The following is an 89675-nucleotide window of genomic DNA, read 5'->3' on the forward strand; positions in this document are numbered from 1 at the left end:
CATGCCCGGGTCAAATCCCCAGGTGATGATGTCCACGCTGTGTTGTGCCTGAAGCAGGTCATCGTGGATGCGCTTGAACACCTCCTCGCCGCAGATGAGCGGCTCGAGATGGCAGTGATGGCGCGCCAGGTAAATCTGCTTGCTTGTCCTGATCCACCAGGGCAAGGACAGGCATTGGTAGGGGCCTAGTGTCCGGTTGTAGCAGAGCTTTTGTGTATAAAGGCCTTCATTTTCTTCCATGCCCATTTTCTTCCCTTTCCATGTAGAGGCCGCTGCCGGCGCCCGCAGCTCACGCCTGCTGGCTGGACCAGGGATTGGCGTCGATCCGGTCCTTGTCCAGGGAGTGCTCGTCGTCGGTCAGGGCGCCGCCCGGATTCTCATAGCCGTGGTATCCCACACCCGCGTTTTGCTCGTGCTGCTCGGTGTAGGTGCTGGCAGCGATTTCGAAAGACTGGCCGGTCGGGAGCTCGACCTTGTACTCTGCGCTGGCATCGAGCTCGTGCGCGAACTGGATGTTTCCCTTGTCGTCGATCTGCCCCTGTTCGACCATTGCCCCATCCTTGAACAGTTTGAACGGCATGCCAGCACTGCTTCTCCCGGCAGTCTCCGCATGGCTGCCGACATGCAGCGCGCCGCGGCCTTTGCCCAGTACATCGGCCACGGGCGGCATGGACACCGCCATCTCCATGTTCTTGGCGTTTACAAAGCTGTGGTGCGCGGCGTGTGCGACGAAATTGCCATTCGTGCCGTGTTCGATACCACCGGCGGCGAATTTCACGTAGCTGCCGCCGCCATTGATGACGACTTCTTCCTTGGCGCTGATCGTGATCCGGTTGGCCGTGTGCGTGATTTCCAGCTTGGCCAGCAGTTTGATGTTGTCCGATAGTGCCTGCAGGTCGATGTCGCCAGCGGCGGCCACCATCTTCATGCCGGCCTTCTGGACGAACAGCCGGAACGACTGGCGGATGCTGGCAAAGAAATGCGTGCCGACAGCCAGCGACAGGCTTTTCCCGGTCGTAAGGGCCGTGTGGCGGGCGCTGGCGATGTGGGTATCACCGGTAGTCGTGGTTGCGATACCGGCCGCACTCGCCAGCACCAGGTGCGGCTTGGCCAGCTCAGGAAAACTGTCCGCTTTTGCGTCCGGACCTTTCACCGCGTCCTTCTGCGTTTGCAGGAGTGAGGCAATACCGTCCTGGTTATCCGAAGGCTCCTGCGCACCGTTTTTTTGCGCGATCTCACCCAGCAGTTGATGCTGCTCAACTGCGAGCGCGATGCGCCGCGCCGTTTCGTCCATGTCCTTCATCGGGCCGCGTGCAGCTTGCCGCGCTTCTGTGGTGATCAGAAGTCCCTTGGCTGCGCGCGCCACGCCATGGCCATCGGTGCGTAGTTCCCAGCCTTCGCCGCGCGCGTCCTTGCGGCCGCTATTGTCCTCGATGCGCCCGATGTGCCCGAGCGACAGTTGGCTGCACTGGTGGTCGCTTTTTAGCTGCGCCTGGATCATCTCCTTGGTGTCGTCAAGAACGAGGTGGTTGCCGCGTGTGCCGCCGCCCAGTTCCCGGCTGCGCATGCCAGCCAGCGAATGTTGCTTCGGCAGCGACCACGGTGGCATGTGCCTGCCGTTGTAGAGCGCCCCCAGGATGAGCGGATGATCGATATTCCCGTTCGCGTAAACAACCGCCACTTCCTCACCAACACGCGGCAAACGGATCTGCCCGAACTCGTCGCCGGCGGCCGGCGTCATTACCCGGATCCACGGCGAGCTGTTCTCGTCGTACTTGTCCAGCCGGTTCCAGTGAAACTGCAGCTTGACCCGCCCGTAGTCGTCCGTATGGATGTCAGCGCCGGCCGGGCCAACCACGATCGCCGTATGCAGCCCCATATAGGTACCGGGCTCGCTGTTGTAGTTGCGGCCCGGGCGCCAGCGGATATCCTTGCGAATGCAGGTCAGCCGGTTTTCGTAATGCGACGGTGCGCCTGGCCCGGCCTGGTAGTTGTTCGCCACCTCATGGTCGACAGAAAGGATGAGGTAGAAGCGGTCGTCGATGCTGCGGCGCGGTTCCGGATCGTATTCGGGTGATCGTGGTTCGGCACTGAAGTGTCCGCCGAGCTTGAAGGTACGCCCCGGCAGCACGCTCCGTTCATTGCCTTTTGCCTCGAAGTACTGCGTGTCCTTGTCCGCCTCCTCCATGCGCCGCGTTGCCAGCTGCTCGCCATCGTCGCGTATGCGAAAGCCGTAAGAACCTGTGTCTTCGTAGACTTCGTAGGGAAAGATATCGCCTTGCCGGTTGGCTGAAATGCCTTTGGCGCGCTGCGCGCTGGGGCTCTTGTAATCGAACGTTGCCAGCGTTGTCTGGCCCGAGCCGAGGCGTCGCACCGCCGTCCACTCGTGAATGCCGTCGTCCTCGAGCGATCCACTCTTTTTGTGGAACGGGATCACGTACGCTTCCTCATCGATCCGCTCGGACAGAAAGCTGTTGTCAGAGATCATGAGCCGGTGGCGGCCAAATTCGTGCTCGTACCAGTAATGCAAACCGAGCGCTTCCCAGCGCCGGTGCAGGTGGTTGTAATCGGTCTCGTTGTGCTGGTTGGCGACGGTCAGCTTTGACTCGTCGATTGGGTACATATGCCAATCGGCCTGGCGATAGTGCTTCAGCGTTTCTTCGGTGATCTCCCGAACGCTTTTACCGTGAAACGACACGTTATCCTTGCGCAGTCGCGCGAATGCAAGCCACGGTTCGAGCACCATCTGGTAGAAGGCGAATCCGCCATCGGTGCGCAGGAAGCGGAACTCGGTGATATGGCCGTTGAAGTAGCGTAGCGATCCGTCTTCGCGCACCAGGGAGATCACCACCATCCGTCCCATCAGCATTTTCAGGGGGATGCGCGCTTCGTCCGACAATACCTCGACGATGAAGCGGAACCCCCGCGAGACTTCTTCCCGGGCGACGAGCTTGTTCGGCAGCAGGATGGCGGGCGGCCCATCCTCGAACGGAAAATCCAGCCGCATCAGGCGCTTGTGTTGCGAGTTTCCGCTGAACGCCGACAGTGCGGCACCGGCCGCAATTACCTGGCTTAAGCCCATTGACTGCCTCCGGTAGCCGCTCGGCATCGCCGTAGCGCAAGTGGAAATTGTCCAGCGGCTACGTTACCTCGGTGTCGCCAAAGCGAAATTGATAGCAATCAATACGCTTCCCAGAGCCATTTTCTGATTTGGCCAGTCACCAGGCTCGAACAGGCTAATTCAGCTAGTTGGGGGGCAGCTGTTACACGCGCCCAGAAAGCAAAAAGCCCAATCCTGAGGATTGGGCTTTTTGCTTGACTAACTGGTGCCGGCTGCCGGTTTCGAACTGGCCACCTGATGATTACAAATCATCAGATATTGGTATTCATGAGTGTTGAGCGGTGTTGATTTGTTCGGTGCATCTCCTTATTAATCAACAAGTTACTATGTATTTGGCGTTGAGTGCATGTGGATAAGCGTTGATGAGTATGCTACCATTTGGGTTACATGGCGGTTACATGGTGATTACACAGAGCATCCTCGTGGAGTAGTGGTGAGAAAAGTAAAATTTGCGGCAGGCAGGGTAGAAGAGTTCACCTGCGAGAGCGGGAAGAGTCAGTCATTCCTTTGGGATACGGCTTCACCAGGTCTCGGGTTGCGGGTGACGGCGAAAGGAGCCAAGTCCTATATTTTTCAGGGAAAGCTGGATGGCGCCACTATCCGGTTAACGATCGGTGACCCGCGCACATGGGATATCGGCAAGGCCCAGGCAGAAGCACGTCGTCTAAAAGTACTGATTGATAATGGGCAGGACCCGCGAAAGGTGAAGGAAGATGCGCTCGCTGCAGAGAGATCGGCTCGCGCGATGCAGGAAGCTGCGGTTGTAGCCGAACAGGAAAAACGGATGCGTGAGTCCGTCACTTTAGGCCACGTTTGGCCTGAGTACATTGCCGATCGCATCACGACGCGAGAAGCGGGCTGGTCGGATCACCATATTGCCGCTCATCGCAAGATTATCCAGGAAGGTGGACAGCCCCGGAAACGCAGTCCAGCGCTGACAAAGGCTGGTCCGCTCTGGTCTTTGTCCAAGCTGCGGCTCGTCGACCTGACGAATGAGCGGGTAGAGGCCTGGGCAAGGGAAGAGGCAAAGATCCGCCCCTCGAGCGCACGACTGGCCTGGAGGCTGCTCAAGGCGTTCATGAACTGGTGTGCTTCGCATAAAACGTATTCAATCCTGGTCCCCACCAATCCGACAAAGAGCGCGAGAACCCGTGAAAGCCTGGGTAAAGAGAAGCGGCGCCACGACGTACTTCAGCGCGAGATGCTGCAGTCGTGGTTCAACGCGGTGCGTAAGATCGGAAATCCGGTGATTGCAGCCTACCTTCAGGTTTTGCTGGTCACTGGTGCCCGACGCGAAGAACTCGCTGCACTGAAATGGGCAGATGTGAACTTCCAGTGGGGTAGCATCAAGCTGTCGGACAAGGTCGAGGACTTCCGAATGGTTCCGTTGACTCCTTTCGTTGCTGAGCTTCTAACCAATCTGCCGCGTAGGAACGCATATGTGTTCTCCAGTCCGACGTCAGCTTCGGGACATATCGCAGAGCCACGAATTGCTCATAACGAGGCGGTTGCAGTGGCCGGTTTGCCGAAGCTTACGCTGCACGGCTTGCGGCGATCCTTCGCCACCTTGAGCGAGTGGGTCGAAACGCCGAATGGTATCTCCGCGCAAATTCAGGGACATGCGCCCCAAGGCGTTCGTGAGCAGAACTACATCCGTCGGCCGCTTGATTTGCTACGAGTCTGGCATATGAAGATCGAGGCGTGGATACTCGATCAGGCTGGGATTGCCGTAGCGCCGACACAACCAATATTGCGCGTCGTGGCTTCCTGAAGACATGCGTTGGAAACCAGTCGAGCGCAAGCCGACCGAGGTAAGTTTTATCTGTGCGTTCCACTTACGGGTTCGAACTGTACTGGGCCGGCGTGACAAGGTCGTGGGGAAAATTGCCTCGCTTGGATACAACGGCGCGAGAGGTTGATCAGCCTCCTCAAAGACGAAAAGCCCGGCCGCAAATACGACCGGGCCGGGAGGACAACGCCACAGCATTAAGCCGTCCGAAAAGCAAAGAAACGACCTCAACTGAACAGCATTAAGTGCTCGCCGGGCTATTTTCGCAGTCGGTACGGCCACGCTGTGTTAGCGTAAGAGCCCTCAGTTTCTGCCAGTCCGTGCCTTCGTAGCACCGATTGACCGGTCCAGGCCGTCTGTCTAGGCCTGAAGCCAACGTTTGATCGATGACGGTACACCAGCCGTCTCTGTCGGAGCCGGATCACTTCGCGCAGCCGTGGTAGCCGGGATGTCGCAAATATTGTGAGTGATTGCAAGGTCGACTGTGGGATCGGACTTGATCCGGAGGGGAGCAAGCTCCACGGTTCCCTTGCGCCCATTTCGAGATCTCAGCCACGTCGAAATGGCATCAATCTGCTGCTCGACGTTGCCAGCCGAATGGCCTGTCTCCACGATGTACCGTTCCAGAGCCAAGCGCACGAGCTTCCCACGTTCGCGCACCGGTGTCATCGCCAGCAGCGTATGGACGTCCGGCGCCTCTTGGAAAGTCAGACTGATGCGAACCGTAATCTCGGTGCCGATTTTCGGCGGCTTTTCCGTTTGTAACGACATCGGAGATCCCCGCGTTAAGACTGGAGCAGTGACAATAAGCCCAAGCGGCAGAAACCCTCCGCTACCATCATCCGGGGGTCGTCGTTGGTGACAGCGTTGGGATACCGCCGTCTGAATTCACTGAAAAGCATTTCGGCACCTCCACCGCCGACGATGATGCCGTCCAATACCGCAGCCTTCTGCCCAAACACCCGGTTGGCTTCATCCATGACCAAGGCTTCGAAGCCGGCTTTCGCTTGGTTAAGCAGGGGCAGGACATCGACCGGCTCACCAAAGTGTTTGATGCATCCGGTGCGCACTGCGGTTTCGACCACGTCCAGTGATGTCGGCAACTTGGCCCGCGCCAGCGCGCTGGACATGCCGTCGTAGACCAAGTGCATTCCTGCGCACGATACGGCCGCGTATTCCATCATGGCGCCGCGGTCGCACAGGGCAAAGTCGGTCGTGTAATGCCCAATCTCGATAACGCCCCAGGCCTCATTGTCGAGATCCCGCTGGGGGTGGAGGGCGCCGCTATTCTGGATCGAAAGCCACTGCAGCGGCGCATCCGCTTGGCTCTGCGCCATCACTCTGAGTGTCTGGCCTGGCAGGAGCCGCGGCGTGAGCAAAGCTACAATACGGTTCCGGAGCGCGTCGCGCTGTGGCCCAACGAATTTCGCGGGCAAGCCCATCACTAGATGCACCCGCGCCGAAGGATTGTCGAACGCCTGCATGACCTTGCGCCATGCGCCCAGTACCAGCGCGTCGTGCTGAGGGCTCTCGATCCAGTCGGCGTTTTGCCCTGTGTAGACTTCTGAGCGGCCTTGACGCAGTGCGGTGTCACCGATGAAGTATCGACGCCCGTCCAATTCGACTGTCTCCAGTTCGGCTTTCTGCCGGGTCTGTTCGTTCGTCAGTGCGATCGCGGGCATCACGACGGTGGGAATCTGAAACGAGAGACGCTCATTGGGCGATGCCAGCGAGGCCGCCCGGACTTTAAACATTGAGTGGCCGCCGTCGATCGCGATCGAGAGGTTTTCCATTTATGGTGCTCCAGGTGTGAGGGAAAGATTCAACGGTAACGTGCAAGTCGGCGTGTGCAAGTCAGGTCTGGTTTTGCGGCATCGAGCCGGAATCTGAACCCGAATCCCGTCCGTGTCGAAATTCGAGGTTCAGAATTGCGCAGCTACGCCTCGTCGTAGCTGCGCGTTAGGTCCGCATGAGAGTTTTTTGACCACCGGTGGTGGCGCGATGGACTGCGGGATGATGGACTCGGCGTTGAGTTCCATGTTTCCCGCTGGGTAGAGGAGGAAAAGTCACCTCAGCATGCATCCTGCAGGAACTTAGCAATGCCTCGAGACGATGCCTACGTAGCTTGGCCGCTTGTCGCTGGAAGATCGGCGTCTCCTGCTATCAGCCAAAGCTGAATGTCGGACTAAAATTAAAGTTGGCGTAAGGAAAGTAATTCGGTACAATAGCCTTGTCACCCTGTGGCATTGATTTTCCAATTGGCACTCGTTTGCCCAAACCGTCCTAAAATCGTCTTGCATGTCCTCGACGTATTTCGCTTTGCGAGAAGCTCGTAGCTTTGATGCTGTTCGAGCAGGCTTAGACCTATTTCTGTAGAAATTGCGTCGATGCACCTCACTTGGTAGCAGGAGACGTTATGGTCGTCGTATGGCTCCATGCGTCACCATTGCGCTTTATCTGCGCTTCACTACAGTCGCGATATTTTCCAAGTCCCTTTGCGGATATGCTCAGGATCTGATCCTGAACTCAAACAAAAAGCAATCTCACTGCCGTGTGATTTGCTTCCCTAATCTTGCCTTTCTGGCTCAGCAACTGTCTTCTTCGTGATCTGGCTACTCGTTTTCCGCATCTGATGCTGAAGAATGACGAAATTCGTTCAAATTTTGGTAGCGTTCGTTAGGAATCCACAAACGACAGCGCTTCCACACCGCGACCGAAGTCAGCACCGCGCGATCAAGGGTTAGTCAAATTCTGATTCGTTGCAACCGTTTGCTCCACGGGCTATCTGTTCCGTTTCCCAACTTCCCCCTCCCAAAAAATCCCAGTCTTATCTCAGCGCAAGCGTAGAGCCGCGTCAGGTAGCAAGAGCTACCAAGCGCGTTACACCGATGTCACGAGAAAAAAATGGTGCTAGCGCCACCACTGACCCGTCTGTTGACAGGTAGCGCTACGCGGCGAAAGCCGCGTGATAGTTCCGATCCGGCGGCAGAAGACCGGGAGATTGGTGCCGAAAGGCACCTTGTATATGGTCGGATTGCCGGTAACGGCGATACGTGACAGTAATCTTGGGCTAAGGCATGCGCCTTAGCGTTGTTAACCATACCGGGCATGGTGGTTTTTTTCGCTGAGGGATGGGTACCGTATGGCGATTGAATTTTTGGGGCGATAAATGATTCAACAACAGAAAATTGCCGCGCAATATGAGCATATGACGCGCGCTATCGATTGGTCAGCTTTCACATCGCTTGACCTCGAGCGGCGAACACATGTCGATACTGCATGCGCCGCTTACCATTTGGGCCGAAAGCCGCAAACATTGCGGGTATGGGCATCTTCCGAGAATGGACCACTCCGACCGGTTCGTGTGAACGGTCGGCTGGCTTGGCCAGTATCGGAAATCCGTCGCGTTCTTCGGGCCTAAGCGCGTTGGGTAGCTAACCTGGCCGCTTCTGCAACTGGGACCGGTAGGGCGCAAGCCAACATTGCGCGATTGTGTGTGCTTCAGTGGGCCTCTACGGCACCGGCGAATTACGACGCCGGCTTCTCAAAGCGCCTGCTGGCAGCATAGGCTCTCAGGGCACAGTAACATCCTGCTAGTCATTGGCACAAGCTCAAGGAGGTTTAGGCCGGCTTCTTCCTCTGGCATATGACAACGCGCACAAGCGCACGTTCCCGCAGATGCAGGAGCTCCGACCAGAGTCCATCGCGGCGACACGCAACGCTACCGCCGCCTACCCGAAAATCCAGCTCCTTGAAGCTTGAAAAATCCTGGTGGAAGCATTGCAGGCGCTTGTCTACAGTAAGCCCAACTCAACCGTAGCGCCGCCTGTACTGCCGGCGCATCATCCAAAAGGGCTTGCAATGGAATCACTGTTCTCCAACTTTTTCTCTGCTGTGTCGGGCGTCTGTGGACACGAAGCAACATTGCATGCCAACTTCATGCATCAGCTGCTGCGTGCAGGTGTCCCAGGCCCCTGCATTGAGCGGGAGCACCCGATCGGTGGCAAGCGAGTCGATCTCGTCGTATCGGCCGTGTGTCACCACGGTACCTGGTCTGCCAGCGACGAGGTCGCTATAGCTTTCGAATTCAAGGGTGGAGCCTACAACGTGCGCAATGCGCTGTCCGATGAAATCGATGCGGACGGCTATTGCGCCGACCTCGACAAGCTAGCGCCGCTTGCAGCGCTTGGAGTGGAATGCTGGTTTGTCTGCATCGACATGGCCGAGCTCGGAATCGCGCTCTCGTCGGCCGCCACCCTGCGCGTCGCGGCCCAATGCGCTCGGCGCAAGATCCACTTCGCCTATCAAGCTCAGGGCGACGCTCACTGCCTTATCGCGCGCGCTGGCACCAAGCCGGTGCGCGTCCCGCTGACACACCCGGCACCAGCGACGCCAGCCACATCAAGCTGGCGCGACTGCCTGCCGCGCCTGGCACCACTGCTGCGCCAGGCGCGCTTCACCGAAGACACCGCGACCGGTTTCGTGTATCACGCACTGCAGCAGGTGGGACTCGGAGCGACGCAGCTATCGCTGGAGACGTATTTCCGCTGTGCGACGGGCGTGGGTCGCATGCAGAAACGCCCGGACATCTGCGTTTTCGATAACCGGGTGGCCGGACGCTTCAACCTGTACCGGGGCGGCGACCGCACTCGATCGAACGACGGCATCAAGATCGGCAATCTGCGCGCGCTGATCGAAATCAAAGGTAGCAACGGTGCGAGCCGCGCCAGCGCACAGTCCTTCGCGTCGCAGATCGCGGCCGACATCGACAAGCTCTCCCAATGGCGCGACCGATTCAGCGCAAGCGGTTATTTGCCGGGTGGCAGCTCGGCAGTACACCCTGACTACGTTATGATTGCTTTTGATAATAGGAAAGTACCGTTGGCAGCGGCAGCGCTGGACGAGCTACGCGCCCATGCGGGCAGGCACGCGGTCGATTTCCACTACATGAGGATTGCCCCATGATGCGCAAGCCCGAAACCCTGACGGCACTGGAGGAACTGGGACGCGTTCGCCTGTCGCGTTCGTTTTATATGCGCGAGTTCCTGTATAGCGAGATCGCGGCCATGCACGGCCTGGTGAATGTGCCCGACGATCCTGAACTGGCCATCCGTGTCGGCAGGTCGCTGTGCGAAAGCCTGCTTGAGCCGCTGCAGGAACGCTTCGGCAGAATCGCCATCCGGTCCGCCTATCGTTCCTGTGCCGTCAACGAGTTCGGCAACAGTAAGGGACTCAACTGCGCTTCGAACGCCAGCAATTATGCGCGCCACATCTGGGACCGTCCCGACGCGCATGGCCGCCACGGCGCCATGGCCTGCATCGTCGTTCCCTGGTTTGCCGATCGCTACGCAGAGGGTGAAGACTGGCGCGCGTTGGCCTGGTGGATCCATGACCACCTGCCATATTCGTCGCTGTACTTCTTCCCCAAGCTGGCGGCGTTCAACATTGGCTGGCACGAGGTGCCGGAGCGGCGTATCGACAGCTATGTGGCGCCGCGCGGTTGCCTGACCCGGCCGGGAATGCCTGGACACGAGGGCAGTCATCGCGCGCTATATGCGAACTTATTGGCCATGCGGGAAGCCACATGACCGAATTTGTCGAAACGTTGACCGACCCCATTCCGTTCTGGACCAAAGCCTGGCGTGACCATCTTGCGCGCAACCCCGGCGTTAGCGGTGCGACGAGCCTGGCGCTGCTCAAGGAGCACGCCCGGGAAAAGCTGGGCAAGGTCGACCGCGAGCGGCTGGCCTTGGGCCTGCACGCCGAAAGCGTGCGGCTGGGTGGGGCGCCTGCGCTGCGGCGAGCGTTCAGTAATGCGGAGTGGATGCGGGCGGCGCAATTGGCTGACGAACCGGCCAACCCAACCAAGCGCCTCAGTGCCTACCTGCTGCGACCGTACGGCGAAGTGAGTCCGGATCGTTGGGACCCCGACATCTGGGAGCTGCGGGCGAGCAAAGTCAGCGCCAGCGCGCGCAATTTTGCGCTGCTCATCGATGCACTAAGCGAGTTCACCATCGAGGAGCATGAGCAGGTGTGCCGGCGCATCTTTGCCGGTACCTCCTTCGCTGCTACCGCCGCCGACAACGCACGCCACGAGCGTCTGGCCGCCCGCCTTGATACTCTGGTCCGGCAAACCGATAAGCTGGTCGAGCGCGTGTTGTCGGGACCGAGCCTGGAGCAGCTCTTTGCCCGCACCGCCGAGCTGAAGGACCTGGCGCTGCGCGCGGGTCAGGTTTCGCCATGGTGGCCCTATTTCGACCGCGACGAAACGCCTGCCAGCGACGCTGCGCTTCCCGATCCTTACTGGGACATTCATTTTGACGGACCTGCAACAACGCTGGATCTGGACAACCCAGGTTACCGCTTCATGTGGTATCCGCCCCTTGATTGGCTCGATGCCTTGGTTCATCTACCTCGCGCCTATCTGGGATGTGCGGCCTGGTTGCCATCATGGGTAGGCGATTCAAGCACGGAAACTGAGAAGGTTGGACGGCTGATGTCCGAGCTGTTTCAAAACCAATCCACGCTCATCGAGGAACGCAACCTGGCAGCGCGGGAAACTCGGATTGCAGCCAATTCGCTGCCGCAGACCCAGGCGGCAGCTGGCAAGGCCGAAGAACGTGGTTTGGAGTACCGTTTTCCGAGTGAAGAGGGGCATTGTTGGCTTGTGATCTATCCGGCTCAGGGTCACAGGGGATTGTGTCCCATGCTTTACTGGAGCCACGGGGAGGGCGGTGTGCATGTCTGCAGCCTAGACCGTCATAGCATGCATGTCGCGTCGCAGGTGCATCTGCCCTATGAACACGGCATCATGACGCTGGCAGACCGCGTCGAGCAGTTGCTCGACGATCCGCGCCGACTGCTGGCCACGGAGTGGGCCAGGACGGCCTTCGACGTGCAGGACAATCCGGTCCTCGCTTGCGAGCGACTGGACCGGTGAGAAGTCGCTTTACTGCACCAGGCCGCGTGGTTGCTCGCGGGGGGATAGGCCTCGCTCGACCATATCGAATTCGCCGGACTACTGCACGAGGCGTTCGAACAGCCGTGGCACCGCCATGCACAAGCCGCGCTGCCATTTTTGTTGGGAAAACATCGTCGGGCCAAAACGCCCTGATACCATGAGCCACCTTGCGACCGGTGCAGCACTATGATTACATTTCTAGTTCATAACACGCTGACGCTCGGATCCGGGGCACGCGCTACGGCCTACTTCGCCGCTTCACCTTTTTTCCATTTCACACCATGCCCTTAAAGAAGTCGACTGACGGCAATTGCCCCTGCTGCAAGAGCACTAACTGGAAGACTCTGGAGGCGCTGGCGCTGATCCAGCGCACTCGATCCGAATCGACGACGACGGGAGTCCGTACTCACCAGCGCCGTGAGACTACGGGATCGACCACGACCGAGGCGGCCGCGCTGCACGCGCCGCCGGTGCGCCCTGCCGACTACCATCTGCTCAACAACTACCGCAAGGGCTGCAGCGGCAACGTCGCGGCTGCCAAGAAGCGCTTGGCCGAGATCGACGCAGCTTCGGGCCAGTTCAAGGCAATGCTTCCCGGCCGGTTGCGATCGGGGCCGGAGTCGTACGAAGGCTCGTTCAAGCGCGACGCAGGCAAGCTCACTGCACTGCTCGAATACGATGCCGAGCTGGCGCGATGGAAGGCCACGCGGATCTGCATGCGCTGCGCTGCGACCTTCATCGATAGTCGCGCCAGCATACCGACGCCGCCGGCCATGGCCTTTCGCTTTGCGGGCCAGGAGCGCCGTTGCCCGCACTGCCAGTCCTATTTCTGGAAAGACCCTGCAGCGGTTGCCGATGGGCGCGAGGGGCAGGCCGAAGAGGCGCTGGCGCGCGCCAAGGAGCTGCTGCGCACTGCCGAGGAAACCGCAGCAAATGCCGCCGCGGCGCCGCCCCCGACCGGCATCCTCAAACGCCTGGCCGCTTTCCTCACGCCGGCGCCGATCAGTCCCGAGCAGGCCCGAGATAATCTAAAACACGCTGAGATGAGCTATCGCCGCGCTGTGCTCGGCATCCTCGACCTGCGGGCGCAGTTCGAAGGTCACGGCAACATGCGCTGGTGCGCCGGCTGTAAAGCTGTTTATCCTGCCATATTCGCGACGGCCGAACCATGCTGACCGTCACGCAAGCAGCGCATGAGCGGCCAGGCTCTCGGGACTAACAGCCGAGCCTCGCAAACGCGACACACCTCCCAGCGTGACATTACCGATCACTAATAACCGAAAATACATGCAATATGTGCTACCCGAGACTTGTGTCGACGTCACGGCACCATTGATCTACATGTGGGAGATCCACGATATGTCGGGCCATCTGCTGGGCCGTTACATTGGCAAGGCCAACGGCGGAGAAAAGCGTCCGACGCAACATTACCCACGCAATGTCAACAAATTAAGGCAGGGACTGCCATACAAGAACGGCAAGAATTACCGTCGAGTCCATTACGCTATGGCGGACGCGGTCGAGGCCGGTCACCGCATTTCCCTGACCTACCTTTGTAACGTGTCCGATGTCGAGGACATCTTCAAGGTGGAATCGCGATACATCAAGGAATATGGTTGCAATGCCGATAATGGTATCGGCCTCAACGGCAGATGGAAAGGCACGCCGCGGGAAGTTGTCGTGACGCAGCAGGTTATGCGGTCGCACGCTGGTGCGGACGTGGACAAAGGGCACGACGCGAACGCCAACGCCGCGCCGTTGCCAATCGATCTGGACGACTTTCTCGAATATTTCGAAGACAAGCCTCGACAGGCGCTCGAGATCGTCGTCAACGGCAAAAGCTGTTCCGTGTGGAGCGACGGAAAGCGCATTTTGCGTGCAAAGCAAGACAGGCCCGGTGCCAAGATTTTGATCAAGCTAGTCCAGAGCTCGTGGCAAACTAAGGCGGTCGAGCTTGCGTGGGAAGGAAGCGACAGCCAGATTGAAGGAGCACTTGAGGCAGAGCGTATGGTACTTCGTGCCCGGGGCGGGGATCCCAAGTTCTAAAAATGACACCGCGAACTTTCTTTACTTCCAGCAACTGAATCGCCATGGCGTATGTAGGCACTCGAGAGCCGCTGAAGATACTGCTTTGATCCGCTTAGATTCCTGACGACCTGCATCGCCACCTTCATATCCTTGGGCGAGAGCGGAAATTTGCTAAAGGCCGCTCCCACATCGAAACATCCCCAGGCTGGCTTTTTTTCCGCACGGGTATCGCTCTTGCGTGGTCCGCCGTAGCCGAAGTGCCATTGAAGGCCTTTGTGGACAGCTCCATCCTTTATTCAGCAGCCCGCTCGTCCGATCCTCTTCGAAGCGCGCTGAGTGGAGTAGTCGCGTCAGTGAAGCTTTCGACGGCGAAGACTACCCGTTTCCCGGCGCCGCAGGTCAAGCAAGATCACGGCGGGCCTTGTAGATCGATTTCATTTTCTGCTTTGTCTCTTCTGGAGTTAGCCCTACTGCTTCACCAGCATCAGTGATGTATACAGGATGTTCTGCAGAACCCTCCTCATAGAAACGAACTTCTGAGACCTTTGTCCAACGCCATGCTTGTTTTTTATCTCTTCTGAAGGGCTCCAGCAGACAAACCTCCACTATTTTTACCGATTTATCGTTCTTAAAACGGCGGAAAAATTGGAGTACATCGTTACTATCCCAGAGGATTGATGTCTGATAAATCCAACTGCGGCCGTCCTTTTTACCGAAATTGACAAAGACATACGGCATGCCGAAGGTAAGGGTGACAGTGCGCCAGGTTGCGAAACCAGGCCCCATTGAGAACATCGGCGCCTCATGCGACTCATGCGTCGTAATCATTTGCTTCCCCAAAATTTAAAATGAACACTATAGATTGTAGCTCTAAAGTGTTCATCATGCGTACATCGTATCTTTTTCGGAGGTGCGTGTGGTACTGCTTAAGCGATTTGGGGTGGGGTTGCAGAGAGCACGGAAGAGTCGCGAACTTACTCAGGAAGACTTCTCGGTTGTGTCGAGTCGAACATACCTCAGCAGCTTGGAGCGCGGGATGAAAGCGCCGACGATCACAAAGATTGAAGAAATTGCCACAGTGATTGGAGTACATCCTCTATCGCTGATTGCGTACGCTTACCTTCCATCTGATTCGGCTGAACGAGATCAGTTTTGGGCAAGAATTGCTGCCGAAATAGAATCGTTTGATTGCGCCCCAGTTGCTGCGGGCAAGACGTGCTGAAGGTTCGTCGGACCAACTGCTGGATGCGGCAACCTCCTCGTGTCATCGGCTGGTTTTGGCGCAGGGTGCAACCGAGCCGAGGCCCACCGACTGGCACCACATTTTTCGAGTTGGAGCAGACCACCAAAACCTCGAGCTCAACCTTCATTTGTCGCTCGAGCTTTAGTGCTGCAAGTTGCCTTGGTTCGTATGCGCCGTCTCATTGGAGACAGCTCCCCCAGGTCGTATCGGTCTCTCATCAAGAACAATGCGCACCCATCCCGCAACCGCGCTCATCCATAAGAACCAAGTAGCTAGTGGCAGAAATATTGGATTAACCGCGGGTAAGCCGTAAGCAGTGCCGCCCCGATGCCCGCCGCCCCCACCGCCCCGTAGCCCATACATTCTGTGCGATTGCGGGCGACTCTGGTCCATGGCATGAATAGAAGTACGGCAGCAAAAAATTTAGCGGAGTGACGAATCCGGACGCCAGCGTGCTACCGGCAAAATATCCAACGCCACCTACGAGCGCACATGAGGCAATGTCGAGCGCGACACAGATTGAGATGAGTACGCCCAGAGCGGGAAATGCGCCTGCTGCTGTCGCTCAACTTGCCAAAGCTATAGCTAAAGCAGAAACATCGATGATGGATCATATTGCAGAACTCAAGTTCATTGACGTCAACGCGATTTCCGTACCTGTGGGGCCAGCGTTCCGGCAACCGTACGCGTCTCGATCCAGATGCGAATGCCTTTCGCCATTCTCGGAGGACAGTCCTTGTTACTAACTACTGACGTTACGATGCGCTATGCAGGAAAGTAACTCATTTTCGCGCGACCGCTTTCGGTTGCGAAATCAGACTGGTGCAGCTGCCGTCGAGTTCGCTTTCGTTGCGATAATATTCTTCACACTATTTTTCGGAGTGGTCGAAATTGCGCGCGCTATGTATATCTCCAATACATTGCAGGAGGTCACGCGTCGCGCTGCCGAATTGGCCACGAACACGGACTTTACTAGAGACGATGCCATTCAGAACATACGGGAAGCCGCAATCTTCAGAACTTCACCAGGGTTATTGGCCTTTGCTGAACCAGTTAGCGACGCCCGCATCAAGATCGACTATATGTCGATCTCGCGTGATGGTGGCGCACTGGCGGTGGCACCTATTCCAACCGGTTCCTTGCCATCCAGTCCTTTGAATAACCAGGAAATCTGTATGAGTGATCCGAATGATGCGAGGTGCATCCGCTCGGTGCGTGTTCGCGTATGCCAACCGGGCGGTGGCAATCAGTGTGATCCCGTCCCGTACCAGTCGCTCGTGTCACTGATCCCGATCCCGTTCCGTTGCCGATATCGACAACGGTAAGTCTCGCCGAGACACTGGGAAGGCCTGCGGGGCTGCCACCGTGACACTGGTACCACCTGATAGCGCATCATTCACCCGCCCATGCGATCGGACGTCCTTTAGCGAACGTCGGGACACTCGTCAAACCGACAGAGCTTGCTTGTCTCCCGTGACGCACAGGACAAGGGCAGAGGACGACTGGTAAGGGGCAGGGCTTCCCATGCAACTTATGGTTGACTTTCGGCAACTGCTTAGGCATGATGATACGGTCGCCATGCGGCATATTTGGACCCTCAAATTTTTTCAGTTCCGCCGGAATTGAAAAGATTTCTGTTACCGCTTTTGCGGAACTCATTTGAAGCCGCTAGTTCAAACTGGCGCGATCTAAAGTCGTCAGTACAAGCTGGCGCAACGCAATCACCCCCGTCATTCGATAGTGCAGCCTGGTGGCTGTTTTTTTGTTCTATCGCTCTGAATCACGGTTGGATACAGAGTGTCGAGAAAACCCGATAACCATGCGGGTCTGCGGACATTCCTGAACACAGCAATCCCACAGAACCGAAAGTTCATTGGCAAAACGATGCCTGGCGCGATCGTCGCCGGCGTGCTTTCGACCGTCCTGGCGTGCCACGCCTCTGCAACTGTACGGGAAAAAAGCGGACCTCCGGCACCGACCGGACACAGGATGCGCTGGGCCAACTGGCCCGGGCTACTGCTGACCTCTGCGCACGTCTACGGGCGTGAAAAAAACAATCATATCGGGTGCTAGCGCCGCCCAAGACTCGCCGAGATGGCGGGAGCGCTACGCAAGAAACTGCGTCAATGTTCGGGTCCTGGCAGCGTCAAGTCAGGCGATCGGTAGCCTAAAGGCACCGGCGCGTTGTCGAAAAGCCGATGAAGGCGGCAACGCGAAATCATTCTTCTTACGTTAGGGCCCTTCACCCCTGGCACAAATCTGGTTTGCTCCACGCCATTTTCTACGACGTGGAGCGTGACGCAATAGGGCGTCGCTGAACTTATAAAGATGGAGTAATAAATATGGAAATTATCGTACTACTGAACATGGTCCTGGCCGCGAACGCACATACGCGAGTAAACGGGAAGGTGGCGAGTGAGCGTACCGTTCAAGCAGCGGGAGAAGCTTTGCGCGCCATCTTTCGCCTTTTAGTGAAGTTGGGCTATCGGCTGGAAGACCCTAGAAATATTAACGAGAAACATATCAAGGCTCTCTGCGCCGAGTGGCACAGGCTTGAGCGATCGCCAAAAACGATTCAGGGCTACCTGTCGCAGCTGCGTATTTTTTGCGGTTGGATAGGGAAAAAAGGACTGGTAAAAAATGTTTATTACTACTTACCGAACGTGCCGAAAGACGAACTGCGCGTAAAAACGGTCGCTATGAAAAGCAAAAGCTGGGCAGAAGTGGGAATTGACGTTGGTGCCAAGGTTGCTGAGGCGATAGCATTAGATTGGCGCTTCGGTTTGATGATCATGGCCCAAGCCGCGTTCGGGTTGCGCCGGATGGAAGTCTTGCAAATGCAACCATGGAAAAACGATAAAGGGCACAAGTTCGCCGCTTATGCAACCAAAGGGGGCCGTCCACGCGACATCGATATCGACACGCCGGTCCAGCGTGCGGTATTGGACCTGATCAAGTCGAAGATCGGTAGGAAGGATCATTTAGGCTGGTCAATGAAGGCAGATGGTAGTTCCGGCTCACTGAAATATTCGAAGCGTCGCTACAATTATTTAATGGAAAGTATCGGAATCAACAAAGTGATGGCAGAGGTAACTGGTCATGGCCTGCGCGCGCAATTTGCAGAAAACGCAGCTTTGCTGAAAGGGCTTATTCCGCCAACATTGGGAGGCACACCAGGGCAAATGCCACGCGAGGATATCGACCATGCCCGGGAACAGGTTAGCGAGAAACTAGGCCATTCGCGTATATCGATTACACCTCCGTATTATGGGAGTTTCGGTCGCGAAACGACATTGGACGGGCCAGGACGGGCCAAGGAAATGATCGAACAATGCTTGGCGACGATTGGGTCGGATCAGATGCGCTCGATCGCCCAAGACCGCCTAACGCACTGCGCCTGTCTCAACGCCGAGCTAATGGGTATTCAGGTTTATGACGATCCTAGAAAAGTCCAAGTTTTGTGGGAACACCATAGCCGGCGCCACGGTGTCGAATGGATACCTCCGACGTCCGGCTGCAACTTGGCAGCGCTCGAGGCGGCGGCTATCTCCATTTTCCGTGCTGCTGGTTGACTGGTGCGACGCAGAACCGCGGATATGGTGTTATTTAGTAGCAACAATAAACCGGTTCAGTGAAAACAAATTCGGCATTTCTTGAACAACGTAAAAGAATCCTAGCCGTCGATACCAAGCTGCTCTTTGGGCCATATGTCTCTGTAGGCCGCGCGATTCGCTCAGCCTACGCATTCATCAAGTATAAAATTTCCAAGAGATTCAAATAGTCATTAGACAAACAGAATGAACTGCACAGGTCGCAGAATTTGCCTTGTGTTTCGCCGTGAGCGCTAGGAATGGTGACGTGGGGTTTCCGGGCAGAGCGATGCGCGTACAGGTCGCGGATCGCGGCTCGGTCTTTTTTAGCATGGGATCGGGCAGTCAGTTGAACTTGTCCCGGACGCATTGGGTCGAGTCGGCCTTTACGCGAAAACGGTCTTCGTTGCTGTTGACGATGCCGACTATACCGTTGAGGACCCTCTGCAAGGGTGCGGAAGAGACTTTTGGAAGGGCGACGTTGGCGTAGCTAACCCCGCCAGATGAGGATCTGGCTAAGATCAGGTTTGCGCAACCGATCTTCGAGTTTTGAATGCCAAGCGGAGGCAGGGGCGACGGCCGTTAGGCGCTCGAGCAGATCATCTCTCGAGACGCCGTCTTACATGGGGTCGACGCTGCGTTTTCCTGAGTAGCTCTTAGTAAGGTTTTGCGCGTTCCTGCTTGAACGCTCGAACCGCAAACTTGAAAGGCTCGAAATAAAGGACCGTATCCTGGCGAGCCAGCTCTTTCAGATGAGCCCCAAAGCTGGTGCGCTCAGGATCATAGACCGGCATCAACGCCTCGGTCTTCCACGAAAAGAACCCTCTGAGCGGCGCGATTGCCAAGCGGCCGATGCGAATCAGTCTAGAAGTTAGGGACATGTTTCCTCCAATGCGTGTGGCTATTCTACCATCGAAAAACTGCATTTAATCGGCACCGAGCAGTGACCAAGCTTCCCTATCATCAGCAATTTTCGCTAACTTGCGTAGCGCTGCCATGCCCTTGCGGTAGAAGGGGCGGGTGTCGATAATCGAGCTGGACTGCATCACGGCACCGGTTCGCCTGCGCAGCTACGTCCGAGTTGGCGCGATCTGTTGCAGCCGTGCGACGACGGACGTTGCGCCCCGACGCACACTACGCATTGTCAACTCAACAGTATTTAGTAGCTGTGATGGCGCTGGCGACGGGGCTTGCGCGTTTCACCCGCTCCTGTTAACTGGCATAGACGGACTAAAAGGCGCTTAGTAAAAGAGATTAAAAGTATGGTGTAGCTCCCGCTGTGTTGCTACTATTCTTGCTTTCCTAAACGCAATACTTTAAGCGTACAGCGCACTCCCCTCAAATGACCACTCGCCACCACGACCCGATCGATATCAGTACACTCCAGCCCACTAAAGCGGAGTCGCGATGGATGGGCAGGGGCCTGTGGCTTACGCTGACGCTGTTGCTGTGCGCGACAAACATCCTGACCTTGCTTGACGACGGGTTCCGGAGAAATGCGTACGAGGCGATTACCCGCATCGCTCGCCCGGCTCTCGACGGGATTGGAATGGCCTCGAGCGCAAGGATTCTCATCGAGAACAGCCCGGCCGCGCTGGAAAAGAAGGCGGTCGAACGGGCAACCGCAGAGCTGACAGCGCGCAGCGCGCTGCTTTTGAGGGACATCCAATTGCTCACGCAAGAACGCGACGGTCTTGTCGCGCAACGCACGAAGCTCGACAAGCAGCTACGCGCCAGTCAAGCAGTCGTCGCCAAGCATAAAGCCCGCGTATCGCAACTCGGCAAAGCAGTGCTCGGCAGGGCTGCACGGAGCGTGATCCGGCACTTGGGCGCGCTGCCAGGACACGCATTACCCGTGCTCAGTGCAACCGTGGCAGTTGGCAGCGTAGTTTTCGATATCCGAGATGCTTGCGACAGCATTAAAGAGCTTGATGAGCTTAACCAAAGCGTTGGTTTGCCGCCGGCGGATCGATCACAGGTATGCGGACGGGCCGTGCCCAGCGCACAGGAGCTGCTTGCCGGCGCGCGGAGCAATTGGGAAGCAATTTACCGAAACTCGGCTGCTGCTCTTAATACCGGCGCCACGATGATTCCGCAGACGCCGCCGATCTCGGTGCAATCCGCGCGCAAGTGGTTGTCCGGAATCTTTTAGCGATAGCCGGCACGCCACGTGCGCAACGGCGCCGCTCTTTCTGCACAAGCGACGGACGTACCAAGGCGGGTCCGCCACCATGGCGCATTGCAAGTTCACAACGGGCAGGTTGTTGAATATGGTTCCATGCTCTCATGACTCGATCCGATCGTGATGCAGCCGAACGCAGCATGCGCACGCTGTCGTTTTTTAAGGAACGTGAAGCCGGGACGAACTCGGCATCGGCGGCGTGTGCGTCGCTATCGCTGACCGGCTATTCCCGGGACTGACCAGGTGATTGGGCACGAGGCGTGAAGGACCATGAAACGGGTCTTGAGTTCGGTGTACTGGGTAGATTTCCTTGGACCGTGCGGCAGCGTTACACATGCGCACTCGCTATAATGAGCTTTACTCCCCGGGCAGCATCCATGAGGCCCCTTTCGTTTCAATATCCAGTTTGGAAGATGAACCGCCATGCCACTTTTGCACGTTATCGAAACAGGGAAATTCCCTGAAAACCTGAGGTGCGTGGACAAGGAGAATAACGAGTGGGAGAGCGGATTCTGGGCGATCGTACCAGACACTGCGCAACGTCTCGTCGGTGGAATAATTTATCTGCACAGTGCTCAGGACAAGTTGTCACACTTCGGCGGTGAGATTCTTGGTTTTCGCATTGTGTCCACAGGGCTGCATGCAGGGCGAGCCGTGTTCCGCTTCAGAGCAACTTCCAATGCACGGGATGTAAGGGCCGGCCGTGACAACTGGGCACAAGAAAAGAAGTTTGTTTGGTAAGACAGAAGCGGTGCGCCCTCTGCGCCGGCACTGAACCTGCAGATGCGAAGTGCACCGGGCCAGGCCGTCTTAACTGTGCCGCAAGATCATTACGCCGCAGCGACGCTGCATTCCCCTCTCTAGGCGCATCTAGCAGGCGCTAAACGCTACTGCGGTATGCAAGAGCAAGAGGCGCTCAACGATTTGTTGTGTCCCCGACTATGGGCACGCGGTTGCGGGGATGCCCGGACAATTGCGATTGTGTTATTACGAAAGATCCCAAGCGTCGATGGTGAGTACCTGATCCGGTGGGCAGGCAGCAATCCTGTCAGGGTAAAGGTTGACATCAGAGTGCGGACCCATCGTCCCAGGAGGGCGTTTGGCAATTAGCGGAAGCAAATCGCTTGCTTTTGCAGTGTAGCGTTCCGGATATCCGCCTGAAAGAAGCTTCCTGGCTTTGCCCTGCCGCACCAGTACGTCGAGAAAGTCCAGACCTGACACATGAGCCTCCCACTTCGCCAGCAGATGAGATGACTCATCGTCTGCCTCGTCCCGCTCTTCTGGCGTGCGGGCGTCCACTAGTACCGACCAACCAAGCATTACGGGCTCCTCATCAGACATTCCCAGATTTGAACTATACCTGTCCTTTCGCTATTGCTACGCCCAGAGGCCCTTCGCCCGAACCTGCAAACAGTTGGATCGCTGTTAAATCAGCAGCGGGCTCAACAGCTTTGCGAATTTGATGCGACATGATGCGTCGCACCTGCGGCTATTCTAAACCGCTCGACACTGCGCGGTTCCATGGACAGCGCGGCCAGCCTTATTCGAGCACGCTGGGGAAGGGCCATCGACTGGTATTGATTGGAACCAGCAACAAGGTAGTGCCAAGATTTAACAAATCATTGTTGCTGACAGGCACGTAATTTTCGACCTAATATTGCGGTAGCGATAGGCCTACAGTACCCTATGCTCACGATTTCCAATTTCCAGATTTCGCTGGCATTGCAGGTCGTGCGCGAGCGTTGCATGTTTTCCGAAGAGGCTCTGTCCCTGCTCGCGGGCCTTGCGCCAAACGAGGTCAGCCGCATTGAAGCGAGAGAAATCGCTCTCGACTATCTCACCGCAGCGCGTTTATCACAAGTTCTGCAGGTGAGCTTGGCCGAGATTGCGATTGCCGCTCATGCTCTGGATCCGGCGGTTGTAAGAAGAAGATACGAGCACCTGGCTGCATGCCTCTGTCCTCCGGCGACCCGAGATGTTACCAATATTATTGGCGAATATTAAGTCTAGAATGCCCTTAGGAGGGCGATGCTTTTTTCAAAAATGCGCCTGTCCTCTGCAATGCCGACTGTGATAGGGAAGTAAAGCGTCTGTTGCGAAAGTGGCGCTCGTGCCTGATTTACGGACTAAAACAACCGCGAATGGATCCAGCCAACCAATGGGACATGACGCACTCCAAATGGAAGGAAAGACCTTTTCGGTGTCCTGGGATGAAGACACGAACCCTGTTGTCGACGGCGGGCACAAATAGCCTGCTTGGAGTCACATCGAGCTCGAGCACCGACCGTCTCGATCCACCTTGACTGACGATAGCATGAGCAAATTGATTGAAACACTGAACAAAGCGCACTTCTTGGTTGACGACATTCGCGCGCATTCCGAAGGGTTTGGTGTAGCGCTTCTTCGAGAAGTCCTCATGCTGAAGGATAGCGACTTCTCCGCAGCAATGGATGGCGAGGCGATGATCGCCGCCTTGAAGAGTGAGGGCCTGCTGTGAAGCGCGCTCTCGAAGACCACATGGGACGACGAGTTGATCTCATCAAGTCAACTACCTTTCGATGACCTGTAACGAAATGCCACAACTCGACCCGTGCACTACGCACTTAACATCTCGTGCCGACTAATTTAACGCTTCTCCGTCAATGGACGATGCTTCGCTTCATACCGCGGGCGCCTGCCAGAATCGCGGTCAAGGACCTGCAGGAGCAGCTTCGCGATGCCGATTTCAAGGTAAGCACGCGCACTGTCCAGCGCGATCTGCTCGACTTGTCGACTGTCTTTCCGCTGGTATCAGACGATCGCGAAAAACCGTATGGCTGGAGCTGGCAGCGCGAAGCGCCCAGCTTTGATCTGCCGGGGTTGTCGATCCCTGACGCGCTCACGCTGACGCTTGTCGAGCAACATCTGCGCAACCAGCTTCCGCCTACCGCGCTCGATGCACTGCAGCCCCAGTTTCGCTCCGCGGCACGGATTCTCAACGCCATGGATCCGTCGATCAGTTCGAAGGCATGGCTCGGCAAGGTACGCACTATCGCGCCTTTGCAACCTTTACAAGCGCCAGCGCTCGATGAAAATTGTCAACGGACCGTCTATCTAGCCTTGATGAAGGACCTGCAGCTGAAGTTGAGTTACAAGAAACGGGACGCCGAGACCGCGACCCTGTATCCCATCGTTCATCCTCTGGCGATCGTGCAGCGCGGCGGGATTGTCTACCTGGTGTGTACCTTCGCCGATTATGAGGACGTGCGCACGCTTGCCTTACATCGCGTAAAGGAGGCTGAGCTCATCTACACGACGGCAAAAAGAAGCCAGAGATTCGACCTGGATGCGTATATTGCGTCCGGCGCCTTCGGTTTCCTGACCGGTCCGCCGATCATCTTGCGTGCAACGTTCCAGCGGCCTGTAGCGGAGCATCTGTTCGAAACGCCGCTTTCACCCGACCAGGTACTCGAAATGCGTGACGATGGATCCGTTCACCTGACCGCAACGGTTGCCTCAACACGCACGCTGGTTTTCTGGCTCACCGGCTTTGGCGCCGCTGTCGAAGTGCACCATCCGGCGAAGCTTCGGGCCGAATTGAAAGCGGCAGCAATCGCGATGGCTGCAACCTACACCTAACAATCGATGCGACGCGTGCTGTCGCATGGCGGCGTAAGCTACGGAAATTGGGCCAACAGCACGGATGCCGACTGACTTCCTACGGCATGTCGGCCTTATTCGATATGCACTATTCATGGAGGCAGAATTGACCGAAAGAGGCTTGGTTCATTTTATTCACGGCAAAGAAAGCGGACCGCACGGCAGCAAGATCGTCGCCTTGTCCGAGGTGGCGGGTGAACGTGGCTGGGAGGTGAGCAGCCTCGATTATTCGCATACGACGGATCCCGCAGCTCGCCTCGACCAACTCCTGGGCGCGTGTGCGGGCGAACACCGACCGTTGCTGCTGGTCGGTTCGAGCATGGGTGGCTGGGTTGCAGCTGAGGCCGCCCAGCGCCTTGCGGTGCGCGGGGTATTCCTGCTGGCACCTGCGGTGTACATGCCGGGCTATCCCAGCCAGGAACCTGTCGTGCCAAGCGAGCACACCGAGATTGTGCATGGCTGGGACGACGAAGTAATCCCGTATGACCGGGCCGTTCGCTTTGCGCGTCTACGGCAATGCACCTTGCATCTGGTGCAGGGTGACCACCGCTTGACGGCACAAATTCCTTTGTTGCGCAAATTGTTCGCTGCATTTCTCGGAAAAGTCGCACCGCACGGCTAGTTTTGCAAACCATTCACGATGAACCCAGGAGTCCCCATGAAAATTTTCCGCGCCGTGCCTCACGCCGGCTTCAATCCGGAACGCGAGTACAGGCGCCACCCCGGCACCCGCATGCCAGCAAACGTCCCTTACTTGGTCGATAACCTGTGGGAGTTTACGCGTCCGGATGACATGCCCTCCCGGCGCAAGAGCGTGTATGCCAGCCCGACGGCCGCGTTGGCTCTGGATGGGGCCGCCGGTGTCATGCAGCCAAAGGATGACTACATCGCATGCCGAGTCGAATGTCGTAGCGCGCCGAAGACCTTCCAGCTGTCCGTCGCCGATGCGCGTTACCACCCGGATGTCAAGAAACTGCAGAAAGCGGTCCACGATAAGCTGGCTGGCCCTGTCAAGGTCGGGCTTGAGGAAAAGCTCGCGCTGGCGCCGCTGTTCGTGCCGGGAATGACACGCGACGAATTGCAGACGGCCATGGAGGGAAACGCCGGGCTGCGCGCGCTGGTGATGGAGCTAACGGTCCTCGTCACCTTATGGAAGGACACACCAAATCTCGCTGAAGGAGAACTGTTCTTCGAAATCGATGAGAACAACGCCTATCACTTGTATCCAGTTTAAAAGTCCTGGGATTCCACATGCGTCATATCGTCTTGTTGGGTGATTCGATCTTCGACAACGCCCCCTATGTGCCAAAAGGCTGTGAGGTCCAGGCCCAGCTGCAAGCGATGCTTGGAGACGGGAATCGTGTGATTCTGCTGGCACGCGATGGCGACGTGCTGGCGGATGTGAAAATCCAGGTAAGCCGCCTGCGGGACTTGCCGCCTGAGACCACGAATGTCATCGTGAGCTGCGGCGGCAACGATGTCCTGGGCCTGGTTGGCTATATGCAGTCGAGTGTCAAGTCGGTACTCGAGGCAGCGGATCTCCTGGCTTCATGGCAGACAGAATTTCGCTTCGAGTATCGCCGCATGCTCGAGGCGGTTTTGGCACGAGGCCTGCCGGTGGCGGTTTCGACCATCTATGACGGGGTACCGGGCCTTGCGCCAGGCCTGCGTACCGTTCTGGCGATATTCAACGACGTAATCTTGCGTGAAGCGGCAGGAAGGCGGCTGCCCGTGCTCGATCTGCGGCTGGTCTGTGATGACCCTGGCGATTACTCACCGGTATCGCCGATCGAACCATCGCAGCAAGGTGGACGCAAAATCGCCGCTGCAATCGCGGAACTGCTGCGCCCGCGGGACATGGCACTTCAACCGATCGCCGAACGCAGCATGTTCCTTAAGAATTAATTTATGCACAGGCCGAGCACGCGTCGGCAACAACCAAGTGGCGAAATCGTATGTCGCTTCGGATCTCACGAGCAGTGCGCCCAAGACTCAAAGTTTCATGGGATATTGAACTATCGTCACGATTCGAAATCTCCTATGCCCCAAACTCCTAGCCACATCGCCGCCCTAGCCACGACCCTCGTCGAGGCCGAAATTAAGCCGGCGAGAATCAACATCGGCGAGATAAGCCTAAAACTTAAAAAGATCAAGAATGATGTACAGGAGCAGCCGTCTTGGCAGCTCTTGCGAGGAACTCATGATTACGAAGTGACAGTTGGCGACATCCCCCTCAAGCTCAGTATTCAACTATTTCTCAACCCGCGTAATCACTACCGATTGTTTGCGTTTGCCCCCAGCGGCATGCTCTTCAGCATCAATTTCACGACAGCCGAAGACGCAGAGGGCATCATCACCCTCACCCAGCGGATAAAGTTTGGTGAGGGAAGGAATCAGGAAAACGAGGCAGCTACGTCAATACGGCAAGCCAAAGCAAGAATGCTATGCGACTTGTTGGTACGAACAGGCTTCACAGTGACTGACAACATGGAAGTAGAGCTGGGCACCTTCAGCGCTAAAGAGCACGCTTTTCTAGACACGACTCCCGAACAGTTTCTGCTTAGCTTCCTAGGAGTGGCACTGTTGAAGGGCCATTTTCAGGGGAATAAGGGATTCCAGTTCGCGTGTATGCCCCGCTTCGACGAAACGTTCCAGTGGAAATGGAGCAGCGCTGAAAAGGTCAGGGCGGAGCTGGTACCGAACAGGCGCGGTGTCAAGGGACAGCGGTCAATTCCTGCCGGCCTACGTTATCAGGTACTGGAGCGCGACCGTATTTGCCGCAGCTGCGGGCGTAGGCCAGGCCAAGACGGCGCTCAACTGCATGTCGACCATGTTCATCCATATTCTCTTGGGGGCCTAACGGTGCTGGACAACCTTCAAGTGCTATGCAATATGTGTAATCTTGGCAAGGGAAATCGCTCCAACACACGCTTTTCTTCACCGACGATTTAAGACTATTTGCAGAGCAAAAGTCGGTAAAGTTGCAACCCGACTGTGAATCGCCACGAGTTTCCTAGACACTCGCGAGCCGTTGGAAATACTGCCCTTTACTGGATTGACCAGCAGGAATTCTTTCTCGCAGTGTTTATTTGCCCTTCTGACCAATTGAGTCTTCGCAGCAGGGCGAGCGCAAGATCGCTGCCGCGCTTGTGGAACTAGTGAGTTTGCAGGACAGGACAGCGCTGCCGGCGGTTTTGTTCTGACTTGGTCTAAACTGAATTTGCCTGAGCCATCATTTTGGTTTGCAGACCGTCGTCAACAGCGCATTATTGAACATGACCTTGGCCTGCATTTTCCAGGCATTGGCGGCATCTTCGCAGGTTTGCTTACTGGTAAATTCGGCGGTGGCCATCGTCGCGGGCGTGGTCCGGTTCAGAACGAGAGTCAGGATAAGGATGTACACGATCACTCTTTCGTGGACAACAGCGCGGCTTTGTGAGCCTGGAGTTGGTCTATCAACGAATCGCTGGCGCTAGGGAAGGTGGGAAGCGGTCTGGTGTCAAACAATTCCCCGCTAAGCCGTCCACGTTCCACCAGCGTTTCCATCGCCTGTATGTCCCTCATCAAATCACTTCTGGACGCCAGATCGATGTGGGCGGCTTTCCACTTGCCGTCATCGGCGACGGCGCCGATCACATAGGCCATCAGGTATTCGAACTCGCCGGCGTCACCGATACTTTCCCTGCGACAGACGAGATACCAATACCCTTCGCTCCTCACTTCGCTCTGCGGAACCGTGCCCGGGTTGAATAGCTGCCCGTCATACCGGAGCACGACTACCTGCTCCCCGTTCACGATTTTCAGGCCTACTACCTGACTGTCGTCCCAAAAGGCGTCGACTGGATCAGCTTGTGCCAGCACAGCATCATCGAGCGATTCGCGAATCGCCTTCACTGCAAGCAGGCGTCTTGTCGCCTTCGACAAGCCCTGGATGGCGCTTGACGCAGGTAGAGGGAGCACATTTCGAGCGAGACGGAAGATATCGCTGACAATCGGCGCCGCACCAGCAGCCAAGCCTGCAGCCTGGTCCGGGTCCGTCTGGCACAGCGCCCAGTACCTGTCGATCTCGGCGAGGCGGGCCTGCTTGGCCTGCACCAACATGAGGTCGGCGTCGTGCTTGGAAAGTCGGGAAATCTCGGGCGCATGCTTAATTGCTTGGGTAGGAAAATTCAATGGCGTGACGTGGGCCATGGTTCTTTCGGGTTTGTGAATAATCAGCGCAGGAAGCCAATCGACGAGGGCACCGGCGTTTTCAGTGTGCACTCCTGCGCGAGTGCCTGGACGAAGGCCGCTGCCGACTGGATCGGGCGGAAGCGATTCTGGCGCACCACGGCCGCGAAGTCGCCGGGGGTGAGATTGCGCAGCGAACGCAGCCGCCCAAGCTCGGGCGTCGTTGCCGGCTTGAGTTCCAGGTTGGCCATATAGCGTGCAAGCAGCAGCGCCGCCTGGTCGGGCAGCAGGAAATCGAAGCACACCTTCAGGTCGAACCTGCGCAACGCCGCAGGATCAAGACCGCCCATCAGGTTGGTCGACGCGATGAATACGCCGGAATACGCCTCCATCCGAGTGAGCATTTCGTTGACCATTGTGACCTCCCAGGACTGGCGCGCATGGGCACGGTCTTGCAGAAAGCTGTCCACCTCATCGATCAGCAGCAGGGCGTTTTCGCTTTCGGCCCGGCGAAACGCGGCGGCGATGTTCTTTTCGCTCTCGCCCACCCATTTCGAGATCAGCTCGGAGGCCGTGTAGAGCATGAGAGGCATTCCAAGGCGTTCTGCCAGCCAGCGGCCATAGGCAGTCTTCCCGGTGCCAGGCGGGCCATACAGGCACAGCCTGGCACTAAGATTTGCAGCGAGCCCATCGGCAAGCTGCAGCATGTCGGTGTCCGCGTTGAGCAGCCCGGCGTCATACTCGGCCGGCAGACGGGCAGCATCCCCTTGCCGCAACGAGTCGTGTCCCTGGGCTTCGAGCGACTGGTCGATCAGGAATTCGACGGCGCGCGCAGCGCTCGCGGAATCGAGCCGGCTCCCGATGGTGCGCACCACATCGGCGGCGCGGCTGACGACAGCGGGCGCCAGTTGCGGCGAGGACGAGATGCGCCGGATGGCGGTATCGTCCAGCACGCCTGCGCAGGCTTCGCGTACGATCCGCTCGCGCTGCTTGCGCGGCGGCACCGGCATCTCGATCACCATATCGAAGCGCCGCAGGAAGGCCGGGTCAATGCCGTCGATTGTATTGGAGAGCCACAGCGCCGGGACGGTGTTTTGCTCCAGCGTGCGGTTGAGCCAGGCCTTGCGCTTTTGCGCCGTGCTCTTGCGGCCGAACATCTGGTCGCCGTCGTTAAAGACATCCTCCACTTCATCGAACAGAATCATGGCGTTGCGCTGGCCGAAGAAACTTTGCGCGGCGCGGAACGCACGAAGGCGCCGCTCGCCCAATACCGGATCGCCGTCGGAATCCTCGCTGGCGACTTCAAACAGTTCGCATTCCAACACTGCCGCCAGCGCCCGTGTCAGTTCGCTCTTGCCGGTACCCGGCGCGCCATGCAGGAAAATATTGACGCCTACTCGCCCCGTGGCCAGCGCCTGCTCAAGATAGGGCTTCAACAGCGCGAGGGATTGGTCGATATGTCCATAGTCGGACAGGTCGAGCAGTGCCGGCGTGCTAGGACTGACCATGTCCTTCAACAGGATCAGCGGGTCAGTTTCCCCGCCCAGGATCAGGTCGGCAAAACTGTCGGACAGCAGATCGAGCTTGCCACGCAGGTAGCCGCTGCTGCCGCGGTCGATCGCAAGGAGGCCGGAGCGGGCGAGCACACCCTGCGATCCGAGCGCGCTTTGCACGTTACGGCGGTCGAGAGCGAGTACGGTGGCCAACGCATCGACGACCTTCATCGAGTCGAGGTGCCCGAGAGTGTCCGCGCAATCGTCCAGTACCCGATCATGGTGGAGCAGGGCGGCGAACTCCAGGATGCTGCAGTCGACGTCGGACAGCCCGACCAGCTGCGACAGCCTGGCCATGTTCGAGCGCAATTCAGGGGGCACCGCAAGCTGCGCTGCACGCGCCTCGGCTGCCACGTGCAGCTCGCGCAACTGCGTGCGAACGGCAGCGCTGTCAAAGTCCAGTTCGTCATTGTCGAGCCAGTCGCCTACGCCAAGGCGCCGTGCCACCTTGTCCTCCGAGAAGCCGTTACGCATAACAAATTCTTTATGACCCGACAAGGGGACCAGGATGCGCAACATCCAAAGCTCTGCAATGGAGTCGATCTCCTTGATTGAAGAAGACTGTGAAGCACTGCGACGATGGGTTTTCATGAAGCTCCTCCTTAAGAGATACTCATCATAGGGAAGGGTGCGACAGGCCGTGTCGCAACTGGTCCGGGACGGGACGAATAGAATCGTCGGCGCCAAGACAAGCTCTATCGCAGACAGGCATGGGCAGGCGCAGCGATGCACCTCGCAGTGCGACGCGACGCCACCTGTCGCTTATCCCGTCACACTGACGGCTGATCGTACTACCGCGCCCCCACTATGCTTGCATCTCTTGCCGACCTGTCGCTTTACCGCTTTCTCTGCTCCTACTGGACAGCGAGCGACTTCGCCGCCGGGCCGTTGCGTTTCGTGCTGATGCATGTAAGCGCAGATCCCGCAGGCGTGCTCGAGGACAAGGCGGACTGCCGCGCCCTCGCTTCGGCGCGCTGCGTGCTGCGCAGCGGAGCGATCTATGCGGTCAGCCTGCAGGGACCACGTGACGCGCTAGCGGGCTCGTGCAGCGTCCTGGCCCAGGCACTCCCGCAGCATGGCTACGACGAGAGCTTCTTCGCCGGCATCGACGGGGAAATCGCCAGTGCGTTGCGGGAGGCGGGGTATGGCGCGGTCCGCGCTCGGCTGGAGCGGAACGCGCTTGTCCGTCCGAGCCCGGTCCTGGCAGCTTCCCAGGTCGAATGGCTGCTGTTGGCGGTCGCCAACCGTATGCGGGCCGCCCGCGGTGAGAAGCCATTTAACCCGCTGGGCGATGCGAGGCGAAGCTCGTCCGATGGCGGCAGAGACGGTGGAGATGCCGCGATGAGCGCATACGAGAGCGTCCTGGACGCGAGCACACGTACCTACCAGGCCAGCGCCCGCGTCGTGTGCGGCGTCGTGCTTGACCGGCTTGCCGTGTACAACTTCGTCGCGGCGCGGGCTGGCCGTAGCCACTACCGGGCCCAAGCCCTGCATGCGCTTCCCTGGCTGCTGCCGATGCTGGCCGCGCCCGAACGCGGCCGCATATTGCGTGAAGTTGTGACGATCCGCGCCGCAATCGATGAGGCCTTACCTTTGCACGAGGCCGTGGCCGGCGCCTTCGACGCGTCGCGCGAGGTAGTCCGATGGCTGGGCCGCAGGCCGCTGCCCGCCACTTGGGAACTCAATGACGTGCGCCTGAGCAGGTTGCTGGCTGCCCTGTCGTGGGTTCCACCTGAACGCCGCCCGGCGTCGTGTTCCCAGTTCAAGGATCTCGTGCAGCTTTGTACCACGCTGGCCAGGATTTTCCGGTTTCACGACTATGGCGACCTGAGGACGCCGGCCTGGTCGGCGCGTCATGGCCCGTGCATGCGGCGCTGGCTGGCAGAGTGCCGTCAGCCGGGTCGGATGCAGGACGTCATCCGGTGCGACCCGCATCGCTTTGCCGCTGAATGTGGCGACATCTCCGACTTCCTCGGTACGCTAATCGAGGCCGCAGAGGACCGGCATGGTACGGAGAACGAGGCAGCCGTCGCTTGCGCGATGCGCTGGGCGGCCGGGATCAGCCTGCGGCGCCTGTTGGAACTGTCGCGGCGGTGGCACGCCGACGCTGTCCATGCGGCGCCCGCGCCTGTCGACGAGTCCGACGCTATGAACTGGCCGGCGGTCCTTCCCGAGGCTATGCAGTTCGGGGACAGGACGGTGGTCGAACTGACGGACAGCTGGCAGCTTGCCGTCGAGGGGCGCTTGATGAGGCACTGTGTCGCCATGTATGACCAAGCCTGCTACCGGGGCCACACCGTCATCGTTTCGCTGAGGACGGCGTCCGGCGCGGTGCGCTCTACTGCCGAGCTGCGAGTGCTCGAAAGCGGTGGCATGCGCGTAGCCGTCGAGCAGCACCGGTCTGCGGAGAACGGCGCGCCGGACAGCGCCTGCTTGCGCGCTCTGGAAATGCTTGTGCGACACCTGAACGCGGGCGATGCCGAGCCGCTGCTGCGGGCACGCAGCCTGTTTCAGCGCCAGCACCGGGAGCAGCAGCAGCGCGAGGAGCGTGTGCGCCGCGGGCAGGCGCATGAGGCCGCGTGGCGCCTCGCCGGGTCGGGCCTTGACCAGTTCAAAGCCTGAAAACCCATGCCTCGGGTCCTTGCTCCGCCACATACACAGGGATGCATGGCGACTGGCGCCATTCGCCCGGCAGCAATAGCACCCTGGTGGCGATGGGTCCGGAACCCGCACCGCGCCGGGACTGGCCGCCATTAAACTGTCGCTTTTGACGCCGATTGGCCTCTTCGAACTTTGCTCGTGGGAAATTGTGTTCCATAATTAGACCGTTGTGACTATCAGTGCAGTACTGGCCATTGACTGTTGCCAATTTACGGCGGGGATGCACGTGCGCCCGGTTATCGCCACATCGTCGTCCCCACTTCTAATACTGCTGGCATATGGCATCAAATCTCGCTCCCGGTTTCCTCGCTATCCACAGCGACCGTATGGAGCATCTGCGCGACACCGTCTTCGGCTGGTTGCAGGCGAACCCGTTGCAACCTCTGGAACAGGAAGTCTTCCTGGTGCAATCGAACGGTGTGGCCGAGTGGCTAAAGATGTCGATGGCCGACCAAATGGGCGTATGTTCCGGGGTCGAAGTCACCTTGCCAGCGCGTTTCCTGTGGCAGGCTTACCGTCAAGTGCTCGGCCCGCGCCGGGTGCCACGCCATTCTCCCTTTGATCGCCAGCCGTTGACCTGGCGGCTGATGCAGGTGCTGCCGGGGCTGCTAGGCGAACCGGGGTTCTCCCCGCTGGCATATTTTCTGAAAGACGGCTCGATCGAACGACGGCTGCAGCTGACACGGAAACTAGCCGACCTTTACGACCAATACCAGGTCTATCGCGCCAACTGGCTTGCCGCCTGGGCAGACGGGGAGGAAGTGCTGATCGACGCGACCGGACAGAGGCGACCGCTGGCCGCGGACCAGGTCTGGCAGGCGCGCCTGTGGCAGGCATTACGTGCGGCGTGCGCCGACGACCTCCGTGAAAGCGGACGGGCGGACGTGCATCGCCAGTTTGTCGAAGCGCTGCACCGTGACGACACCGCGGCGGCGGGCCGTCTGCCTCCGCGAATTGTATTGTTCGGCGTGGCTTCGCTCCCCTACCAGACACTGGAAGCGCTGGGTGCGCTGGCTCGCCATTGCCAGGTCATCGTTGCGGCGCCCAACCCGTGCCAGTACTACTGGGGCGACATCATCACCGGCCGGGAACTGCTCAAGGCCCAGCGCCGCCACCAGCCGCATTCGCCGCGCACCGGCAGCCTGGCGCAGGTTCCTTTCGAGCAAATGCATGCGCACTGTCACCCGCTGCTATCCGGCTGGGGGCGGCTGGGCCGCGACTTCATACGGATGCTGGACGAATTCGACGACGTACATGCGACGCGCCGTGCGTTTCCGCTGCTGCGCGTGGACGTGTTCAGCGAAGGGCAGGGGACAACGCTGCTGGGTCAGGTGCAGGCCGCGATCCGCGACATGCAGCCGGTACCGCGCGGGGACGAGACACGGCTGGTCGTCTCACCGTCCGACACCTCGATCTGCTTCCACGTGGCGCACAGCACGCAGCGCGAGGTCGAGATCCTGCACGACCAGTTGCTGGGGATGTTCGCGGAAAACGGGACCGGTGGGCGCACCCTGCATCCGCGTGATGTGATCGTGATGGTCCCCGAAGTCGATAAGTTTGCCCCCGCAATTCGTGCGGTGTTCGGCCAGTACCCGCGCGGCGATAAACGCCATATTCCATTCGAGATTGTCGATGTGTCGTCGCGCCGCACCGATCCGGTGCTGGTGGCGCTCGACTGGCTGCTGTGTCTGCCGCAACAACGATGCCTGCAGAGCGAGGTGCGCGACCTGCTCGACGTGCCTGCGATCGCTGCCCGCTTCGGGATCGCGCAGCACGACCTGCCGCGCGTGGCACAGTGGGTCGAAGCGGCAGGCGTGCGCTGGGGCCTCGACGCCCGTCACCGCGCTGCCCTGGATTTGGCGTCGGCAGGCGAGCAGAACGCCTGGCTGTTCGGGATGCGGCGCATGTTGCTTGGCTACGCCAACGGCGCCATGGAGGATTACGATGGTATCGAGCCCCTGGCCCAGGTTGGTGGCCTGGACGCCGCGCTTGCAGGATCGCTGGCGCGGCTCGTCGACAGCCTGTCCACCTGGCGGCACGAGCTCTCCCACTCCCGCAGCCCTGCCGAATGGGTTGCGTGTGCCGAGCGGCTGTTGAAGGCTTTTTTCCGGGGCACCGACGAGGACGACCGCCTGACCCTGGCGCAGCTTCACACTGCGCTGCAGGGTTGGCTGGCGCATTGCGACGGCGCCGCATTCGGTGATCCGGTCCCGGTCGCGATCCTGCGCGAAGCCTGGCTGGGGCCGCTCGACGACAAGGCGCTGCACCACCGATTCATCTCGGGCGGCGTTACCTTCTGCACCTTGATGCCAATGCGTGCGCTCCCCTACAGGGTCGTCTGCCTGCTCGGCATGAACGACGGCGATTTTCCGCGTCGTGGCCAACGGGCCGACTTCGACCTGCTGGCCCTGCCGGGGATGGCCCATCCGGGAGACCGCTCGCGGCGCGAAGATGACCGCTACCTGATGCTCGAGGCGTTGCTGTCGGCGCGCGACCGGCTGTACATCAGCTGGGTTGGCAAAAGCGTGCGCGACAACAGCGCGCAGCCACCGTCGGTCCTGGTGGCGCAACTGCGCGATTACCTCAAGGCCGGCTGGCAAGGGCTCGACCTGAACCGGTTAACGGTCGAGCATTTCCTGCAGCCGTTCTCGCGCCGCTATTTTGAGCAGGAAAGCCTGCGCACCTTTGCTACCGAATGGCGAGCCGCTCACGATGGCGCGGCATGTAGCACACCAGCTGTGCTGCCCGGTTACACGCACGAGGGCGCATCACCGCTGACCGTCACCGAGCTTGCCTATTTCATGAAGCAGCCGGTCAAGCAATTCTTCCGGCGCCGTCTGAAAGTACAGTTCAGTGAGCATGCGCTGGCCGGCCTCGACGACGAGCCGTTTGCGCTGAACAAGCTCGAGGCCTACCAGGTCGGGCAGGAGTTGCTGGCCGACAGTGCAACACCAGAGCCGCAGGACGAGATCCGGCAGCGTATGGCCGGCAAGCTGGCGCGCATGCAGCGCGAAGGACGCTTTCCGATTGGCCAGCTGGCGATCCGCCTGCAGGACAAACTCGTGGAAGAACTGGCCCCGGCCAGGCTGGCCTGGGTGGCGCTGGACCAGCGCCTGCCGCGTTGCGCGGACAAGGTACGCGTGACGCTGCGGTGCGCCGACCTGGCGCTCGAGGACTGGATCGACCAGATGCGCGACGACGGCGCCGGCAAGGCCTGGGTAACGGTCACCGCCAGCCGGGTACGCACGGGCAAGGCAGCCAAGGTCGACAAGAAGCAACTACGTGCGGACAAGCTGGTCGATGCCTACGTGCGCCAGCTGGTTCTGGCGGCACAGGGGCAGGCGGTGATGGGCTACCTGGTGGCACGTGATTGCATCGTCCAGTTTCTCCCGCTGGGGCAGGTCGAGGCGCAGGCGCGCCTCGATATCCTGGCCGGGCTGTGGCAGCGCGGCATGGATGCCCCTTTGCCCACTGCCTGCAAGACTGCGCTTGCCCTGCTGGCCAAAGGCGCGGACGTCGCCCAGCAGGCGTATGACGGCGCGAACTTCGAAGTCGAGGGCTTGAAGGCCGAGCGCGACGAACCCTGCCTGTCGCGTTTGTGGGCCGAATACGGGGAGCTCGCCGACGAACCGGGGTTCGAGGAGGTGTCCGAAGCGCTGTACCGCCCGCTACTCGACTGGGTTGCCTGCAGCGTGCAGCCACATCCCCTGAACCACGTGTTTGAACAGGCCTGCGCCAAATGAGCCATTCATTGAATCCGCTTTCCTTCCCGCTGCATGGGACGCGCCTGATCGAGGCAAGTGCCGGCACGGGCAAGACCTGGACCATTGCAGCCTTGTACGTGCGCCTTGTGCTCGGCCATGGCGACGCGCAGACCGGGCTCGGGCGTCCGCTGCAGCCTGCCGAGATCCTCGTGATGACGTTCACCAAGGCCGCGACCAGGGAGCTTTCGGACCGCATCCGCGAACGCCTGGTCGAAGCGGCGCAGTTCTTCCGCGGCGGGTCCGCACACGAGGCCGACCCGTACCTTGCGGCGCTGCTCGACGAGTACCGCGGCGATCCGGACGGCCGCGAGCAGGCTGCCTACCGCCTGGCGCTTGCTGCCGAGGCCATGGACGAATCGGCGGTATCCACGATCGATGCGTGGTGCTATCGGATGCTGGGTGAGCATGCCTTCGACAGCGGTGCCCTGTTCGATGAGGAGCTGGTCGAGAGCGAGCGCGCCCTGTACGGTGTCGCCCTGCGCGACTATTGGCGCAGTCACGTTTACGCATTGTCGAGCGAGCAGTTCGACGTGGTCCACGGGTGCTGGCACGATCTCGGCAGTTTCGACAAGGCTATGTGTGACCTGGTCGAGCGGGCCAGCCTGATCGAGGATGAGCACCCCGGCAAGCCCCTCTCGGAAGTGTTGGCCATCGGCTCGCAGCACATCTTGCAGCAATGTCCGGATCGGCAGGTGTGGGCGGAACGCGCGCGCGTGATGGAAGCCTGGTTCAGGCAGCACGAAGGGCGCATCAAGGCCAACATTTACCAGCCGGTGACGGTGGACCGCTTCTTCACCGCATTGCGCGAGTGGGTGCTCAGCGACACGCAGGCCAGGCCGGGGGCCGGATTTTACGCCAACGAAGCGTGGGCAAAGTGGGAGACCGATAAACTGCTGGGCGCACTCAGGGGCGCCCCCGATACGCCTGTGCCGGCGGGCTTCGCGCAGCTCCCGGAGCTCAAGCGTCAGCTGGACGCAGTGCCGGAAATCGTGCCATTCGTGCTCGCGCATGCCGCCCGCGCGATCGCCGCCCGCATGCAGGAACTCAAGGCGGCCGCGCGCACATTCGGCTTTGCCGACATGCTCGCGCGCCTGAAACAGGCCCTGGAAGGCGAGAACGGCGCAGCCTTGCGAAGCCGTATCCTGGCGCGCTACCCCATTGCGATGATCGACGAATTCCAGGATACGTCGCCTGACCAGTACGCCATTTTCGACATGCTCTACAAGGTGTCGGGCAATGATGCGGATACTGGGTTGTTCCTGATCGGTGACCCGAAGCAGGCCATCTACGGTTTCCGCGGGGCCGACATTCACAGCTACCTGGCGGCGCGCCGTGCCACCGAGGGACGGCATTATTGGCTGTCGCGCAACTTTCGCTCCACCACCCCGCTCGTGACGGCGGTGAACCGGCTGTTCGCGCACGCCGAAGGGCAGGGCGGGCAGGGGGGCCACCCGAAAGGAGCGTTTGGCTTCCGCGACGGCGAGCACAACGCGCTGCCCTTCCTGCCAGTCGAGGCAAAAGGCCGCGACGAGCGCCTGCTGCGCGCCGGCGCGAGCGTCCCGGCCATGACGATCTGGGCCGGTGCGGCCGATGGGTACAAGAACGCCGCCAGTATGCAGTCGGAGTTCGCGAAGTCTTGCGCGGAACAGATTGTCGCCTTACTCAACGACGATTCGGCCGGGTTCCATTCGGCGCACGGAATGCGCCACCTGGCGCCTGCCGACTTTGCAATCCTTGTCAAGAATCGCTTCGAGGCTGGGGTGGTCCAGCGCGCCCTGCGTGCGCGCGGCGTGCCGAGCGTCTACCTGTCTGACAGCGATTCGGTATTCGAGAGCGGCGAAGCAGCCGACGTACTGCGATGGCTCCAGGCGGTCGCCGACCCGCTTAATGCCGCACTCGTGCGCTGCGCGCTGGCCACGCGTACGGCCGGCATGCCGCTGACTGCACTGGCTGAGCTGACGACCGATGACCTGGTGTGGGAGTCGCGGGTGGAACAGCTCAAGTCGTTGAAGATCGTATGGCAGCGCTACGGGGTTCTGGCGATGTTGCGCAGGTTCCTGCATGAACTGGAGCTGCCCAGCCGCTTGCTGGGCAGGCACGGCGGTGAGCGTAGCCTGACCAATCTGCTTCACTTGGCCGAGCTGCTGCAGCGCGAGAGCCAGCATCTCGATGGTGAGCAGGGCCTGATACGCTGGCTGGGCGAGCAGATCCAGAGCAGTGTCGAGGCGGGTCAGGAGCACATCCTGCGCCTCGAAAGCGATGCGCAGCTGGTCAAGATCGTGACGATCCATAAATCCAAGGGGCTCGAATATCCGCTCGTGTTCCTGCCGTTCGCCGCCGCCTTCCGGCCGGTTACCACGGCCAAGCGGACCTACCTCGAGTACATGGACCGTGAAGCCGGCTGCCGGAAGATCGAGTTCGACCTGTCCGCGGAAGTGTGCGCGATCGCCGACCAGGCGCGCCTCGAGGAGGACATCCGCCTGCTGTACGTCGCGCTGACGCGGGCGCGCCATGGTGTCTGGATCGGCGTTGCCGATGTCGGCGGCAAGTGCCATCAGTCCGCATTCGGCTACCTGGCCGCTGGTGGCATGCCGCTTCCCCCGGCAGAACTGAAAGCCGCACTCGCGCGGATGTCGTCCGGTTGCGAGCACATCGACGTCGTCGACGTACCGGTGCCTGCGGCCGAGACGTCCCTGTCCCTGGCCGGCCAATTACCGCCGCTGCGGCAGCCGCATGAATTCCACGCCGAGTTCGAGCGCAACTGGACGGTCGCCAGCTATTCCTCCATCGTTAAGTCGATCGGCAGGGCGCGTTCGCCGGCGACGCAGGCCGAGCAAAAGATGTCGGAAGTGATCGACACGGCCGCCGCACCTGACGTTACCGAGCAAGGCCCCTGGCATCGTTTTCCGCGCGGCGCCTTGCCCGGCCTGTTCATTCACGAGATGCTCGAATGGATGATGGATGAAGGCCTGGAGCAGGTCGACCAGCCGTCGTACCGTGAGCAGCTGCGCGCGCGCTGCGCCCGCAGTGCATGGCATGGCTGGCAAGACGAGGTTGCCGACTGGATGATTCATACGGCAGGAACGACCCTCCCACCGGTGGGAACATCCCTGTCAGCGCTGCACCGGGCCCGCGCCGAGACCGAGTTCTGGCTGCCGACCGCCGGCTTGCAGACGGCCGAACTCGACCGGTTGTGCCGCACGCACCTGCTCCCTGGGCTGGGGCGGCCCGCGCTGTCGGAGCGGCAGCTAACCGGCATGCTGCACGGTTTCATCGACCTGATGTTCGAGCATGAGGGACGCTACTGGATCCTCGACTACAAGAGCAATGCGCTCGGCACCGACGACGGCGCCTATCACCTAGGCGCACTGCAGGCGGTGGTAGCCGACAAGCGCTACGAAGTACAGGGCGTTATCTATCTGCTGGCCCTGCACCGCATGCTCAAAAGCCGGCTCGGGTCGTCCTACGACCCGGCGCGTCAGCTCGGGGGCGCCGTGTTCCTGTTCCTGCGCGGCGTGGGCAATCCGGCCACGCGCGGATGCTGCCCTCTCGTCGCCGACCTCAACCTGCTGGAGAAACTCGATCACCTGCTCCCCACCGCCCAACTGGAGTCCGCTGTATGACCGCTGCCGTTCTACTCGATGAACTAGACGCCTGTGCCGATGACGGCGTCCTGCGCAACCTCGGCTGCGCGTTTGCACGCTTCATTGCGTCGCTGGCAGAGACGCCGCCGTGCGTACTGCTCAGCTGCGTGATCCTGTCGGAACTCGAGAGCCGCGGCGACACCTGTCTGCTGCTCGATGACCTGGTCGAGGATCCGTGCGCCAGGCTGCAGCTGTCTCCAGAGTACTGCGCGCGTTTGCATACTGCCATGGGCGATTTTCCGAGATCGAAACAGTCCTGGGCCGACGAGTTCACCCGCTGCGTACAGGTGTACGCACCCGGCAAGGAAGACCTGGGCCAGCCTCTCGTGCTGGAGAACGGACGGCTGTACCTGCGCCGCTTCTGGCGCGACGAGCGCAGTATCGCGCGACTGGTCCAGCAGCGTACAGCCACGCAGCGCGATGTCGATTCGGCGCGGATCAAGGGCTTGCTCGACCGGCTATTCGCGCGGGAGCCGGGCGACACGGACCCGGACTGGCAAAAGATGGCCTGCGCGGTTGCTGCGCGCAGCACAATCTCGATCATTACCGGGGGGCCAGGAACCGGCAAGACTTACACAGTGGCGCGCCTGCTGGCGCTCGTGCATGCGCTGGCGCCCGATCCAGAACGCGTACGCTTCGCGCTGGCCGCTCCCTCGGGCAAGGCAGCGGTACGGCTGAAACAGTCGATCGACCAGGCGCTGGAGGGCCTGGCGAACATGGCGGGAGGCGACATCAGTGTGAAGGGTTTGATGGCCAGCCTGCCAACGGCGCGTACCCTGCATAGCCTGCTGGGTGCGAACCCCGCCACGCGTTCAGTGCGTCACCATGCGAGCAACCTGCTGGAGGTCGATGTCCTGGTCGTCGACGAGGCGTCGATGGTGAACCTGGAAATGATGGCGGACTTGCTGGAAGCGTTGCCGCCGACCGCGATGCTGGTACTGCTGGGCGACAAAGACCAGCTGTCTTCCGTGGAAGCCGGCGCCATTCTCGGCGACCTGTGCGAAGGCGCCCAGTACGGGCAGTTTACGCAGGCCACGGCCGACTACCTGTGGAATGCTTGCGGGGAGCGTTTGCCGCAGGAGATGGTTACCGGCGGCACGCCGCTGGCCCAATGCACGATCATGTTGCGCAAGAGCCGCCGCTTCGGTGGCGCGATTGGTCGGCTGGCGCTGGCCGTCAACGCTAACCACGCGGACGCGGCCCAGGCCATCCTGCGCCAGGAGCCCCAGGATGCCGTGAAGTGGTGCGATCGCGCGCGCGCTGCCAATATTCTCGATCTCGCCCTCTCCGGCCGGGCCGGCGCCCAAGGCGGATATGCGACTTACCTGACGCTGGCAAAGGCCGGCCCCGACGTACCGGGTGAAGCAGGCCATACGGTTTGGGTCAAGGCGATACTGAGCGCATTCGACACCTTTCGCGTGCTGTGCGCGGTGCGCCAGGGAGAGTGGGGCGTGGAGGGCGTGAACGGAGCGATCGAGCAAGGTCTCGTGCAGGAAGGCCTGATCGTGCGCAGTGGGGAGTGGTATGTAGGCCGCCCGGTGATGGTCACGCAAAACGATTACGGCGTCGGCGTGTTCAATGGTGACGTTGGCATCGCTCTTCCTGATGCGAGCGGCGAGGGCCGGCTGCGCGTGTACTTCCAGAGCGGCGAGGGGGTGAGCAGTGTGTTGCCCACGCGGCTGCCACATATCGAGACGGCGTACGCGATGACGGTCCACAAAGTCCAGGGTTCGGAGTTTGCCCATACCGCGCTCGTCTTGCCAGCGAAGTCAAACGCCATTGTCGTACGTGAGCTGCTCTACACGGGCATTACCCGCTCGCGGCAATGGTTCACGCTGCTCACGCCTGATGCCCAACAACTTGCGGACGGGATCCGCCGGCAAACCAAGCGGACAAGCGGACTGCGCCGCTTTATCGATGGCGCTTGAATCCAAAAAATTAGACATTACGAAGCATCCATGCTGTTTTGCTGCGGAGGTAGCGCCCAGAGTCGCGGCGAAGTATCGAAAGCCTCGCCAGCAGGGATACGCCCGGAGGCTCTGATGCAAATTATGGATGAGAGAAGCACGAATTCGCACATCTCCCGTAAAAGAAGGCCTTTGCAGAGGCGACGTTGCGCAGCGGGCTGAGCCGCGAGTCGATTTTCGTGAACAATCAGTAGCCAGCGGGCCGAGAGGCCTCTCTCTCGGGCCGCCGCTGAGGCGTCACCATGCCTGCCTCTTTGCTTAGGTCCGGCTGAAATCTCAAAGGCCTATCTCATCATTTTTTACACTGGTCCTCACCGAATTACCCTAATGACCCCCTGCGCTGAATATGCTAAGCGATAAAATTTTTTAATTTTCTCGAAAACAAAATCATGTCCAAACTGCCGCACCGTGAATTCCCTCCGTCTGTAATTCACAAGTTATTTTCCTATGTCTACGGTCTATTAGATCCCCGTACAGAGCCGCCCACACTATTCTATATTAGTAAAGGTAAAGGAAATCGTGTATTCGCTCACGCAGCCGACGCTCTTGTTGATCCTACGGATTCGGACAAGCTTGAACTTATCCGAGAAATTCTAGAAAAGCATGAGGTACAATCTGTAATCCTGCGCCATGGGCTTAGTGATGGAGCCGCTTTCGATGTTGAATGTGCGTTGATTGACTTATGCCGCCACTTTTTACATGTCAACCTGACCAATGTTCAAGGAGGCCACCGGTCGGATGCTTTCGGCGTAATGACTACCGATGAAACTATTCGTAAGTATGAAGCTCAACCGTTGGAAGTGCTGGAGCCAGACTGCGTACTCATCAATATTAACAATTCTTATCGTCGCGCTAAAGGTGCGAAGTCGTATTACGAAGCGACGAGAGGAGATTGGAAGATGGATAAAGTTCGTCATCCCTTCCTTAAGTATGCATTGTCTGAGTATCGGGGCTTTATTGTTGAGGTCTTTGCTATTAGTAAATGGAGCGAGACAGTCGTCAAAGATAAGTCCGGTAAGGAGAGGAAACGCTGGCGCTTTGAAGGTACGGTAGCGCCGGATGAGGTACGCAACCTGTATCTGAACCGGTCTATCCAAAAGAAGAAAGGTGCTGCTTTTCCACTACGTTATAACTATTTGACTGAGTAATTGCAAGGACAATGCTACAACGTCGTGGTAATGGCCAGAGCCAGCCATTGAAAGCTCAGGCGTTGTGGCAGCACCTTTAGTTGGCTGGCCATCTGGGCCATTTGATGGGCTACCACTTTCATGTCAGCGCTTTAAGTTATTCCGGTCTGTCGGCAATGTGCTGGCTATCATCGAGCTCATGCACATAATCTGCAAGGGCCAGTTCGCGATTGATAGCGCCGCTGTCATATCGTTAAAAAGGGACTCTGACGAAGAAAATCAAGCCAAGCGGCCAAATCCACTAACCAGCGTCCACAACCCTCCGAAAACTTTAATGGGTACCTCATGCCCCAATGCCCAGTCCCACGATCTGAGCTATCGCCGGCGACTGCCGCGCGCCTGCGCTGGTAACGTAGGATTAGCTTTCTTGAGCACGTTCAAGAACGCCGCCTTCTCCCCACGTAGTCATTGCACACGCCGAGTTGCGATGCAGATGGTGCGGTCGTTCGAGATGATGTCGGTCACGCGCCCGATCTGTGTCTACCCGCCCGCGGCCGCGATCGCTCGGCAGGCCATATTCTCTTCTCCATTTGCTCTTGCCCTTTTAGTAGTCACTCAGGGAGGAGACGAACATTGCGACTGACCAGACGCGGCTGTGCCGTTGACGGTGACTGGCCGCTATGAGCGATGACTGTTAAACTTCGTGCCGCGCCGACCTCTTCGATTCATGATTAGCTTGCCGTGGTCGGTGCACGCGTAGCCCGACCCGCCTGCGCTCGACATCGATATCGCGGATCATGACGCTCAGCACGTCGCCCACCTTGGGCGCTGTCGTTCCGTTGGAATGGAGGTGTTTGAGATCGGATTGGAACACGAGGCCGTTGATACCCGGTACGATCTCGACAAAGGCCCCGCTTTCGGTTAGCTTTTTGATCTTGCCCTCGAGCGTGCTGCCGACGGCAAAGCGCGAAACCAGTTCTTCCCAGCTGTCTGCGGCCATTGGCTTGCCGCTCAGCGAGACCTTCTTTTGTTCCAAGTCCACCTTGAAGACGCGCGTGTTGATGGGCGCACCCACGACGACGGCATCCGCCAGCGGTCCCATTTGACTACAATGCAATAGCCCAACCAGACCGCCCAAATCAATGAAGGCGCCAAATTCAGCGATGTTTTTGACGACACCTTCGACCAGATCCCCTGGGCGCAAACTAACCAGTAGAGCGTCACGCGCTTCTTCCATCAGCACCTTGCGCGACGCGATCACGCGGTTGACGTCGCGATCCAGTTCCAGTAACCGCACGCTGATCGTCGTACCGAAGAGTGCATCGAAATGTTTCCCCGGCGTGAGATCGCTTTGCGAATGCGGGATGAATACGGGGACGCCGTGGTAACTGGCACTGTAGCCGTTTTTGGCTGGCCTTTCTAATGTCACGTCGACGCTGCCACCGCTATCGAACGCGTGCAGCAGTTCGACCCAGCGTAGCATCTTCTTGTACTCGAAGTGGGATAACGCGATGCCATCCGACGTGACTTTGGCTACGAAGTTGACGTAATCCCCGACATCGATTTGCAGCTGCTGCCCCTCGATGAACTCGGCCAGCGAAACTAAATTTTCGGTGCCCTTGTCCAGCTTGACGCTTGCGTAGAACTCGTCGATGGCGATCACTTGCGCAGTCACCAGAGCACCATTTTCGATCGTGACCTCGTCTACTAGCGCAGCCGCTGTCTCAGAGGTATCAGAGTTGCGTAATGCGCGGTTTTCCGCTTCGAGGCCAGCCACCCGGACCTGCAGACGACGCAATTCCGCGTTACGTCTGTCCCCAAAAGTGTCTAGGAAAGTACGGACGAGAGTTTCGTTACTGTAGTCTGCAAGGAACTGCAGTATGGGATCGCTGTCTTGGTGGAGTTTCATGATGAGGTTTCGATATAGTGCTCTGAACGAACGTGAAGCAGGGACAACGTTAGCAAGGTTGCGACGACCTTCTCCGGCGCGGCTTCACCAGCAAGCAGGCGCGTGGTGTCAACCAAGCGGATGAAGCCATTACTCATCTGCGACACGGCAGTGGCAAAAGCGCCCGTGAGGCGTGAACGCAGATAGTGCTGCAGGTCCGGCGTATCGGCTCGCAGTTCGTGCAAGGCGAGATCGGCACCCGCAAAGAACTGCCGCACTGGCACCAGCGTGGCGTCGAGCTGTGGCATCCAGTAGCCAGTCCACCAGGCGTATAGCGGATGGTCTGGTGGCAGGTCCAGTGCGTCGAACTGCAAGTAAGTGTCCTGTACGCTGGCGCCGAGCTGGCGCAGCCAAGCCGCCTGCAACTTGGCATACCGCTCCTCGCTGCCCATGCCGATTAAGCGATACATATTCATGCCCGCTAGGAAATCACCGCTTTTTCGGACCCTTGCCAACATCTCACCGGCCTTTTCGAGCATTTGTTGTGTCCGTAACAAACGTGGCCGGATCGCCCATTCGTCTCTCCACTCTTGCACGGCGGGCAGCCACGGATGTTGTGGTTGCTCTTCGTCGTCCTGCAGCGGCGCCAGCAGATGCTGCCAGCAGCTGTGTCGAAACCGTTGGAGTTCAGAGGGCGCCATCGAGGAGAACTCGGCGCCAAGTACTAGCAAGTCCAGTGTTTCCGGGTCCTCCCCGAGCTCGCTCCAAGCTTGGAGCACGCGGCTACGCGCCAGTGCTTCCAGGCGGCTGCGATCCTCAGGCGGGCACTGCGTGATGATGAATAACAGGCTATAGCGGTCGCCGATGAAATCGGCTGCTGCTAGCGCCTCCAGAAACGCTGCCAGTCGATCCTGGTTCTTTTCCCCGTCCAGTCGGCTGGCTTGGCACACGTAACCCAGTGCCAGGTTCAAGTGCCCGGTCATCAAGGTGTTGGCGTCGCTCTCTGCGAGCTCGTCATCGCCTGAATTCCAGCCAGGCATGTCGATCAATGCGAGACGCTTGGCGCCTTCTCCGTAGCCGTCCCCCTTGCGCAGGATCAAGCGTGGTTCGGGGATTGCCAGGCGCAGACGATAGCGCATGGGATCGAAGGCCGATAGTTCCGCACGGTGCGGGAAGTGCGCGTAGCGGCCCCGTTCCTCGCCCGCGCGGGTGTCTTGCGGTCGCTCGACCAACAGGAGCTCAGCCTGCGGACCGTAGGTGATTTCGAGCGGCAATCGCGTTTGGCGCTCAAGTGAACTGATAGGCAGCAGGGCCACGGGAATACATGGCGCGAGCAATTCACGTAGGAAGCGTGTCTTACCGGCCGAGAATTCACCGATGACCCGTACCGTCAGCACGCTGTCGGGCAGTGCCACGGGCGTACTCATGCATTCAGCGAACCGGCGCACCGTGTCGAATACGGCGGCGGCATCCGGCGGCACGTGCTTGGGCGCCGCCCTCTTGGAACCTCTGGTTTTCACGACGTCAACAGCCCAAGGCTCGCCTGCAACGCATCGGCTTCCGCTTTCAGTGTGCTCAAGGTAGCTTTTTGCTCGGCCGGCGCGGCGTCGGCGGCAGCCGACAACGCCGCCAATTCTGCCAAGCGCTCGCCGACCATCGCATCGACCCGCTCCTCCCAATGCTGCTTGACCAGTTGTCGTAACATTTCCACCATCGCGTCGCTTTGTTGGGCGTACACTTTTCGCCAATAGCTTAGTGCCTGTTCGACGTGTCGTGCGACCAGCTGGGCGCGATCTTTCACCTGCTGCGCCGCCAATTCTTGCGCCTGCTGCACGGTGCGCGCCTCAAGCTCGGCCATGTCGGCCTTCAGTATGGCTTGCTGTTTGCGGTTTTGTTCCAATGCCCAACCGCTCAGCTTTCGCTCTTCTGCCAACTGCGCGCAGTTCGCAAGCTCGCGGCGATAGGCTGCTATCCGCTCGTCGGCGGCGCGCAACTCTTCCTGCTGTTGCGCGTATGCCTCGGGATCGACCACGGTCACTTCCTGGGCGCCGTCGAAAGCGCTGCCGATACGCTCGCCCCAATAGCTGAACGAAATCGCCTCCAGCATGCCTAGTTTGTCGATGACTTTCGGCGGCACACCTACTACCTTGCCCCCCACCTTGGTGGCTTTCAGCACCTTCACCGTCGTGCTCGCGTGCTTGGCCACTTTCGCGGTATTCACGGCAATCTTGGCGATCTTTGCGCCCTTGCCTACCACAGCCGCAATCTTTGCGCCGGCCGCAGCGGGATTGATGAACATGGTGCCGATATCAGCCACCTCACCGAGCATACGGCCGAAGACCGCGCCCATGTTGTTACCGGTCGCCTGCGTGATGCGGGGCAAAGGCTGCGCCAGCACGGCGTGGCGCTCGCGCATTGCCTGATGCAGGGCATCCCGATGCTGGTCGCTATCCACGACCTCGCTATTCCCGTGCGCCTGTTCGAGCTGCGAGTAGGTCTCTTGCTTTTCTTCGAGTGCGCGTTGTAACGCCGCGATCCGTCCCACATCGAGGAAATCGCTGCTCTCGACTGGCATCGGTGGCGGTAACTGCAGTTGGAGTTCCCGCTGCTGTGCCGTGGGCAGTTTCAGGGTCCCGTAGGCTGTCGACAGTTCTTGCATGTCTCGTGCGAGCCCATCCAACGCACGCTGTTGGGCCTCCGCACCTTCGACAACGAATCGTTCCCACTGCGCCTCTTCCGTGATCGTCTGGCCCAACTCGGTCATGACGGTGTCGAAGGCGCTGCCGTGACGTGCGCTCAGCGCCTTGGCGGCAGCGTCGCTGGTTTCACGGTCGGCGCTCGCTTGACCGTGCAACTGCGCTTTCAATTCGGTCAACGCCATTTTGCGACGAAGCAGTTCTGCACGTGTCGCTTCGCGGGCTGCCACGCTATCGCTATGGCAGACGCTCTGCATCAATGCATTCTTACCCAGGGCGTTTTCCAGCAGTGGTACGAGCTCCGCGCGTACGCGTCGCATGCGGATGTCCGCTAGTGCGGCGGAGGCGTCGCGCACGAAACCGATCACGGTGCTACGGCCCCTGCCCAACTTATCCACTGGCGTGATCACCGTGCGCATCTTAGATCCCGCCTCGATCTGACTCGACCAGACTTGCAGGTCTGGCGCCTTTTCCCCGCCCGCGACCGCGCGCTCGACCTCATCCCAACGTGTCGCCAGCACGGCGACGCGTTTGCCCATGCGATGGATACGGTCGAGCGTGACGAGATCGCTGGCATCGGGACCGCGCGGTGGGATCAGGTACAGTACGAGATCCGCTTGCTGAATCTGCGCCAATGCATATTGCTGATTCGCTCGCGACATACCGCCTAAACCTGGCAGATCGACCAGCACTGCCCCGGCTAACCAATCCTGCTTCAATGTCAGCGAGGCGTAGGCAGCATTGGGTGGCGCCTGGGTCACGACGGTGGAAAACTCATCGACAGTCAAATCACGGGTGCTGCCGTCGACATCGACCAGCTGCACGCACGTATCGGCGCCATATTCGATGAATGTAGGCAGCGCCGTGGTCTCTTCAAGCGCGGATGGCAACCACTCCGCCCCAGTCAACATATTGACTAAACTACTTTTGCCGACCGTGAATGCACCAGCCAACACGATCCGCAATGGGCGCTCGGGCTCCATCAGGCTATCTACCAATTGCTGTACTGGTTGCTGCCAAGCGGTGGGCAGGGCGGCGTGCAGATCCGCGAGCCAGGTGTTGGGTACTTGCATAGATTCCTCAATCATTCAATACGGCTTGCGTCATAGCAAACACCTCGGCCAAGGCCGTGCTGCCGACTTCCAACTGCGCCTTGCGTGCGGCGATCTCTGCGGCGCTTTGCTGCAGCAGCAATTGCACTTCCTGGCGCTGTGCGCGTTTGGCGTTCAGCGGTTCCATCAATTGTTCCTGCACGCAGGACGCCAGCAGTTTCGCCTGCTCCATAAAGACTCCGCGTACTGCCGTGGCCAGATGCTGATTAAGGTAAGCAATCGTGTCGTCGAGCTTTGCGACCGTGTTGCGTGACAGTTTGCGCAAACCGTCGGCGACCAGTGTCTGGCGCTCGAGCGCCGAAGCGGCTTGCGCGCGCTCGGCCTCCTTGGCCAATTTTTCCTGTTGTTTCTTCAGACGCTTTTGCGCCATCTCGAGCGTGATGCGCTGACCGGTCAGCTCTTCCTCTTCGCGGATTACGCGCGCCAATGCTTCTTCCTTGCTCTCGATCTTGCGTTTTAACTCCTTGGCATCTTCTTCATGGGCGACCTTGGCAGAGTCATCCGTCACGGTGACGTTCTCGTAGGTCGCGCTCAACCATAGGAACCCGCTGCCCCAATCGCTAGTCTTTCGCCTTACATCGTGTCGCTGCACCGGGGGCGGCGGACCCAGGCTGTCTAAGCGCGCCACCAGGCGCGCCATATCGGCCTCGGCCTGCAAGCGCTTCCTGTCGCTGATGGTCTTGGTCGCGAGTTCACGCTCGAGTTCGTGCAATTCGTCCTCGGTCTTGTCCATTTGGCTTTTCAGCTTGGACAGTTCGCTGCGATGCTCCTCGATGCTGGAAAAGTCCAGGTCCAACACGCTTTCGATGCGAGGCAATTCGATCTGGATGTGGCCGAGTTCCGACTCGATCTGCATCGCGTGCTTTTCCATCCGCTGCACGTAATTGGCGCGCAGTCCCGCGAGCGTCTGGGCGATGTGCTTTTTTTGCGCCTGCCATTGCTGGTCCAGTTGGCCGGCGACGTCGGCCAATTGCCCCTCCAGTTCTAGTGGCAAGGCGATCTTGGTGACGTTCTTGGCCAACTGACGTGCGATATAGGTCTCAGTGATCTGGTCAGCTATTGCATGCTTGAGCGCGGAAATCGGCGCGGTCATCGCCGCCAGCACGGTTTCGCTTTGATACTGTCCAGCGCGCTCATGCTCTTCACGCGAATCGCGGGTCTCGCGCTGCTCTTCCTGCTCTAGGTCGAGCACGTCCATTTCCAGTCGTGCCAATTGGTGACGCTGCTTATCCAGCGGCTCGTCAGACGCCAGCTGGCGCAGCTCGTCATCAACGCGCTCCGCCAGCTGTTTTTGAATCGTGCTCAGCTGCTGCAACGGTTTGTAGAGAATCTGCTGCATGGCTTCGCCGCTGCTAACCATTGCAGCGATGCGTTTGCGTAACTCATCCATGCCAGAGCGTCGCCGTCTTTCCGGGTCCGCATCCTCACCCCACTTCGCGCTGACCGCCAGTAAATGCTCGTTATCCGTCATGATCGCCAGCTCGAGCGAATGCTTGTCGCCTAGGACCTGCGCAAAGTTTTCCTTGAGGATGTCCAGTTTGGCCTTCACCCGTGCAGCCTCCGGCATCTCCTTGTCCTGCTTGTCCTCCGGATCTAGCACCTTGTCCCATTTGTTGATGACAGTGATGAATTTTCGGAAGTTGTTCTGCAAGCTATCGGTAAGAAAATTCCATTCCGATTCCGAACCGCCCAGCATGTCGGTTGACTGCACCCACAAAGCGATGTGCGCGCCGGCGATGGCCTTGCGGGTGATCTGCTCATGATGCTTGACGACGGTTTGCAGGCCGGGCGTATCGACCAGCACTAGGTCCCGCCGTAGCAAGGGGTGATCCAGGAAGACATCGATGTGGCTTACCATCTTGCGGCCGTCGCGATTGCTGGTATCGAGTTCCGTTCCCCAACGGCGCAGGGCGTCATCATCTTCCCAAGCGATTTCCTCGGCGCGTCCGTCGATGTGATGTATCACGATGTAGCGCTTCTGACGGTCAGCCGGCAGCCCCCGCAAGAAGGTGTTTACCGCCGTCGTGGTTTCCAGGGCATAAGGCAGCAACTCAATACCGAGCAGCGAGTTCAATAGCCGCGACTTGCCGCGGGTGAATTCTCCGAGGACGACGATCTGGGCCGCCGTCGCCTCTAGCGCACCGCGCAGGTCGGCAAAGCGTGCATGGGTGCTTTTTAGCTCGACGCTGCCAAACTCGGCAAAGAGATTTTCCGTCCGGTCGAGGTAATCCTTCGCGACCTGAACTTTGCGCTGGCGTTGGGTCAAGCTATCGATGAGTACCGAATTTTCCCGAGGGGTCATATATACAGCTTTCAAGGTAAATTTCCGATTGGGAACTAATTGCTACTTTATCGTTAGAACAAGGGAAATGGAAGCTCGCGTCCCCATGTATTACGCTTACGTTGTGCGATGACTACTGATTGAGCAACCTGCATCTGCTACGAGATCGTCGTGCGAGTTTCACAGCGGACGAGCCGACTTCGCAAACGTGTCAGATGCCAACGCCGACGACGATCAGCCGGTTGCTACGCGCTGAATATATGTAGACAGCACCACGGTCCGCTTCCTAATTTTTGAACGCTTGTGCTACGACGGTTTATCGAGCTGCGGACGTAGTTCGACGATCGTCATTTACAACTTCCGGGTGTGAATTGCGCGATGGCAGTTCGCACAACAAGACGAGCTCGAGGGTGAATCGCCTTGGCTTTTGTGGAGGCCGGTTAGTGTGAGTCCGGCCGCGATGGCTTGACTGCTTAGTTGCTCGTAATAGTTTCCCTCAGCTTTGGGCCGGCGAGATATAGCCGAGCGGATCGATCAGGCGGTATTGATTGAACCAGACACTCACTCCAGCGTAGCCAGCTTGCCGGCTTGGCGCGTTCACCCTGCTGCCAACTGCTTGCTGAGGGTTTCGGGTATGTCTCCCGCGTGGACGATGCTGAGCGGCGGCGCGGGCATTCGTTGACGCGTACTGGCTTCGCGACCATAGGTATGTATGAGGTAACGCTCGACATCGTCGATAATTTGTAGCGCTTCATCGTTCAGCTCACACACATACAGTTTTACGCCCATGACCTAAGCCACCTTTAATCCAATACCGATAGCCGCTGTTATCGGCCGCTCGCGTTAAGGATCGATTGTGATTCGCTACTCGACAGCAGCGCTTACTAAAAAATCTAATACAAGGTAAAGTCACCGCGGCCGACGCTCTATGCTTCTGCCGAAGTAGACATTCCAGCGTAAGTTGAGTATGAGTCAAAACCGATCAGGCAGCGATTTTGGGCGTCTTAGCAGTGCGGAATACCTGATCGCTCACGTTGCGAGCCCGATGCCCTTGCTTCGCAGGCTGAATAACTGCCTGCAAGGAGTCCTTCAGCGCAACTGCACGGCCGCGCTGAGTCTCGCCAATCGGGTAGGTGCCTGAGAACGGTGCAAGTGCGTTCGTCAAGGAATTAGTCAACGTCTCGGCGTCACGATGCCCCTCCGTCGTAAGAGCAGACATCGCAGAAAGAATTGCACAGTCAATTAGCGTACCTTGAAGCCACCAAGTACTCGATGCGTAACCGACACACCAGCGAATCGCTCCCGCCTCAACACAAGCCTCCAAAGCGGTAGAGTCCTTACCGACATAACACGAGCCCAGCAATACACCCGTAATGTTATAAGCGCGCGAGTGAACAGCGATGTAGGACATTGCGACAAACAGATCGACGTTGCCGATCTTGCGTCCGCTACCATGTGCGGCGATATACACTGTCGTGTTGCTGTACTTGGTTTTACATAAACACTCAAGTGCTTTTTTGAAGCTGGAAGTGTCATAAAAGTTTGCGTGAAACACTTCGGTATCGCCAGCGAACTTGGCAACGCCTTCGATAAAGGGAACTACGCTGCTACGATTAGCATCGCTGTCGTCGATGCCCCAGGGCGATTCCAACACCAAGATGGCGCGATGGGCATGTGGTTTTGTCATGTCAGCTTTCTGAGGTGAGCTCGGCCGCCTAGCCGAGAAGTAGGTGATGCCGCACGATTTGCCTTAACAACTACGTTGGCCGCGCCAGTCAATCGAGTACATCGACGTACAGCGTCATACGCAAGTGCAGTTACAAGGTGATAGCGTCATTTTAACAAATATATTTCATTTGGGAAACATCTGGTATTTGTCGTGTTGTTTGCTGGACAGGCATGATAGCGATGCAAACGGAGTTAAGCGTTGACGAACATGACTGGCCTTGCTTTTCCGACGGATCGATGCGCGGCAGCCGTAACCTATCCACGACGAGCGTAAACTTAGCCATGGACACTGTCCAAAACTGCCGTGTTTGCTGAATTGAAGAGGCACCAAGGGCGCAAATCCGACTGCGTAAGTACCGTCTCTTTTTATGTCGCCGGTGGTGACCGCCTGATGCCCATCGTGCGCGAGCGTTTGAAATGCGGGGCTCAGTATCTAAGTGTTTGCACTCGTGGGAATCATGTACCCATCCGTAGCTAGTCCTTCTTCGCACACATTGTTCCAACCCGACTTTTAAAGCAGCCTGACAATCCAAGCCTTGCAAAGCCCAAATTAGTTCGCGAGACAGCACCTGCGGCGGGGTGTTTGCCTCCTTTGTCGTCAGGGCGACAGCACGGAATCAATGGCCATTAGCGTTCGCAGCGCGCCACCGGCGATCCCGACGCCGTCCAAGTGGCTGACATACGGTTCGCGCGGGTTGATGCGAATGAGGGAGCCCTTGTGGCGCAATACGACCCGGTTTGCGAAGTGCCTGACCGTGGCGACGTTCACGCCGGCGCCGATCTCGATCACGACCGGGTGCCTCGCCTTTTCGAGCCAATTCTGGCGCCTCGCGGCCTGCGCTTCACGGCGCGAATCAATCCAGTCCCAATCATCAAACATGAGGATGTTCGGCCGCGCCGGGCCCCCGCAGTGGGGACACGCGGGCAGCATGCCGAGTAATTCGCAGCGCGCCGCGTCGATCGACGGTCTGAAGCCGGCGGCTCGCCACGTCCTCTGGGAGCAGGGCGTCAGGCACTGCATGTGGTGGATTGAGCCATGGCATTCATCGATTCGAAGCGGATCGAAGCCAGCTTTCTGAAATTGACCGTCCACATTGCTGGTGAAGACGAAGTAGCCGCACGCCTTCGCGCTGCCCCATTTGCGCAGCAGCTCAAATCCAGCGTGCGGAACGGTGGCGCGGTACAGTGCCAGCCGGTGTCCATAAAAACCCCAGGCGCGGCGCGGGTTGCTTTGGAAAGCGGCCGGCGACGCGATGTCCATGAAGGCGGTGCCTTCGGCCGCCAAGGCGGGATAGGCTTTCCAGAAACCGGCATTGCCGCGGAAGTCAGGCAGGCCGGAATCGACGCCGATGCCCGCGCCAGCGGCGATGACCAGTGCGTCGGCCTTGGCGACTAGCGCTGCGGCTTGTTCGATGGCTGCGTGGTCGAGGAGGGGCACGTCCATGTCATGGCCGCTCATCGAATCAGGCTGGCAAGTAGGTTGCCGCTGCTGGCCGTATGAAATCGCGCATCCTTGGTGAGATTGGTGCGCGGGTCGTAGTAACCGACGATGCGATTGCGGGAGTCTCGCATGGTTTGCTTGCTAACGGCGTCCCTATCGAGCGTACTGATCATGTGGTAGCGGGCGTCCGTGAGAGTTTGTCGGTTCATGCATGCTCCAGTGCGTGTTGGTTGCATCCATTTTGAACCCCACTGCGACAAACAACGTCGCATACAGTTATATTTTTAATTCAAAAAGTTTTTTTGGTGCGACTTTTTTGAAGCGATACCGCCGCCATCCTAGACTAATTAACCATATCGATGCGATCACGCTCAGAGAGGGGCGAGCTCTACCTTGAATTTCGTCCGCGAGCATTCAGCGAATGGCGCCGTTACCGCTACGGTAACGATCCCCGACGTCTGCGTCCGTCTCAGTAACCGCATGAGTGCATGGAAGCATGCACTACAGGGCAGCCACGAAGTCTGCAATGTCGATATCACTGCTAGCCTTGAGCATGTCTCCGGCCAGTGCCCGCTTGCGACTCAACAGCTGGTCAAGCGTCTGGTCGAACGTCGTCATGCCCTCCGCGACCACGGTCGGGTAGTACACGTACACGTCGTTTTCCTGGCCAATCCGGTACGCGCGGTCTGTTGCCTGGTCTTCCTTCGCAGGGTTCCATGGCCGCGTAAAGTGAATCACGTGATTCGCCTTCTGGATGTTGACGCCGAAACCGACCGCGGTTGTCGAGAGCACGATGACCCCGAACCCCGGTTTTGCCTGGAAGTCGTCGATCAGCTTCTGGCGACTGGGTCCCCCCTCGCTCGTCGAATTGGTGTCGCCGTTGATGATCTGCGGAGTGAATCCGAATTCGTCCATGACGGCGTAGCTGAGCACGCGTTGGATATCGCGCAGCTCGGTGAAGATGATCACTTTTTGCTGTCGGTCGCGGATTTCCCTGAGTTTCTGCACAGTCCAGCTCAGTTTTGGCGAGACGTCGAGCAGATCGCCTTCTGGCCGGATGGCGTGCGGATGGGAGCAGATGAGCTTCAGGCTGTGCAGCAGGCCGAGCATCGCCGCGCCCCTGCTGCCCAGTGCCTCCTGAAGCGCGCGCTGCTCGTGGTACCCCGCCATTTCGGCGCGGTACAGCCGTTCCTGGAGTGAGCTCATGGCGAGTGACTTGCAGGCCGCGTCTTCGATCTTGGCAGGAAGGTCTTTGGCCACCTCGGCCTTTGTCCGGCGCAGCAGTTGCGGTTCGACCAGCGAGCGCAGTTGCGCCAGCGCCCCCGCACTGTCGCCATCGTCTGCCTCGATCGGGCGCCGGAAATGCTTGCCGAACTCGCTCAGCGAGCCGAGCAGGCCCGGCTGGATCCAGTCGTACAGGCACCAGAGGTCGGTCAGCGAATTTTCGACCGGCGTGCCGGTGCAGGCGATCCTGAAGCGCGCTTTCAGGGCCTTGGTCGCCTGCGTCACCCGCGCAGCGGGGTTCTTGATCTTCTGGGCCTCGTCGCATATGACGATGCTCCATTCCTGGCGCGCCAGCGAAAATTCCTGGTCGCGCAGGGTTTCGTAGGTGGTCAGGACGATCCGCCTGTTCTGGCGCCAGCCAAAGCGCAGCAGGTTGCGAATCCCGTGCGCCTTCACTTGTGCCGGGATGTCCGAGGCGTGCATGCGTGCTTCGAGCAGCGAACGGCCGTACAGCCGCAAGGCATCGTCGGCAATCGCGGGGTCGAGGAAGTTGCGCATCTCGCGTTCCCAGTTATCCAGCAGCGCAACGGGGGCCACGATGAGGATAGGCGCTCCCTCGGGCTCCTGCTCGATCGACCAGGCGATGAAGGCCAGCAGCTGCAAGGTTTTGCCAAGGCCCATGTCATCGGCGAGCAGGCAACCCGAGGTCGTGCCGGGCGACAGGGCAAAGTGGTGCTGGAGCCAGCCCACTCCGCGAAGCTGGTGCTCGCGCAGCATGGTGGTGGGCAGGAGGGCGTAGGGCAGCTCGGCATTGGCGGCAAGCCCGCGCCGCAGCAGGTCGCCGCGGTCGTGCGTGTAGTTCAGCTCATCGATATTGCCCTCGACGAGCAGGACGTCGCGTTCCTCGGGTTTACTGCTCCCGCTGGCGTCAGCGGGCGGCCCCAGTTTTTCGCCCCATGCCTGGGCCAGCCGTCCCGCTGTGCGTAAGCCGAGTTCGAGTTCCGGCCCGGGCAAGCGCGCCGTCGGGGCGCCGGTCGACTGCGCAGCCTCGATATTCGACTGGAACTGCTCGTAGTGCTGGCGGTTCGAGGTGTCCCACTTGCTCAGCAGTTCGCCGTCGAGGCCAAGTTCGCTGAGGGTGTCGACCGGTAGCCAGTTTTCCGTCGAGCTTTTCTGCAAGTGGGGAGAGCTCAGCTTCTCCGCGCGGCCGATGCCGATGACCCGGTCGCCGTACTGGCTCAGGTCGAAAATGCTGTCGAGCGCCTTGCCCGCCATCTCATCGGTCCAGCGTCCTTGCAGGCTCTCGAGGCCAGACAGGTCCTGTGCGCCGAAACCCGTCATGTCCAGTTCGTAGCCCTTCCAGCAGGCACAGGGCAGCTCGGCGATGAGTTTGCTGCCTACCTCGTGGACGAAGCGGCCCATCGTGACCGGATCGCCGAAATCGAGCTCGGTTGGCCCGGCGTCTTCCGACGGCGCCGTGAGAACGAGCGCCACGCTCGCGATCGTGCCGTCTTCGCGCAGCTCGGGGCGCACCGCGAAGCTGTAGAAATGGATGCCGGCAGCCTCCAGCGATCGGTCATACTCGTCCGGGTCGAGGACGCTGGTAGCGTCCGGCCCGAGGCAGGCGAACGGATTTTTCAGGAAGAGAACGGCTTTGTCGCCTGCGACCCGCCGCCCCGGCATGGCGCGCACTTCGGCCAGTACCGTCTTCACGCTGGGCGGAATCAAGACATGGGTAACGCCGCCGTTGCCGGTCGAGACAATGTACCGGTCCTGCACCTGCTGGAGCTGGTCGAACGATGCCAGCCAACCTTCGGGTTGTTCGTCGAATGCGGGGCAGACCTCGATGACCTGTTCGTCTCCGACGAGCCGCTTGGTCAGTTCCAGCTTCAGTTTGTCCGGGCGGACGACGACGGTTCGCTCCAGGAAGCCATCCATCCGCGCCCCGGCGCGGCGCGCAAGCTGGCGCACGGTCGCCCAGCCCAGCTGGTTCGTGCTTTCCCCGGGGTCGGTTTTCTGGTTGCGGCTCAGGTCCTGGACGGCCTTGACCAGCTTCCAGACAGCCTCGGGGAGCAGGTATTTCTGTCCCTCGAGGCGGAAGGTGGCGCCCTTGCGCGCGACGCCGTCGCGCAAAGGGATGCCTTGCCCGCTTTCCCAACCGGCGATCACGATCCTGAAGTCGGCGTCGGCAAGGCTGGCCGAGCTGCTTAGGACGGGGCGGAGGGCGAACACCTCGGGCAGGCCGAGCAGGGCCTTGCTGGTCTGGTGCTCGGCGGACGCAAGGACCGCGTACATCTGCTCCCATGGCAGCAGCCAGTCCTCCGCCAGGGGCGTGACGAAATCTTCCTCCTCGAGTTGAAGCATGTACGCCACGGTCTCGCGCAGCGACCGCGAGACCGTGGCGTCAGTACTGCCCGCGCGCGGATAAAGGACGCCTTCGTCGACGAAACGGGGGGCGGGCGACGGTGTCGGAGCTGGGGCCGGCTGTGGCGCGGACTGTCGCGCCGGAACGGGGGCGCGCCCGCGAAGATGGTTCCAGAAACTCACTTGGTCCAGAATCCTTTAAGTGCGTGAAAGTTAAGGCCGATCTGCAGGAGCTCGCGTTTGAGCACTGGACCGGGGTTCGGCGCCAGCACCCAGAAAAGACCGCCTTTGTCCAGGTTGTCCTCAACCGGGACGCCATTGATGCGGGCCAGCTCCCTGGCCTGGCGCACAACGCGGCTTGGGGGCTTGGCCCCACTGGCGGCAGCAGGCGCCGCCGAGGGAGGCGGCGGCACTTGCTTAGGCGGCGTCACTTGCTCGCGCGGCGCCGCCGCAGGGGCGTTCGATTTGGGCTGATAGGGCGCGACTTTCGGCCCTGCGGCCATGCCGCTCGCGCCGCGGTGGATGCCGCGCTCGGCCAGGTAGAGCCTGGCGCTTTTTTGCCAGCCGCTGGTGTGAGGAATGCGGTTGTTGACCTGCCGTGTCCTCGGGTCGCGCAGCTTGTGCTTCAGGTCGTTGTCATAGTGCAGTTCATCCGCCTGTAGCTTGAACAGCTCCTGGTCCTCGCTGTAGACATAGCATGCGTTGCCCTTGCCCGAGAATTCGACGAACAGGTGGCCCCTGATTCGCATGATGAAGGCATTGTTGTGGCCAGGTCCGCCGGCGAGCCCGCCGAAGCGGCCTTTGTTCTTGTCGCGGAAATTTTGGAACTCGGCCCGGGAACTGTAGAGGGCGTCGCGGCCCAGCAGGATCCGCGTGTAATCCATCTGGTCCAGGTAGTCGTACCAGAATTCGAAGCGATCGAGGTCGACCTGCCCCGCATCCTGCAATAGCCGGAAAAAGTGCTCGAGGTCTTGCTTGGCGAACCAGCGCAGCACCATGGCGCGCACCGGCGGCTCCACCATCGTCCAGAGCGACGCGTTGACCAGTTGCGGGTTATCCCAGCGTGTAAATGCCTCGTTCTTTAATAATTCGTGCGGCTCGTCCCGCTGTCCCGACTGGCAATAGCGCGTCAGCAATGCGGCGAGCATGTCGTTGGCATGCCGCGGGTGACCCTGTAGAAACGTCAGCATTGCGGGCAGCGCCTGCAGAAAGTCTTTGTCGCTCAGCCCGTTCAGGTACGCGATCTGGTGCGCAATCACGCGCTGCCACAGCCAGCTCGAGTCGGCCACCGGCAGCCCCTTGTTGAGCTCGTCCATGTCGCCGGCGCTGCCGTGGAAAAGCACGTCGCGCAGCGTAGCGCCGGGCTTGTCGCCCAGGAGATCGCGATGCTCTTCGAGCAGCCGCGACCATAACTTTGGACGTCGCTGGCCGGCGACGAGGATCGGCATGGTGTCGCTCAGCCGCTTGCGCAGGTGCAGCCAGTTGCCGCGTCCCGCCGGCTGCTCCGGATGGTAGGCAAAATAACTGTGCAGGAGCCCGAACCAGGGTTTGCGGGGTACGGCCTCAGCCGTGATCCAGCCTTCCGTATGGGACATCAGCGGCTCGAAGAGGGCAGGGTCTTCGATCGCTTTGGGGTGCTTGCCGTCGTCGTCGCACAGCCCCCAGGCAATGTGGTTCCATTCGCGTGGCGAGAGTGCCAGTTCACCGTGGCGCAGGCGGGTGAGGGCGGCCAGCCTCTGTTCCGCCAGCGGTTCCTGCGGCGTGCCTTCTTCGAAGCTGCGGGCGATCCGGGCTGCCGTGCGTTCGAGTTTGTCGGCCTGGGCCAACGGCACCATGGTGCCCGCGCTGTCGCGCGGAAAACGCGACAGCGCGAACTCGAATTGCTGCGTGAGTGCGTCCAGCAGGCGGGGGCGTTCGGGCTTCATTGCAGCAGGCATTTTTCAGGCGCGGTCCGGTTGAACACCGGCAGACGCGCCGCCGCGGCAGGGTCCTTCAGGCCATAGAACTGCAGGCGCAGCTCGACCCTGCGGCTGGCTTCCTTGCTGTCCTTCGCGTTGTTGAAGGACACGCCGCCGGCCAGGAACAGCTCGCGCACCTGGTGCTTCTGCTGCTGGCTCAGGCCCGTCATCGCGTCGAACCGGTCGTCGAGCAGCGCGCACATGACCCATTCCGAGCGCTGCAGGCTGAGGTGAAGGTTGTACAGGTAGGAGCCGTCGGTGTCGGTGAATCCCTCGATCAGCACCTGCTTAAACCACTTTTTTCCTTCCTCGCTGCCCGCCGCGTCGATCACGAGCGGCACGACTTCGCGCAAGGCCTGCTGCCCTGTGGCTCCCAGTTTGTAGTCGTTGTACCCGAAGCGGCCGGCTTCACCGAAATTGATGCGGTTGTCGCGGCAATCGACGACGATGTTGCGGTTGAGTTGCCGGGCCTTGAACTGCAGCCGCTGGCACAGGTTCGCAATGTCGCCGGCACGGGCTTTCTCACCCTGTTCGGCGGCCGCGATCCGTTTTGTCATCATTGCCAGCGATGCCACCATGACGATCAGGAACAGGATCATCAAGGCCGTCATCAAGTCGGCATACGAAATCCAGAACGGCTTCTCGCCTTCGGTTTTTGGCCGCTGTGCGGCCGATGCTCGTGCGCCAAACATCGATCAAGCCCTCGCGTGGCGCGCGGCCGGAGGCGTGCCGCCCAGTTCTTCGAGTCTTTCGCCGATCTGGTCGACACCAGCGGTAAGCGATCCGAGTGCATTCGACAGGTCGGTGTCGAGCTTGCGCATGGTCTTGCTCAGGCTGTCTTGGACGCCCTCGGTGAAGCTGGTGAATCCTTTGCCCAGTACCTCGGGCACCTGGCCAAGATACTCTTCGGTTTCCGCGTAGGCGGCATGAATCTTAACGCTCAGGCGATCCAGGTCTTCCACCGCCTTCTGGCGCAGCGTGGCTTCGCGCTGCGCCGACTCGATGATCGACTGCAGCACGCCGATGTTCTGCGTCGTGACGTCGCGGCTCTGGCGGTAGTCCGCAACGATGGTCGACAGTTCGCGTACCGCCACCGCGATTTCCGACGAGCCCGAACGCAGGCCCGACACCGTGTCGGCGCTGGACTGCAGCATGTCGTGGACGCTGCCGCCGGCATCGTCGAAGCGCTCGGCCGCGGTGCGCATCTTGTCGGCGCCGACCTGCATGCCCTGGATGCTGCGCTCGGTCTGCCCGCTGAGCGCGTCGAGAGTACCGCGCATCGACTGGCGCTCGCGCTCCACTAGGTCGATCAGCGTGCGCACTTGGTCACCCAGTCCGGAAAGGGCCGTGTGTGCCTCCTGCTGGAAACGCTGCAGCGCCGATTGTGCGTGCTCATCCATGTCCTGACGGCGCTTTTCAAACGTGCCGAACATCTCATCAAGTCTGGCGCCGAGTGCAGCGGATGCGGCCGACACGCTCTCCAGTCCGCTTTCCTGGGCGCGTGCGAGCGACTGTCCCATGCCTTCGACCATCGTCTGCATCTGCCCGTCGAGCTGGCGCACCGTCCCGGCTATCTGCTCGATGGTCTCGCGCTGGCCACGGCCTACGCTGTCCTGCATCTGCTGCACGAAGCCGTCCATTTGATCAGCCATCTTTTGTTGGCGCGCCTCGCCGTCGGCATACATGCGCTCGAGCTGCGAGGCGATCTTGGTTCCGGCTTCAACGCCTTGCGTACCCATGCTCTCGACGGCCACCTGCAGGGTCTGGACCATCTGGTTCATTGAGGTCTGCATCGCTTCCTGCCCGCCATGCAGGTTATGCATAGTTTTTGCAAGCTGCTCGGACATCGTTTGGGTTGATGCTTCGCTGGCACTGCGCATATCACCCACCAAGGCGGCAAACCCGCTCTGCATCTGCTGCATGGACGAGACGGATTGCTCTAGCATCGCCGACAGGCCTTGGAACTGTTGCCCAAACGTGCCCTCCAGCTTGGCCATGAAGGCAAGCAGCACATCCTGCAGCATGTTGCCGACCATCTGGGACTGATCGCCACTCACAGCTGACACGGAATCGGCGATCCGTTCCAATGGTGCGCGGAAGCTCGACTCGATGCTCTGGCTGATCTGCGCGGCCATCCTGTCGCCGGAGTCCTTATAACTGCCCGTCAAGGTCTCGGCCAGCTTCAGGCTTTCACGCACCTGCGTGTCGACAATGTTCGTCAGCAAAACCCGCATTTCGCTGATCATCGTATGCGCAAGATTACGCGTCTGCGTAGAGCTTTCCTGGCTGCTGTGGACGAGATCGGCCAGGTACTCTTCGCCGACACCCGCGTCAAACAGCCGGTCGATGGCGTCGGTGAGCTTTTCGAGTCGCTCATAGCACACACGCAGCCAGTGTTTCTCGAGATGCGTGACGATCATGGCGCCGACAATCGCCACCAGCGAGCCAATGAATGCGAAAAACACGTCGCGGATCAGCCCGTTAACGCTTTCCTGGACCCTTTCCGGGGTGCCGGGATCGAAGCCCGAAAGCCCCATGATCAGGCCAAAGAAGGTCCCGATGATGCCAATGCCCGTGAGGATGCCCGGAAGATGACGGAAGTACTCCGTTCGCAGCGGTGTGTCTACAACGCTTTGCGGCGAGAAGTAATACGAGGCAGGTGCGGTGGCGCGGCTTTGGCGGATGATACGTTCGCCATCCTCATCACGGTACTGGTCGTGCAAAGTGTGTTGGAACTCAGCCCAATGGTGAGCGAAACTGCCTTTGCTCAGAACTTCCCCTGCAGACACGCGGCGGACGTGGGGCGCTAGTTCACGAATCCTGGAAATACTGTCGGAGCAGGTATTGAGTTCTGCCGATAGTTTCTTGGCCGGTCCGCGATACTGCCGAATGAACTGCCCAATAAAGATGAAAATCAGGAAGACTACTACCGCTGGGGGGATCAGCCTGGACAGTTCTGCAAGGGATTGTGGCATTTCGAGATGCTTCTAAAAGACTTGTTAGTGATATAAATTCGCAAGGAGCAACAATACCTTAAGTCAACAACTTTTGTTAAGTAGTCGCAGTCTTGAATGGAAGAAAGAGGCAACTCTGCCACACTTGACGGCGCAGGGCACGACATGCGCGCGCCCTCGCGAGAGCGGTACCTTATGTACGGACTTTTTGGTGAGTGTGCGGGTACCGGACGCCGTCGCTCGCGAACCCAAGTGTCCACGCCGTGGGTGCGGCCAGCGTGTCTGCCAGCGCGAAGGTTCGTATATACCCGATGTGGAACTCGCGCTGGAGACGCGACACAGGGTAGGGAAGTACCGTCTGTCCGCGCTGACGGAGCTGGTCGAGCCACGAAGCCGCGCTATGCAACAGGGGTCTTCGTCAGCCGGGCTCGTATCCACCACGGCAGTGGCGGAACCGGGTTCTGGCGCTGGGATAGGGCGCGGCTGGTCGTCGGCTAGCGAACCGGCCGCTCAAGCGGTACGCATCGATACGCCGGCTGCTGCAATGACCCCCAAGATGACGAGCACTTTCCTTCGATTGATACCATTCATCGTAGCGTCCTTTCTTTTTACGCATCCCGACGGTGTGTCGTGAACACTTGCATGCTGGCGAACTGAGTGACAACGGATGTCGCGCACGTGCTGAGGTTTTGGGCGGCGCGACCGCGACACCGTTTGTCGTTCAATGCCCCATCATGGCGCTGTCTCTTTTATCGGTCTGCGTCTGAATGAACCACATTGTTTTGCTAGGAGATTCAATTTTCGATAACGCCTCGTACGTCCCGACAGGAACAGAGGTCGAAGCGCAACTAAGGTCGCGCTTGGGGGAGCAATATCAGGTTCAGCTGCTTGCCCGCGACGGCAGCGTCCTCGAAGATATGGCGGCCCAGGTCGCGTGTCTCGGCGACTTTGTTCAAGCGTCCAACCGCCTGGTGGTGAGTTGCGGCGGAAATGATGTATTGGGACTCGTCGGCCACCTGCATTCGCCGGTGCGTTCCGCGCTCAATGCGACAGAACTGCTCGCTTCGTGGCAGACGCGTTTCCAGAGCAACTACCAGCGCATGCTGGACCTTGTGCTGTCTAAAGAAATACCGACAGCGGTTTCGACAATTTACGATGCCATGCCCGGACTTGCGCCAGGAGTGCGCGCCATGCTGGCGCTGTTCAATGACGTCATCCTGCGCGAAGCGGCAGTGCGCCGATTGCCGGTGCTGGACCTCCGGCTGGTCTGCACTGAGGCGACAGACTACTCATCCTCATCACTGATCGAACCCTCAGCCAATGGGAGCCGGAAGATCGCGGCAGCGATCGAGGAACTCGTACGTGCACACGACCCCGCTGATCGAAGGACGGTCATGTACGGCGCCGGTCAACGCTGAGCAATAAGTTTCCTATCTGCAATAATTTTGGTAGGATATCATTTTGAACTTGAAGTTGCTCTCGTGCGAAAGTTGACATGCCAGGACTGATCGAACATATCGACGCGATCGCGCGCAAAAAGGGCCGCGAAGTGCTCTACCTTGAATTTCATCCGGAATCCCTTAGCGAGTGGCGCAATTATCGCTTCGAGGATGACCCGATACGGGCTGCGGTAGTGGCCTGGCTCGATGCGCATGCAGTGACCTACCATCCATGCGGTCCGTTCGCAAATCCAAACGTCATGGCGCCTTACCTGGGGCAGCTGTACCTGGAGGTGCCCTACGACGAATCCCTGCCCGGGTACCGCTCCCTGCGCGATTATCTCGAGCATCCGGACGGAACGATGCGCCATTCTGGCGTGCGCTTTTGCGCCATGCCGCTCGATTATGCCCTGCGTAATGCGGAGCATGACGAGCCCGGCTACTGGGAACGTTGGGCGGAAGGCTTCTGATGGCGACTAATCAGCAGTCGCTGCTGCGGCAGTGGCACATGCTGCGCATGGTGCCGCGTGCCCCCGCCAAGATCTCCGCCAAGGAGCTTTGCGAACGCCTGTGCGCAGCAGATTTTCCAGTGACCAAGCGTACCGTCGAGCGCGACCTGAACGAATTGTCCGAAGTTTTTCCGATCGTTGCCGACAGCCGCGACAGGCCGTTTGGCTGGAACTGGCTGCGCGACGCTTCAAGTTTCGACTTGCCTGGCCTTACCCTACCGGAAGCGCTGACGCTGACGCTGGTCGAGCAACACCTGCGCCACCACCTGCCACCGAGCGCGGTCGACGCACTTGGCCCTCACTTCAAGTCTGCGGCACGCACCCTTTCGGCCGTTGACGAATCTGCGCCGTCACGGGCCTGGCTGGACAAGGTCCGCAGCGTGCCACCCCAGCAGCCACTGCTCTCACCGCGAATGGATGCGGAATGCCAGCGTGTCGTCTACCTGGCGCTGATGCAAGACCGTCAGTTGCGATTGCACTACCGCAAACGTGACAGCGCTGGGCCGACCGTCTATGACGCTGTTCATCCGCTCGGCGTCGTTCAGCGGGGCGGTCTTGTCTACTTAGTGTGCATGTTCGGCGACTACGATGATGTCCGTACCATCGCCCTGCATCGGGTTCAACAAGCCGAGGCATTGTACGAGCCCGTCCGCAAGAAGCAGGGATTCGACATTGACGCCTACATCGACTCTGGTCAGTTCGGCGTCATTGCAGGGGAGCCAATCAATCTGCGCGCCATATTCACGCGGGCGGCCGGCGAGCACCTGCATGAAACGCCACTCAGTGTTGACCAGACGCTGGTCGCTGACAGCGACGGCAGGCTGCACTTGGCCGCGACTGTTCCCAATACACGTTCGCTGGTGTGGTGGCTGCTCGGATTTGGCGATGGCGTGGTGATCCAGGAGCCCGCGGAACTACGTGATGAGCTCGCCGGCATCGCGGTAAGGATGGCAGCTGCATACGCCGCATCGGCGGATGGACAGCTGGTTGACTGATGTCTCGTATCCTACCGACGGGAATAAATTCTTATGAACCCCAGATCTGAACAACGTACCGACGTCTCCGTAAACGTCATGAGTTTTGCGGACCTTGGCAGCTTGGCTTACCCATTGAAGCTCGATCACTACCAACGTCCCTATGTATGGGGTAAGAAGAAGGTTGAGCAACTTCTGGCCGACCTTGCCGAGTTTAGTGAGCAGCACAAGGAGCAGGACTATTACCTCGGCACTTTGCTGCTGCACCGGGATGACGCACAGAAGGCATGCTTCGTGATCGATGGGCAACAGCGCCTCAGCACCCTCGCCGTGCTGTTCCATGCGTTGCGCGGCCAACTTCCGGATGGGCTTGATTTCCACTATCGGTCGCCGCTGTCAGCGGAAAACCTCCGCTATGCACAACAAGTGGTGCATGACACGAAACCGGGGTGGCTCGACGAGTCGATTTTTGCGCGATTGCGTTTCACGGTCATTTCCGTCGCGCGTGAAGACCTTGCCTTCACTTTTTTCGACACCCAGAACAGCCGCGGTGTCCCGCTGAAGGCGACCGACCTGCTCAAGGCTTTCCACCTGCGTGCTATCAGTGGTCCCGACGTTGCGCAGGTTGAGCATCTGCAGCAGTACTGTGCGCGGCGGTGGGAGGGCGTGCAAGCGTCCGGCCCGCGCAGACGGGATGGGCGACGGGACTTTGCACCGGAACTGTTCCAGCGCTACCTCTGGCGGGCCCGCAACTGGTGCGGACAGAAGAGGCTCGAGCGTGAAGACCACAATGCCATCCTTGGCACGTTTCAGGAGTGCAGCGTGCGCCCCGAGGCGACCGACAGCCTGCCTCTATATCCGCGATTCGGCAACCAGCTTGCCACGCGGCTGTGCCTGCATTCAGGCGACGACTATCACCTCGATGCCGCACCGGCGCAGATGAGTACCAGTGCGGCTGACTTGCCGTTCTCGCTGCGCCAGCCTATCCACCAGGGTCTCGGTTTTTTCCTCTATGCGCAGAAGTACGCAGCGATTCTCGAAGAACTCTTCCACGGCGCTGAGCCAGACGAAGAGGTAAAGCGATTCCGTGCATTTTATCAAGCGGTCGTCGAAAACAACTCGCACTATCTGCGCGAGCTCTTCAATCTTGCCTTACTGATGTACGTAGACCGCGTCGGCCACAAGCGTTTGCTTGAGTTCGCCCAGCGCACGGAACTGGTGCTGGGTGGGGTGCGACTGGCGAAGCAATACATCTTCAAAGAGGCGCCGCTCAAATACCTGCGCGATGCTGACCATAACCTGCTCGACGTGATCGCCAGCGCCTATCGCCCGGATGAGGTGATGGAGTTTCTGAAGCACGCTCTATCCCAGGGCGAAGGTTACGACCCTGTCCGCATCGCCGAAATCCGCGCGAAAAGGGGCAAGGGCGTGCAGGGTCTTTACCTGCAGGCCCTGCAGGAATACAACAGCCAGACGAGGGAACTTCCTACGGACACCGCACGCAGCCTGAGTGCGCTTGGATTGAATGAACAGTGAGAACACACATGCATGAATCTACGCTCATCACTCCGCAACAGGTCATCGACCATCAGCTGCTGTTCAATATCCCTATTTACCAGCGCCTGTATGTATGGGGGGGCGATCAGATCAAGGTGCTGCTTGACGACCTGGCAGCGGCGTGTGAAGCAGGTAGAGATGTTTTCTACCTCGGCGGAACCCTTGTGATCGAGCAGAAGAATAATGCGGAGGAGTTACCGGTCTTTGACCTGATTGACGGCCAGCAGCGCTTCACGACGCTCTGGCTGCTTAGCATCGCTATCGAACGCCTGGTGGCGCGGCGGGGCAAGGGTGAGGCCAACCATCTTGCCGGCTTTCGTAGCGTGCTGTGTACCAGTCGCGCGGAGCCGCGCATCAGGTTCGCGATACGTCCCGAGGTTGGTGGCTTCTTCGAGGCATTGCTCAGGGGTGGGGATGTGCCGGATGTCGCCGCAGCGTCTTCGTTGAGCCGGGCGATCATGGAGATCGAAGGCTATTTCAATGATCACACTGCGCTCTCACTTACCAGACTGAGCGCTTTCATCTGTGACAGGGTTCAGCTGGTGCTGACCCGAGTGCCCCCGCAAACCGACCTGAACAAGCTGTTCGAGGTGATCAACAACCGCGGAGTCCAGCTTCAACATCATGAAATTCTCAAGGCGCGCCTGTTGGCATGCCTGGAAGCCGGTCGTCAGCGCGACGTCTTCGGACAGTTATGGGACGCGTGCGCGCACATGAACGATTACGTTGAGAAAAACCTGCGCACTGCCGCGGGCCTCAAGCTGGTGTCACTCTACAGCACCGAAAGCGCAGCCAGTGACAGTGAAGGGTTGGCTGACCCGGTGTCGGTTCGGGCCGCGCTAGAACTCCTTTACAAAGCCGAGGACCAGCAGGTTCTGTCGCTCGACGTGATTCTGAACGGGAAGGGTAGCGGTGAACGACGCGGCCCGCAGGCAGACGCTGATGAGGAATATGAGGCCGATGTCGTACGAAGCATCATCACGTTTTCAATGCTGCTCCAGCACGTACTGCGCATTTTTCTAACGCGCCGTGGGAAAGACATTGACAGAATTCTCGACAAGGACCTGTTGCACATCTTCGATGCCCATTGGCTCGGTACGAAAACGCCACCTGCCGAGCGGGAGAGCGAGGTCAGGGAGTTTATGGACCTGCTGTGGCGTTGCCGCTATCTGTTCGACAAATACGTGATCAAATGGGTCGAAGAGGGCGATGACGAGATCCACGCAATCCGCCGGCTGCGCCTGAACAGCAGCCGGAATTCTCGCAGCCTGGTGCGGGAAAGTGGTGACGCCGATACCGCGTTTGCCATGCTCCAGAGCATGCTCTACCACTCGCAGCAACTGACCACTCATTACTGGGTGACGCCGCTGCTGAGCTACCTGCTTGAGCACGGCGGCGAGCGTGCTCATTCATACCTGAAGTACCTGGACAATTATCTGCTGTGCAGTACAAGCGAAGAACCGCTGATCCAGCGTACCCGTCGCTTCATCGAGGAGCCCTGGTATGCCGATTTCGAATTGCGTGACATGGCAGCGTGCCTGAGCGAGGAAGAAGGTACTGGATTCTCTCATTACTGGTTCTACAAGCTCGAGTACATTCTCTGGGAAAAATATCAGAGCAAAAAGGGCCCAGCCTGGCAGGCGTTCCGCATGACGGCAAAGAACTCTGTGGAACATGTGTCGCCGCAAAAGGCCGATGAGTGCGACTCGAACACGGTCAGCAAGCAGGTACTCGACACCTTTGGCAACCTGGCTCTGGTATCGCGCGGCGTCAATTCGGAATATGGCAACAAACCTTATGTCGAAAAGCGGGCTCGTTTTGGCGAGCGTAACGCGCGCCGCGTGGATGCGCTCAAGCTTTCCCTGATTTATGAAAACCCCAATTGGAACGACGACCGGGCGAACGACCACCGGGCGCAGATGATCGCCGAGTACCAGGCTTATTTCAAAAGCGTCGAGTCGATCCCAATGCAGATTGCGTAACGGAACGCCACGTCAATCTCTGCTCGACGTTTATGGCGGATTCGTGCCCTGCGGAATCGGTGAAGCCACCGAAAGGTTTGGCACGGTTTTTAACCGGCTGTGCGGTGCGAAACGCGGCATAACCAGTACCGCAGCCGTTCGTAACGGCGTCGGTACTGGCTTTAACTTTTCCATCTGCCGGTATTGGCGCGCGGTCGGATTCCTTCAAGATGCATCTGTGTCAACCGACACACTTTTCTTAATTCACACAGGAGGAAACATGAATACGACGACTCAACAGGGCGCCGGCTGGCCAAGCAAGCACGACGGAATGCCGTCCGGAGGCGGCCGCGATAACAACCCGCCGAAGAAGTAACAGCTGCCTTAACTGCGGCGATGCGACAAAGCGTGCTTACTCTCTGTCCCTCGCAGCTTAGCTGTCGGAATGTTGCTACGCCCCGCTAACGCGGCGGCACGGCGGACGTTTTTCTTGAGCGCGTCAGGCATGCCCACTAAAAGCATGCCTGACGCGTCACCTTTGGGGAACATCTTCATGCTCGGCGCTCCCGACTGTCGAGCCTACGTTTTCGATCGTGAACGCGACGAGAGTGCCGCCGCTCCGGTCAGCAAGTTCTTCTCAAGCTGAGCCAAACGTGCCGCGACGAGTTCCTGGATTGGCCTCCTGGTGGGCACGCCCGGCGTCTCGGCTGCTGCCTGAAGGACGTCGATTGCCAGCGCCATCGTGCGCGCTGCAATGAGTGCCTGCTTGAGTGAGCGCGCGCCTGACGCACCTGCCATCATCGCCTGAGCACGTTCCATAGGAAGCAAATTTTGCCCGCTGCGCCACTTGTTAATGCGGCCCTGAGGTACTGGCCCCCCTCTGTCCGGATGGTCGCTTGTTCCAACGGTCAGCTCCCAGTCATGGCGCAGGCCGCGCACTAGCCTCACCATGTCGATCCAGTGTCCAACGGGATGAATGTCGGGGGCCGCCAGGTCGCGAAGACGCGCGGGGGCGATGGACTGGTCGCATTTAACCAGGGCCATCAGTATCACTGCGCCGAGCGCCACCTTGAGCAATCGGTCAACGAACCGGTAGGCGCCCCGGTCAATGCGCAACGCTTGTTCATGCCACCAGTTGTCCACATCGTCGAGCATGTCGGCTCCGCAGCAACGGCATCTCGCGGTGCCGATGGTAACGGTACCGTAGGTACGCATGAACAGCCCCTCAAGGGCGCTAAACAGGTTCACGTAGAACGGCAGGAGCGGGCCGTCGCGTCTGCCGTGAACCAGGACGTCTAGCTCGTCTTCCTGCGCGCCCAGCCTGGCATGGAGAAGCCGTTTAGTCGTGTCGGTCGTCCTGTTCTTGCGACGAACGAAATTCTCAAAGTTCTTGAAGTACGGATGAACGGCTGCCCGCACCAGTTGCTGGTGACCGGAACCTTCGACCAGGTGCACGAGAAAGTCTCGGTCCGGGCGAGACGGCACGCCGACAACCAGTCCCAGCGCCGCGCCGAAAAGTTGCATCGGTCGGTAAAGCGTGATGGGCTCGAACTTCACCTGTAGGGCGAGTAGTACCGGTAAATCGCGTGGGATCGGAAACCGCGCGTCGTACTCGGAGAAGTTTGATTCCATACAATGTGGCTGGGACGAATCGGGATCTGGAGCATATCATTGCACCGGGCAGACGGTCGTTAAACAGCATTAGCGCGAGAATGTTGGCCTGAGCAGTAAATTTTCCGTTGCACGGGAGAAATTATAATGGCACCATCGCTGTGTCCTCCTTCTACTGCCTACCATGGTCTCTACTTCCCACGTCATCGATCTCGCCGCAATGCCACCGTCGGAGCGCCCGATGATCGCAATCTATCCCGACCAGGAAATCGTGGAACGGCGTGCGAGCGTATCGGACAATTTTCTGAACAGCCCTACGGCGCGCAGGCTTGGCCGAATCACCCGGCAAGTTATTTTGGGCCCGGTATTATCGATTCCGGTCGAACGTGGAATTGATGCGCTGACGAACAAAGTGGCAGGTCCCGGGATCTGGTACGGCACTCAGCGTGAACTGGACCGCGCCAAATTTGCACTACCCGGGCATCTCCAACTGCGCACGTTGTACGTTATGCATCCAAAGGACTCCTCGCGCTACTTCCCTGCCGCGACCTTTCACCGGATGGTCTTTGAACACAAGTTTGCAGAAGCGATACGTTTGCTAACCGCGCTCGGGGCTGCTCACATTCTTGTTGAACATGAGCAGGGCTGGTCTAGCGACACGGTAGGGAAAGTCCATACTCCGGTGCCAGAGATTGACGCAACGATCGACCTCGCCGCGAAAAAAAGTGCAGCAGCGAAGTCCAAGATCATGTTTGAGGCATTTTTGGTCGGTTCGGATTCGCCAACTGTACCGAACGACTTGGTGTGGTTCCCCGACGAGCCTATGTGGCAGGTGATCGCCGACGGACGTATGAAAGGAGCGATGAACAAGTTTATCTTGGACTTACGGTATAGCGACGATTTTGGCGTCAATTCCGACCTCGTTGCAAAGGTTGAAGGAACAAAGGTGGGCGTCGGCGGGAAATTTACCTCCCATGTTGAAACGATATGGAAGATCCACGCCGACTTCAACATGGTTGGGCCGAAAGAAGCTTGAGGCTCGAAGGCAATAAATTTAAATACTTTTCTTTTGGCGCGGTGCCAGACCGGGCAAGAATCTGGGCTTGCGCGATCAATTAATCGGGAACGAGCTATACAACCGGGAACGAGGTATTGGGCAGGCTGAGTAATTCCGTTATGATCTGGATACATTCCTGCGAGAAACCAATGTCCAAGAAAAGCCTCTCCGAGCGCGACATCTGCACCCAGTTCATCACCCCTGCAGTGCAGCGCGCCGGCTGGGACTTTTCGACGCAGGTCCGCGAAGAAGTGACTTTCACGGCTGGCCGCATCACCGTCCGCGGCAAGCTGCACAGCCGGGGCGCGAAAAAGCGTGCCGATTACCTCCTGTATTTCAAGCCCAATCTGCCCATCGCCGTTATCGAAGCGAAAGACAACGCACACGGACTCGGTGACGGCATGCAGCAGGGCCTGGGCTACGCCGAAACGCTCGATGTGCCATTTGTGTTTAGCAGCAACGGTGACGGCTTCCTTTTCCACGATCGTACCGGCCACGCGGCACAGGTCGAAACGACGCTCACGCTCGATCAATTCCCGGCGCCCGAAGAGCTCTGGCAGCGTTACTGCGTATGGAAGGGGCTCGTCACCCCGGAGAGCCGCGAAACAGTCGCAACGCCGTATCACGACGACGGCCGGGGCAGGGCGCCGCGCTATTACCAGGTCAATGCCATCAACCGCACCATTGAAGCGATCGCACGTGGCCAGCAGCGCATCCTGTTGGTCATGGCAACCGGCACCGGCAAGACCTATACCGCCTTCCAGATCATCTGGCGGCTGTGGCAATCGAAGGCCAAAAAACGCATTCTGTTCCTGGCTGACCGCAACATCCTCGTCGACCAGACGCGCACCAACGACTTCAAGCCGTTCGGCCCGGCGATGACCAAGATCGGCAAGCGGCAGATTGACAAGCATTTCGAAATCTACCTGTCGCTATACCAGGCGGTTACCGGCAGCGAGGAAGAACAGAACATCTACAAGCAGTTCTCTCCCGACTTTTTTGATCTCATCGTCATCGACGAGTGCCACCGAGGCAGTGCCGCGGAAGACTCCGCATGGCGCGACATCCTCAGTTATTTTTCCAGCGCCACCCACATCGGCCTCACCGCGACGCCCAAGGAAACCAAGGAAGTCTCCAACATCAACTACTTCGGCGAGCCGGTCTACACCTATTCGCTCAAGCAGGGCATCGATGACGGCTTTCTTGCCCCCTACAAGGTCATTCGCATCGACATCGACAGGGACCTGCAAGGCTGGCGTCCCGCCAAGGGGCAGGCGGACAAGCACGGCAACCTGATCGAAGACCGCATCTATAACCAGAAAGACTTCGACCGCACCCTGGTGCTCGAAAAGCGCACCGAACTGGTCGCCAGGAAGATTACCGAATTCCTCACCACCACCGATCCCTGGGCCAAGACCATCGTTTTTTGTGAAGACATCGACCACGCCGAGCGCATGCGCCAGGCCCTGGTCAACCTCAATCCGGAGCGCGTCAAGGAAAACCGCAAGTATGTCATGCGCATTACCGGCGACGAGCAGGAGGGCAAGGCCGAACTCGACAACTTCATCGATCCGGAAAGCCGCTACCCGGTCATTGCCACGACCAGCAAGCTGATGACGACAGGCGTCGACGCCCAGACCTGCAAACTCGTCGTGCTCGACCAGCGCATCCAGTCGATGACCGAGTTCAAGCAGATCATCGGCCGGGGCACGCGCATCAACGAGGAGTTCGGCAAGTTCTGGTTCTCGATCATGGACTTTAAAAAGGCGACCGAGCTCTTCGCGGATGTCAACTTCGACGGGCCGCCGGAGCAGGTGTACGAACCCACGGGCGATGAGCCGCCGGTGCCACCTGATGAACTTCCGGAAGACGATGCTGATCCTTCAGGACCGACTGGCCAGCCGGAGCCGCCTCTGCCGCCGGATAGCGAGGGCGAAAAGCGCATTAAATACGTGCTCGGCAGCGAAGTCGAGGTCTATGTCATCGCCGAGCGCGTCCAGTACTACGGCCCAGACGGCAAGCTGATTACCGAATCGCTCAAGGACTACACTCGCCGCGCGGTGCGCAAGGAATACGCCTCGCTCGACGATTTCCTGCGCCGCTGGAGCGGTGCCGATCGCAAGAAGGCCGTCGTTGAAGAACTGGAAGCCCATGGCGTCATCCTCGACGCCCTGGCCGACGAGGTGGCGAAGAAGCAGGGGCGCGAATTTGACCCGTTCGACCTCGTCTGCCACGTCGCCTTCGACCGCCCCGCGCTGACGCGCAAAGAACGGGCCGAACAGGTCAGGAAACGCGATGCCTTCGCAAAGTACGGCGAGAAGGCACGGGCAGTGCTGGAGGCGCTGGTCGAGAAATACGCCGACTCTGGTATCGATACGATCGAGGACATCAAGGTGTTGACCCTCGACCCGTTCAGCCGCCTGGGCACGGCGCCGGAGCTGATCCAGTCGTTTGGCGGGAAACCTGCGTATTTGACCGCAATCCGGGAGCTGGAAGCGCAGCTGTATGGTTGATCGAGAAAAACAGCCATTGCGGGACATGCCGGAACAGGACTTCGCGACATTCTTGGAAAGGAACGGCCACTTTCATCAGCGGGTTGCCGGACACCTGGCTCAACTGGTCCCGTACCCCACGCAACGTTTTGACCTTGCCCTGAAGTCGGCATTGCTCTCAGCGGAGCACGGCACGGCGGCTTTCATTCTCATCTCTGGCGGATTGTATGCTCCGGGCTACACGCTGTTACGTCCCCAGTTCGAAACCCTGGTGCGCGGCATCTGGCTCATGTATGCCGCCAGCGAGACTTGGATCGAGAAGCTTGGTCGGCCTTTGACCACCGAAACGGCAGAAGCGGCAAAAGACGCGCTCATGCTTGCCGACATGCTGAAAGGGCTGAGATCCTCCGCGTCTGCACCACATGGTTTGCTTGACCAGCTTGTGGCCTGCAAGGACATGATTTGGAAGGCACTCAACAGCTATAATCACGGTGGTTTCCACCCACTGGCGCGGTTCCAGACTGGTTATCCCAGACAGCTTTCCTACGACGTGTTGCGTAATTCGAATGCCATGCTGGCGCTCGCCTCACAACTCGCCGCGATCGTCACCGGCGACCAGCGAAATATGGTCCCGGTTCGCACTCTGCACACTGACTTTGCAGATTGCCTCCCCATCATCAGTCAATAGATTCGAGCACCTGCTTTATGTCGATTAGCACCACCATCAAATCCATTCAGGACATCATGCGCAAGGACACCGGCGTCGACGGCGACGCCCAGCGCATCGGCCAGTTAGTCTGGATGTTTTTCCTCAAGATTTACGATGACAAGGAAACCGAGTACGAGCTTTTCGATGACCACTACAAGTCGCCGATTCCCATTCACCTGCGCTGGCGTAACTGGGCGGCGAATACCGAAGGCATGACCGGCGACGAGCTGCTCGACTTCGTCAACATCCAGCTGTTCCCGACGCTGAAGAACCTGCAAATCAAGGGTGACGACAAGCGCGGCTTCGTGATTCGCGGCGTGTTCGAGGACGCCTATAACTACATGAAGTCCGGGCACCTGATGCGTCAGGTCATCAACAAGATCGTCGGCGGCATCGACTTCAACAAGGCCCAGGACCGCCACCTGTTCGGCGACCTCTACGAGCAGATCCTGCGCGACCTGCAAAACGCCGGCAATGCGGGCGAGTACTACACTCCGCGCCCGGTCACCCAGTTCATGGTCAACATGACCGCGCCGGAGCTCGGCGAAAAGATCTTGGATCCGGCCTGCGGCACGGGCGGCTTTTTGACCTGCGCCATCGAATACGTGCGCAAGCAGCACGTCAAGACTGTTGAGCAGGAGCAACAGCTGCAGGCTTCCATCTTCGGTGTCGAGAAGAAGCCGCTGCCGCACTTGCTCTGCACGACCAACATGATCCTGCACGGGATCGATGTGCCGACGAACGTACGGCATGACAACACGCTGGCGCGCCCGCTGCGCGATTACACGCAGCGTGACCGCGTCGACGTCATTCTCACCAATCCGCCTTTCGGCGGCATGGAAGAGGACGGCATCGAGAACAACTTCCCGGCCAGCTTCCGCACCCGTGAAACCGCTGACCTGTTCCTAGTGTTGATCATGCATCTGCTGAAGGACGGCGGTCGTGCTGCCGTCGTGCTGCCGGACGGCACGTTGTTCGGCGACGGCATCAAAATGCGCATCAAGGAACAACTCCTTGAGACCTGCAATCTGCATACGGTCGTTCGCCTGCCGAACGGTGTGTTCAGCCCTTACACCGGCATCAAGACCAACTTGTTGTTCTTTGCTAAGGGCACGCCAACGCAGGATGTGTGGTTTTACGAGCATCCGTATCCAGCGGGGTACAAGAACTATTCGAAGACCAGGCCGATGCGCATTGAGGAATTCGCGGCTGAGAAGGCATGGTGGGGTGACCGGGTCGAAAATGAGTTTGCATGGAAGGTTAGTGTCGATGACATCAAGGCGCGAAACTACAACCTCGATATCAAGAACCCGCATAGTCCAAATCAGGAAAACCACGACCCTGCCGAGCTGCTCGTGGAGTACGCGCAATTACTAGCGCGTATAGACAAGACACAGCTTGAACTTAAGGCTGTTCTCGATGCAGCACTGGAGGACAAGGCGTGAGCGTAGTACTGAGCGAACACTTGCCACTACTTTCCACCGCGACAGGTGGTATTAAGAAACTGCGGGAACTGATTCTGGAGTTGGCAGTACGTGGCAAATTGGTGCCTCAAGACTTCGACGACGAGCCGGCGGAAGAAATACTCCAGCGGATTGCGCAAGACCGTGCTTTGTATGAGGTACAGGGAATCTGCAAGAAATCGAAACCTGTGCCTGCTATCGATGAGAGCGAACTACCCTTCAATGTACCGGCCAATTGGCGATGGATTCGTTTTTCCCAGCTTGATCCTGAATTTCAGAACGGCGAATCTAGCCGCGGCGCGGTTTCAGGAACTGAAACTGTAGTCTTGCGTTTGGCCGATGTCTCGAACGGCAAAATTTCATTGGCTAATACACGTTCGGTCATCCTTCCGGACGGTTCCATTGATAAGTACCAGCTTTTAAAAAACGATATTTTGTTAGTTCGCGTAAACGGTAGCGCGGATATTGTTGGGCGTCTTATTTTTAACGATGAGAACTTGGCCGCAATTTATTGCGATCATTTCATTAGGATTCGGATAAAGGAGGCCTCCGTCGCCCATCGGTTCCTTCGACTGATCGGCGACGCGCCACTGATTCGGCGGCAGATCGAAAGCGCATTTGTCACTACCGCCGGACAAAAGACTGTCAATCAGGGGCATGTTAGTAATCTTCGAATTCCGCTCCCTCCTATCGCCGAACAACATCGTATCGTCGCTAAAGTCGATGAACTGATGGCCCTGTGCAACCGGTTGGAAGCGGAGCAGGCCGGCGCTGAGTCCGCGCAGGCCAAGCTCGTCGAGACCTTGCTTGGCACGCTTATACAGAGCACCGACGCTGCGGAGTTCGCGGCAAACTGGCACCGTCTCGCCGAACACTTCAACACCCTGTTCACTACTGAATCAAGCCTCGATGCCCTTCAGCAAACCATCTTGCAACTGGCAGTCTTGGGCAAGCTGGTGCCACAAGATCCAAACGACGAGCCGGGAAGTGAACTGTGTAAGGACATTGCGAAGGTAAAAGAGCGCTTAACAAAAGAAGAAAGTTTAAGGACAACCGCCGAGGCAGGAATTTCGCCCGGGGAGCATTACGTTGATCTGCCAAGCGGGTGGTGCTTCGAACGTCTAGGAAACGTTGCAAAATTCATTGATTATCGCGGCAAGACCCCAAACAAGATCGAAGCCGGCGTTCCGCTTATCACGGCCAAAAACGTCCGGTTTGGTTTTATTAGTCGTGAACCGTACGAATTCATGTCGGAGAACGAATATGCCGAGTGGATGACGCGAGGGTTTCCTAGAGTCGGCGATATTCTGTTCACGACTGAAGCACCACTTGGAAACGTTGCAGTTGTCGATATTGAAGAGAAATTCGCACTAGCGCAGCGGGTAATCTGTTTCCAGTTTCACGAACCAAAGATTGCTGGCTATTTACGGTTTGCGTTAATGTCTAAGGTGGTACGCAGAAAAATTGAAGCGGAAGCAACTGGCATGACGGCAGCCGGCATCAAGGCATCACGACTGAAGGAAATACCTGTTCCGATCCCACCGCTGGCTGAGCAATATCGCATTGTTGCCAGAGTTGAAGAATTGATGGTCCTTTGTGAACGACTTAAAGCTGACATCGCGGAGTCGCGTCGGCGTCAAGAGCGGCTAGCCTCAACTTTGATCGAATCAGCACTTAGAGCCGCCTGAGGACACCGCCATGGCCATCCGCACCGCACTCTGGAAAGTCTCCACCCAGCCCCAAGCCTTAGTTGAAGCCCAGTTACCGACCGAGAAGCTGCTCGAAGACATGATCGTCGCCGCACCCAAGGTGCTGTCCGACGAGTGGATGCTGATCGGCCGCCAGGAGAGCACAGGCGTCGGCGGCATCATCGACCTGCTCGCCATCGCACCCGACGGTGCGCTGGTGCTCATCGAGCTCAAGCGCGACCGCACGCCGCGCGATGTCGTCGCCCAGGCCCTCGACTACGCAGGCTGGGTGGAAAAGCTCAAGCCCGAACAGATCGATGCGATCTACAGCCGCTTTGCTCCCGGCAAGAACCTCGCCGCCGAGTTCCAGAAGGCGTTTGGCATGCCGCTCTACGACGACACGCTGAACCAGAGCCACCAGATCGTCATCGTCTCGTCCTCGCTCGACCCAAGCACCGAACGGATCGTCGCCTACCTGGCCGAGCGCGACATCCCGATCAATGTGCTGTGCTTCCAGATCTTCAGTAACGGCAGCGAGCAATTCCTCAGCCGCGCGTGGTTGCTTGACCCGGTCCACACGCAAACCACGGTCCGTCCCGCCGGCCCGAACGACCCCTGGAACGGCGAGTTCTACCAGTCGTTCGGCCATGGCCCCGAGCGGTCGTGGGAGGAGGCGGTCGAGTATGGCTTCATCTGCGCCGGTGGCGGTCGCTGGTACAGCAACACGCTGCAGTTGCTTGCCCCCGGCGATCGGGTATGGGCCAAGGTGCCGGGATCGGGCTTTGTCGGCGTCGGCCGCGTCGTGGGAGCGGTCCAGTCGGCCCGCGAGTTTGCGGTGCCTACCGAGTCGGGCGAGAAGCCGTTTCTGGAGGTCGCGACAGCCAGGTACCACCGCGAGTTCCTGGACGATCCGGACCGCTGCGAGTACTTCGTGCCCGTGCAATGGTTGCAGACGGTACCCGTTACACAGGCGATCCAGGAGGTTGGCATGTTCGGCAACCAGAACTCCGTCTGCAAGCCAACCACGCCGAAATGGCGGACTACGGTGGAAAGGCTGAAAGAACGCTTCCCAGGATTCGACGAGAACCTGTAAGTCCGGCCCGGCCAGGACAATTGCAGTAGAGCGGTGGGTTTGTACTTAGTTGACGTCCCCCAGCGCCGCCGTCAGGCAGCGCTCGGCGGCACTCGACAACACCAGCTCGACGGCCATCTGCGCCCGGGTCAGGGCAACAAACAGCCTGCGGCGCGCCAAGTCGTCGAGCTCGCAAAAATCGAACTCGGTCACCACAACGGCCGGCGCGCTCTGGCCTTTGTAGCGGTACACGGATTCCAGTAGCAGCTCACCCTTGCTCCAGCGCGGCTCGCCGCTGCGGTCATATTCGCCGGTGAAACGGCGCGTTAGGTGGGGGCCGATCACCACACGGTTCAGCAATGCCGACCTTTCTCGGCCCCGTCCACTGACGACGGCGATATCCGCCAGCGCAAAGCCGCGTGCGAGGAGCGAGGCCACGGCTGTTTCCGTGCCGGCCAGGAGTTCTTCGTCATTGTCGTAGGTGCGGATGCCCGGCATCTCGCCCTGGTACGGGTTCAGGCTGCGGATCGGCGGGCGCACCAGCGAGAATCCATTGATCAGGTCGCAGATCGCGCGCGGGCTGCGGAAGTTGTCGCTGCAGTCAATCGTGACGGCATCGCCCAGGTCGAACCCTTCGTGCTGGTACAACCGCTGGGACTCGTCTTCCAGCACGAACAGCCGGCCGCCCGGCTTCAAGCGGTTACACAGGCTTTCCACCCAGCGGGCGTCGAAATCTTGCGCCTCGTCGATGACGAGCAGGTCCAGCGTCGGGATGAAGCTGGCGCTGGCTTCAAGGTAAGCGTCGGCCATCCTCTGGAAGGCGCGCGGCGTGAAGTCGGGCTCGCGGTGTTCGCGCCGGTAATGGTCGACGCAGAGTTCGTGGTAGTTCACGACCTGCGCCTTCGGCGAGGCCAGCCGGCGCACGTGGTCCGACAGTGTCCGGTTGTAGCAGACATAAGCGCCCTGCAGTCCGTCGGCGGTTGCGCTGTCGAGCAGTTGCAGGGCGAGCTGGGTCTTGCCGGAACCGGCGGTTGCCTGGATACGGAAGATGCCCGAAGGCGACCCGATGCGCGGCACCCAAGTCGCCAAGCCGTCGGATAAGCGCCGCACTGTGCCTTGCAACTGGTCGCGCATCACCTCGAGGGCCGGCGTGACTTGGAACTGATTGAGCAACAGCCGCCGCAGCGCGGCTCGGTCCACCTGGCTGTGCACGGGAGCCAGCCACTCGCGGACAGTCGTCACCATCTCCCCATAGCGTGTGGCATCGATGATCCGGTCGCGCGGGATTGACACGACCTGGCTGTCGGCCAAGTCATAGTCCGGCAGGACCAGGCAACACAGCATCGGGGTGTCGAGCCGGGCCTCATACAGCCTGTTCTGCATGGCGACGCGCTGCAGGCGCCCCTGGCGCGCCACGTCGCACTCGCCGTCGCCGTACAGCTTGAACACTTCGCCGTCGCGCAGGATAACCGGACCGGCTTTCACCTCCATCAGCAGCAGAGAACCTCCAGGGGACAGCACGACGATGTCGATCTCACCATAGCTGTCCCGCCCGCCCCGAATCGTGTGCAACGCAATGTTGTGAAAGATCTCGAAACCTGCGGGCAGGTAGTCGCGCAGACGCTCCAATACTTCCAGCTCGCGGTAACGCCCGGCATCCATGCGCAGGGGAGGGAGGAGATTCGGAGAGATGAGGGCCATGGTCTTGGAAGGGTCGACGAGATTGCCTATTATCAACAATGTTCGGTAACTTGCACAGCAGTTGGTATACCGCTGAGACGAGACGGTGGCGTCATCTCCACAACAGGCGGCGTCTCGTCGTCCGTCATGCTGTGCTGCCTGCGCCGGGAATGCCTACGTTTCAGATAGTGGGACAGTAATAATACTCAGGATGCATAATAATTTATGCTGGAACAGTTGGCTGACGTGGACCTATGCGTTCTCCTTGACTGCTAACTACAACAATGGATATCGCCGGTGACTCGAACTACCCGAAGCGAAGCATCTCGATGAATCCGTGTCAACTGCCTCCTTCCACATCTGGAGAAAAAGCTGACCGCTGCCGACGGCAGTAATGTTTGCCGCCCTCACGGCGCCAGCACCCTGCGCAGCCGTTCGGCAAGGCCAGCTGGAGTAGAGATATCAACAGAAACCGTTTCGAGTCTCCTGTCTGATCTGGTGATGCGATGCGTTGCCTGCATGCCGTCAAATTCGCTCAGCCCTGCGTGATGGGGATACAAAAGCGTCAACCGTGAACAGTCATACAAGCTGCCGTAAGCCATCATCTGGTAGACATCCGACTGCGAAACCCCTCGTTTCTTGTCGTCGAGTTGCGGAGCAATTCGCTTCCACTTCGTATCAATTACTTGCACTACCTTGTCACCATTCTTTATCAGAATGTCGGGTTTTGTCTGGAAGAGGCCTCCGCTATCGCCTTCGAGGCAATAGATTTTTCCACCTTGCCGCACCACGTTCAAATGGCTGCCGGAGAGTACACGCGTCACCATTCGCCCGACGTATTCTTCGAATAGGGTGTTCATCTCGAACAGCAGCGAAAAGCCGGTCCCTTCTCCGGACGAGGTTGTTTGGAATCGTTCGCCCAGCAGCAGCTTCGCCATGTTCAATAATTCGCGCCAGCGTGCGTTGGTGCGATCGAGAACGACGTCGGACCATCTCAGTGCTAGTACCGGCAAGGTTGCGATATCAGCGAATGCAAGTGACAGATCCCTGAGACGAGACAGGTTTGCAGTCGAACGGGTGAGTCTCGCTAGGCGCACGACGGCAGCCTTCATGATGCGGTTTAGCGCGATGTCGGTTGACAGTCCGTCGTAGCGGCAAGCCAGCCGCGAAGGATCAACAGCAAACTTAGTGAACTGCCGCACCACGTCAAGTCGTCCGCGTAGCGACGGCAAGTCTTCCTCGTGGCCGACATAGCGACGTGGCATGCCTTGGCGCAAGGCATCGACCAGCTTTTCGGAAAAAATCCGAATGAGGATCTCGAGCAAAGTTTCATTCTGCCAATCGAGTTGCGTGACTTGGCCGACGTCGATCTTGATATCGATAGCCAACGCGAGCATGTGGACGAGCCGTCGCCTGGTTTGCGCAATACTGTCGGCGCCGCCGCTATCTTTCGCATCGATCTTTGGCAAAATTTCGAGTGAACATCCCTCGGCCACGAGCACTCCAACAATCCCGCGCGCGCGAAGGGCGTTGCGGCCGTGCTCCAAGACACCTCCACCGCCACGGCCCACCAATGGAGACGCGGCGGCTACCTTCGCAAGCCGGTCAGCGAAGTGCGAGGGAATGACGCCCAAGTTCGCTGGATCGTCGCCGTAGCCGATGGATTCCCATTCAAGGATGGTCCGGCGCATCATCACTTTACAAGTTTCGAGAAGTCGAATTTTTCCTGCACACTCCATCGGAAGCGAATAGGCGCTTCATCCTCGCCCCCCATGCCAGGAGGGGATGCTAATCTCTCTCTCCGGAGAAACCCGCCCAAATGGTCGTGCTCGCCGTCCTTCGCATCGCCGAGCACGGCGGCCACTTTATTCCAGTCTTCGTAAAAATACTCGGCAAGAAGCGGGATGACCTTGTGGCGCATGACCTCTTCGATATCTTGGCGCGACTGGCAGCTGATGAAATATGCGTGGCCAACCTGGTGTTCCCGGTCGAAAAGAAATTCAATTCGCTCGTTCAGAGTCTCTAGCAGGTTTACTAGGTCGACACCGTCAACCTTGTTGAGCAGGGATGGTTGCGGCATCAGCTCGCGAAACTTAAAGCGCCGCCGTAATGCCGTATCAAGGAGAGCAATCGAACGGTCGGCAGTATTCATTGTGCCGATGATATGCAAGTTGCGTGGCACGCCAAAGGACGATCCGCCGGAATACGGGAGCTGAACCCTGATTTCATTAGTTTCGCCAAGACGCTTGTCGGGCTCCAGCAGCGTGATTAGCTCACCGAACACCTTCGAAATATTGGCGCGATTGATCTCGTCTATCACCAGCACATAAGGTCTGGCAGCGGCGGCGAGCTGCTGCACGGTTTCACCAAAGACTATTTCTTCTAGGCGGTCCCAGTCGACAATGTCGTGATTCAGGCGGTAAATAGCGTGCTGCCGGAAAATATTTTTGTAAAAGATATCACGCCGGACGCCAGCAGCATCTTGCCATAGCCACTCGACTTTCCGGCGATGCGGGTGGTACGTAGCTGTGGCATCATAATAATATTGGCCAGTCACCTTGCCGAACGCACGGATGGCATCCCTACCATCCGAGAGCACGATATAGTCTCCTATTTGCATGTCATTGCGCAGCGAGAAGATCATTTCGATGTTGGCGTCCTTACCAGTTGCGCCAGAATCCTTCTTCTCGTTCCACTCGCGCTTGATCGCGTCGAAATTGTCGAAGCTTTCGGGAGACCAGTCGATATCTCCACCCCAGCCCAGATGGACGAGGTTGTTGTTGAGCCCGTCGGCAATGCGTTCCTCATCCTGTCCCCTGCGACCGAGAGACACCCTGAAGATCCGACGTTGGCGGTCGAGTCCAGCGTTCTCACTCGCACCGCCTCTGTCGAGCCGCGCACGCTCGCAAATGCGCTTGAAGATGCCATCTTCGCAGCGCAGACGAAACCCACCCGTAGATGAATCCCGTGTTTCATCCATTAGCTCCAGTGAACTGTCCGCCATTTCCGTCGTCGGCCGCAATCCTTCCACGAAGTCTTCGTAGGAGTACGACTGGTGGAAGGTAATGAAGTCGATACGGCCTGCTGCAACGAGTTCGCGATATGCCAGCATCAGCGCTTCCCGCTGGTCGGGCATTAGAAGTTGCGCTGCCTGCGCCTCCCCGAGACACAGCCGCACCGCTTCGGCTGCCGAGGCATACGTCTTGCCGGTGCCCGGCGGGCCATACAGGATCAGGTTGCTGGCGGCCGTCGAATTCTGGGGCATGGGAATCGCCTGCTTTTCAAAGTGATAGGTAAACGTCGTGGTGGAGCTGCCCTGTGGGCCACTCCGCTGGACTGTCGAAAGATTGCACTGGTTGAGGAACATCTTTCCCGTTAGTGCTTGGTCGACATTCGGAAAGTTTTTCGACAGGCCCAAGTCGTTGTGAATTTTGCTTGCGAGGATTGTTACGCTCGATTCACCCCGTTCCCGCGCTGGCAGGATGTAACGCGATAACGCGTGGGCTCGGATTTTATCTGCGTTGGCCATCTGCCCTTGCTCTGCGTTGGCATACCATGCAATCAGGCCCTGCAGTGACTGTGGGGACGGGACCAGCACTGACATCTGTTTGCCGGGCTCGAGATTGCTGCCTTTTGTTTGTAAGGCACTGCTCTGGAACTGAGTATCGTTCAGTTGGCCATTGAATTTCGAGGCAGCGGACGGCCAATCAAGGTTCACACCAGTGGGGGCGCGTTCAAATACCAGCTTGACCTGTACGGCATAATTGCGCGAATGGGTATCGTTGACCTCGACAGCGAAATTTCGGCCCGTTGGAGTTTTGAAAATGATCGCCTTTGTCGTCCGTTCCGCGGAACTGACACGAATCAATTCGCCCCGCTGGACCATTTCCTCGACAAGGTTCAGTGCTTCTCTACTATCCAAAATGGTCTCTGCGCTTTCTATTCCGTTAAAAAAAACTGAAGTGTCTACCTGAAATTGATCGCACATTTTAAATGATAGAAGACTGAACGATGCGGAACTGCGCTACTTGGCTGACGTGCTGAGACGTTGTGGAGTAAGCGATCACGCGGCGGTTAGGCTCAGGCATCTTCGGCATCGATGACTTCGGTTGCCGGAAGCGATTTCTTCAGCAGCCGCAAGGCGTGGATCTGCTTGTCATTCAAGCTCTTTGCGATCATGTCTGACTGCTTGGCCGGCTCACGCAGCGCCCGAGCGAGGTGGTCCCAGCGGCGCACCTCGATGCCACGTGCCTGATACAGCTCACGTGATAGGACGAGCTAAAGGCCATGTATATGTTCACTGACGGCATGTACAAAGGCGAGGCTGACGTCGTCGGACAGGTAACTGTGCATGACGGAATTGTGACGTTTAACGAAACTTGGCACGATCCAGAAGATCAAACTGGCAAGTGGGACATGTACTTTGAGTTCTCCGAATCAGATCATATATACACGGTTAGCTACGACGAGCCTATCATTTGCCGTTAGTCGCTGATCTGAACTGACCATTCCTGAACGTACTTAGCACCGTCGTGGCCAGGCTCTATCCCCTTAAACAGCATCTTCGACAAATTCAGCCGTCGCCGGGACTGGACAAGGCGGCTTAGCCGTTCCGTTAGTCGCCCTGCTGTAACGCGAGCGCTTTAGCTAAGAAGGCGCACAACTCCTGTTTGAGATCGTCCGGCCCCAGCACCTTGACTTCACGGGCCATGCTTTGCAACATGCGACGCAGCGTCGAGGTGTTGTTCACGGTGGCCATCAATTCCCGCTGTCCTGCCTTGTTGAGGAAGATGGTCTGATCGTCGGACAACGGCATCTCTTCCAGCGTGCGCGCGAATACGTCCGCGTCCTCGCCGCCGACGAAGCGAATGTGCAGGGTGATGATCCCCCTCGACCACATTGCCAGCGCGCCGCCCGCGAGCGCCTCGTCCAATGTGGGCACAGTGACGTTGCGCGCGACCGGATCGCCCAGTGCCACTTCCTGCATACGGTGCAGGTGAAAACTCTTGACCGTCATCGCTGATGGATTCAGCGTGACCTCGGCCCGATCGATAGCCAATAGACGCAATGTACGATCATGGATTACGAGGCCGACTGGATACACGCGATGAATCTTGTTCACCTCGGACTTGGCCGCGCGATAGACGAGACTCAGCATCAGGTTCTTCATCAAAGCGTCGTTAACGGTCTGCAGATGCGCCGGAACCACCTTGCCAAGTGCCATCGACTGGCCGTCCGGCAGGCGGCGAATCTTGTCCTGGTAAGCGACGGCTTGCCGATGCGCGTCGGTCAGGTGCAGATGCCGTTGTTTTCTTTCGATTGTCGCAACCTGCTCGTCCAGCGCCTGGCGAGCGTCGCGCGGCAGGAACGGCCCCAGTTCCTGACGGGCGAAGCTGGCCACCAAAGCGTCGAAGGCCGTTATGGATTTGAATAGCGGGATCTTGCTGTCCGCGGTCGTGAACCATTCGTTGATCCTTCCGTCGCTCGCACTGGGACGGGACTCTACCTCAAGGCCGAACCGTCGCCGCCACGGACCTTGCGGGTCAGCGAGGTCCCGCAGGTCGCGTTCGAACGTGCGTCTATCCACCTCAAAGGTGTCTCCCAGCCTGGTCATGAGCTGGTCGACGGTCGCCCCTTGTCCGGTACCGTGGTCGGGCAGGAGCGGTAACAGGTCGATGATTGCCAGCCTGCGGGCCAACTGTCGTTCGGTGGAATCTCTGGGCATAGTTTTCGACGTATTTTGTCGCTAATCCGTCGCACTATATCGGTACCGGTCCCGGGCGACAAGCCGCCGGGATCGGATACTCGAAAGGAGAACGCATTGAAGCAGACGACAATTACGCAGACAACAAGTGCAGCATATCTGCTGCGCGAACTAACGGAGCTGGGCAATCTGGTGTTCGGCATGTTTGCCGGGCCGCAGGTGACCGTTCGACACTGGCCAGTGTATTACCGCGTGTACGTCGAAGTCGACGGGCTTTGCCGTGAAGTCAACCGGCTGGCCGGGCATCTGGCACGTGGATTTATCGACCCCGGCGGTACGGTTGACGCGGACCGGATCGCGGACGCGAACGCGTGCTTCGCCCGCGTCAATGGACACGTGCGCACGATGACGGTGCTACTTGCGGAGGTCGTGCACGACCGGCTCGTCATCCCCGGCAACCCGGCGCTGGTGCAAATCGTGGACCGCCATTTTGCGCCAGAGAGCGACTGGTACCGCGGCATGCAGGCGCACTACCAGTCGGGATGCATCGCGCCGGATGGGCGCACGCTGGCGCGCACCGTTCTGCCGCTCGATCCGCATCCGGCCCAGTGGCGTGGGGACGAGGCACCCGTCGAACTGCAGCAGTTCGAGCTGGCGCCGGAATACGCGCGCACGCTAAATGGGCGAACGATCCGCCAAGTGCAGATGGCCTTGAACCAGGTGTACGCCGCACTCGGCGGGTGTTTCGTTCAGCGGTGCACTTCGGTAAGCGCCTTGCTGCATCCGCGTTCGACGCCCGGCCCCGCGTCCATGTGTTTTTTCTACAGCGAGAGAACACTGCGCGAGGTGCACGAGCTAGTCGGGGATCTGCCGGGTGGTCTAGCTGTGTACGTCAGCCGCGACCACACGTTCGCGACAATCGGCACGCGCGGGGTCCGGCCGGCGGACGGGAGCCCCGGGCTGATTATCCACGTGAGCGTCGACATCACGGAAGACGATCCTGCAAAGCGACCGCTACGCTTCATTCCCGCGCAACCGTGTCATAACGGTGAATACACGGCGGCCAGTGCGGACGAACTCAAGGCCCTCCTCTTCCGCGCATTAATCGACGCAGGCCTCGTACCCCTGGCCGCCAGGTTCGATGACGAACGCTGGCGTTATTTCTGACCGACACACGCGTTTGACCGTATCGCTATAATCCGATTGCCGTTTCCTCAAAGAAAGTTTTATTATATGAACAGAAATGCATTCATCGCGTCTTCAGACGTCGTCGCATTCACGGACTGGCTGGCTAAAAACTACCGTAGCCTGGCGATCCGGCTCGACATCAAACCGTCACGCTTTGTCCTGGGCGGCATCCGTACCGACGTAGCCGGGCTGGACTTGCTGCAGTATTACCAATGGCGTACGAAGGGCAGCAAAACGGGCAGCTGGCAGGAAACGCGCGATCACCTGCACGAGCTGGGCGATGCGTTGAAGCGGGCGATTGCCGGTCGCAACGATGACGAGGTGCTGGACGCCTGCCGCGGGATCCTTACTTGGGGCGGCAACCGTAACGATGCGAAAGGCGCTATGCCGTTTCTGAAGTCGTTGCATGCGGAAGGAAAACTGGCGGAATACCTGGACGCATCAAGGCGCGTATTCGCGCTCGACGCCGCCGTCATCGACGCCAGCAGGCCGCAGGCAGCGAAAATGAACTCGATGCTGACCAAGGTCCACGCGCTGGCCTCGCACGACGGACTGCCGATTTACGATTCGCGGGTCGCGGCGGCGATCGCTGCGCTCGTCGAGTTGTGGCGCCGCTTGGAGGATAAGACAGCAGAACCGCTGCCATCCAAACTGGCCTTTCCTGCGATACCGTCGGACCGCTCCGTGCACAGCCTGTTCGCTGATGCGCAGAGCTCGGGCGTGCTGTCGTACGCGCCCGCCGCAGCCGCGACGACGGCCGCCGGATGGTGCGGCGCAAAGGTCCGGCTTGGCTGGCTGATGGCCGCGGTGTTAGAGAAGGCGCCCGGGCTTTTCGCGGGCGAGGTGGCGGAGGACCGCATGCATGCGTTCGAAGCGAGCCTGTTCATGATCGGCTACGACGTCGGCTGCCTGAAGGAGAACGCGCCAGGTGCTGGCATAGGCGAGCGGCAGCGCATGCACATCCAGCGGGCGGGCGCAGCACGGCTCAGGCGCGATCATGCGGGCCTGCCGCACACAGCGATCAGCACGCTGAACGGCACGACACCAAACATTAGCTACGGGGGCGACATGCACATTGGGTTCTCAGGCGTCTGGAGCAAGACGCCGTTTACCTTCGACAGCGACTTCCTGCAGGATCTGCTGAACGATTTTCCCGCAGGCGAGGAGGCTGGTCTTGGTGCCAACATAACCGGCGATGTTGAGCCAGATACGCTTGGTTACTGGATCAATCAACACTACCCGGCCAGGCCGCGTAGGCTGGCGTCCGTGCTTGCGCCGATTCTGGTCGCTGAAGGCTGCGCGGAAATCATCGCTGGCGAGTACCCGATCCGCCTGCGTTTTTTTTGACGGCGGTCAAGCGGCCAGAATTGGCCCAGGCTGTGTAAAAACGTAGCGTCGTGTAAACGGACGTCGTCCGGTAAACGTTAAGCCAGTATCTCATCAAGACGGATGCAAAATGAAGCGCTTTATTGAAGGCGAGGATCGT

At 59.1% G+C, this 89675-nt stretch carries 63 protein-coding genes (1 of these 63 only partly in view); 36 read left to right on the plus strand and 27 right to left on the minus strand.

Going from position 1 to position 89675, the window contains the following annotated elements; genetic code table 11:
* Nucleotides 1-240 carry the beginning of a phospholipase D-like domain-containing protein gene (locus tag AC56LW_RS13790; RefSeq protein WP_499635109.1) on the minus strand. 1710 nt of this gene lie to the left of the window's left edge, so only the first 240 of its 1950 coding nucleotides appear in the window; it begins with the start codon at nucleotides 238-240; its stop codon lies beyond the left edge, outside the window.
* 49 nt (nucleotides 241-289) lie between these two features.
* The gene (locus AC56LW_RS13795) at nucleotides 290-3082 is read right to left on the minus strand and encodes a type VI secretion system Vgr family protein (RefSeq protein WP_332531907.1); all 2793 of its coding nucleotides are present in this window, start codon (nucleotides 3080-3082) and stop codon (nucleotides 290-292) included.
* Between the two features lie 472 nt (nucleotides 3083-3554).
* Between AC56LW_RS13795 and AC56LW_RS13800 the strand changes: the two genes are divergently transcribed.
* The gene (locus AC56LW_RS13800) at nucleotides 3555-4892 is read left to right on the plus strand and encodes a tyrosine-type recombinase/integrase (RefSeq protein ID WP_499635112.1); all 1338 of its coding nucleotides are present in this window, start codon (nucleotides 3555-3557) and stop codon (nucleotides 4890-4892) included.
* A 378-nt stretch (nucleotides 4893-5270) separates the two neighbouring features.
* Here the strand turns inward: AC56LW_RS13800 and AC56LW_RS13805 are convergent, their stop codons facing one another.
* Nucleotides 5271-5681 carry a hypothetical protein gene (locus AC56LW_RS13805; RefSeq protein ID WP_499635115.1) on the minus strand — a complete coding sequence of 137 codons (411 nt, stop codon included), beginning with the start codon at nucleotides 5679-5681 and terminating at the stop codon, nucleotides 5271-5273.
* 14 nt (nucleotides 5682-5695) lie between these two features.
* Nucleotides 5696-6703: a ParM/StbA family protein gene (locus tag AC56LW_RS13810; RefSeq protein ID WP_499635118.1), complete on the minus strand. Its 1008-nt coding sequence runs from the start codon at nucleotides 6701-6703 to the stop codon at nucleotides 5696-5698.
* 2068 nt (nucleotides 6704-8771) lie between these two features.
* Here AC56LW_RS13810 and AC56LW_RS13815 point away from each other — a divergent pair.
* From AC56LW_RS13815 to AC56LW_RS13835, 5 genes are all read left to right on the plus strand, one after another.
* Nucleotides 8772-9875, plus strand: coding sequence for a hypothetical protein (locus AC56LW_RS13815; RefSeq protein ID WP_499635121.1), 1104 nt, complete (start codon nucleotides 8772-8774; stop codon nucleotides 9873-9875).
* Nucleotides 9872-10498: a hypothetical protein gene (locus tag AC56LW_RS13820; protein WP_499635124.1), complete on the plus strand. Its 627-nt coding sequence runs from the start codon at nucleotides 9872-9874 to the stop codon at nucleotides 10496-10498. The genes AC56LW_RS13815 and AC56LW_RS13820 overlap by 4 nt, the downstream gene beginning before the upstream one ends.
* A complete protein-coding gene (locus tag AC56LW_RS13825; protein WP_499635127.1) occupies nucleotides 10495-11850 on the plus strand; it encodes a hypothetical protein in 1356 nt (451 codons plus the stop codon). Before AC56LW_RS13820 ends, AC56LW_RS13825 begins: the two co-directional genes overlap by 4 nt.
* 302 nt (nucleotides 11851-12152) lie before the next feature.
* Nucleotides 12153-13046 (plus strand): hypothetical protein, encoded by an 894-nt coding sequence (locus AC56LW_RS13830; RefSeq protein ID WP_499635130.1) that lies wholly within the window; start codon nucleotides 12153-12155, stop codon nucleotides 13044-13046.
* Nucleotides 13047-13212: 166 nt separating this feature from the next.
* Entirely contained in the window at nucleotides 13213-13917 is a 705-nt protein-coding gene (locus AC56LW_RS13835; RefSeq protein WP_499635133.1) for a hypothetical protein, read from the plus strand.
* Nucleotides 13918-14298: 381 nt separating this feature from the next.
* Here the strand turns inward: AC56LW_RS13835 and AC56LW_RS13840 are convergent, their stop codons facing one another.
* The gene (locus AC56LW_RS13840; protein ID WP_499635136.1) at nucleotides 14299-14727 is read right to left on the minus strand and encodes a hypothetical protein; all 429 of its coding nucleotides are present in this window, start codon (nucleotides 14725-14727) and stop codon (nucleotides 14299-14301) included.
* A 112-nt stretch (nucleotides 14728-14839) separates the two neighbouring features.
* Here AC56LW_RS13840 and AC56LW_RS13845 point away from each other — a divergent pair, with 112 nt between their 5' ends.
* The 3 genes from AC56LW_RS13845 to AC56LW_RS13855 all read left to right on the plus strand — a co-directional run bounded on the left by AC56LW_RS13845 (nucleotide 14840) and on the right by AC56LW_RS13855 (nucleotide 18714).
* Nucleotides 14840-15121 (plus strand): helix-turn-helix domain-containing protein, encoded by a 282-nt coding sequence (locus tag AC56LW_RS13845; RefSeq protein ID WP_499635300.1) that lies wholly within the window; start codon nucleotides 14840-14842, stop codon nucleotides 15119-15121.
* A gap of 788 nt (nucleotides 15122-15909) precedes the next feature.
* Complete coding sequence (locus AC56LW_RS13850; RefSeq protein ID WP_499635139.1) at nucleotides 15910-16467, plus strand: TadE/TadG family type IV pilus assembly protein; 558 nt, start codon at nucleotides 15910-15912, stop codon at nucleotides 16465-16467.
* A 1017-nt stretch (nucleotides 16468-17484) separates the two neighbouring features.
* Complete coding sequence (locus AC56LW_RS13855; protein WP_499635142.1) at nucleotides 17485-18714, plus strand: site-specific integrase; 1230 nt, start codon at nucleotides 17485-17487, stop codon at nucleotides 18712-18714.
* Nucleotides 18715-19388: 674 nt separating this feature from the next.
* On the opposite strand, the gene AC56LW_RS13860 is transcribed toward AC56LW_RS13855, so the two are convergent.
* Nucleotides 19389-19613 carry a hypothetical protein gene (locus AC56LW_RS13860; RefSeq protein ID WP_499635145.1) on the minus strand — a complete coding sequence of 75 codons (225 nt, stop codon included), beginning with the start codon at nucleotides 19611-19613 and terminating at the stop codon, nucleotides 19389-19391.
* 461 nt (nucleotides 19614-20074) lie between these two features.
* On the opposite strand from AC56LW_RS13860, the gene AC56LW_RS13865 reads away from it, so the two are divergent.
* Both AC56LW_RS13865 and AC56LW_RS13870 read left to right on the plus strand, forming a co-directional pair.
* Nucleotides 20075-20884 carry a hypothetical protein gene (locus tag AC56LW_RS13865; protein ID WP_499635148.1) on the plus strand — a complete coding sequence of 270 codons (810 nt, stop codon included), beginning with the start codon at nucleotides 20075-20077 and terminating at the stop codon, nucleotides 20882-20884.
* A 453-nt stretch (nucleotides 20885-21337) separates the two neighbouring features.
* Nucleotides 21338-21655, plus strand: coding sequence for a hypothetical protein (locus AC56LW_RS13870; RefSeq protein WP_499635151.1), 318 nt, complete (start codon nucleotides 21338-21340; stop codon nucleotides 21653-21655).
* A gap of 246 nt (nucleotides 21656-21901) precedes the next feature.
* On the opposite strand, the gene AC56LW_RS13875 is transcribed toward AC56LW_RS13870, so the two are convergent.
* Entirely contained in the window at nucleotides 21902-22234 is a 333-nt protein-coding gene (locus AC56LW_RS13875) for a hypothetical protein (protein ID WP_499635154.1), read from the minus strand.
* A 366-nt stretch (nucleotides 22235-22600) separates the two neighbouring features.
* On the opposite strand from AC56LW_RS13875, the gene AC56LW_RS13880 reads away from it, so the two are divergent.
* The 7 genes from AC56LW_RS13880 (at nucleotide 22601) to AC56LW_RS13910 (ending at nucleotide 27505) form a co-directional block, all read left to right on the plus strand.
* The gene (locus AC56LW_RS13880; RefSeq protein WP_499635156.1) at nucleotides 22601-22918 is read left to right on the plus strand and encodes a helix-turn-helix domain-containing protein; all 318 of its coding nucleotides are present in this window, start codon (nucleotides 22601-22603) and stop codon (nucleotides 22916-22918) included.
* Nucleotides 22919-23228: 310 nt separating this feature from the next.
* Entirely contained in the window at nucleotides 23229-23411 is a 183-nt protein-coding gene (locus AC56LW_RS13885; RefSeq protein ID WP_499635159.1) for a hypothetical protein, read from the plus strand.
* A 152-nt stretch (nucleotides 23412-23563) separates the two neighbouring features.
* Nucleotides 23564-24532, plus strand: a complete 969-nt coding sequence (locus AC56LW_RS13890) for a helix-turn-helix transcriptional regulator (RefSeq protein WP_499635162.1) — start codon at nucleotides 23564-23566, stop codon at nucleotides 24530-24532.
* Nucleotides 24533-24596: 64 nt separating this feature from the next.
* Nucleotides 24597-25175: a YqiA/YcfP family alpha/beta fold hydrolase gene (locus AC56LW_RS13895; RefSeq protein ID WP_499635165.1), complete on the plus strand. Its 579-nt coding sequence runs from the start codon at nucleotides 24597-24599 to the stop codon at nucleotides 25173-25175.
* A gap of 36 nt (nucleotides 25176-25211) precedes the next feature.
* On the plus strand, nucleotides 25212-25787 hold the full coding sequence (locus AC56LW_RS13900) for a hypothetical protein (RefSeq protein WP_499635168.1): 576 nt from the start codon (nucleotides 25212-25214) through the stop codon (nucleotides 25785-25787).
* 17 nt (nucleotides 25788-25804) lie between these two features.
* The gene (locus AC56LW_RS13905) at nucleotides 25805-26458 is read left to right on the plus strand and encodes an SGNH/GDSL hydrolase family protein (RefSeq protein ID WP_499635171.1); all 654 of its coding nucleotides are present in this window, start codon (nucleotides 25805-25807) and stop codon (nucleotides 26456-26458) included.
* A gap of 135 nt (nucleotides 26459-26593) precedes the next feature.
* Nucleotides 26594-27505 carry an HNH endonuclease gene (locus tag AC56LW_RS13910; RefSeq protein ID WP_499635174.1) on the plus strand — a complete coding sequence of 304 codons (912 nt, stop codon included), beginning with the start codon at nucleotides 26594-26596 and terminating at the stop codon, nucleotides 27503-27505.
* A gap of 280 nt (nucleotides 27506-27785) precedes the next feature.
* Here AC56LW_RS13910 and AC56LW_RS13915 read toward each other — a convergent pair whose 3' ends face one another.
* From AC56LW_RS13915 to AC56LW_RS13925, 3 genes are read right to left on the minus strand one after another with little or no spacing between them, the layout of a single operon-like run.
* On the minus strand, nucleotides 27786-27962 hold the full coding sequence (locus AC56LW_RS13915; RefSeq protein ID WP_499635177.1) for a hypothetical protein: 177 nt from the start codon (nucleotides 27960-27962) through the stop codon (nucleotides 27786-27788).
* Nucleotides 27959-28744, minus strand: a complete 786-nt coding sequence (locus AC56LW_RS13920) for a hypothetical protein (RefSeq protein ID WP_499635180.1) — start codon at nucleotides 28742-28744, stop codon at nucleotides 27959-27961. Before AC56LW_RS13920 ends, AC56LW_RS13915 begins: the two co-directional genes overlap by 4 nt.
* 23 nt (nucleotides 28745-28767) lie before the next feature.
* The gene (locus tag AC56LW_RS13925) at nucleotides 28768-30867 is read right to left on the minus strand and encodes an AAA family ATPase (RefSeq protein WP_499635182.1); all 2100 of its coding nucleotides are present in this window, start codon (nucleotides 30865-30867) and stop codon (nucleotides 28768-28770) included.
* 216 nt (nucleotides 30868-31083) lie between these two features.
* On the opposite strand from AC56LW_RS13925, the gene AC56LW_RS13930 reads away from it, so the two are divergent.
* The 5 genes from AC56LW_RS13930 (at nucleotide 31084) to AC56LW_RS13950 (ending at nucleotide 43460) form a co-directional block, all read left to right on the plus strand.
* On the plus strand, nucleotides 31084-32898 hold the full coding sequence (locus AC56LW_RS13930) for a hypothetical protein (protein WP_499635184.1): 1815 nt from the start codon (nucleotides 31084-31086) through the stop codon (nucleotides 32896-32898).
* A 317-nt stretch (nucleotides 32899-33215) separates the two neighbouring features.
* Complete coding sequence (recC, locus tag AC56LW_RS13935) at nucleotides 33216-36680, plus strand: exodeoxyribonuclease V subunit gamma (protein WP_499635187.1); 3465 nt, start codon at nucleotides 33216-33218, stop codon at nucleotides 36678-36680.
* Nucleotides 36677-40324: an exodeoxyribonuclease V subunit beta gene (recB, locus tag AC56LW_RS13940; protein WP_499635190.1), complete on the plus strand. Its 3648-nt coding sequence runs from the start codon at nucleotides 36677-36679 to the stop codon at nucleotides 40322-40324. The genes recC and recB overlap by 4 nt, the downstream gene beginning before the upstream one ends.
* Nucleotides 40321-42273 (plus strand): exodeoxyribonuclease V subunit alpha, encoded by a 1953-nt coding sequence (gene recD / locus AC56LW_RS13945; protein ID WP_499635193.1) that lies wholly within the window; start codon nucleotides 40321-40323, stop codon nucleotides 42271-42273. Before recB ends, recD begins: the two co-directional genes overlap by 4 nt.
* 428 nt (nucleotides 42274-42701) lie before the next feature.
* On the plus strand, nucleotides 42702-43460 hold the full coding sequence (locus tag AC56LW_RS13950) for an LEM-3-like GIY-YIG domain-containing protein (protein ID WP_499635196.1): 759 nt from the start codon (nucleotides 42702-42704) through the stop codon (nucleotides 43458-43460).
* A gap of 673 nt (nucleotides 43461-44133) precedes the next feature.
* On the opposite strand, the gene AC56LW_RS13955 is transcribed toward AC56LW_RS13950, so the two are convergent.
* The 12 genes from AC56LW_RS13955 to zorA form a co-directional block, all read right to left on the minus strand.
* Complete coding sequence (locus tag AC56LW_RS13955) at nucleotides 44134-45348, minus strand: S1 RNA-binding domain-containing protein (RefSeq protein WP_499635198.1); 1215 nt, start codon at nucleotides 45346-45348, stop codon at nucleotides 44134-44136.
* Nucleotides 45345-46742 (minus strand): hypothetical protein, encoded by a 1398-nt coding sequence (locus AC56LW_RS13960; protein WP_499635201.1) that lies wholly within the window; start codon nucleotides 46740-46742, stop codon nucleotides 45345-45347. The genes AC56LW_RS13955 and AC56LW_RS13960 overlap by 4 nt, the downstream gene beginning before the upstream one ends.
* Nucleotides 46743-46843: 101 nt before the next feature.
* Nucleotides 46844-49096, minus strand: a complete 2253-nt coding sequence (locus tag AC56LW_RS13965; RefSeq protein ID WP_499635204.1) for a dynamin family protein — start codon at nucleotides 49094-49096, stop codon at nucleotides 46844-46846.
* 7 nt (nucleotides 49097-49103) lie between these two features.
* Nucleotides 49104-51401 (minus strand): dynamin family protein, encoded by a 2298-nt coding sequence (locus AC56LW_RS13970; protein ID WP_499635207.1) that lies wholly within the window; start codon nucleotides 51399-51401, stop codon nucleotides 49104-49106.
* A gap of 612 nt (nucleotides 51402-52013) precedes the next feature.
* Complete coding sequence (locus AC56LW_RS13975; RefSeq protein WP_499635210.1) at nucleotides 52014-52205, minus strand: hypothetical protein; 192 nt, start codon at nucleotides 52203-52205, stop codon at nucleotides 52014-52016.
* A gap of 193 nt (nucleotides 52206-52398) precedes the next feature.
* Nucleotides 52399-53103: a hypothetical protein gene (locus AC56LW_RS13980; RefSeq protein WP_499635213.1), complete on the minus strand. Its 705-nt coding sequence runs from the start codon at nucleotides 53101-53103 to the stop codon at nucleotides 52399-52401.
* A gap of 639 nt (nucleotides 53104-53742) precedes the next feature.
* Entirely contained in the window at nucleotides 53743-54588 is an 846-nt protein-coding gene (locus AC56LW_RS13985) for an SIR2 family NAD-dependent protein deacylase (protein WP_499635215.1), read from the minus strand.
* Nucleotides 54589-54599: 11 nt separating this feature from the next.
* Nucleotides 54600-54794: a hypothetical protein gene (locus AC56LW_RS13990; RefSeq protein WP_499635217.1), complete on the minus strand. Its 195-nt coding sequence runs from the start codon at nucleotides 54792-54794 to the stop codon at nucleotides 54600-54602.
* Between the two features lie 292 nt (nucleotides 54795-55086).
* On the minus strand, nucleotides 55087-58173 hold the full coding sequence (locus AC56LW_RS13995; protein ID WP_499635220.1) for a DEAD/DEAH box helicase: 3087 nt from the start codon (nucleotides 58171-58173) through the stop codon (nucleotides 55087-55089).
* Nucleotides 58174-58352: 179 nt separating this feature from the next.
* Complete coding sequence (locus AC56LW_RS14000) at nucleotides 58353-60098, minus strand: EH signature domain-containing protein (RefSeq protein ID WP_499635222.1); 1746 nt, start codon at nucleotides 60096-60098, stop codon at nucleotides 58353-58355.
* Complete coding sequence (gene zorB1 / locus AC56LW_RS14005; protein ID WP_499635225.1) at nucleotides 60095-60823, minus strand: type I Zorya anti-phage system protein ZorB1; 729 nt, start codon at nucleotides 60821-60823, stop codon at nucleotides 60095-60097. Before zorB1 ends, AC56LW_RS14000 begins: the two co-directional genes overlap by 4 nt.
* A gap of 3 nt (nucleotides 60824-60826) precedes the next feature.
* Nucleotides 60827-63106, minus strand: a complete 2280-nt coding sequence (zorA, locus tag AC56LW_RS14010) for an anti-phage ZorAB system protein ZorA (RefSeq protein ID WP_499635227.1) — start codon at nucleotides 63104-63106, stop codon at nucleotides 60827-60829.
* A 746-nt stretch (nucleotides 63107-63852) separates the two neighbouring features.
* Here zorA and AC56LW_RS14015 point away from each other — a divergent pair.
* The 5 genes from AC56LW_RS14015 to AC56LW_RS14035 all read left to right on the plus strand — a co-directional run bounded on the left by AC56LW_RS14015 (nucleotide 63853) and on the right by AC56LW_RS14035 (nucleotide 69546).
* Nucleotides 63853-64503 (plus strand): SGNH/GDSL hydrolase family protein, encoded by a 651-nt coding sequence (locus AC56LW_RS14015; RefSeq protein ID WP_499635230.1) that lies wholly within the window; start codon nucleotides 63853-63855, stop codon nucleotides 64501-64503.
* Between the two features lie 77 nt (nucleotides 64504-64580).
* Complete coding sequence (locus AC56LW_RS14020; RefSeq protein WP_499635233.1) at nucleotides 64581-64994, plus strand: hypothetical protein; 414 nt, start codon at nucleotides 64581-64583, stop codon at nucleotides 64992-64994.
* Nucleotides 64994-66028 (plus strand): helix-turn-helix transcriptional regulator, encoded by a 1035-nt coding sequence (locus AC56LW_RS14025; RefSeq protein WP_499635236.1) that lies wholly within the window; start codon nucleotides 64994-64996, stop codon nucleotides 66026-66028. Before AC56LW_RS14020 ends, AC56LW_RS14025 begins: the two co-directional genes overlap by 1 nt.
* A gap of 33 nt (nucleotides 66029-66061) precedes the next feature.
* Nucleotides 66062-67543 carry a DUF262 domain-containing protein gene (locus AC56LW_RS14030; protein ID WP_499635239.1) on the plus strand — a complete coding sequence of 494 codons (1482 nt, stop codon included), beginning with the start codon at nucleotides 66062-66064 and terminating at the stop codon, nucleotides 67541-67543.
* Between the two features lie 8 nt (nucleotides 67544-67551).
* The gene (locus AC56LW_RS14035; protein ID WP_499635242.1) at nucleotides 67552-69546 is read left to right on the plus strand and encodes a DUF262 domain-containing protein; all 1995 of its coding nucleotides are present in this window, start codon (nucleotides 67552-67554) and stop codon (nucleotides 69544-69546) included.
* A gap of 558 nt (nucleotides 69547-70104) precedes the next feature.
* On the opposite strand, the gene AC56LW_RS14040 is transcribed toward AC56LW_RS14035, so the two are convergent.
* A complete protein-coding gene (locus AC56LW_RS14040) occupies nucleotides 70105-71157 on the minus strand; it encodes a hypothetical protein (protein ID WP_499635245.1) in 1053 nt (350 codons plus the stop codon).
* Between the two features lie 220 nt (nucleotides 71158-71377).
* On the opposite strand from AC56LW_RS14040, the gene AC56LW_RS14045 reads away from it, so the two are divergent.
* The 6 genes from AC56LW_RS14045 to AC56LW_RS14070 all read left to right on the plus strand — a co-directional run bounded on the left by AC56LW_RS14045 (nucleotide 71378) and on the right by AC56LW_RS14070 (nucleotide 79638).
* Nucleotides 71378-72172 (plus strand): hypothetical protein, encoded by a 795-nt coding sequence (locus tag AC56LW_RS14045; protein ID WP_499635247.1) that lies wholly within the window; start codon nucleotides 71378-71380, stop codon nucleotides 72170-72172.
* 170 nt (nucleotides 72173-72342) lie between these two features.
* The gene (hsdR, locus tag AC56LW_RS14050) at nucleotides 72343-74706 is read left to right on the plus strand and encodes an EcoAI/FtnUII family type I restriction enzme subunit R (protein ID WP_499635250.1); all 2364 of its coding nucleotides are present in this window, start codon (nucleotides 72343-72345) and stop codon (nucleotides 74704-74706) included.
* Complete coding sequence (locus AC56LW_RS14055) at nucleotides 74699-75373, plus strand: DUF6988 family protein (RefSeq protein WP_499635253.1); 675 nt, start codon at nucleotides 74699-74701, stop codon at nucleotides 75371-75373. The genes hsdR and AC56LW_RS14055 overlap by 8 nt, the downstream gene beginning before the upstream one ends.
* Nucleotides 75374-75390: 17 nt before the next feature.
* A complete protein-coding gene (locus tag AC56LW_RS14060) occupies nucleotides 75391-76839 on the plus strand; it encodes a type I restriction-modification system subunit M (protein WP_499635256.1) in 1449 nt (482 codons plus the stop codon).
* Entirely contained in the window at nucleotides 76836-78545 is a 1710-nt protein-coding gene (locus AC56LW_RS14065; protein ID WP_499635259.1) for a restriction endonuclease subunit S, read from the plus strand. Before AC56LW_RS14060 ends, AC56LW_RS14065 begins: the two co-directional genes overlap by 4 nt.
* 10 nt (nucleotides 78546-78555) lie before the next feature.
* The gene (locus AC56LW_RS14070; RefSeq protein WP_499635262.1) at nucleotides 78556-79638 is read left to right on the plus strand and encodes an endonuclease NucS domain-containing protein; all 1083 of its coding nucleotides are present in this window, start codon (nucleotides 78556-78558) and stop codon (nucleotides 79636-79638) included.
* Between the two features lie 45 nt (nucleotides 79639-79683).
* Here AC56LW_RS14070 and AC56LW_RS14075 read toward each other — a convergent pair whose 3' ends face one another.
* The 4 genes from AC56LW_RS14075 to AC56LW_RS14090 form a co-directional block, all read right to left on the minus strand.
* Nucleotides 79684-81318 carry a nuclease-related domain-containing DEAD/DEAH box helicase gene (locus tag AC56LW_RS14075; protein ID WP_499635265.1) on the minus strand — a complete coding sequence of 545 codons (1635 nt, stop codon included), beginning with the start codon at nucleotides 81316-81318 and terminating at the stop codon, nucleotides 79684-79686.
* A gap of 386 nt (nucleotides 81319-81704) precedes the next feature.
* On the minus strand, nucleotides 81705-82991 hold the full coding sequence (locus tag AC56LW_RS14080; RefSeq protein ID WP_499635268.1) for an McrC family protein: 1287 nt from the start codon (nucleotides 82989-82991) through the stop codon (nucleotides 81705-81707).
* Nucleotides 82991-85285, minus strand: coding sequence for a DUF8426 domain-containing protein (locus AC56LW_RS14085; RefSeq protein WP_499635270.1), 2295 nt, complete (start codon nucleotides 85283-85285; stop codon nucleotides 82991-82993). The genes AC56LW_RS14080 and AC56LW_RS14085 overlap by 1 nt, the downstream gene beginning before the upstream one ends.
* 627 nt (nucleotides 85286-85912) lie before the next feature.
* Nucleotides 85913-86995 (minus strand): helix-turn-helix transcriptional regulator, encoded by a 1083-nt coding sequence (locus tag AC56LW_RS14090; protein ID WP_499635273.1) that lies wholly within the window; start codon nucleotides 86993-86995, stop codon nucleotides 85913-85915.
* Nucleotides 86996-87118: 123 nt separating this feature from the next.
* Here AC56LW_RS14090 and AC56LW_RS14095 point away from each other — a divergent pair, with 123 nt between their 5' ends.
* On the plus strand, nucleotides 87119-88168 hold the full coding sequence (locus tag AC56LW_RS14095) for a hypothetical protein (RefSeq protein ID WP_499635276.1): 1050 nt from the start codon (nucleotides 87119-87121) through the stop codon (nucleotides 88166-88168).
* 66 nt (nucleotides 88169-88234) lie between these two features.
* Complete coding sequence (locus AC56LW_RS14100; RefSeq protein ID WP_499635278.1) at nucleotides 88235-89536, plus strand: hypothetical protein; 1302 nt, start codon at nucleotides 88235-88237, stop codon at nucleotides 89534-89536.
* The last annotated feature ends 139 nt before the right edge of the window (nucleotides 89537-89675 follow it).

This window comes from Telluria sp. LT2P80 (assembly GCF_059685955.1).

Coding starts and splice junctions, on each gene's coding strand:
- AC56LW_RS13855 (WP_499635142.1), top strand. CDS start 17,485: ATGGAAATTATCGTACTACTGAACATGGTCCTGGCCGCGAACGCACAT.
- AC56LW_RS13980 (WP_499635213.1), bottom strand. CDS start 53,103: ATGACAAAACCACATGCCCATCGCGCCATCTTGGTGTTGGAATCGCCC.
- AC56LW_RS13965 (WP_499635204.1), bottom strand. CDS start 49,096: ATGCAAGTACCCAACACCTGGCTCGCGGATCTGCACGCCGCCCTGCCC.
- AC56LW_RS14030 (WP_499635239.1), top strand. CDS start 66,062: ATGAACCCCAGATCTGAACAACGTACCGACGTCTCCGTAAACGTCATG.
- AC56LW_RS13835 (WP_499635133.1), top strand. CDS start 13,213: ATGTGGGAGATCCACGATATGTCGGGCCATCTGCTGGGCCGTTACATT.
- AC56LW_RS13950 (WP_499635196.1), top strand. CDS start 42,702: ATGTCCAAACTGCCGCACCGTGAATTCCCTCCGTCTGTAATTCACAAG.
- AC56LW_RS13805 (WP_499635115.1), bottom strand. CDS start 5,681: ATGTCGTTACAAACGGAAAAGCCGCCGAAAATCGGCACCGAGATTACG.
- AC56LW_RS13930 (WP_499635184.1), top strand. CDS start 31,084: ATGCTTGCATCTCTTGCCGACCTGTCGCTTTACCGCTTTCTCTGCTCC.
- recD (WP_499635193.1), top strand. CDS start 40,321: ATGACCGCTGCCGTTCTACTCGATGAACTAGACGCCTGTGCCGATGAC.
- AC56LW_RS13870 (WP_499635151.1), top strand. CDS start 21,338: ATGCCACTTTTGCACGTTATCGAAACAGGGAAATTCCCTGAAAACCTG.
- AC56LW_RS14100 (WP_499635278.1), top strand. CDS start 88,235: ATGAACAGAAATGCATTCATCGCGTCTTCAGACGTCGTCGCATTCACG.
- AC56LW_RS14070 (WP_499635262.1), top strand. CDS start 78,556: ATGGCCATCCGCACCGCACTCTGGAAAGTCTCCACCCAGCCCCAAGCC.
- AC56LW_RS13890 (WP_499635162.1), top strand. CDS start 23,564: ATGCTTCGCTTCATACCGCGGGCGCCTGCCAGAATCGCGGTCAAGGAC.
- AC56LW_RS14015 (WP_499635230.1), top strand. CDS start 63,853: ATGAACCACATTGTTTTGCTAGGAGATTCAATTTTCGATAACGCCTCG.
- AC56LW_RS13920 (WP_499635180.1), bottom strand. CDS start 28,744: ATGGCCCACGTCACGCCATTGAATTTTCCTACCCAAGCAATTAAGCAT.
- AC56LW_RS14060 (WP_499635256.1), top strand. CDS start 75,391: ATGTCGATTAGCACCACCATCAAATCCATTCAGGACATCATGCGCAAG.
- AC56LW_RS13990 (WP_499635217.1), bottom strand. CDS start 54,794: ATGAACCGACAAACTCTCACGGACGCCCGCTACCACATGATCAGTACG.
- AC56LW_RS13820 (WP_499635124.1), top strand. CDS start 9,872: ATGATGCGCAAGCCCGAAACCCTGACGGCACTGGAGGAACTGGGACGC.
- AC56LW_RS13910 (WP_499635174.1), top strand. CDS start 26,594: ATGCCCCAAACTCCTAGCCACATCGCCGCCCTAGCCACGACCCTCGTC.
- AC56LW_RS13900 (WP_499635168.1), top strand. CDS start 25,212: ATGAAAATTTTCCGCGCCGTGCCTCACGCCGGCTTCAATCCGGAACGC.
- AC56LW_RS13985 (WP_499635215.1), bottom strand. CDS start 54,588: ATGGACGTGCCCCTCCTCGACCACGCAGCCATCGAACAAGCCGCAGCG.
- AC56LW_RS13850 (WP_499635139.1), top strand. CDS start 15,910: ATGCAGGAAAGTAACTCATTTTCGCGCGACCGCTTTCGGTTGCGAAAT.
- AC56LW_RS14035 (WP_499635242.1), top strand. CDS start 67,552: ATGCATGAATCTACGCTCATCACTCCGCAACAGGTCATCGACCATCAG.
- AC56LW_RS13875 (WP_499635154.1), bottom strand. CDS start 22,234: ATGCTTGGTTGGTCGGTACTAGTGGACGCCCGCACGCCAGAAGAGCGG.
- recB (WP_499635190.1), top strand. CDS start 36,677: ATGAGCCATTCATTGAATCCGCTTTCCTTCCCGCTGCATGGGACGCGC.
- AC56LW_RS13880 (WP_499635156.1), top strand. CDS start 22,601: ATGCTCACGATTTCCAATTTCCAGATTTCGCTGGCATTGCAGGTCGTG.
- recC (WP_499635187.1), top strand. CDS start 33,216: ATGGCATCAAATCTCGCTCCCGGTTTCCTCGCTATCCACAGCGACCGT.
- AC56LW_RS14040 (WP_499635245.1), bottom strand. CDS start 71,157: ATGGAATCAAACTTCTCCGAGTACGACGCGCGGTTTCCGATCCCACGC.
- AC56LW_RS13840 (WP_499635136.1), bottom strand. CDS start 14,727: ATGATTACGACGCATGAGTCGCATGAGGCGCCGATGTTCTCAATGGGG.
- zorB1 (WP_499635225.1), bottom strand. CDS start 60,823: ATGTTTGGCGCACGAGCATCGGCCGCACAGCGGCCAAAAACCGAAGGC.
- AC56LW_RS13830 (WP_499635130.1), top strand. CDS start 12,153: ATGCCCTTAAAGAAGTCGACTGACGGCAATTGCCCCTGCTGCAAGAGC.
- AC56LW_RS14020 (WP_499635233.1), top strand. CDS start 64,581: ATGCCAGGACTGATCGAACATATCGACGCGATCGCGCGCAAAAAGGGC.
- AC56LW_RS14055 (WP_499635253.1), top strand. CDS start 74,699: ATGGTTGATCGAGAAAAACAGCCATTGCGGGACATGCCGGAACAGGAC.
- AC56LW_RS13825 (WP_499635127.1), top strand. CDS start 10,495: ATGACCGAATTTGTCGAAACGTTGACCGACCCCATTCCGTTCTGGACC.
- AC56LW_RS13810 (WP_499635118.1), bottom strand. CDS start 6,703: ATGGAAAACCTCTCGATCGCGATCGACGGCGGCCACTCAATGTTTAAA.
- zorA (WP_499635227.1), bottom strand. CDS start 63,106: ATGCCACAATCCCTTGCAGAACTGTCCAGGCTGATCCCCCCAGCGGTA.
- AC56LW_RS14000 (WP_499635222.1), bottom strand. CDS start 60,098: ATGAAGCCCGAACGCCCCCGCCTGCTGGACGCACTCACGCAGCAATTC.
- AC56LW_RS13925 (WP_499635182.1), bottom strand. CDS start 30,867: ATGAAAACCCATCGTCGCAGTGCTTCACAGTCTTCTTCAATCAAGGAG.
- AC56LW_RS13995 (WP_499635220.1), bottom strand. CDS start 58,173: ATGCTTCAACTCGAGGAGGAAGATTTCGTCACGCCCCTGGCGGAGGAC.
- AC56LW_RS14025 (WP_499635236.1), top strand. CDS start 64,994: ATGGCGACTAATCAGCAGTCGCTGCTGCGGCAGTGGCACATGCTGCGC.
- AC56LW_RS13795 (WP_332531907.1), bottom strand. CDS start 3,082: ATGGGCTTAAGCCAGGTAATTGCGGCCGGTGCCGCACTGTCGGCGTTC.
- AC56LW_RS13885 (WP_499635159.1), top strand. CDS start 23,229: ATGAGCAAATTGATTGAAACACTGAACAAAGCGCACTTCTTGGTTGAC.
- AC56LW_RS13975 (WP_499635210.1), bottom strand. CDS start 52,205: ATGGGCGTAAAACTGTATGTGTGTGAGCTGAACGATGAAGCGCTACAA.
- AC56LW_RS14075 (WP_499635265.1), bottom strand. CDS start 81,318: ATGGCCCTCATCTCTCCGAATCTCCTCCCTCCCCTGCGCATGGATGCC.
- AC56LW_RS13895 (WP_499635165.1), top strand. CDS start 24,597: ATGCCGACTGACTTCCTACGGCATGTCGGCCTTATTCGATATGCACTA.
- AC56LW_RS14080 (WP_499635268.1), bottom strand. CDS start 82,991: ATGATGCGCCGGACCATCCTTGAATGGGAATCCATCGGCTACGGCGAC.
- hsdR (WP_499635250.1), top strand. CDS start 72,343: ATGTCCAAGAAAAGCCTCTCCGAGCGCGACATCTGCACCCAGTTCATC.
- AC56LW_RS13955 (WP_499635198.1), bottom strand. CDS start 45,348: ATGAAACTCCACCAAGACAGCGATCCCATACTGCAGTTCCTTGCAGAC.
- AC56LW_RS14045 (WP_499635247.1), top strand. CDS start 71,378: ATGATCGCAATCTATCCCGACCAGGAAATCGTGGAACGGCGTGCGAGC.
- AC56LW_RS13860 (WP_499635145.1), bottom strand. CDS start 19,613: ATGTCCCTAACTTCTAGACTGATTCGCATCGGCCGCTTGGCAATCGCG.
- AC56LW_RS13905 (WP_499635171.1), top strand. CDS start 25,805: ATGCGTCATATCGTCTTGTTGGGTGATTCGATCTTCGACAACGCCCCC.
- AC56LW_RS13815 (WP_499635121.1), top strand. CDS start 8,772: ATGGAATCACTGTTCTCCAACTTTTTCTCTGCTGTGTCGGGCGTCTGT.
- AC56LW_RS14085 (WP_499635270.1), bottom strand. CDS start 85,285: ATGTGCGATCAATTTCAGGTAGACACTTCAGTTTTTTTTAACGGAATA.
- AC56LW_RS13865 (WP_499635148.1), top strand. CDS start 20,075: ATGACCACTCGCCACCACGACCCGATCGATATCAGTACACTCCAGCCC.